The organism is Mucilaginibacter sp. (assembly GCF_028288205.1).
Taxonomy (GTDB): domain Bacteria; phylum Bacteroidota; class Bacteroidia; order Sphingobacteriales; family Sphingobacteriaceae; genus Mucilaginibacter.
Genome location: NZ_JAQBOD010000039.1, coordinates 1 through 115,343, shown reverse-complemented (window position 1 = coordinate 115,343; position 115,343 = coordinate 1). Strand labels below are relative to the sequence as shown.

Sequence of the window (115,343 nt, the reverse complement as noted above, 5' to 3'; positions counted from 1 at the left end):
TGATGCCGCGGCAATAATATTTAACTTATCCATGTCCAGCCCCCAGATGGTGCGTAACGAGGTCATGATGTATTCGTTCAGATGGTCGGTCTCGGTCAATAGCTCGGTTTCAGCAGGCAGGTTATTGGTTTGGATAGACTGAATGTATTTGGCATTATTGGCAATGTTCCACTGCCTTATCTCCCCATTGTAAGAATGTGCCGATGGGCCTATCCCCAGGTATTTTACGCCCCGCCAGTAGTTAGAATTATGTTTGGAATAATGCCCCGGTTTACAAAAGTTGGATATTTCGTAATGCTCAAAGTCATGGGTTTGCATAGCCTCCATCAACAGGTTAAACTGCTCTGCGCTTTGCTGGTCGTTCATGGCAGGCTGCTTTTTTTTGTTGATGAAAGCGGCTAATGGGGTTTTAGGTTCAACCGTCATGGAATAGGCTGATACATGTGGTATATTCAGCTCAAAAATCTTATTTAGGTTATGCTTCCACTTTTGTTCGGTTAACAGAGGGTAGCCATAGATCAGGTCGGCAGTAATATTCTCGAACCCGTTATCCTGCGCACGTTTTACTGATGCTTCGGCTTCGCCGGCACGATGTACCCGGTTCATCCATTGCAGGTCGTCATCAAAAAATGATTGAATGCCGATGCTGAAACGGTTAACCGGTGTTTGGCGCAAAGCCTGTAATTTAGCTTTATCTAAATCGTCGGGGTTAGCCTCTAATGTAATTTCTGCATTCGCGGTAACCGAATGTAAGCCGGTTATGGTATCTAATAACAGGTTAATTTCGCCAGCTTCCAGCAGGGAAGGCGTACCCCCGCCAAAGTAAATGGTTTCAATAGCTTCGCCTTTAAAATAATCTTTTTGCAGTTGTATTTCTTTTACTAATGCCTGCAAAAGTTCGTCTTTATATTTTAGTGACGTGCTAAAATGAAAATCGCAATAATGGCAAGCCTGTTTGCAAAAAGGGATGTGTAGATAAATGCCTGCCATTTTGTTACTCGGATATTGTTTTATGAATAGCAAAGGTAAACGCAATTATGGGTTTCTGCAGATTTATGTCGATAAGGATTACCTAATGTCGGCACAAGGGACCTGGAGAATTAGCCTTTTGGAAGTAAGAGAGATTCGATGTAAAGTCAGGATACCTATAAAGCCCTAATCAATAAACCAATAATGGCGGCAACTCCAATAATATAAGGCTCCTGTAATTTTTTCATGGCAATCAAAGCAACCACAGCAGCCAGGGCGATTAACATGGTTGGTATGTCTATAATAGAACGCAATCCGATAATTATTACAGACCCCGCCAAAGCGCCAATTACAGATGCGGTAATACCCTCTACAAATGCTTTGATAGCAGCATTTTTAGCAATCTTTTTAAAGGATGGCGCCAGGGCAACGGTAAACAGGTAGCATGGTAAAAAAGTAGCTAAGGCCGCGATACATGCTCCCGGAAAACCTGCAACCAGATAACCGATAAAACCAACCGTAATAACTACCGGCCCCGGTGTGATCATGGCTACGGCCACAGCATCTACAAATTGGTTTTCGGTTAACCAGCCAAACTCTTTCACAGCACCTCCATGCAGGAAAGGCACAATAGCCAGCCCGCTGCCAAACACAAATGTACCGGCTTTAAGAAAGAACCAGCCGATCTCATGCAAGGTCTTGCCATTATATTTCCAAAACCCGGTACTGATTAAAATTCCGGCAGGTAATATTGCCGGTTTTTTTATCCATTGCGGCGGGGCTTTTATCAGCATATATAAAATGCCACAGGCAAGGAATAACAGGATCTGTTCTTTTTGCGTAATTACTGTAACGGTAACACCAATTATATAAAACAACCATAGCAGCCATTTCGATTTCATGGCAGTTAGTTCAAATTTACTGATCGATTTAATGGTTAGTTTATAGGCGCTTATTCCTATAATCCCTATCACGGCAGCACCTACTCCATAAAACACGGCCTGCATCCAGGCTAAACCGCCATAAAGCTGGTAAGCCATGCCCAATACCACCACCATAATAAATGATGGCAATACAAAAGCCAGCCCGGTTAGTGTCGCGCCGGTTAACCCATAATGCACAAAGCCAATATAGATACCTAATTGCGCAGCCAAAGGCCCCGGCGCCAGTTGCGCAAGTGCCAAACCCTCTTTATATTCATCTTCGGTCAACCAGCCTTTATCTTCAACCAGGTCACGGTGCATATAACCCACTAAAGCTACCGGGCCGCCAAAACCCCATGTACCCAGCTTTAGAAAATACTTAGTGATATCTACTAAAGAATACTCAGCTTTTGTTTTCATCACATCTTCATACCACCTATTGGTTTCTTACCCAATTCATCTAAAGCTGCCCGAAAACCCTGCGCTAATGTAGCGGCATTACCACGGCCGTAATAATGCAGGAAGATCATGTGGGGGGCGTCGCCCAGCATGTGGTTATGTACTGCCACTACTTCTAAATTATGTGCCCGCAAAGTTTTGATCACGCTGTTCACCTCATTTTGTAACATGGCAATATCGCCCGCAATATGGGCATCATCCTGTTTGCCCGCAAATGACGCCCAGCTATTTAAACCGATATTTGTGGTCATTTCCACGTCCATAGCCATCACTTTCACATCGGCTCTGCCAATAGTATATTTGTAAGTAGGGCCATTTACCGCACCCGTATATTTCACAATAGCATCCAATGCCTGAATGTCAAAATTTTCTTTACCGGTTATAGTTGGCGGCGCTGATGGCGCAGGCTGGTTAGCCGGAAATAATTTGCTGTCGCGTATGGTATTGGCATATTTTTTAGCCAGTTCTGCTATAGTTCCCATACCATGAATGTGCATGTAAAATATGCGCGGCTCCTCATAAAAAAAGTGGTTATGGATAGCAGCTATTTCTAATCCATTAGCATGGGCAGCCGAAATTAAAGGGTTCACCTCCTCCATTTGCAATACCGTATCGCTCATTACCATTGCTGATTTTCCGTCAACAGTTTTCTTAAACGACACCCAACCACCAAAACCAAAGGGGATAGGTATAGGCTCGCCTTTGATCTTCATTTTCAGGTCATTGCGTGGCAAGGGTGTAGTGTAAACGGATTCAGCATCTTTATAACTGCCTTTTTTACCTAAAGCAGCGTCAATAGCGGCCATTTCTTCGGGCGTTATTGCTGGTGTTTTCGCCAATGATAAAGAGGCTGCCTCTATTTTTTGTAAGGGCAATAGTAAGGTGGTGCCTAATACGGCAGTAGCCTGCAATGCCTGCCTGCGTGTGAATTTATTTGTTTCCATAGGTTAGTTGTTAGTTATGCAATACTACCTTTTTAAAGGACCTTAAAATTGTATAGATTTAACTATTTGGTATCCTTTTTACTTTTACCGGTGTTTTTTTTATATGCGGAAGGATTTTGTCCGGTCTGTTTTTTAAATATCCTGGTAAAATGGCTCTGGTCAGAAAAACCGGTAAGGTAAGCGATCTCGGTTAACGAATAGGTCGTAGCCTCCATCAGGTTTTTGGCTTTGTCAATGCGTAGTTTCCTGATATAATCGCCGAACGACAGGTTATCAAAGTATTTAGAAAACTCGCGTGACAGGTAGGCTGGGTTAATCTCCAGTTCGTTGGATACCTGCTGCAAACTTAAAGTCATATTAGTATCCAACTGATCTTGTATCATTTCTTTAAGATCTTTTGCCCAATCCGGGGCTTTTTTTGAGTTGCTTTGTTTAATGTATTTATTAAATACTTCCAGCAGCATTTGTTCAACCGGACCCGTCTGGGTATGTTTTAACTGGTGCAAATGCTTTGCCCAACTGTACAGGCCATCATAAATGGTCATGCCCAAACTCAGTAATTCCTGATCGTCTTTGATGTTATACGCCAGTCCGGAAAAGATGGCTTCAAGCCCGGCTGCCTGTGGTGCAAAATCATGCCGGTCGGTATCAGCGCCCCGCACAATGGCAGCTACCCTGTCAAGCGCGGCATCTTTAAGGTGATGTTTCTTTATAAAATAATCAAAGGTACAATGGTCATCATAATGAGTGTACTCAATTCCCGGCAAATCAAACGGCACCGCGTTTAACTCTTTGGCTTTTATCATAACCTCATCAAATGGAACATAGATGATTTCTGCTTCCGCATCAATAAACCGTTTGATGAGCCATGGGCAAGCGATACGGTCGATTTTCGGATGTTCACGGGTGATCCATTTCATGCAGTGCAAATTATAAACAAAATTAGCAGAAAAGAATAATCTGGCTTATAACAGAAATAAACAATAACTTCGATCATTAAATTAAGCTCATACCATATTCAAAAATATCGATTAATCGCCTTATTATCGGGGTTTACAATGTAGTAACTTTGTTAAAAACCAGGCGGTAAACTTGAATGATGATGCGGACAATACATAAGTTTTAATAAATAATAATAGTTAGTTTATTTGACAATGATCTAACGTGGTTGATTTTCAGCCAATTACAATTTTTAGTGTACCAGGGTGTACCCAGGTGTATCAACGTGTACATGGTACAGTACAGTAACAACATTTAACGGGTATAGGTTTATTGCTGCATTTGCTTACTTCACGGGGGGAACTAATTTTTATATCGAATTTAATCATTAAACGCGTTAAAAATTTATTAAAACATTATTGAAGTTAGTTTGTATTATCCTGTGATCGTACCAAACACCCCAACTCATATTGAATTTCTTCATCAATTTTTTGAATTATTCATTACATAAATTCCAAGAGAAATATACTATTCAGGCCCAGCTACTAATGTCTAAAATTAAAAAATCAGAAAAAGATTCCTTGTCTGTAATTAAAATCCCTGTAGCAGGTGAGGTGCCTCTGGAAACGCTTGATGTGGTACTTAAAGTAGCATCTATAGAGGCTACATATAGTCAAGACAGTATGGATAAGATAACCAGCGCCAATGATTTGCTGGTTGACCAGCTGGAAAATGAACTGATACTGGCCCATTTAGAGATTAAGCGTATTGCCGCGGTAGAAAAAGAATTAAACACTAAACTGGATTTTGCCAATCAGGAACTAAATGACCTGTCTTACACAGAAAGAATTATTAATACCCTGCGTGACCCGCTTATCGTAATGGATAAAGATTTAAAGGTAATGCGCTGTACCAGCGGTTTTTATAATAAGTTTAATGTAACCGAATTGGATACCGAAGGGCATTACTTTTTTGATCTGGGTAATCAGCAGTGGAATATTCCTGAACTTAGATATTTGCTGGAAAGCATTTTGCCCGAAAAAAAGGTAGTAAATGATTTTGAAGTTACCCATGTTTTCCCCGAAATAGGGCGCAGGGTAATGTGTTTAAACGCAAGGCAATTAGATAAAGTAAATGGCGGACAACTGATTCTTCTGGATATTGAAGATATTACTGAAAAACGGAAAATAGAAGATGGGCTGTCTGAAATTGAGCTTTTATTCCAGGAAAGCAAGGACCGTTTACAACTGGCTATTGATGCCGCCGGATTGGGCACCTGGGATTACAATACACTAACCGGCGAACTGATTACCGATTCTCGTTGCAATGAGATGTTTGCCCTTTTGCCACTCGATGAAATTAGCTATACTATTTTTATAGCGATGATACATGAAGATGATAGAAAACATGTTGATAAGGTCTTACAGCAAGCACTTAAGGGCGCCAATAATGGCGAATATGAAGAGGAATTTCGTACGGTAGAAACGGTTAATAAAGATTTAAAATGGATAAAGTTTAAGGGTAAAGCTTATTTCAATGCCGAAAACGTTGCTTATCGCCTGGTAGGCACTGCTGTTGATATTACTGTACAAAAAATACTTGACCAGGCAACAAAAGAATTATTGAAAAAAAAGGATGATTTTATGAGCATTGCCAGCCATGAACTCAAAACACCTATTACCACGCTAAAAGCCGCGCTGCAACTATTGGACCGGATGAAGGATAATCCTAACCGGATGCTGCCCAACCTGATTGTACAGGCAAATAAAAGTATGGAAAAGGTAACTACCTTAATAGAAAATTTACTGAACACCAATAAACTGAATGAAGGACAGCTTCATCTTAATAAAACTTCATTTATTATCGCTAAAATGATTGCCGATTGTTGCCAGCATGTTAGGATTGCAGGTATATATAACATCATCACAGAAGGAGATACGGCATTGAAGATCTATGCTGATTCTGATCGCATTGACCAGGTGATAATAAACTTTGTTAACAACGCCATCAAGTATTCCCCCGGTTTTAAAGAGATACACATCAAGGTTGAAAAAGTTAACGGGGTAGCTAAAGTATCGGTTACCGATAATGGCCCGGGTATTCAACCAGAAAAACTTCCTTATTTGTTTGATCGTTATTATCGGGTGGATAGCAGTGGTATGCAGTACTCCGGCCTGGGCCTGGGTCTTTATATTAGTGCCGAAATCATTAAAAGGCACAACGGGCAAATAGGTGTAGACAGCGAAATGGGCAAAGGCAGCACGTTTTGGTTTACCCTGCCCTTAGAATAAGCAGTAGCATGCTTTAATTCCCTATCAGGAATGTGTGTCTCATTCCCATTTCAGCTCAATCAAATGACATGGGTTTTATTTTATGGGGTAACTACAACTTTTATGAGACGGCAATTACCTTGATTTTCGTTTTGCAATTAATTCATACTGTTGGCTTCAGCCAACGGATAAAAGTATATTTTTGCAGCTTATTAACCATTGGTATTATAAATGCGTTTTATTGCTTTGTGCTTTTTGTTTATTGTTAGCTGCCATCTGGCAGGCTATGCGCAAAAAGATACGTCGGCAATTAACCCTATGCGCGCATACCCCGGCGGGCAGGGCGGCATGACCGTACTCGATTCGGTGGTACAGGCAACGGCCGCGCATGAAAAATTCATTGCAGATTCTATTGCCTTTTTATATATCAAATATCCAGATTCGTCACTAAATAAACAGTTTGTAGCCAGGGTATTAAATGAAAATTTATATAAAGGGGTAGCTTTTTTAGATATACCTTTTAAATCAAAAAGCATTTTACGTGACGGCCATGTTCGCCAAACCCGCGATCAATGGATTATTACTATCATAATAGGACTGTTATTATACACAGCGGTATTAAACATTATAATGAATAAGGATATTAAGAATGTATACCTGTCATTTTATAGCAACCGCTCGCTTACACTGGCCGGTAAAGAGGAGAGGCAGATCAATTTTTGGGCCTTTATAGGTTTGTATATATTGTTCAGTTTAACATTTGGGCTCTTTTTATACCAATTAGCTTCCTACAAAAGCATTTATTACAGCATAAGCGGTTTTAGATTATTTACTTCGCTATCATTAATAATTATCGTATTATTTTCCATTAAATTTTTGGTGCTGAAATTTATTGGGTTTGTTTTTGATATACAAAAGCTGGTAAGTGAGTATGTATCTGTACTATATCTAACCTATTTTAATATAGCTTTTGTTTTTTTACCGGTTACTGTGTGTTTTAGCTTGTTGGCAGCACAATATATACCTTATTTACTGGTTATTGCCGTAATATTAATAGTAGTAATTTTTACCTGGCTATACTTAAGAAGCAGTGTAAATATTATTTCGAATTTTCGATTTCATAAATTTTATTTATTTATCTATCTTTGTGCCCTCGAAATTTGCCCTATTTTGATACTAATTAAGGCACTGAATATTAATTTTTAGGTTTTTATATAAACAGAATTGGAAGATAGAAAGAAAAAGGTAAAAAGTATATTGGTTACTTTAGCGAAGCCTGAAAACGATAAAAATCCATATACTGAACTGGCGAAGAAACATAATCTGAAAATTGATTTCAGATCGTTTATACATGTTGAAGGTGTACCGGCCAAAGATTTCCGTAAGGATAAGATCAACCTGGCAGATTTCACTGCGGTAATATTTACCAGCCGTAACTCGGCCGATCATTTTTTCAGAATATGTGAAGAGATGCGTTTTGAGGTACCGGTAGAGATGAAATATTTCTGCCTGTCTGAAACCATTGCGCTGTATCTTCAAAAATATATTCAGTACCGCAAAAGAAAAATATTCTTTGGCAAGCAAACAGCAACAGATCTGGCCGAAGTATTGAAAAAACACTCGAACGAAAAATTCCTGTACCCATGCTCTGATGTAGCTGCCGAAGAAACCCAAAAGTTTTTGTTAGAGAATGGTTATGATTTTACTCCGGCAGTGCTGTTCCGTACGGTTTGTAGTGACTTGTCTGATCTTGCCGATGTGTTTTATGATATCATTGCCTTTTTTAGTCCTTCAAGTATACAATCACTGTATAAAAATTTCCCTGACTTTAAACAAAACAATACCCGTATAGCTGCATTTGGTGCAACAACCCATAAAGCAGTGTTAGAAGCCGGCTTAATTTTAGATATTCCGGCACCTACACCCCCCGCCCCATCCATGACAATGGCAATAGAACAGTATTGCAAGCAGGTAAATAAATAATTTTTCAGCATTTTTTTAACAGGCTTGCAACATATTGAAATTTATGCCGTATAAGCTTCTATTAAATAACAGCAGTTATAAATTGTTAATTTAAAAGAGATTTTTCGTTGTATATAAATTTGTTCTGTTTTTAATTAAATTTCCTTATAGTTTAAAAAATGTTTGAATTTATTATAAAAAACATTTTTTACCATTTGGTGAAGCAAAATTTATATATTCGGGGGTCATTTTGTGTTATATATTTATAACCGGATTTTTATTAATTGAAAATGAAGCAGATATACTTTTTAATAGCAGTTTTAGTTACAGGGATTTTAAGCGGATGCGGTAAAAAAACTGATAGAGGTGAAGTTTTGGGTGCTGATAGAAAGTCGGCACCGCATACCGAGGTGCCTTACGGCATGGCCTATATCCCCAGCGGCAGTTTTTTGATGGGCCAAACAGATCAGGATATAACATTCGCCCAGATCGCTCAAACTAAGCAGGTTACTATACCTGCCTTTTTTATGGATCAAACCGAAACTTCAAACACCCAATACCGGCAGTTTGTTAACTGGGTTCGCGACTCGATAGCTATTACCTCTTATTTAAATGACCCTAAGTATTACATAGGTGCAAATGCTAAAACACCTAACGCTAACCCAACAGGAAAAAAATATATTAATTGGAATTATGTAAAAAGTAACCCAATATGGAGCAGCCGTGCAAAAAAAGGACAGGCTAATACTGCTGCGTCAAAATTGCAAACCATGATGTACCAGGGCGATGACCGTATATTTGACCGTGATGAAATTGATGTACGCCTTATAAAATACAATTATGCAATGCCACTATTGCGCGAGGCGGCTAATTATAAAAACGACAAAAGTAAAAAGAGATCTGACTTTATTTTACGTGATACTGTTGGGGTTTATCCTGATACATTAGTTTGGTTAAGTGATTTTTCATATGCAGCTAATGAGCCAATGGTTGAAGGTTATTTTTCGCACCCATCATTTAAAGATTATCCGGTTGTTGGCGTAACCTGGCGCCAGGCAAGAGCATTTACGGTATGGCGCACACGTTATAATCAAGCTTATAAAGATTCAAGGCACCAACCACATCGCGCACCCTATGAATTACCAAACGAAGCGGAATTTGAATATGCTGCACGCGGTGGCAGGATAGGTACAGATTACCCATGGGGCGGCCCTTATATTAAAAATGCAAAAGGTTGCTTATTGGCAAACTTTAAACCGGGCCGTGGTAATTATTCAGATGATGGCGGTACTTATACGGTAAAAGTAAAATCTTACTTCCCTAATGATTATGGTTTATATAATATGGCCGGTAATGTAGCCGAATGGACCTCATCTGCATTTGATCCATCAGCATCAACATTTGTTAATGACCTGGCGCCAACATTCAACTACGAAGCTAAAAAGAATGAAGCTGAGGTGATGAAACGCAAAGTAGTAAGAGGCGGATCATGGAAAGATATTGGTTATTTTCTGCAAAATTCATCACGTAGTTATGAATTCCAGGATACTGCTAAATCGTATATCGGCTTTCGTTGCGTAACACACTTCCAGGGCCGCGACTTGAGAGATAAAAAATAATTCTTAAAAGTCTTATTAAAAATAAAAAATTTAAACATTTCATTTAATACTAAAACTTAAATACACATTATATTACTATGGCTGGAACTGGAAAAAAACTGCACCCTTATGGAATTAATAACATTGTATCATGGGGTGCAACTGTAGTTATCGTTGGCTTATTATTTAAAATTCAACACTTACCCTTTGGAGGTTTATTTATCTGTATTGGATTAGGTGCAGAAGCTATATTGTTTTTTATATTAGGATTTCAAAGAGAAGAAGTTGAGATAGACTGGACAAAGGCTTATCCGGAGTTGGCGCATGACTATACCGGCGAGCTACCAAAAGCATCAGCAAGAGGCGCAATAGGTGGTGGTGGTGGTTCAACCACTGCTGCACTGGATAAAATGCTGGAAGAAGCTAAGATAGGCCCCGAATTAATTGGCAGCCTGGCAGATGGTTTAAAAACTTTTGGCGATAAAGTTAATTCTATATCAAAGGTTACAGATGCAGGAGAAGCTACCATAGCCTTTACGCAAAAAGTTAAAGCGGCAACTCAAAGCTATGATAACCTTACTACATCGTTCGAGAAAGCTTCTGGTAATTTAATGGAGCTGGCAAATACAAATGTTGATTCGAAAGCCTACCATGACCAGGTAAATAATTTAGCTAAAAATCTTTCGGCCTTAAATGCGGTGTACGAATTGGAGTTGCAAGACTCAAGCGCCCATTTAAAATCAATGAACAAGTTTTATCAAAACCTGTCTTTAACCATGAATAACTTTAATGAATCATTAGAAGATTCTAAACAGTTTAAAGACGAAGTGGGCCGGTTGGCTAAGAACCTGTCGTCATTAAATGCTATTTATGGCAATATGCTTACAGCTATGAACCAGCCACGGCCTGCCTAATTGAGAGACCATAACAAAATTTTTGAACAATAATATATATATAAAAGATGGCTGGAGGTAAACAAACCCCAAGGCAGCGTATGATGGGCATCTTATACCTGGTATTGCTGGGCCTTATTGCCCTTGAAGTACCGGAAAGTTTGCTCGACGCGTTTAAAAACATTAGCGATAGTTTAGTTGCATCTAAAACAAATGTTGAGGTTGGTATTGAGAATACTTTTAATGCATTTGAAAAAACCAAACTTAAGGAGCAACCTGAAAGGGCCAAACCTATTTATGAAAGGGCCAAAAAAGCAAAAAAAATGTCTGATGACCTGAATACTTATGTAGAGTCATTAAAAACAATGTTAAAAGATGCAAGTGGCGGCTTTGACCCTAATACCGATGATTATAAAGGCCGTGAAAATGTGGATATATCAGTCGACCTGATGGTTAACCGAAAAAAGAACGCCTACGAATTGCATAAAAAAATTGATGCTACCAGGGAAGGATTAATTGCATTATTAGATCCAAAAGACCGCAATGGTGCAAAACTGCCATTGCAGGCTCTTCCACCGGCACCAAGAGTTGGTTTCGAGAATAAAAGCTGGGAACATGCTAATTTTGGCGAAGGTATGCCAATGGGTGCGGCTATGACCTCTTTGATAAAGATACAGGCCGATATAAAAAACTCTGAAAACGAAGTAATTAAAAAAATATTAGGCGAAGTTGACCAGGCTGTAGTGAACCTTGATCAGTTTTCGGCAGTAGCAGTTGCCCCAACAAGTTATGTGCTGGTTGGCCAACCTTATACGGCCGAGGTGTTTTTAACCGCGTCTGATTCAAAATCATCTCCGGATATTACCGTTGATGGTGGCAGGTTACCTACCGAAGCCGGCCGTGGTAAATATAGTGGCAGCACCAGTAGTGAAGGTGTACATACCTGGATAGGTACAATATCTGTTAAACAAAATGATGGTACTTTTAAAACTTATAAAACCGAACCGCAAACTTATACAGTAGCAAAACCATCGGCAGTGGTATCGCCCGATAAAATGAATGTATTATATATTGGTGTGCCAAACCCGGTTTCTGTATCGGCACCCGGTGTGCCAAAAGGAGATATTAGAGTAAGCATTACAAATGGGTCTTTAACTCCGGCGGGTAATGGCTATACGGCAGCAGTAACTACGACGGGTACAGCCACTATAACTGTATCTGGTCAGATATCAGGAAAATTAATGACTTTAGGGTCAACTTTATTCCGTGTAAAACGTATACCACCACCAAAGGCAATGTTTGCAGGTAAATCAGGAGGGACAGCAAGCGCTGGAAATATTAAAGCGCAGGACGTTCTTTTTGCAAAGCTTGACGGATTTGACTTTGATGCTAAGTTTAATGTTACCAGATTTACGTTATTAATTGCTAAACCACGCCAGGACCCGATGACTTATTCAGGAACAGGGGCTGAATTAACAACTACTATGCACACGGCATTAAATACGGTTACACCGGGTACAACAGTTGTGTTTAAAGATATTTTTGCCGTGGGCCCTGATGGTACACAGCAAAGCCTTGACAATATTGTATTATTTGCAAATTAAAAGCATATGAAAAAGAAATTATTACTAATTGTACTTTGTTTAGCGTGTGTGACATCATTCGCGCAAACTAAAAAGAAAAAAGGTACTGGTAAGCCGGCACCAAAACAGGTAAACGGGGTTTCAAATAACGCTGTGTCTAAACAATCGTCAACGATTGATACTTCAAAGAAAATAACCGAAGCACCCGTTACTCCGGATGCGGGCCCTGTCAAACCATTTGACAGGCCTTTGGATGGGTATTACAAAAAAACAAATATTCAGAATAACAAGGTAACACCGTATGCCAATGTACGCGAATCGGACGTAGTATTTGCTAAAAGGGTATGGGAAGAAATTGACCTGCGCGAAAAAGTAAACTCTTACCTGGGTTCGCCAAAGGCAAGGTTAATTGATGCTTTAATGGATGCTGTTGCAGCAGGCGAATTAACTGCCTATGACCCTATACCAACAAAAGATGACCCTAACGGCGATAGCTTCGCAACTCCGTTAACCCCGGCTAAAGCAAAAGCCAAAATGGTTGATAGCACGGCTGTTGATAAGTTTGATCCTAAAACGGGCGAAAAAATAAGCTCAAAAATGCAGGCAGGCGAATTTGTTGCCGATAGTATTGTGAAATTTCGTATTAAAGAAGATTGGTTATTTGATAAACAACGCTCTGTTTGGGAACCGCGTATTATTGGTATAGCACCAATGATCAAGCAAAAAGTAGCAGGCTTAAATTTGGATTATCAGCCGGCATTTTGGATATATTTCCCTGCTGCCCGCCAGGTATTGGTTACCAAAGAGGCGTTTAACCGCAGTAATGATGCAACCGACCTAAGCTTTGATGACGTGTTCCTGAAACGCTTGTTTCATGGATACATAGTAAAACAATCAAACGATAAGGATGAACGTATTAAGGATTATGCTACAGGTATAGACCGTTTGTACGAATCTGAAAGAATAAAGAAATCATTAATGGACTGGGAACTTAATTTGTGGCAGTATTAGGAGTTAAGTAAAAATTCAAAATTAAAAAGTCAAAATCTGATAAGGTTTTTGACTTTTTTGCTTTTAAAGGTTTTGTCATTCTGAGCGATAGCGAAGAACTATTCTCTTGAGCGATAGCAAAAAATCTAAAAACTATGCATACGCCGCAGGGCAGATTCTTCGCTATCGCTCAGAATGACAACGAAGGTGTAGGTAGGTGTATATAGTGTATACACTTACCGTATACACCTACATTTTTTGCTTTAGAATGACTTTTGACTTTTTAATTTTGACTTTCTAAACCGCTGCCGCCAAAATATTCTATTATAGCTTTGGCTTGTTTGCCATTAACTACTTCCTGCAATGTTTCGGCATCAGCTTCGCGTATTTTTTTAACGGATTTAAAATATTTAAGCAGCTTTTCGGCAGTAGTTTTGCCTATGCCTTCAATTAGCTCAAGCTCGGTAGCCAGGGTACCCTTATCGCGCTTTTTACGGTGAAAAGTTATACCAAAGCGGTGCGCCTCGTCCCGTAAATATTGAATAACCTTTAGCGTCTCTGATTTTTTGTCGAGGTACATCGGGTATTGGTCGCCGGGATAATAAATTTCTTCCAGTCGTTTTGCTATACCAATTATGGTAACCTGTTTATCAATACCCAATAACTTTAAACTCTTTACTGCAGATGATAGCTGGCCCTTGCCGCCGTCAATTACAATGAGCTGAGGTAACCCGCTGTCTTCATCTAAAACCCTGCGGTAGCGCCTTAAAACAGCTTCTTCCATGGTAGCAAAATCATCAGGCCCTACAACTGTTTTTACATTAAAGTGGCGGTAATCTTTTTTAAATGGCTTACCATCCCTAAATACCACAATAGCCGACACCGGGTACTTGCCCTGAAAATTTGAATTATCAAAACACTCAATATGACGCGGCAGTTGGTTCATGCGCAGGTCCTTCATCATCTGCGTTAGCAGGCGTTCGGTGCGTATCTCGGGGTTAAGTTTTTCGTATTGGTCTATTCGTTCTTTTTTAAAGTACTGTACATTTTTTTGCGACAGGTCAAGCAGTTTCCTTTTCTCGCCTAATTTTGGTACGGTAAACTTTAGAGTTGTGTCGTCAAGGTCGATCTTAAACGGGACAATTATTTCTTTAGATTCGCTGTTGTACCGGCTTCTAAATTCAATTATAGCCAGTTCCAGTAACTCCTCATCGCTTTCATCCAGCCGCTTTTTAAGCTCGATAGTTTGTGTTTGGATGATAGTGCCATTCATCACCTTTAAAAAATTCACAAAGGCAATTTTCTCTTCGGATGCTATGCTAAATACATCCACATCAGTAATAGATGAATTTACAACGGTTGATTTGCTCTGGTAATTCTCCAGCAGGTCAAACTTGCGTTTTAAACGGTGCGCCAATTCATAATTCATGCCGGTGATTGCGTTATCCATCTCTGTTTTCATTTTGCGCAACACTGCACCAATTTTACCGTTCAGGATGTCTTTTATTTCTTCAATGCTGTTGTCGTAGTCATCCTCTGTCTGATAGTTTTGGCAAGGGCCCTTGCAGTTACCTAACTGGTACTCCAGGCAAACCTTAAATTTACCGGCATCAATATTTGGTTTAGTAAGTGCGAGATTACAGGTACGTAAAGGGTAGGTTTCTTTTATCAGCCCTAAAATAGCATGCATCATGCTTACTGAGGCATACGGGCCAAGGTATTTAGAGCCGTCTTTAACTATGCGCCTGGTCCAGAATATGCGCGGGAAATGTTCGTTTTTAATAATGATCCAGGGGTAGGTCTTATCGTCCTTTAGCATTACATTATAGCGCGGCTGGTGCTTTTTGATCATGCTGTTTTCCAGCAGCCAGGCATCAATTTCTGTATCAACAATGGTAAACGTAATGTTGCGGATCTTTGATACCAAAACTTTTGTTTTGGCATTTACATTAATGTCTTTATTAAAGTAAGAGGTAACCCGGTTGCGCAGGTCCTTAGCCTTACCAATATAAATAAGCTCCTTATCCTCGTTCCAATACTGGTATACACCGGGTTTATGGGGTATATTTTTTAATGCCGCTCTGTAATCGAATTTTTCCATTTCTATTTAACTACGTCATTGCGAGGAACGAAACAATCTCTGCAACAGACAGTCAATATGATAAATTTCATTGCTATGCAGATATCAATTATGGTACTAAACCAATATTGCGGACATTGATTAGCAGGTGAAGAGATTGCTTCGTTCCTCGCAATGACGCGCGGGTATTATTGTATAACATTATTAAAAACTCAGCTTCTTCTCCACTTCATTAGTGCCCTTTGCCTGCTGGCTATAGGCATTGCAATCTAATGTAATAGATAACGGAGCTTTAGGAGGAGTAAAGTCAATATTCTTTTTTATGCCCAAATCGGCATTGGCATATACCTTTTTCATATATAATGCAAAAATTGGTAGTGCTGAGTTGGCCCCCTCGCCAAGGCTTTGAGTTCTGAAATGTATGTCGCGGTCCTCGCAGCCGGTCCATATACCTGTTACTAATTGAGGGGTAATACCTATGAACCAACCGTCGGAGTTATCATTAGTTGTACCTGTTTTACCACCTATTGGGTTGGTTAAATTATAGGTCCACTTTAGCCTTTGTCCGGTTCCTTCTTCTATAACCCCTTTTAACATATAGGTCATTACATAAGCGGTTTGCTCACTCAGAGCCTGTTTGCGTTGCACATGATTTGAGTAAATTTCATTACCATTTTTATCTTCAATACGTAGTAAATAGCTGGGCTGTGTCCAAACGCCCTGGTTGGCAAATACAGAATATGCGCCCGTCATATCATATACCGAAGCATCAAAACTGCCAATACATATTGACGGAACTGCTGGTATGGGACTGGTAACCCCCATTTTCTTGATCAGCTCTACTACAGGTATAGGTGTAAGTTCTTTCATTAAATGAGCGGTGATCCAATTTTGCGAGTGGGCCAAAGCCTGGCGTAAGGTTAAGGGGCCGGGAATGGTTTCTGTTCTGCCGGAGCTAGGGCACCATTTTTGCCCATCATAATAAATGGTATCAGGCACATTGTTTACCTGCAAACAAGGTGAATATGCATTATCAATGGCTACAGCATAAGTAAATGGCTTAGCCGTTGAGCCAACCTGCCTTGTGCCGGCATATACCTGGTCATAATTAAAGTGTTCAAAATTAGTTCCGCCAACCCAGGCTTTAACATACCCTGTAGTAGGGTCCATGCTCATCAACGCGTTTCTTAATAAGAATTTGCAATATACAATCGAGTCGATAGGTTTCATTAATGTATCTATATCACCTTTCCAGGTAAAAAGGTTTAACATATCTGGTGTATTAAAGTTCTGGCTTATCTCCTCATCTGTTTTACCCAATGCCTTTAACTCTTTATACCTGTCAGACTTTTGTATGCCCATTTTGATCAAATAAGCATAGTTATGTATTTCTTTAGCAAGGTTATGCCCGTGCCAATGTTCATTGAATTGATTTTGCAGTTTACGCATATATTCGCGTTGTGCTTCCTCGGCATATTGCTGCATTGTATAATCAATAGTGGTATATATTCTTAAACCGTCGCGGTCAAGGTCATAAGGCGTTCCGTCAGATTTGTTTATATTTTTGTCAACTAATAATTTTTTCAACTCGTTTTTTAAAGTTGCCCTAAAATAAGGTGCTAATCCTTCTGTATGATTAATAGGATGATAATCAATACCAAGCGGTCTGGCCTTACTTTCATTGGCCTGCCCTTCACTTAAATAACCTTCGTCAGCCATGCGCTTCAATACAAGATTACGCCCGATAAGTGCCTTATTTGGATGCCTTATTGGTGAATTTGCGGTTGGGGCCGTAAGCATTTGTATTAAAGTGGCAGCCTGATCTGCTGTTAATTTTGCAGGCGTGGTATTAAAATAAGTTAACGCTGCAGAGCTTATGCCAAATGTACTACTGCCAAAATCAACCGTGTTTAAATACATGGTGATGATTTCCTGCTTAGTATAGTGCTTTTCTATCCTTATGGCAATAATGAGCTCCCTTAGCTTTTGCAAAATTCGTTTTATAGGATTATGCGCAGGTTTTTCAAGGGCAAACATATTTTTTGCCAATTGCTGGGTAATGGTACTGGCCCCCTGTTTTTTGCCTATCATTCCATAAAGAATAATAGTAAATGAGCGCCCAAAATCAATACCCGAATGTGTGAAAAAATGATTATCCTCTTTTGCTATTAACGCGTTTATTACATTAGGCGATATGTCTTTGTAAGTTACATTCGATCGGTTGGTTTTGTAATATTTACCCAATATTTGCTTATCTGATGAGTAAATTACGGATGCCTGGTCGCTTTTTGGATTTTCCAGTTCGCGCAATGAAGGCAGGGTGCCAAATACACCAAATGTGGTTAGGCCTATCAATATTACTACAAGTGCAAAGCAGGCTATAAAAAATCTCCAAATATACCAGTTGTATCTCTTTATATCCTGTTGCGAAAGTTTAACGTCCATCTTATTAATAGGTTTGTTGGTAGTAATCAATATAATTATCCAATAATTTTTTGTCGGCTAATTTATCCAGATTTTCTTGTGTTATAATAAAAAAACTGTATTTATCATTTGGTATTTTCATGATCTGGGGCAATAATGGGATAATAGCCCTTGCATATTTCTTAACCGCGTCAAGACTGTAAAACCGGCCCATGTATATCAGCTGATTATCACGCCCGGCATTTTTTAGCTGGTGCTTAATTGCATTAGCCTGGAAATTGGCCCGGTTAAACTGCCCAATCCCAAAACGTGATGATGCCAGATCTGTTGTGCCGGTACTTACATTTATTACAAAATAATAGTTAGTACTATCGCGCAAATTAAAAGTAGTTGATGCTACTTTAACCGGTGGCCTGTCTTTTATACCTGCCTGCTCCGCCGGTTTAACTACAGGTTTATCAACTACCGGTGTAAAGGTACGATTACGGTTATATACTGTTTCTTTTTGATAGGCTATAGGCGGCGAAAAGAATGCGCCTGTTGTATCACTATCCATTATAACATAAGTTTGCGCAGCGAGTTCGGTTGAGTTAGCATCAATATAAGCTAAATGCTGTTTCACTAATGGCGTTATTAACTGATCGTTGGGATAATTATTAATCATTTGCTGCAGATCGGCCCTGAAGGGAGCTATTGTTTCTAAATGCCCACCGGCTATAGCCCGCAGGTAATATAACTGTACCAATAGCTTATTGTTGGGGTATTGCTTTAACAAACTATCGGTAACGCTAATAACCTGGCTATATTTTTTCTGTCGATACAGATCATACACTATGTTATAAGATGCATAAAACCGCGAATCGGCATCATCCAGCTTTTTGCTGTAATCGGGGTCGATAATCACTTTGGCAAATATGCTTTCGGGATAAATTTTTACCAGCCTGTTTTTATACTCGTTTGATTTTGCTACATCAATATCGCTATACAACCTATACAAATTATAGTATACCGAAGGCTTATTAGGATCATCAGGAAAGTTAGTCAGCAGCAGTTCGTAGTTTATTATAGCATTATTTTTATCCTCTAAAATATCGCGATAAAAATTGGCTATATCTAAATACGCGTTATAAATGCGTGCGTTTGATTGTGCAAGCAATGCCGGAGTAAGGGGAAGGTTCTGTAATAAATTGTTCCGGTAATTACCTGCCGATACATCAGTTTTATTTTTACGCATATCTGCCGGTAATACTGCATCAGGGTCGGTTATAGAAGGTACATTTTGTTGAGCTACATTTGTATTATTGTTTATAACCGTATTATTACTTTGTTTGCTGCTTCTGCGCCAGTCATCTTCCAGTTTACGGCCGCCCCATATACGTTTAAAATCGTTATATCCCTGACTAACAGCTGTGGCATTATAAAAATAAAAGCTGCTGCCTGTAGCCGGTTTGCCGGTTGGTGTAGCATTAGTATTATTAAGCGGTTTAGTTGCTGCAGCGATACTATTATTATTGGCTGTTATAACCTGTTGCTGCAAAATTTGGGCATTAACCATATTGTCAATACGTGCCGACCGTGTTTTTTCGTCAAGCCCGGCCAGCATTTGCAACGTATCTTCATGGGCAATTATCTGCAATTTATCAACCAGTACCTGCAGGTTATTGCTTTTCTTTTGTATGATTTGATAGCCGGGATAGTTTGGTGAAAGATTAGTTAGCGTACTATCATAGTATTTTTTAGCATTTACATAATCGGCCTTGTCGTTAAAGTCAATATCTGCCATACGCAGGTAGGAGAGGCCCTTTTGGTTTTGATTTTTTGAGCTGTTACGTACCGATAGCTTATAATATTTTATGGCATTGTTAATGTCTTTATTAACCTGGTAAAGCTGGGCGACCTGGTAATATATCTGGTCCTGGAAATCTTTATTATTCTCGTTTTTGAGCAAGCTCAATAAAAGGCTTGTACGGTTCATCTTAATTCCGTTCCGCATATCCTCAATACGTATGCGATTAAGATTGGCATTAAATGCCATCTCGAACTCGGCATTGCTTTTAACAATACGCGTATAGCTTATTATAGCCTCATTGTTTTTATGATTTAATTCCTGCAGTTGCCCAAGGATAAACGTCCAGCGTAATTTCTGATTGTTGTTTTTACAATAAAGTATAGCCTTTTTAGCTGCCGCTTCTGCATCGACATAGTTTTTGGTATTAATATCATACTGCAGGTTTGCCGCATACACATCAGCCGGAATGGTCTTTTTAGGATTGACGTTTTTATAAACCGTATCTAATGCCAGCCGGGCTTCGCGCGTGTTATTTAAGTATAACAAGGCACGTACTTTCCACGCTGCTGCTTGTTGTGTAAGGCTAATTTCTTTGGGGAATGAGCGAATTACGTAACTAAAGAATTCAACCGCGTCAAAAAACTTTCCGGCCAAAAAATTGGCCTTGCCCAATACCAGGTATGCATCGCCCACATAGCGGCTCTGTTCTTTTTCGTTAATAATGGTGTTGGCTTTAATTATTGCGGCATCCAGCTCTTTATCAGATGCGGTGCCATGTACTACCGTGTCCCGGTAAACGCTTAATATACGGTCGTACGAATCAATATAGCTGCCTGCATAGGTTTCCTGCTTTTGCCTTAATAACTCGTTTGCATTATATAATATATTATAATGAGCAGTTAAATTTTGCATGGCGCGGTTAAACTTAGTCCTTCTCTCGAACGAGCAGCCTGCTATGATAAATACCATTGCAAACAGAAAAAAGTTAACTTGCTTATTTACAGGGAATATGTAGTTGCGCCTCAAGATCGAACAGTGGTTTTAAAAGCCTTGCTAATTTAGTAAAGATTATGCAATAGGATTTAATAAATTTGCGCATGGCTAAAAATGAACCTACCGGCAATCCGGATAATAACGGCCCGGGAACCAATTACTCCAAATTTATAGGCGTTGCTTTCCAGATGATAGCTATTATTGGTTTGTTTACCTTTGCAGGCTATAAAATTGATGAAGCAGCAAATCATGCCACTAAATGGGCAACCGCGGCATTATCATTAACCGGTGTTTTTATTTCATTATTCATTATTATCAGATCTTTAAAAAATTGAAAATTCTTACTAAAATTTACCCATTTATAATATTTACAATAATAATGGCTGTAGGGCCTTTGTATCTAATATATTCAGGCAATCAAAGTTATTTAATACCTCAGTTTTGGGGGCTGTTTGCATTTATATCCATATTAACATTAATTGTGTTGATAGCAATCCTTGTGGGGCAAGCAATAGATCCCGAAATGTATGCCCAATATTTTATGGGCGCTACTGTTTTTAAGCTGCTTGCCTGTTTAATTTTTATCCTGGTTTTTGTGCTGAAACATAAGGTTGACAAGGCTGTTTTTATGGGCAATTTCTTTTACTTATATTTCTTAAATACGGCCTTTGAAGTTTATGTTTTGTTGCGTAACTTGCGCAACCAAAATTTAAAGTAAAAAACTTTATTTAGATGTATAAAAGCTCAATTTTGAAATTAAAAATTTTTACACTTTTACGAATTTGTGCCGTTTTTTTAACGCTGAACGCATTTTCACTCCCGGTTTTTTCGCAAGAAACGCTTAAAGAAGGCGTTGAAAAAAAGTTTGAACCAAGCGAGGTTATTTTAGAACACATTGCCGATTCTCACTCTTTCCATATTTTAGGAAACACGTCAGTTCCGTTACCGGTCATTTTGTATACCGATAAAGGTTTTGAGGTTTTTTCGGCAGCTCGTTTTGAGCATGGTAAAGCAGATTATGTTGGTAAATATTACACCTACCGTTTAATAAATGATAAAGTAAATATTGTTGGTGCCAATAATACTTTATTGGCAAGCGCTACGGTATTAAAGCTGAATAGCTCGCTGATAGATTTTTCCATCACCCGCAATGTAATAAGCATGTGGATGTCTATCCTGTTTTTAGTTATCATATTTATTGCGGTATCATCAGCCTATAAAAAGCGCCAGGGCCAGGCGCCAAAAGGCTTACAGTCTTTTATGGAGCCAATTATCCTTTTTGTAAGAGATGATATTGCCCGCCCAAATATAGGTTACAAATACCGCAGGTTTATGCCTTTGCTGTTAACCATTTTCTTTTTTATATGGATAAATAACCTGATCGGCTTGGTGCCTTTCTTCCCGGGTGGTTCAAACCTTACCGGTAATATAGCAGTAACATTTGTACTGGCATTAATAACTTTAATATTGGTTAATTTAAACGGCAACAAACATTACTGGAAACACATTTTTGTTCCGGCTGATGTGCCTGTTTGGATATGGCCATTATGGTGGGTTATTGAGTTGGTAGGTATTATATCGCGCCCGTTTGCATTAATGATTCGTTTGTTTGCCAACATTACGGCGGGCCACATTATTGTATTAAGCTTAATATCATTAATATTTGTTTTCAAATCTTTATACATAGCACCGGTATCAGTAGCATTCGTAGTATTTATGGATGTGCTTGAGTTATTGGTTGCTGCATTGCAGGCTTTCATTTTTACGTTGTTAACCGCCCTGTTTATAGGCTCAGCAATTGAGGAAGCTCATCATTAATTAGTAAATAACTATAATACATATATTAACTTTTAAATTTAAAACAATGATTGGAAGTATCGCTGCACTTGGTGCAGGTTTATCAGTAATCGGAGCCGGTATCGGTATCGGTCAAATCGGTGGTAAAGCCGTTGAAGGTATTGCCCGCCAGCCGGAAGCTGCTTCAAAGATCCAAACTGCAATGATCATCGCTGCTGCCCTTGTAGAAGGTGCCGCTTTGTTTGGTGTGGTTGTATCATTCTTAGGCTTGAAATAATCAATCCTTAAGAAAAAAACATTAACCTTACCTGTAGCGGTTGGCAACAGGTAAGGTTATTTAATAAGTTGAATTAAAATTTCTAAAATATAAAATGGAATTAGTTACCCCCGAAATTGGCTTAGTATTCTGGACTACAGTATCATTTTTAGTGCTGTTTTTCCTGCTTGCTAAATTTGCCTGGAAGCCTATTATGGGCGCCATTGACGATAGAGAACGCTTTATTGAAGACTCACTGCGCAAGGCCGAAGCTGCTAAAGATGAAATGGCCCGTTTAACTAATGAGAACGAAGTGTTGTTAAAGCAGGCGCGTGTTGAGCGTGATCTGATATTGCACGAAGCTAAAAAAGTTAAGGACCAGATCATTGGCGATGCTAAAGACGCTGCACACACAGAAGGCGCGCGCATGATAGAGCTTGCCCGTGTTGAAATTAACAACCAGAAGGCTATTGCTATGGCTGATGTTAAGAACCAGGTAGCCTCATTATCATTAGAAATTGCTGAGAAAGTATTGAAACAGCAATTTGCAGATCAGGCAAAACAAGACGAGTTGGTGAGCCAGCTTTTAAAAGAAGTTAAATTGTAATAGTGATTGGAGATTAGTGAATAGTAAATGGTTTAACCGCCCTAACTAATCACTAATCTCCAATCACTAATCACTATCATAAAATATGTCAGAATTAACGGTAGCAGCCAGGTACGCCAAATCATTGATCGATCTTTCGAAAGAGCAAAACGCTTTGGAAGATTTAAATAATGACATGGTATTTTTCCTGAAAACCTTAAAGGCAAACCCGCAGCTAATTGCAGTTTTAGGTAATCCTATCATATCTCATCAAAAAAAATTAAATATCCTGACCGGGTTATTTGAAGGTAAGGTGAATAAAATATCTATCGCGTTTTTTAAGCTGATGATAAACAAAGGTCGTGGCGAAGTTTTATACACTACAGCACACGAGTTTATTAACCAGTATGACTTTATAAAACACATTACCCAGGCTACGGTAGTATCCGCTACGCCATTATCAGCAGCTAACAAGGCTAAGATATTGGCCGAAGTAAAAGCAACAGTAGGCGGCGAAGTGGTATTAGAAGAAAGGGTAGACGAAACGCTGATTGGCGGTTTTGTATTAACCGTTGGCGACAGGCAGATAGATACCAGTATTGCAAGCAATTTAAAAAAATTGAAAAAGAACTTTGCCCAAGGCATTGTTTAATAAATAAATAAAATCTCAAAATTAAAATAAACTATGGTAGAGGTAAGACCAGATGAAGTATCGGCAATTTTGCGTCAGCAGTTGGCGGGTTTCAAGTCAGAATCTGAATTAGAAGAAGTGGGTACCGTACTCCAGGTGGGTGATGGTATTGCACGCGTTTATGGTTTAACAAAAGTACAATCAGGCGAGTTGGTTGAGTTTGACAATGGCTTACAAGGTATTGTATTGAACTTGGAAGAAGATAACGTGGGTGTTGTATTGTTGGGCCAATCTGACGAAATTAAAGAAGGCGATACTGTTAAACGTACCCGTAAAATTGCCTCTATAAACGTAGGCGAAGGCATGCTTGGCCGTGTAGTTAACACGTTAGGTGCACCTATTGATGGTAAAGGACCAATTACCGGCCAGACTTATGAAATGCCCTTAGAGCGTAAAGCTCCGGGTGTTATCTACCGTCAGCCGGTTACAGAGCCTTTGCAAACAGGTATCAAGGCTATTGACGCGATGATCCCTATCGGCCGCGGACAACGTGAGCTGGTTATTGGCGATCGCCAGACAGGTAAAACTGCGGTTTGTATTGATACCATCATCAACCAAAAAGAATTTTATGATGCCGGTAAACCGGTTATCTGTATATATGTAGCTTGTGGCCAAAAGGCTTCTACAGTTGCAAACATTGTACGCGCGTTGGAAGAAAAAGGTGCTATGCCTTATTCTATCATTGTTGCTGCTAACGCTTCAGACTCTGCAACCATGCAATTCTTTGCTCCGTTTGCAGGTGCCGCTATCGGCGAGTATTTCCGCGATACCGGTCGCCCGGCATTAATTGTTTATGATGACTTGTCTAAACAAGCGGTTGCTTACCGTGAGGTGTCTTTATTATTACGCCGTCCACCGGGCCGTGAGGCTTATCCGGGTGACGTGTTTTACCTGCACAGCCGTTTATTAGAACGTGCCGCTAAGATCAACGCCAATGATTCTATCGCGCAAGCGATGAATGATTTGCCGGAGTCTATCCGTAGCATAGTTAAAGGTGGTGGTTCATTAACAGCATTACCTATCATTGAAACACAAGCAGGCGATGTATCAGCTTATATCCCAACCAACGTAATTTCAATTACCGACGGGCAGATATTCCTGGAGTCTAACTTGTTTAACGCTGGTGTTCGTCCGGCAATTAACGTGGGTATTTCGGTATCTCGTGTAGGTGGTAACGCGCAGATCAAATCAATGAAGAAGGTAGCAGGTACTTTAAAACTTGACCAGGCACAATACCGTGAGCTGGAAGCTTTCTCAAAATTTGGATCGGACTTAGATGCTTCTACTAAAAACGTACTGGATAAGGGTGCGCGTAACGTAGAGATATTAAAACAAGGGCAGTATTCGCCAGTATCTGTTGAAAAACAGGTAGCTGTTATTTACTTAGGTACTAAAAACCTTATGCGTGGCGTACCGGTAAATAAAATACGTGAGTTTGAAAGCGAATTTACAACCCAGTTAGAAATGCGTCACCCTGAAGTGCTTGCTGCATTAAAAGCAGGTAAGTTTGATGACCAACTAACAGGCGTACTGGAAACAGTAGCAAAAGAACTGGTAGCGAATTATAATTAATTTAGTTTGTAGTCGAAAGTCTTTAGTCCTGAGTCGCTTGACTTAAGACTTAAGACTTTCGACTCAAGACTCAAAAAAAATGGCTAATTTAAAAGAAGTAAGAAACAGGATATCGTCGGTATCGTCAACGCAGCAGATCACCAAAGCTATGAAAATGGTTTCGGCAGCTAAGTTGAAACGTGCTACCAATGCTATTGTACAATTACGCCCATATGCAAGTAAGCTGAAGGAATTATTGTCAAACTTGTCTGCAAGTTTAGAGGATGGTTCGTCACCTTTTTTACAGCAGCGTGAGCCTGTTAAGGTATTAATAGTAGCGGTATCATCAAATCGCGGACTGGCAGGTGCTTTTAACGCTAACGTTATGAAAACTGCCAATAACCTTATCGCCGAAAAATACAGCGAGCAGTTAAAGGCGGGTAACGTTTCTATTGTTGCTATCGGTAAAAAATCGCAGGAGTTTTATGAGCGTCGTAAATACAACGTTATCGGCAACAATAATGAGTTGTACAATAACTTAAACTTTGCTAATGCCTCGTTAATTACCGAAAGCATTATGGAAGGCTTTTTAAAGGGACAATATGACCGTGTTGAAATAGTGTATAACCACTTTAAAAACGCGGCTATGCAGTTTTTAATAACCGAGCAATTGTTGCCGGTACCAAAAACCGAGCTTAAAAAAGACGAAGTAAAAACCGCACAGGTTGATTATATACTGGAGCCATCACAAGAAGAAATTGTTGCAGAGCTGATACCAAAAAATATTAAGATACAATTGTATCGCGCGGTATTAGATTCTGTAGCTTCTGAGCATGGTGCCCGTATGACCGCGATGGATAAAGCGACCGAAAACGCAGGCGATTTGTTGAAAGCATTAAAACTTGCCTACAACCAGGCCCGTCAGGCAGCCATCACTACAGAGCTTACCGAGATTGTAAGTGGCGCGGCGGCGTTGTCATCAAATTAGGCCCCCTCTAAACGGCATAGCCCTCATGAACACCTAAGAAAACAAATCATAGGTGAATAATCTTCCCCGGTAGGGGAGGCTTTTATAATATACAAAACGGCTTTCCGATTCGGGAAGCCGTTTTGTTTGTAATCTCACCACGCGTCATTGCGAGGAACGAAGCAATCTCTGCGCATGCAAATCAATTAACGAAGTCTCATACGCATGAATAAGAACATATTGCTTATTGAATGTCCTATATAGAGATTGCTTCGTTCCTCACAATGACGTGCCGATTAATGGGATATTTGTGCTTATATCAAATCAAACCCAATATCTTTCCTAAAATAACAACCGTCATAATAGATCCTGCTGGCATCGGCAGTAGCTTGTTGCAGGGCATCGAACATATTATCTTGTAACGATGTAATTGCTAAAACCCGTCCACCGGTTGCTAATATATCTTCACCTTGTTGTGTTGTACCCGCCTGGAAAACGTGCGAGCCGCGTACATTCTCCATGCCGCTGATAGCTTTGTTTTTTAAATATTCACCGGGATAACCGCCTGCAACACAAACTACGGTTGCCGCAACTTTATTGGATATGATGAGTTCCTTTTCGTTCAGATTTCCTTCGGCTACGCCTAACAGTAGCTCGACAAAGTCTGATTCTATGCGTGGTAAAACGCTCTCTGTTTCGGGGTCGCCCATGCGGCAATTGTATTCTATCATGTAAGGGTCGCCATGACAATTCATCAGGCCAATAAAGATAAAACCTTTGTAAGGAATGCCCTCTTGTTTTAAGCCTTCAATGGTTGGGATGATCACCCTATCTTCAACTTTCTTAATAAACTCCGCATCCGCAAACGGAACCGGGGATACAGAGCCCATACCGCCGGTATTTAATCCGGTATCGCCCTCGCCAATACGCTTATAATCTTTGGCTGATGGTAAGATTTTATAATTATTGCCATCAGTCAGTACAAAAACCGATAGCTCAATACCTTGTAAAAACTGTTCAACAACAACCTTCGAGCCGGCATCGCCAAATTTGGCCTGGGTAAGCATTTCTATTAATTCCTGCTGTGCCTCTTGTACGGTAAGACAAATTAATACGCCTTTGCCCGCAGCCAATCCATCGGCTTTTAAAACAATAGGTAAGCCTATGGTTGGTAAATAATCAAAACCCTCCTGCAAAGTATCGCGGGTAAAAGTTTTTGATGTAGCTGCAGGGATGTTGTGCCTCTCCATAAACTGTTTAGAAAAATCCTTGCTGCCTTCTAATTGTGCACCCTCGGCCTGCGGACCAATAACCGGCACGTTTTTCAACTGTTCATCCGTCAGGAAAAAATCGTGAATGCCCCTAACTAAAGGCTCTTCGGGGCCAACCAATACCAAATCAATGCTATTAGCTAAAACACATTGTTTAATGCCTTCAAAATCGTTTACGGCAATGTTTACATTGGTGCCGTATTGACCGGTACCCGCGTTACCGGGCGCTATAAAAAGTTTACTGCATTTTGGGCTTTGTGCTAATTTCCAGGCGAAGGCGCTTTCCCTTCCGCCCGAGCCGAGGATCAGGATGTTCATAGGGGGCAAAGATAGAATATTTTGATGTGTGGATGTGCAAATATGCAGATGTGCGAATGAATTTTTAATTTAATAATTGAAGCTAATCTGCATATCCGCACATCTGCATATTTGCACATCAAATAAGTCATCTGCTATTAAAAATTATTACCTTTGCCTGTCATAATGGCTTTATAATTGCGCTGGCGCAATTATTGAGTTTATGCCATCATATCAAACTAAATATGTTAAATTTTATAAGTAAGCTTTTTGGAAGCAAATCAGAACGGGATGTAAAGGCTATTTTGCCTTTGGTTGAAAAAGTTAAGGCCGAGTTTGCCAAGCTTGATCAGATAAGTAATGATGAGCTAAGAGCCAGGACACTTGATTTTAAGGAAACCATTAAACAGGGATTAGCTAAAATTGACGAAGAGATACAGGCGATTAAAGATCAGACCGAGAACAATCCGGATATGGATGTGCAGGAGAAGGTTGACCTGTATACCCAGGCAGATAAGTTGCAAAAGGACCGTGATAAGGAGCTGGAAATTATATTATTAGATTTATTGCCTGAGGCTTTTGCCGTTGTAAAGGAAACTGCCCGCAGGTTAAAAAATAACGCTACCATTGAGGTTACCGCCACGCAGTTTGACCGTGACCTTGCTGCTAAAAAGCAAAATGTTGTTATAAAAGGCGATAAAGCTATTCACCATAATAAGTGGCTGGCTGCGGGTAATGAAGTTACCTGGGATATGGTACATTATGATGTACAGCTGATTGGTGGTATTGTATTGCACCAGGGTAAAATATCAGAGATGGCAACAGGCGAAGGTAAAACATTGGTAGCCACACTGCCCGCTTATTTAAACGCTTTAGCCGGCCAGGGTGTGCATATTGTAACCGTGAATGATTACCTGGCACGCCGTGACTCGGAGTGGATGGGCCCATTATATGAGTTTCATGGTTTATCGGTGGATTGTATTGATAAACATGAGCCAAATACCGAAGAGCGCCGCGCTGCTTATTTAGCCGATATTACTTTTGGTACCAATAACGAATTTGGTTTTGATTACCTGCGTGACAATATGACACGCAGCCCCGAAGAGTTGGTACAACGCAAACTGCATTATGCTATGGTGGATGAGGTCGATTCGGTTTTAATTGATGATGCCCGTACACCTTTAATTATTTCGGGCCCAATCCCACGCGGGGATGAGCATGAATTTTATGAGTTGAAGCCGCGTATTGAGCGTTTGGTTAACGCGCAAAAAAGTTATGTAAACGGTGTTTTAAATGAAGCAAAAAAAGCTATCGCCGAAGGCAAAACAGGAGTTGACGAAGGCGGTTTAGCTTTATTGCGCGCCTTTAGAGGTTTGCCAAAAAGCAAGGCCTTAATTAAATATTTAAGTGAAGGCGCCAACAAGCAGGTTTTACTAAAAACCGAAAACTACTACATGCAGGACCAAAATAAGGAAATGCCTAAAGCAGATGCCGAGCTGTTTTTTATTATAGATGAAAAAAATAACCAGGTTGAGCTGGCCGAAAAGGGTATTGAACTCATCACCTCATCAGGCGAGGACCCTAACTTTTTTGTGATGCCTGATGTGGGTACCGAAATAGCGGAGATAGAAAAATCTGATCTGCCTGCCGAAGAAAAGATAGCCAGAAAAGACGAATTGATGCGCGATTTCTCTATCAAGTCTGAGCGTATACACTCGGTTAACCAGTTGTTAAAAGCATATACTTTATTTGAAAAGGATACCGAATATATTCTTGACGAAGGCAAAGTAAAAATTGTTGATGAGCAAACCGGTCGTGTGCTGGATGGCCGTCGTTATTCCGACGGGTTGCACCAGGCTATTGAAGCCAAAGAAAATGTGAAGGTAGAAGATGCTTCACAAACCTTTGCAACCATCACCCTGCAAAATTACTTCAGGATGTACCACAAGCTTTGCGGTATGACGGGTACTGCCGTTACCGAAGCAGGTGAGTTCTGGGAAATATATAAACTGGATGTGGTTGAAATTCCAACCAACACGCCAACCAGCCGTTCGGATATGCACGATCTGGTTTACCGTACCGTTCGCGAAAAATACAATGCCGTTGCCGATGAGATAGTAAAACTAACCCAGGCGGGCCGCCCGGTACTGGTAGGTACAACTTCGGTTGAAATATCTGAGTTGTTGAGCCGTATGCTAAAATTGCGCGGTATCAAACACAACGTATTAAACGCCAAGATGCACCAGAAAGAGGCCGATGTTGTGGCTGAAGCAGGTAAAACAGGCACCGTAACTATTGCCACCAACATGGCTGGCCGTGGTACGGATATAAAATTAGGCCCCGGTGTTAAAGAAGTTGGTGGTTTGGCTATTGTAGGTACAGAGCGCCATGAGTCGCGCCGTGTGGATAGGCAGTTGCGTGGTCGTGCAGGCCGCCAGGGTGATCCCGGATCATCACAATTCTTTGTATCGTTAGAGGATAACCTGATGCGTTTATTCGGGTCAGAGCGTATATCAAACCTGATGGTGCGTATGGGCATTGAAGAGGGCGAGGTTATTCAGCACTCTATGATATCAAACTCGATAGAGCGCGCGCAGAAAAAAGTAGAAGAAAACAACTTTGGTACACGTAAACGTTTGCTGGAGTATGATGATGTGATGAACTCGCAGCGTACCGTTGTGTATACCAAACGTAAAAACGCGCTGTTTGGCGAACGTTTAGATGTTGATTTAAACAACACCATTTTTGATGTAGTTGAAGATATTGTAACCGAATACAAAGAAGTAAACAATTACGAAGGTTTCCGTTTAGAGGTTATCCGTTTGTTTTCTGTTGATACCGAGCTTACACAGGATGAATTTGCAGGCACTTCATTAAACGCTTTGGTTGACAGGACGTTTGCCGACATTACCGAATTTTACAAGCGCAAATCAGAAGCTATAGCCCAGCAGGCTTTCCCGGTTTTAAAGGATGTTTACAACACCCGTGGTAATATTATAGAAAACATAATGGTGCCGTTTAGCGATGGTGTACATGGTATACAAGTTGCTGTTCCGCTTAAAAAGGCTATCGAAAATAATGGTATGGAAGTGGTAAAATCATTCGAAAAGAATGTTACCCTGTACCTGATTGATGATGCCTGGAAAGAGCATTTGCGCGAAATGGATGAGCTGAAGCAATCTGTACAAAACGCTGTTTACGAACAAAAGGACCCATTATTGGTTTATAAGTTCGAAGCTTTTAATTTGTTCCGCCAGATGCTGGCTACCGTGAATAAAGAAATTGTAAGTTTCTTATTTAGAGGCGGCATTGCATCGCAACAAGCGCCGGATGAAGTGCAGGAAGCAAGGCCGCAGCCTAAAACTGATATGCGTAAAATGCGCACATCAAAACCCGAATTGGTACACGAAGGTGCCGGTGGCTTGCCAATATTTGACGATACACGCGAGCAACAAAAATCAATGCCAATACGTGTTGAGCAAAAAATAGGAAGAAATGACCCTTGCCCTTGCGGTAGCGGTAAAAAATATAAAAGCTGCCATGGCGTAGGTCAGGCGTAAATTAAAAAAGCCGCGTCATTGCGAGGAACGAAGCAATCCCTACGTAGGACAGGCGATAAAAAAATTAATTAAATAACCATTATATGAGTAACATCAATCTCATCGATTGCAAATGCAGAGATTGCTTCGTTCCTCGCAATGACGGTGGTTATTAACGATTCAGAGACAATGAAAAACACACCTGTATATAAAGCAAATTTTAGCAATATATTCAGGTGCATTTTTTTTATAGCTATTTTTATCCCGGCTATATCCTACGCGCAAGACCGTGGTACGGTTGAAGTAGTAAAAGATCCACGGATAGATACATTCATGGCCCGGCGGGCAAATTTAAAAAGTAGCATGGCGGCGGTTTATGCATCAAGCTATGGTTACCGGGTACAAATTTATAGTGGTTCGAGCCGTAAAGACGCGTATGATGTGCAGGCAAGGTTTACTGATACATACCCCGGCATGCGTACCTATATTAGTTATAGCGAACCTAATTATAAAGTACATGCCGGCGATTTCAGGACACGACTGGAGGCCGAAAAACTGAAACAGGAACTGGGGCGGTCATTTACCAGCCTTTTTATAATAGAAGAAAAAATAAATCCTCCAAAAGCAGATACCCAATGATTAAGCAGAAGATACAGGAATTATCAAAAAATATTTTTAATGACGTTGTAGCGAATCGTCGCCATATTCATAGCCATCCTGAGCTTTCATTTCATGAGGTGGAAACATCAGCGTTTGTCGCTAAAAAACTGGATGAGCTGGGTATTGGCTGGAAACGTATGGCTGATAATGGCTTGGTGGCATTAATAACAGGAGAGAAGCCATCAGATAAAGTAGTGGCCCTGCGTGCTGACATGGATGCTTTGCCAATAACCGAGGCTAATGATGTTCCCTACAAATCGCAAAACGTGGGCGTAATGCATGCCTGCGGGCACGATGTACATACCTCATCATTATTAGGTACAGCAAAAATATTGACGGAGCTAAAGAGTGAATTTGGCGGTACCGTTAAGCTTATTTTTCAACCTGCCGAAGAAAGATTGCCCGGAGGGGCCAGTTTAATGATAAAAGAAGGCGTATTGGAAAACCCAAAACCCGACGCGGTATTGGGCCAGCATGTAATGCCTTTTATTGATGCCGGTAAATTTGGTTTTCGTTCGGGTCAATACATGGCGTCGACGGATGAGCTATACGTTACCGTAAAAGGTAAAGGCGGCCACGGCGCGCAACCCCAATCAAACATCGACCCGGTAATTATTACCGCGCATATATTAATTGCGCTGCAGCAAGTAGTAAGCCGTATGGCCGCTCCTACAAATCCTACGGTGTTATCATTCGGTAAAGTTATAGCCAATGGTGCAACCAATGTAATACCAAACGAGGTTTATTTAGAAGGTACTTTTAGGGCGCTGGATGAAAAATGGCGTGCCGAGGCACATGTCAAAATGAAAAAAATGGCCGAAGGCATTGCTGAAAGCATGGGTGGAAGCTGTGATTTTAAGATATTGAACGGTTATCCTTTCCTTATAAATGAACCTAAACTAACAGCGGCTACCCGCGCGCATGCCGAAGATTACTTGGGTAAAGAAAACGTGCTCGATCTGGATATCTGGATGGCTGCCGAGGATTTTGCCTACTATTCGCAAGTGGCTGATGCCTGCTTTTACCGCATGGGCACCCGTAACGAAAGCCGGGGCATTACCTCTGCCGTACATACGCCAACTTTTGATGTTGAAGAAAAAGCTTTAGAGGATAGTGTTGGTTTAATGGCTTACCTGGCTGTTAAACAATTGGGCAATTAATAAATTCATGGTTGATAAATCATGAAATTCAACTAAATGAAAAATACTATATTCTTAGCTTTAAGCTTTCTGCTTTTGGCTTGTAGCTCAAATGCCCAGCAGCGACGTTTTAATCCCGATACGGTATTAACGGTAGTAATTGATTCGGCAGTAAATATCAGATCGCACCGGTTAAACGCGCAGGATTTTATTGATGCTGTAGTGGCCGATACCGGTTTTTATAAAGCCTTCCGCAATATGAAACGCTACGGTTTTACTGCCGAGAACAACATCTATACTTATGATAAAAACAATAAGATTGATGGCGAGATATACCGCAAAGTAAAACACACCACCATTGGCGGCAAACACAAAACCGAATACCTGGTAAAGCAGGATAAAGGCAATGTTTATAAAAAGAACGGCAAGTACCAGTTATATACCGTTGAGATGTTCGACTACATTTTTAACAATGCCTATAATTCTGATTTTACCCATACCGACCCGTTGCCGGGTTCGGAAGGGAAGAACGGTTCCTATAAAGACAAGCTAAAAACACTGATATTTTCGCCGGGGCGTAAGGTAACCGGCATACCTTTCCTGAGCGGCAAGACCGAAATATTCGGGAACGATATGCGGCAATATTATTATTATGAATTTGCCCGTGGTAAATATTTAGACTCTATACCTGTTTACCGTTTTAAAGTGATCAAGAAGCCAAGTGTATCAGATAATGATGTAATGATAAGGGAGCTTACCACCATATTTGATATGCGTACCTTTAAAATACTGGGCCGTTATGTTGATATGAAATACAATAATTTCCTGTTCGACTTTGATGTGAAAATGAACATTGAGCTGTTACCCTATAATGGCGAGTTACTACCCGCCAAAATAAGCTACCAGGGCAACTGGAACGTACCATTCCACAAAGAAGAGCGGGCCAGCTTTTTGATTTTGCAAAAGGATTATCATCATAATTAATCACCCGGTCCCGTCGAAGGGCGAACATAGGCTTACAACATAACTTGGCAATCCCTGCGAGTTCATTCAATAGATGGGCGGCACGCTTGGTTTGAGCATCGTCCGCTCTTGGCCGCGGAGGCCCATTACTTTTTCCTTTGATGAAAAAGTAACAAAAAATCAAGTCAGCAAAGAGGCTTCTTTGCCGCACAAGGCCTTTGCCCTGCAAACCATGTAAAACAAGGGCCCGGTCCTTTTGCCCCTGTTGTCGCACCGGGCCACTGCTTCAGCAAAATTACCAATGCCCTTGCCGCCGCACAGCCCAACTTGTTTTACCTGCTTTCGCCCGAAGCTTTTTTGCTGACGCTTTAGATAGAACCAAAATTTTGGTAATTATGAGCAATCAAAAAAGAAGCGGTGGCCTGTCAGCCCACGCGGCCGGGAGTCTGGCCCAGTGTGGTGGCAGCGATTGGGCTGACTTGATCTTTTGGTTACTTTTGTATCAAGACAAAAGTAACAGCCTACCCGCGGCGATTGAGCGGGTGGATTTTCACAATATGTGCGAAAGATACATTATTGCAAGAATAAAATGATGTAGTGGGTTTTTATTAGAGAATAATCAACTTTACCGTGAAATGTCTATAGCTTGATCTTTATATTTCTCGATAAATTCTTTCGCTTCAATAATTGTATGAGGATATCTTACAGTTCCGGTATTCGTTTCATTACGAATATGATAGTAGATAAATCCATTATTATATAAAAAACGCACAACCTTCCATGCATTTAAATCATTTTTTCTTGGGGGTTGAAATAAATGTGGATATAAAATAAAATCGCCATTACATTCCGGGCACTTTTCCGTTATAGGCAAATTATAAGTATCTATATTAAAAGCTTTCCTACAATTTAAACAAACTGACTTTTGTCCCATGATAACTTAATTAAAATTCAGCGTTCTTCGGGAACCTTGGGAAAGGTATCACATCCCTTATATTACCCATACCGGTAACAAACAGCACCAAACGCTCAAAGCCTAAACCAAAGCCGGCATGTTCGCAGGCGCCGAAGCGGCGCGTATCTAAATACCACCAAAGCTCTTCTTTAGGGATATTCATTTCGTCCATGCGTTGCTCCAACTTATCCAAACGCTCCTCACGCTGTGATCCACCTACAATTTCGCCAATACCGGGGAACAATATATCCATCGCACGTACGGTTTTACCGTCATCATTCTGGCGCATGTAGAAGGCTTTTATTTCTTTTGGGTAATCAGTAAGGATAACCGGTTTTTTAAAGTACTTCTCTACCAAATAGCGCTCATGTTCTGATTGCAGATCGGTGCCCCAGCCTTCAACCGGGTATTGAAACTTCTTCTTTTTATTTGGGGTCGATTCTTTTAAAATTTCTATCGCTTCGGTATAAGTTAAACGCTCAAAGTCGTTATCCAAACAAAACTGCAGCTTTTCGGTCAGGCTCATTTCAGAGCGTTCCTGCTGTGGTTTTTGTTTTTCTTCTTCTAATAAACGCTGGGTTAAAAACTCAATGTCGTCCTTGTTCTTATCCAGGGCATAAGCAATTACATATTTAAGCAAGGCCTCGGCAGTATCCATGTTATCTACCAGGTCGCAGAAAGCCATTTCGGGCTCAATCATCCAAAACTCGGCAAGATGGCGGGTGGTATTAGAGTTTTCTGCCCTGAAAGTTGGGCCGAAAGTATAAATATCGCTCAAAGCCATCGCGCCCAGCTCACCCTCCAGTTGCCCGGAAACGGTTAAGTTGGTGGCGCGGCCAAAAAAATCTTGTTTATAATCAGCTTCCCCTGTATCTGTTTTAGGGATATTCAGCAAATCGAAGTTAGTAACGTGGAAAGTCTCGCCCGCGCCCTCCGCGTCGCTCGAGGTAATGATGGGCGTATGCAGATAAACAAACCCTTTCTCCTGGAAAAACTGGTGCACGGCATAAGCCAGACTGTTACGCACACGGAATATCGCCCCAAAAGTATTGGTACGGAAACGCAGGTGCGCAATCTCGCGTAAAAACTCCAGGCTATGTTTTTTGGGTTGCAACGGGTATTTCTCGGGGTCGCTGTCACCTAATATTTCAATGGTATGCGCTTTAACTTCAACGGTTTGTCCCTTACCTAAAGAAGCAACCAAACGGCCAAATACGCTTATGGCGGCGCCGGTTGTTAAACGCTTCAGCAGGGCAGGATTGGCGTTTTCAAAGTCGACAACTACCTGTATATTATTATTGGTTGAGCCATCATTTAAAGCTATGAACTGGTTATTGCGGAAGGTACGTACCCACCCTTTAACAGTTACATCAATATCGGTTGTTGTGCTTTCTAATAATGCTTTGATCTTTATACGCTGACTCATGTTGTAAAAAAAATTTAGAGTCGGCTAAATTACGATTATTTGATGTATGTTCCTTGATTAGACTTACGAAGTTTTATAAACTTCGTAAGTCTTTAACTTCTTTATTAAGTTTGCCTCATCATGAATCCCAAACTAAGCCTTGCTATCGGTATTATCTGTATCTCGTTTTCGCCCATATTGGTAAAACTTGCCGATGCATCGCCAATAGTCTGTGCATTCTACCGCATATTTTTCGCGTGGATATTTTTACTGCCCTATTGCCTGTATAAAAAGAACCTGAAAATGGAGCGCAAGAACATTATCCTTGCCTTAATAGGCGGTGTTGTTTTTGCCAGCGATATTGCCGTTTGGAACTTATCGCTTAAATTGATAAGCGCTACTGTTTCCACGTTATTAGCAAACCTGGCCCCGGTTTGGGTAGGATTATTAAGCTATTTGTTATTCAAAAAGAAATCAGGTTCGTTATTTTGGATAGGTACAGCTATAGCCATTGCGGGCATGGTGGTTTTGGTGGGGATTTCTAACCTGCTGCATCTGCAATTTAATATAGGGATTGTACTTGCGGTAGCGGCCAGCTTACTCTATTCCATTTATATTTTAATAACCAAGGATATTTTAAAACGCATCAGCACCATACCATTTATGTTTTATAATATGCTGGCGGCATGTGTTTTTCTGCTGATGCTTTGCGGCATATTTGGCAACGGCCTGCTGCATTTTAATATAAAAACATGGGGTTGTTTTGCCGTAATGGGTATTATTTGTCAGTTAATGGGTTGGATAACCATTAACTACGCCATCAGCCACCTCGAATCAACCAAAGTAGCTTTAACGCTGCTTAGTCAAACAGTTATTGCCGGTTTATTGGCAGTGCTGATTTTGAATGAAAGTTTGGAGCTGAAAGAGATCATTGGTAGTGTTATTGTGTTGGCGGGGATAGCATTGACTTTTTTGAAACCAAGAGAAATAAAAGTACTTTGAAATTATTGTATTAGCCTATAATTCTCTGTTACTCTGTGTGAACCTCTGTGGACTTTGCGGTTAAATCTTAACACAGAGCACACTGAGATATTCACAAAGGACACCAAGAAGAAAATAATATTTGTCTATACCTTGCAAAAGGTGCATTTGAGGCAGTCTCATTTTTTTGAGCAATCTTGTTTCATCACATTAAAATTAGTCGATTTGCAATTATTTGATTATCAGATTAATGAAGTTAAATCACACCTAAAAATACTGACGAATAAGTTGTTACATTTTGTTACATCACTTTTTCGTAATTACCTAATAAACAATTAATTAAGTCAAAATCTTGTTTCACTTGTTACATTTTGTTTCACACTCGCGTGAAACAAGCATGCCACGTCAAATAAATAATTGTAAATTAACGGTTCGAAAAAATTCAAGGCAATGGATGAATTGCCCTACATTTGCATTTTTAACGCATGATATTAAAATCAACTATCGACCGTATAATGGAAGCCACAGATATTGTGGAAGTGATAGGCGAATTTGTGCAGTTAAAAAAGCGTGGCGCTAACTATGTGGGCCTTTCACCGTTTGCTAATGAGCGTACACCGTCGTTCACGGTATCACCGGCTAAGGGCATCTTTAAAGATTTCTCGTCAGGAAAGGGGGGCAGCGCCGTTACCTTTTTAATGGAGCTGGAAAAATACACCTATCCCGAAGCGTTAAAATGGCTGGCCAAAAAATACAGCATCGAGGTTGAAGAAACGGTAGAGACCGCCGAAAATAAAGAAGAAGAGAACCGCCGCGAAAGCCTGATGATCGTATCAGCCTATGCCGCTAAGTTTTTCCATGAAAGTTTACTGGAGACCGACGAAGGCAAAGCCATAGGCCTGAGCTATTTTAAAGAGCGCGGTTTTAGTGCCGAAACCATAAAGAAATTCGAGCTGGGCTACTCGCCCGATCAATGGGAGGCCTTTACCGGCCAGGCGCTAAAAGAAGGCTACCTGGAAGAGTTTTTAACAGACAGCGGTCTATCTGTCAAAAGAGATAATGGATCGTTGTATGACCGTTATCGCGGCCGTGTGATGTTCCCGATACATAGCTTTACCGGGCGCGTAATTGCCTTTGGCGGCCGAACGTTAAAGAGTGATAAGAATGTACCCAAATATGTAAACTCGCCCGAGTCGGAGATCTACCATAAATCCAATGTGTTGTATGGCTTGCATTTCGCCAAAAAATCTATCAGGGAAGAGGATAATTGTTACCTGGTTGAAGGTTATGCCGATGTGATCTCTGTACACCAGGCAGGTATTGAGAATGTGGTAGCATCATCGGGTACATCATTAACTGTAGAGCAGATAAGGCTGATAGGCCGTCTTACCAAAAACATTACCATATTATATGATGGCGACGCGGCTGGTATAAAGGCTTCGCTGCGCGGACTGGATATGATATTAGAGGAAGGCCTTAACGTAAAAGTGGTGCTTTTCCCGGATGGTCATGACCCTGATTCGTATGTGCGCCTGGTAGGTACCAATGGCTTCAAAAAGCATATTGAAGATAATAAGAAAGATTTTATCCTATATAAAACCAACCTGCTGCTTAAAGAAGTTGGCAATGACCCGATAAAGAAATCGGACGTTATAAGAGATATTGTAGAAAGCATTGCCAAAATACCCGATTCCATCAAGGCATCTGTATTTATAAAAGAATGCAGCCATTTGCTGCAGATTGATGAGCGCGCCCTGCTATCAGAGCTCAACAAAATGCGTAATGCCAAAGCGAAGAAAGATTCGCAGCAGCAAACCAACAGGATGGTAACCCCGGTTGAGGAGTACCCGGTTGATGAACCTGTTGAAGAATATAAAGAAACGTCATCGCAGGAAAAAGAAATTGTGCGCCTGCTGTTACTATACGGCAATAAGGTGATAGATTGGGATGGCATTGCTAATACCTATATTGGTCCGTTTATGATAGCCGAATTGAATGATGTGGATTTTGAGCACCCGGCCAGTAAGGCTTTTATAGAAATTTACAGTAAGGAAGTAGAGAATGGCGTATTGCCCGAAGAACAGCATTTTATACATCACCCTGATAAAGATATTGTAGACCTGGTGGTTACATCAATTGCCACAAAATATACGCTAAGCGACAACTGGTACGAAATGCATAAAATTTTGGTACCCGATGAACAGGCCAATATGAAAGCCACCATATTGGGTGCTATATTTCATTTAAAAAAGCATAAGGTGGGTAAAATGCTCGAAGGCCTGCGCAATGAGTTACAAAAAGAACAAAGTGTAGAGGACCAGGAAATATTGCTTAACCAATACATGAGGATGAAAAAGGTAGAGAAAACCATATCTGATTACCTGGGTTCTGTAATTATAAAATAATGGCGCTGCATAATGACCTGGGCCGCAAAGGCGAAAGCATAGCAAAAACGCATTTAGAAGAGTCGGGTTACGAAATTTTAGATGAAAACTGGACACATGGCAAACTCGAGGTTGACCTGATTGCTTATAAGGACCGGGTTATTATATTTGCCGAAGTAAAAACCCGTACCGGCAACTGGTTTGGCCAACCCGAAGATTTTGTGGATATCCGTAAGCAAAAGCTGCTGGCTAATGCCGCTGATGAATACATCTATTTAATGGATCACCAGGGCGAGGTGCGGTTTGATATTATCGCTATTTTATTTAACAACGAAACAAATTATAAACTGAACCATATTGAAGATGCCTTTTGGCCATCTGCTGATAAATTATGAAACACAGACCGATACTATTTATAGCTGCAATAGCATTTTTTATTTACAGCTGCCAAAATAAAACACAAAATACCGGTGCTGATATTACCATCAGCCCCGAATCAGGCACCAATTTTAAAGCAGGCGATGCAGTGAATATAAAGGTAAGTTATCCATCACCGGTAAAGCCCGATTCTATTGTATACCTGTTAGATTCTGTTAGGCTTTCATCTAAAAAAGATTCATCCGCTTTCAGCTTTAAAACAGATACCATGCCTTTGGGCGCAAGGGTAATTACAGCAAAAGTATACCAGGGTGGTAAAAGCCAGGATGCATCAACCAATATAGTATTGATGGCCGCCAAAGAGCCCGAGGAAATGACCTATAGGATTGAAAAAACATACCCACATGATACCAGCGCGTATACCGAAGGTTTATTATACCAGGACGGCTATTTATACGAGACTACCGGCACCCCGGGTCATTCAGATCTGAGAAAAGTAGACCTTGCAACCGGCAAGGTTGTTCAAAGAGTAAAGCTGGATGCCAAATATTTTGGGGAAGGCAGTGCCATAGTGGGTGATAAAATTGTGATGCTTACCTGGAAAGATAAGGTTGGTTTTGTATTTGATAAAAACACTTTTAAGCTATTGAACACATTTACCAACAACGTTGGAGCAGAAGGGTGGGGTATGGCAAACGATGGTAAAAAACTATATATGGACGATAGCACCAACCGTATATGGTTCCTGGACAAAAACGATTATCACCAAACCGGCTTTATTGATGTTTATGATGACAAGGGGCCTATACAACAGGTAAACGAGCTAGAATATATTGATGGTAAATTATATGCGAACGTTTATACAACCGATACTATTTTAGTTATCAACCCAAAAACCGGTGCCGTATTGCAGCGGATAAACATGGCAAACCTTTGGCCAAACTCAAAGCGCCCGGCAGATTTTGATAAAACCAACAACGTACTAAACGGCATTGCCTGGGACGCAAAAGGCAGGCGTTTATTTGTAACGGGTAAAAAATGGCCTTTTATTTATCAGGTGTCTTTTGTAAAAAAGTAGGTATTAAGCCTTTATTGACGACCATCCATATTTTGTCATAAACTCATTCACTTCTTCGTTGAATGAGTTTTTGGCGTGATGTTGTTCTTGATTTTGTATGTATTTAGTAACCGATTCTAATTGTGATTCACTTACCGAAACAGCAAAATAATCGTCCTGCCAACCGAATTTTTCAGACGTTAAATTATTTTGATTAATCCAAAAGGATGATTCACCTTTTATGAGTTGACTTATTTTAGCAATGCTTTGATCTTTGCCCAAAGAGACAAGACAATGAATATGATCTGAATAGCCATTAATGGATTTCAGGAATATTTCTTTTTCTATGCAATTATCGGCAATATGCTTGTACACATCATATCTAAATTCCTTTTTTAATAATGGCTCGCGGTTCTTTGTAGCAAATACTAAATGAACCCAGATTCTTACAAATGACATAGCGGTTGTTTGGCTAAAGCCAATTAGGTTTTTGCTTTTTCTCCGTCCCATGAATGGGACGGCAATGAATTGTGATTTTTAAATATAAAAAATCCAACTCATAAATAAAGCGGACTAATTTAAATATTCAATTATTGCCGTTGGCTTTAGCCAACGGAACGGATAACATGTAGGAAATGGCTTTAGCCAAATTATCATTTAGTTTGGCTAAAGTCATTCATAATTACTGGCCTAATCCGCCCATAATGGGACGGTAATAAATCTGATTTTTCAATATAAAAAATCCACCTTAAACTAAAGCGGATTAATTTCGCATATCTATTTATTTTATTGCCGTTGGCTTTAGCCAACGGATACTAAGGATAACAAAATTTGGCTTTAGCCAAACGGCGAACAATTCTATTCATTGCCGTTGGCCTTAGCCAACAGATGATACCAAGATATAGAATTTGGCTTTAGCCAAACCTTACCGCCATGCTTTATACTGATTGATCAACCCATTAGTTGATGAATCATGCGATGATATCTTATTAGGAGTTCTTAGCTCAGGTAATATTTTACCGGCCAGTTGCTTGCCCAGCTCAACACCCCATTGGTCAAAGCTGTAAATGTTCCAGATAATGCCTTGTACAAATATCTTATGCTCGTACATGGCTATTAATGAGCCCAGGCTGCGCGGCGTAATTTTCTTAACCAATATAGAGTTGGTAGGGCGGTTACCTTCAAATTCTTTAAACGGCGCAAGTGTTTCAATTTCTTCTGCCGATTTGCCTGCTGCTTTTAGCTCGGCAACAACCTCATCATGGCTCTTGCCATTCATTAAGGCTTCGGTTTGCGCGAAGAAATTGGATAACAGCATGGTATGATGCTCGCCCAATGGGTTATGTGATTGTGCAGGCGCTATAAAATCGCAGGGAATTAATTTTGTGCCCTGGTGTATTAATTGATAAAAGGCATGCTGCCCGTTAGTGCCCGGCTCACCCCAAATTATCGGGCCGGTCGAGTACTCAACAGGTTTGCCGTTACGATCCACATGTTTGCCATTGCTTTCCATATCGCCCTGCTGAAAGTAAGCTGCAAAGCGGTGCATATATTGATCATATGGTAAAATGGCGTTGGTTTCTGCTTCGAAAAAGTTGTTGTACCAAATGCCTACAAGAGCTAATATAGTTGGCAGGTTTTGATCAGGCTCGGCTGTTTTAAAGTGGTTATCCATGGCATGGGCACCAGCTAAAAGCTCATTGAAGTTATCAAAGCCAATGCTTAAAGCTATTGATAAACCAATAGCGCTCCATAAAGAATATCTGCCGCCAACCCAATCCCAAAACTCAAACATGTTTTTGGTATCAATACCAAATTTGCCAACACCATCCGCATTGGTTGATAGGGCGGCGAAATGCTTGGCGACATCACCATCCTTGCCACCGCTGCCGATGAACCAGTCGCGGGCGCTATGAGCATTAGCCATAGTTTCCTGTGTAGTAAAGGTTTTAGAGGCGATAAGGAAAAGCGTAGTTTCGGGGTTTAATCCTTTTAAAGTTTCTGCAATGTGAGTACCATCGACATTAGATACAAAATGCAGGTTTAAATGATTTTTGTATGATTTCAAAGCTTCGGTAACCATTACTGGGCCCAGGTCTGATCCACCAATGCCAATATTCACCACATCGGTAATTGGTTTGCCGGTATAGCCCTTCCATGAGCCGGATATGATGGCTTCGCTAAATTCTTTCATATGCTGCAATACCTTATTTACATCAGGCATTACATCTTTTCCATCTACATAAATTGGTGTATTACTTTGGTTACGCAAAGCGATATGCAGCACCGGGCGGCCTTCGGTAGCATTAATTACCTCGCCGCTAAACATAGCTTTGATTGCCTCATTTACCATACATTCTTTAGCCAACTGTAGCAATAAGGCTATAGTTTGGTCGGTAATCCGGTTTTTGGAGTAATCCAGCAATATGTCTTCAAATTGAACAGAAAATTTAGCAAATCGCTCATTATCAGTATCAAATAAGCCTTTAAGACTTTGCGCCACTACATCAATATAGTGGTCGGCTAAATATTTATAAGATTGGGTGGTAGTAAAATCAATGTTTGGCAGCATAATTGAGTAATTTGTGTGAACAAAAATAGAATTTAATATTAACGTCTATATTAAATTTTAAACTAAGTGACATAGGTGTTATATAACACCGCTACAAGAACGTTTGTTTTGCATTCATCCGATTGTAAAATTCTCAACGATAATTAGGTATCGTTTACATATTTAAAATTATTATTTAATATATTTGTTCTATTGATAAATAAAATGCTTATTTATCATCATTTTGATAACCGGACTTTAAATACACTTGTATTATGTTTGAAAAACTTTTTATGCTTGTTAAAAATAACGCCGGGATGGCTGTTATTCAAAACCCTGTAATTCCTGTAAAATACCACGAGTCAGTGATAAATGAAGCGTCGAGCTCGATCATTGAAGTATTAAAGGGCCAGATGGAAAATGGTAAGCTAAAAGACATGATCAAATATTTTCAATTCCCCGGCATTTATAACAACCCGCTAATTAATAGCACCGTTAATAAATTTGCCAATAAACTGAATAACTACTATGGTATTGAGCCTGTTGCAGCTATGGGAGTAGCTAAAGAGCTTATTCCTCCGGTTATGCAGGAAATGATACAGCAATCAAAAAGCGGGCAAAACAATGATTTTGCATTAAGCAAATTATTGGCTATGCTAAGCGGTAACTATAATATGAACAATTTGCTGAACCAGTTGGCCGTAGCTTAAAAATATTCTCATCTACCTATTAAGGGCCTGTTTGCTAACGCGGACAGGCTTTTTTATTTAGGGAAACAGATTTAATGCGCCGTTTACTCACCCGGTCTTTGCTTCGCTCGACCACCCTCTTCGCCTTTGGCGGAAAGAGGGTCTTTTTGGGGACTAATTTTTCCAACCCTCTTTCCGCGCAGCGAAGAGAGGGTCGACGAGCGCAGCGATGTCGGGGTGAGTAATCGCCGCCAAGTTGTTATTATAACAACTGCATTTTTCTATATTTGCCCCATGACTAAAGAACAGATCCAGGATTTAAGGGATAGATTAATTTCCCTGAGGAGGCATCTTTGACATCGACAAGAAGCTTGATGCATTAAAAATAGAGCAGGATATAACCCTCGATCCCCATTTTTGGGATCATCCTAAGGAAGCTGAAAAGGTTTTAGCCTCTATCAAAACAAAAAAGGTTTGGACAGACGAGTATCAGAAAGTAGCATCAGTAATTGATGATACCGGGGTGCTGTTTGAATTTTTTCGGAGCGGAGATGCTACCGAAGCCGAAATGCAGGAACAATACAACACTGCCATAAAAGTGGTTGAAGAGTTGGAATTTAAAAATATGCTATCGGCCGAAGAGGACCAGTTTAATGCTGTGATGCAAATAACAGCAGGCGCGGGCGGTACAGAAAGCTGCGACTGGGCCGGCATGTTGATGCGGATGTATATTATGTGGGGCGAAAAGAATGGTTACAAAGTAACCGAACAGGATTTCCAGGAAGGGGAGGCTGCCGGTGTAAAAACCGTAACCCTGCAATTAGAGGGCGAGTTTGCCTACGGTTATTTAAAAGGCGAAAACGGTGTGCATCGATTGGTGCGTATATCACCATTCGATTCCAACGCCAAGCGCCATACTTCATTTGCATCAGTATATGTTTATCCATTGGTTGATGATACTATCGAAATAGAGATCAATCCTGCAGATATTGAGTTTGAAACCTTCCGCTCTGGCGGTGCAGGCGGGCAAAACGTAAATAAGGTAGAAACTGCCGTACGTTTGTATCATAAGCCGTCTGGCATCATCATTAAGAACCAGGAGTCGCGCTCGCAATTGCAAAATAAAGATAATGCCATACGTTTACTAAAATCGCAATTATATGAGGCCGAAATGCGTAAGCGCGCCGAAGCATCAAATAAAATTGAAGGTAACAAAAAGAAAATAGAGTGGGGTTCGCAAATACGTAACTATGTATTACACCCTTATAAGTTGGTTAAAGATCTGCGCACCGATCATGAAACATCAAACGCCGCTGCTGTTTTAGATGGGGATCTGAACGATTTTCTAAAAGCCTATCTGATGGAGTTTGGCGGGCCGAAGAGTTAAAGAGTTTAAAAATACTGTTATTTCCGAGCCTGCCTGCAGCCTCGGAACGAGGAGAAGATTGTTCTCACTATCGTTCGAAATGACAATAAAATAATGCAAGAAAGGTTTATTATTGCATAAACCTTTTATTATGAAATTTTTCTGCACCATATTGCTATTAATGGCCATAGCTACTATAACTTATGCACAAGGCACGGCCCCGGTAATACCATTATATACCGATGGCGTACCCAACTCAAAACCAATCCCTGCTACTTATATTGAAAAAAATGGCGATGGCCATGCATCAGCAGTGAGTGTTCCAACCCTAATTCCGTTTTTCCCGGAGAAAGGTAAAGCTACCGGCACCGCTGTAATTATTTGCCCGGGTGGTGGTTATAGTGGTTTAGCTATTGATAAAGAAGGCTATGCAGTAGCGAAAGAGTTTAATAAAATAGGTATTACCGCATTCGTATTAAAATACCGCTTGCCAAGCGATCTGATAATGGTAGATAAAACCATTGGCCCACTGCAGGATGCACAGGTAGCCATAATGATAATACGCAAAAATGCCGGAGCCTGGGGCGTTGATCCGGCTAAGGTTGGCATTATGGGATTTTCGGCAGGCGGCCACCTGGCCTCGACCGTGGGAACACATTTTGATAAAGCAGTTGTAGATAACAAAGATAACATCAGCGTTCGCCCTGATTTTATGTTGTTGCTTTACCCGGTAATTAGCTTTGGCGAATTTGCCAATAAAGGATCGCGGAATAATCTGGTAGGCTTAATCCCAACACCCGAACAAATAGAATTTTACTCGAACGAAAAGCAGGTTACAGCAAACACACCGCCCACCTTTATTGTGCAGGCCGGTGATGATAAAACTGTAGCCGTGCAAAACAGCTTGTTGTTTTATGAGGCATTGCTTAAAAATAAAGTTAAGGCAGAGATGCATCTTTACCAGGCGGGTGGGCATGGCTTTGGGCTGAATAACCCAACAAGCAAAGAACATTGGCTCGACTGGTGCATAAGCTGGATGGATACCAATGGTTTTTAGCAAAACATTTTGTAGTTAGTTTGTTTATGTAATACACTAACCTTAATAGCCATGCTTATCAAGAAAATACTTATCGGGATAGACAATAGTAAATATGCCGAGCACGCTGCCAAATACGGATTTGATATTGCCCATAAATTTAAGGCCCATGTTGGGCTGGTAAACATTGTTGAGCCTACAATAATGCCTTACAATAATTCGGGCGATGTTATATTGGGATCAACCATGCAGGATATGGGTGTGGCTGATATAGATATAATTAGTATCCAAAATGAGATTTCAGAAAGCATCATAAATGACACCATCAAAAAATTTGCCGGTGACCTGAATGTAACGCATTTCAGCGAATTTGGTGATACCGCCGCTGGTATTATCGAATGCAGCAAACAGTTTAAAGCAGATCTGATAGTTGTTGGTACCCACAACCGCAAGGGGCTTGACCGCCTGATAATGGGCAGCGTTGCAGAGCATGTGGTGCGCCACTCAGAAGTGCCGGTTTTGGTGGTACCATTGGCTGAAGAAGATAGTTAACAGGCTATAGATTAATATTAGACCATAACGCGTTTAGTGATTAAATTCGATATAGAAAATTAGCTCCCCCATTAAGTAAGCAAATGCGGCAATAAACCTATAACCGTTAAATATTGTTACTGTACTGTACCACGAACACGTTGATACACCTGGGTACACCCTGGTACACCAAAATTCGTAATATGTTGAAAATTATCGCATTAAATAATTACCAAATAAACTAACTATTAAATTAACATGGTTAGCGATTGAAAATTAAGCAGCAAGCGCCTGTTTAATATGGTAAGGAGCTTGCCGTTTAAATGATAAATTATTGCAGGACGGTCGCAGCGGCCACTTTAGCCATAATTCTTTTAATACAGCAACCTAAACTTAATAGTATGCTCGATAGCTTTAAGCTGATTTAATATCTCGGTATCATAACCGGTGTTAACATCAGTTATTACATAGCCAATCTGCTCGTTAGTAACCAAAAACTCGGCCACTATATTAATGTTATGCCGTGCAAATACCTCATTTATTTTAGCCAGTATACCCGGTACATTTTTATGGATGTGTATTAACCTGTGCGCATTATTTATACGTGGCGGCTGCAAATCAGGAAAGTTACAACTGGTATGCGTTTTTCCTTCGTTCATAAAAGCAATAACTCGTTTCGGTAAAAAATCATCATTACGTGGATTATGCTTAGGGTCGTCAAAAATAATGATTCCACTTTCGCAAGCTGTTTCTGATAGCTTACGGTTTATCTTACCAAAACATCCAATAACTTTTAGCCTGCCTGCATTTTGTACCTGTTCTGGCGTTGGTTGGTTCTCTTCATCACAAAGTAATACACCGGCTTCATCCAGGTATTTCTCTTCAATGCTATCGCGCTGGCGTATGTTATAACCCTCTTTTTGCATTTGGGTTAATACATCCTCTTCAATATTGCCTACAACAAGGCATTTAATGCGGTTTTTTGGGTAGGATATAGCACGAGGTAGCTTATTGATGTATAAAAACTCATCAAAGCTTGGGGTGATATGATCTGCTTTTTCGGCGACAGATTTGCGCTCTATATTTTCTGTAAAAGCGAAGAATTTTTTGATCATGCCTGATTCCTTTAATTGGAAATCAGAGTAACCATCGCCAATGCCATAAATATCGCCTTCCAATTTAAGTTCCTTTAACAGCTTAACTTTGCCGCCTTCCTGCGATAATGGGTTTTCGCGATCATAGCCAATAATGTTACCCTCTTCATCAAACTCAAAAGTATTGGCATAAATGTTTTCCTTTTTGATATGATATTCGGTAACTACTGGTATAATAAATTCTTTAAACCCACCCGATACGATCAAAACCTCGTCCTGGTGATTTTTAAAAAATATAGTATTGCGCGAAAATGAAGTAGAAACCTTTTTCTTTAAGTGGGTTATTAGCTGCTTTAAATGTTCGCGGTTGGCTTGTAAAAGTTTTACGCGCGACTCAAGGCTTTGGCTAAATGACAATCGCCCTTCCATTGAAGCGTTAGTCAGGTCCTCTATCTGCTTATATATTTTTTCTCTGTCGGGATGATTTTTTAGAGATATGCGGGCAAGCTCATCTAAAGCCTCCACCTGTGTAAATGTACTATCGAAATCTATTATAAAATACTGGCTCATTCTCCTTAATATGGGATGTGCAAATGTGCAATTTTTGATTGGCTTTTTTTAAATCAGATAGCATTAAGTTTAATAAATTTATAACTGTAAAAAAACTTAATTTGTATTAAACCTTTTATATATCGGCAGTCTAATGAAATAATTTAGATGGAAAATAGCTATGAAAAAATTAATTTATGTAGTACTGGTTGCTTTGCTGGTATCTGGTATATCATCTTGTACCAGTTATGATTATTATGTTGCCGGTTTAAACAGAACAAATTTAAGCAGGTATCATACTTTTGCCTGGATGCCTATGGCACATAATAACGGTAAGGTAAACACCAACATGGTTGCTGATGCTAAAATTAAAGACGCGGCTACCGCAGCATTGGTAAATAAAGGATTAGCATTAAACCAGCGCGACCCCGATCTGTTAATAAGCTACTCATCAATAGTAGGCCGTGGGGTGCGCACTTATTATTATCCTACCTACTATGGCAGTGGTATATACCCTGGTATGGGCTTTGGTATGGGCTATGGTTTTGGATACGGAGGTTGGGGAGGCTGGGGTGGTTTCTATCGGCCATATTATTATGCTTACGGCGCGCCGTTTGCCTATTATGGCGGATACACAGCCACCGGGCAAGAACATTACAAAGAAGGAACTTTAATCATTGATATAATAGATCGCAGAAGCAAACAGGTAGTTTGGCGCGGGTTTGGAGTTGGCGAAGTGCATCGCAATCATCAAAAAGATATTGACGATTTACCTAAGGTGGTAAACGGTGTTTTAGATCAGCTAAGCCTGGCACCATCAATTGCTCCGCCCGCAGGTGGCCGGTCAGACCGCAGAGGCCCGCGTGGCAGAGGCGCGGTAGTTAGCCCAACTTCAAGCAAATCAATATAAATTTAAAAAAAAGTAAAAAGTTTTATAGCCTTGCAAAATTTTTAAGATTTTGCAAGGCTATTTTATGCAGGGATATTATAGTTTTATAAATGCACTTCGGCCGGTTAAGCTATTGGTTTTTGTATTTACCACTTCTATAAAGTAAGTGCCCGGCAATAATGTGCTTACATCGGTGTGCCATTCGGGCTGTGCAGATGTGCCTGCTTTTACAACAATGCCTGTATTATTAGATATGCTTATTTTGTAAGATGCCGAGGCAGAATCAACTTGTTTTATAGCTAAGTTTATTACAGATTTTGTAGGGTTAGGGTAAACGCTAATATTACTAACAACAGGAGCATTTGGCAGTATAAACGTAATAACCACATTAGTTGAATAGGTTATATTTCCATTAATATCAACCATTTTTAACCGGTATAGATTTTGGCCTGTCACCGGGTGTGGGTCAAGATCATTATAAGTGCCTAAGCCTGCTGATGTTAAACTATCAAGGACAGTAAAGGTACTGCCGCTATTTATGCTCCGTTCTAAAACAAATGTGGTGTAATTACCTTCGTTTTCTGCAGACCAGTTTATTTTAACATCAGTTGTGCCTTTAGTAGCATTAAAGCTTAAAAGATGGACGGCTCTGGTTAAGTTTTGACGTATAACCAGGCTAAATCTATGTGATCCGGTGGTGCTGGTATCGGCGGTTACCATAAAGCTGTAATTAGGATTATGCTTTATATCTAACGAATCCTTTTTATAAGCATCCATTAACCAAACATCATACATGTCAGGTATGTTTTTAGCTTCGGTTAAATTTAACTGATAAGTTCCCGCAGCTGTAACGCTGATATTTAACGGGATAGTTTGAGATTGCTTTGGAAACGGTGTTTGGTAAAGTGCCAAAGCCAATTTATTGCTTGACATTGCCGACAAGCTTACTAAGCCCGATCCTTTTAAATATAAGGCATCATCGCGCTGTGAATAAGCGGTAGTGGCTGCATTGTTAAAAACAATTACGGCTTCATCCTTATTAATGACATCCTTTGTTAACTGAAGGCGCAGGTGCTGGTCAACAATCGGGGTGGCAGCATTTAATAATAAAGCAGCAGGCTGGTTAGTTACTTTTGCCGATTCATTAAATATAAGCTGCGCATTTGAGGCAAGTGCCCGAACAAAAAATCCCTGGCCCTGCGGAATAATGTTTGATCCACCGGGAGCACCTGTTGCAAAACCTGCTGACGAACTTGTGGCGGTATAAACCGAGTAATTTTTTGTAGCCGTATTATAGATATATATAGAATTACTTAAATTGGTTGAGCAGCAAATGCCAGTTGTTGTAGTTGTGTTGTTATATATCGTATTCCAGTTAATAGAACTTGGGTATGGATTGCCCGCAAGGTTAAATCCCTGAATGGATGTTGAACCACTTAAAGTAGAATTAGCTAAAGTACTTGAGCCTGAGTTAAACCAATTTTTAACCACAACCTGCCCCTGGTTTAGATGACCTAAAGTAGTCAATGTAACATCATTTGGAGCTATACTGGCATTAGTGCTGTTATTCCCTCTAAAAAAGAATAATATGCCGTTACCCACTGGCAGGTTAAAGTCGCCATCAATAGTGCTGATACTATAGCTTGGATTATTGTTTATTTTAGTTATCGCTCTATAATTTCCGGCATTAAATGATGTAGCACTTGGTACTTTGTCTTCGCGATATAAATAAATAGTTGGGTTGCCCGAAACGTCAAAACCAGCCGCTGCACCGCCCGAGCCGGTTATGTAAGTACCGCTGCCAAAAAAGTAAGATAGGTTGTAAAAACCTGTTGCCGTTGCATCAGCCACCGGTGATGAAAATAACCGGTAACCACGGTTGGTTAGATCGCCGCCACCAGTTACAAATCGTTGTACATTTACGGTGCCGTTAATAACTCCGGTAACTGTACCTGCAGGGTTTAATGATGCTATAGTTGCAGAGCCTGTGGCGTCTGAATTTAAAGTTAATGATCCCGCTCCGGCTAAAGTTGTAGAGCTGGTTCCGTTAAAGGTAATAACGCTTTGGCTATCTTCGTTAAATTTGCCGCTCATGGTTTTGGCGCCGCCTGTAAAAACGGTATTAAAAAGTGTTGTACCTGTACCGCTGCCGCCAGCTAAACTTTGGCCCGTGCCCGTAAAGTTTACCGTTGGCCCGCTTAAATCTACATAGGTAGTTGTGCCATTACTGGTAAGCGAGTTAGTAAAGCTACCGCTGATGTTTAAATTTTTCGTATTATCACCCTGAACGGTTTTTATACCAGAGCCGCTAAATAATATATTAGCATAGTTAATACCACTTGTTAATGTTGAGTTAGGGATGGCTACATTTGAATAAACAACCTGGTCATTGGTTCCGGTATAACCTATAGTTACTCCTGTGCCTATAGTTATGGTGTTTGTACCCGTTGATGAAAGGCCCGATAATGGCGCAGCACCTGTAAACTGCATTGTAGTACCTGCGGCTATTGCTATAGTTGAATTGTTGGAAGTAATGGCATTACTTGTTTGTATACCCGACAATGTCATTATGCCAGATGCCAAATTAAAAGCAGCATCATCATACTTAGTTCCTGAAGGGTGTGTTGAGGTAAGAGAAAGGTTACCGCTTAAGTTAAGGTTAGCAACAGATGAGGCCAGTGTTTCTGTATAAGAAGCGGCACTAAAATTATTTATTACATTAAGATTGGCAGCATTTATAGTACCGGCACCTGTTAGTGAAGCCGTTTGAACAGTGGCGCTGAGGTTTTGATAGGTAATATCGCCGGTAACTGTTAAAGTAGCACCGCTGCTTACAGAAATTACCGGGGCTGTGGTAGCGCCATTTTGCATCACTATCGAACCTATTTGAGTTACCCCTGCAGCAGATATAGTTGGGGTAGATAAGGTACCTGTAGCACCAATAATAATTTGGTCGGCAGGTCCGGGTACACCACCGGTCCAGTTACCTGCTGTTGTCCATGAAGTGTTGGCGCCTGTGCCTACCCAGGTCTTTTTTTGATAGCAGGTTATATTGATAATCCCACTGCCGCTGCCAGCCGCGTTCCAGGCGGTAACGGTATAATCAGTCGCAGCACTTGATGCGGTTGGTGTGCCGGTAATAGCACCCGAAGTAGCAGTAAAAGTTAAACCTGTAGGCAAAGTTTTGTTTAAAAAATATCCGCCCGATGGCGAAAATTGATAAACCTGGTTACCGGTAAAATTTGCCGAATACACACTGCCTTTTAGATCAAGGGCTAAACCGCGGCAATCAGTAGCATTACTTATGGTATATAAGGTGGTGGAGCTGGCTGGCGTGCAAACCAAAATATTATTACTGCTTGTATTGCCTATATACATCAGGTTGTTTACTTTGTCAATTTTTAATGAAAAGGGAGTACTAAGCCCGGTTTTGAAACTTGAAGCTGTAAATGTTGTAGTATATTTTTCAACCGTATTGTTTCCCTGGTTTAAAACAAAAATATTCCCGGCTGCATCTATATCAACATCAACAGGCGTACTTAAACTTGCAGATATTATTGAGGTCCCAACGCCGGCAGTTGTATATCTGTACACTGCGGTTGACGTGCCATAGCTGGTAATATAAAGCCTGTCCGATGCGTCAATAGCCAAACCATAGGTAGTACCGGCTCCGGTTACCGTAATAGTACTTTGATACGCCCCAGCCGAATTGTATTTATATATAGTGGCGTTTCCATTTAATACATAACAGTTACCGGCCGAATCAAAGACTATTCCCATCGGATTAACAAGGGCAGGAGCACCTGTACCATACGAGGTGGTTATCAGGGTAATACCATCTGATGCATATTTAACTATATTATTTCCGCTAAAATTGGCTATATAGATATTGCCCGAAGCATCAACGGCCATACGTACAGGGTTATTAAATGTTGCGCCGAAAGGCTGTGTTGCTGTGCTGTTGTACCCAACAGTGGTTACAACAGCGCTGCCTGCATTTGTAAGGGTTGGGCTGGTAATAACCGCACTAACAAAATAAGAAACAGGTGTAGTATAACTAATATCGGGTGCTAAAACTTGGGTGGCAATATTGATCTGCGTGGTTGAACTGCCTCCCGAATTGCTTGTATTATAAGCATTAATGGTATAAGTAGTCATGGCGGTTACTGTTGTAGGCGTACCCGTAATACTACCGGTTGTACTGCTAATGCTTAAACCTGCAGGTAAATTAGGGCTTATAAAATAGCCGCCGTTTGGTACATATTTATACAGTTTACTGTTGGTGAAATCTGATACATACAGAATACCCGCGTTATCAGTTATAAGGCCACGTGAGCCGGCTTGGGTAACACTAAAAAGAGCAGTGCCGCCGGCTGAGTTATAAACATTAGCAGTTCCGGCTCCGGGATCACCAACATATATATGGCCCGCGCCATCAACACATAATCCGTACGGCGCTCCGGTAGTTGTTATTAGGGTTGATTGAAATGTTCCGCCTGAATTATATTTAACAACAGTTTTGTTTCCAATATTTAGTATATAAATATTCCCTGCATTATCCAGCGCCACATTAACCGGTTGATTTAAGTTGGTTGTTGACGCTATAGTTAACAGTGGGCTACCCCCGCTGGTACTGCATTTGTAAACTTTGTAGGTATTAGTAGTTGTGCCGCTATAATTAGTAATATATAAATTATCAACAGCATCAATAGCAATGCCGAATGAAGTTTGCAGATTTGTAGCGCCAAAAGTTAAAAGTGTACCGGTTGATCCGCCGGTTGAAGGGTATTTGTATACCTTACTGGCGCCGGTAATATTACTTAGTACATAGCAATTGCCGGATGAATCAAAAACTAAACCTACCGGGTTGATTACCCCTGTAATAAATGAGCTTATTGTGCCCCCCGTACTGTATTTAATAATACTGTTAGTTCCGCTGTCAGCCACGTAAATATTGCCTGAGGCATCCTTGGCTATGCCAAATGGGCTGCTTAAAGTTACACCGGTAACCTGGATGCCCGTACCATATCCGGTAAATGAAGCAATTGCACCGCCGGATGAAGTAGGCGAATAAGTGCTGATAGCCTGGTTAAGAGCGTATGTTTGTGTTGCAGGGCTATAGCTGATGGAGGGCACCGCAACAACACTTAATGTAATAGTTGCAGACGAACTGCCCGTACTGTTAAATGCTTTAATGGTATAGGCTGTTGAAGTAGCAGTGGCTGTAGGTGTGCCGCTTATTATACCGGTAGTGCTATCAAAAGTTAAACCCGCGGGCAATGCAGGGCTAATACTATACCCGGTAGCAATAATTTTTCTGATAACGTTATTGTTATAATCTGCTAAAAATATATTGCCGGTGGTAGGATCTATTTTTAAAACCCTTCCGTCAAATTCGGCCGCTGTGCCAACGGCGTTAATTAAACCTGCGGTTCCGTTGCCCGCTATTGTCGTTACAACTCCTGCAGGAGTTATCATTCTGATAGTGAAATTACCGCTGTCATTAACATATACGTTGCCTGATGCATCAACCGTTACTCCTCTGGGGTTGTTAAAACTTGCAGCAGAACCTGTTCCGTCTGTAGAACCGGCGGTGCCAGCGGTATTGCCGGCAAACAAGGTTACAACGCCTGCAGATGTTATTTTTCTTATTTGGTTATTGTTTTGATCGGCTACATATATATTACCAGCAGCATCAACAGCTATTCCGGTAGGTCCGTTAAACCTGGCAGCTGTAGTTGTACCGTTAGTATTTCCGGTTATTCCGGTTGTACTTCCTGCAAGTAGCGTTACAACGCCTGCGGTCGTTACTTTTCTTATCTCATTATTAGTATAATCAGATACATACATTGCGGTAGCGGTGGAACTGTAGGCAATACCGGCAGGGCCGTTGAAAAGTGCAGCGCTTCCTGTCGCATTGGTAAAGCCGGTGACTCCGGTTGCGCTGCCGGCCAGCAAAGACACTACGCCTGCGGAAGTGATTTTTCGTATTTCGTTATTTGCATAATCGGCAACATATACGTTGCCTGAGCCGTCTACAGTTACATCATACGGAGTGTTGAAGGTAGCACTTATGCCTGTGGCGTTGTTTCTACCGGCAGCGCCGCTTCCGGCAAGTGTTGTTACCACTCCTGCGGCTGTTATCTTCCTTATCGCGTTATTAGTTTGATCAGCAATGTACAGATTTCCTGAAGCATCTATAGTTACCCCTCTGGGTAAAGCAAATTTTACGTTGGTGGTTCCTGTTCCATTCACAAAGCCACTTGTTGTGCCTGCAAAAGTTGAAACGGTACCATAAACAGTGGCAGGAACAGCTCCCCCGGTATTAGTTGGAGATAATGACACAGCACCGCCTACAACAAGTGTCTGCGGAGTGCTATAAGTAATAGCAGGCGCCTGAGCGAGCAATTTGCTGGTTAAAAGTAGTAAAAACAGCAAAAAAATAAAATGTATTGACTTGCTCAATGTTTAAATTATAAGTGATAATTACAAGGAAAAATGATTAGTTCAAGAATGCAATTGGCGTGAAGCTTTTTGCTTATTATTTAAATACAAAACGGTAATAATTAAACCGCATCCGGCTAATAATATCACCCACGAGTCAAGCGGGCAGTCAGAAAGATCCGGATCACCACCACCACATGCAGGAGTGCCAGGATCAACTTGGGCAACAACCGTCATGGCCGTAACTAAAAATAATAAGGTTAAAACGATTGCTTTTTTCATTGCTTAACTCTGTTTATAGCTTCTCTGCTATTTGGTAGCTGTTAAACAAAAGTTATGCTAAGAAGGCTTTGGTAAAGCAATCTGGAATGATATCGCAAATTTTGGTCCCGGTATATGCGTAATTTGATGATATGGACTTGTTTTAATTTGAAAAGCAAAAAAGAAAGCAAGAAACTTATTTTATAGTTGGTGGGAAATAATTCCCCTAAATGGGTTTGTTTTTACTCATTAAAGATTTTTAAGCGTTAACCTGCCCATGGCATCCATCATAGAAAATTTTTATAAGTGATTAAAAATGCAGGAAACTTGTTTAGCTGCTTTTAGTAAACTAAATTGCCTCTTAATTATATGAACAAAATTTACACAGCCGCTTTTTGGTGCTTTCTATTAGTGTTTGCCAACCATGCATTTAGTCAGCAAGTTTTGGTTACCGGTGCTAAAAAAGCAGAACTTGATAATATTTCTATACAATCAAATAGCTTATATCAGCAGGGTCATCAAAAAGCGTTGTCCCTGGCAAAAGGCAGGGGATGGTTAATTAACCGCCGCACCCGCAACGGTGGATTGGTTTCATTACAGGGTGTAAACAACTTAGGTTTTCCGGTATATTTAACCACACATAATAATACTACCGCTGCAGCAACTACAGGTACCAACCAGGTGCAACCGGGCGGCTCAACCGGGTTAAACCTATCGGGTTCAAGCACTTTCTTAAATAACAAGATGGCTATTTGGGATGGTGGCTGGGTATATAGCGCGCACCAGGAGTTTGCAGGTAAAACCATATCGCTTAAAGATACCTCAACCATAATTGACCATGCTACGCACGTAGCAGGTACAATGCTGGCAAAGGGTGTTTATGCACCGGCTAAGGGTATGGCATTTAATGCCGCCACATTACTATCATATGATTTTAATAATGATGTTGCCGAAATGAGCCGCGCCGCGCCGGGATTGCTGCTATCCAATCATTCTTATGGTGATCTGGCAGGCTGGAACTATGATGAAACAACATCAAGGTGGGAATGGTATGGCCTGCCCGGCGATTCGGTTGACTATAACTTTGGCTTTTATGATTCACGTACCCAATCATGGGATAGGATAGCCTACAATGCACCTTATTATTTAATAGTCGAGTCATCAGGTAATAGCCACGGTTATCCCGGCCCTGCTGTAGGGGCAACTTATTATGGTTATGCCAGCCGCACTAATCAAACATTTGTAAATAAAGGGCCAAGGCCGGCTACTATAAGCAGCAATACAGGTTATGATGTTATTAGTACAACAGGTACTGCAAAAAACATATTAACTGTTGGCGCTGTAAATCCACTGCCTAATGGGCCGTCAGGCAGTGCCAATATTACTACTGCCAGTTTTAGCAGCTGGGGGCCTACTGATGATGGCCGGGTCAAGCCCGATCTGGTAGCCGATGGGGTTAATATTTTATCATCAAGCAGTAGCGGCGTTGCCGCTTATAGCGCCGAAGATGGTACCTCTTTTTCTGCACCAAATGTTACCGGATCATTATACCTATTGCAAGAGTATTATGCACAAAAAAACGCGGGTGCCTTTATGCGTGCCGCTACTTTAAAAGGCTTGGCCTGCCATACCGCTTTTGATGCGGGCAACCCCGGCCCCGATTATATTTTTGGCTGGGGATTACTAAATATGCCCAGAGCCGCGCAGGCAATTACAGATAACAATATAAAAAGCCTGATCAAAGAAAACACGCTTGCACAAGGGCAAACACAAACTTTTACCGCAGTAGCATCAGGCAATGGCCCGTTAATGGCTACGATATCATGGACAGACCCACAGGGCACACCAACTGTTGACGGCACAATAAACAGCCGTACCCCAAAACTGGTAAATGACCTGGATATAAGGGTTACAGATGGTACAACTACTTATATGCCATGGGTACTTGACCCGGTAAATCCGGGCGTAGCGGCAACCACCGGCGATAACATAAGAGATAATATAGAACAAGTTTATTTAGCTAACGCGATACCGGGCCATACATATACCATAACCATTTCGCATAAAGGCGCGCTGCAATCAGGTTCGCAGGCATATTCACTTATTGTTACAGGTGCAGGCGGCGCGGCGTATTGTGCATCGGCACCAACATCAAACGCCGATTCGCGGGTTAATAATTTTACTTTATCAAACATAAACAATACACCGGCTGCCGGCTGTACTTCATACTCAGACTATACCGGTTTAACAGCGCAGTTAGAACAGGGAAAAACTTATCCGTTAAGTATTACTTTAGGTACATGTGGCGGTAATTTTAATAAGGCGGCAAAAGTATTTATAGACTGGGATGGTAATGGGGTTTTTGACGCCGGTGAATTGGTTGCAACTACAGGCATAATTAGTACTACGGGCACTTATACAACAAATGTTACCGTACCGGCAACTATTGTACCCGGCAATTACAGCGTGATGCGGGTAGTGCTAACAGAAACAAACGACGCTACAACCATACAACCCTGTGGCAGCTATGCCAAAGGCGAAACGCAGGACTATCGCGTACAGTTTTTACAAGCCAATACAGATGCAGGGGTTACAGCAATTATAAATCCACAGGCTACGGGTACCTGTAATGGCACAACAACGGTTACCGTAACAATTAAAAACTTTGGAGCATTGGCAATTTCTAATATACCTGTTACTGTATCTATAAGGGCACCCGATAATACGGTAACAACCATAAGCGAAACTTATACAGGCACACTTACACCATTGCAACAGGATGACTTTACCTTTAGCAATACATTTAACGCTGTTGCAGGTTTAACCTACACCATTACAGCGGCGACAGCATTAACCGGCGATGCAATTAGCGCCAATAACCAAAGCAGCCAAAATGTGTTAATATTTACGCCTGGTGCACCTTACAATCTTGCCGCGCTTTACTGTATCAATGCCAGCAACTATTTGTTAACAGGCGCGGGCGATGGCCAATTACTATGGTATCAAAACAGTACAGATGCTGTTCCGGTTGCTTATGGCACATCAGTTTCAACTGGGGTAACACCGGTTAATAGTACATTTTATGCCGGGTTAAATGATTTTAGCGCTACGGTAGGCCCTGCTACTAAAAATGTTTTTTCGGGCGGTGGTTATAATCAGTTCTCGCCCGCTGTGAAGGTGTATACCGCCATTCCCATGATCATTCAAAGCGCACGCCTGTACATTGGCAATGCCGGGGTAATAATTTTTAATGTAACCAATGCAAACGGGCAAGTTGTAGCAACAACAACCATACACGCTACCGCCACCCGCGCCAACCCGCAATCTGGTGCGCAAGCCGATGATCCAACCGACCAGGGTAAAGTTTATAATCTTAATTTATTATTACCGGCCGCAGGCAATTATACCATTTCGGCAGTTTATGATGCAACGGTAACTATTTACCGTAATAACACAGGGGTAAGCGGCTATCCGTTTAAAATTGGCAACTTATTTAGCATTACAGGTAATGATGCTGTACCAACCACAGGTACAGATACAACTTATTACAAAGGTTTTTACTATTACTTTTATAACATGCAGATAAAAAGCGCGGGCTGCCCTTCATTATCCCGTGTGGCGGTTACGTTATCAAAACCTGTTATAACACAAACCGGCAATATATTAAGCTCCAGCTTTGTATCAGGCAACCAATGGTATTTAGATGGTAAGCCTATAAGCGGGGCAACTGGGCAAACGTTTGCCCCCTTACAAAGCGGCAATTACCAGGTAGATGTTACTTTAAGTACAGGCTGCGTACTGCAGGCGGATGTATTTGTATATGCATTAATAGCCCTTCATCCCGGTACGGATACAGACATTGGGTTGGTTACTTTCCCCGAGCCTGCAAATAGGCAGTTAAATGTACTTTTCGTTGCTAAAACAGCCAGTCAGTTAACACTCTCATTAATAAATAGCGCGGGTGCTATAGCTTATTCTAAAATACAAGCAGCAGCGGCAGGTAGCTTTAGCACGGTAATTAATATTGCTGATCTATCGGCAGGCACTTATGTGTTAAAAGCTGTGCTGGGATCAAAAGTTTATGCGCAGAAAGTGATTATTATACGGTAGATACTGGATTAACGGGCTGTGGGGGTGAGTTTATGTTTAAAACGTATACTTTAAACCCAACCCCGGCGCAATATCAAAAAACGGCCCGGTAGCCAGCTCTATCCTGGGGTTAAGGTCAAGGCTTATAGCAATGGGCGAAGCAGGAATAAGATACTCCAGGCCAATAGTTGCATCGCCGCCCAACAATAGTTGTGGATGGGTATAAGTACGGTCATCACCATTAAATGTTCTGTAAGTACCCTGGCCTGCAGAACCAATATGGCCACCAAAACCATAATAAAATTTTAATGCGGGCACATTAAAGGCTTCGTGGTTAATTTCATACAAGCCGGTAACCACTAAGCCGCGTTGCCTGAAACCTAATATAGCTTCGTAGGCTATGCTGTTATCTACAAACACTTTACCTGATATGCCATTTTCATAGCCGCCAAATTTTAACCCGACAGCCGATTTATAATCCTGTGCGCTGGCTTTATTGATAAATAAAAAAAAGACTAAAGAGAGTAGGGTATAAGTTGCTTTTTTCATGATGTTATAACGTAGTATTTTCAATTTTATGGTAAAGACATAAAAAAAGGCTATAAGGTTTAACTAAATTTCAGGTAATTATTTAATAGCTTAGTTGGGTAATTAAATTAGGCTGCTTATGAATGTTACTTTCAAAAAATTAAACTTTGTACTATGTTTTTTATTGCTGATTAATTGCTTAAAAGCGCAAAATAACAAAAACGGAATGGTAGTTTGCGCCTATCCGGATGCCAGTAAAATTGGAGTTGACATATTAAAAAAAGACGGTAACGCGGTTGATGCCGCGGTGGCGGTACAATTTGCGCTGGCGGTTGTTCATCCTTCGGCCGGTAATATTGGGGGCGGTGGGTTTATGGTTTTCCGCTCATCAAAAGGAGAAACTAATACACTTGATTTTAGAGAAAAAGCGCCAGCCCGGGCCACAACCAATATGTATCTGGATGCAGAAGGTAATATCATACCAGATCTAAGTCTTGCATCGCACATGGCATCGGGTGTGCCCGGATCTGTGGATGGCATGGTAGAGGCTCATCATAAATATGGTAAGCTAAAATGGGCAGATTTGGTGCAACCTGCCATTGACCTTGCAACCAACGGTTATAAAATTACTGCCCGCCTTGCAGGCGAACTGAACAGAACGCATGATACATTTATAAAAGCTAATCCCGGTAAACCTTATGCCCTGGTAAAAAAAGATGAGCAGTGGAAAGAGGGCGATGTGCTTGTACAGGCAGATCTGGCTAAAACCTTAGAGCTAATACGCGATAATGGCCGCGCCGGGTTTTATGGAGGGAGGGTTGCCGATGAGATAGTTGCAGAAATGAAATTAGGGAACGGATTGATATCAAAAACCGATCTGGCCAATTATCACGCTGTATGGCGCAAGGCAATAAAGGGCAGTTATAAAAATTATAATATTATTACTATGCCGCCGCCGTCAAGCGGTGGTATTGCTTTGCTTCAATTACTAAAATCTGTAGAGAAATATCCTTTACATAGGTGGGGGTATAACCAGGACTCGACCGTGAGGCTGATTGTTGAGGCTGAGCGCCGGGTATATGCAGACAGGTCAACATATCTTGGCGACCCTGATTTTTACAAAGTACCGGTTGATAGTTTACTGCGCCCCGCTTACATTGATTCGCGTATGAGCAGCTTTAGCTGGAACGCCGCAACACCAAGCAGCAGTATACAGGCAGGTAAATTTGTTGGCTATGAAAGTGACCAAACAACACATTACTCCATAGTTGATAAGGATGGGAACGCGGTTGCAATTACAACTACCTTAAATGGCTCATACGGTTCGAAAATATTTGTGGGCGGCGCCGGATTTTTGCTGAATAATGAAATGGATGATTTTAGTTCTAAACCGGGTACGCCAAATATGTATGGATTAATTGGAGGCAGGGCTAACCGTATACAACCCGGCAAACGTATGCTATCCTGCATGACGCCTACCATTGTTGAAAAAGATGGCAAGTTGTTTATGGTAGTTGGTACCCCGGGAGGCGCTACAATTATTACCTCGGTATTTCAAACCATACTAAATGTTATTGAATTTGACATGAATATGCAGGATGCTGTTGCGGCAAAACGCTTTCATCATCAATGGCTGCCTGATAATATTCAGTCAGAGAGAGGCGCGTTAAATGCCGGCACCCGTACTAAACTGGAAAAAAAAGGATACCCTGTAAAAGAACAGGGAGCTATTGGCCGGGTTGACGGTATTTTGAAAACCAAAGAGGGCTATGAAGGCGGTGCCGACCCAAGAGGCGATGATACCAAGTTAGGCTGGTAATTTTTTTGATAAAATTTACTTACAATTGCGTAATACAAATAATAAGCTTATTAACATGCCCGGGAGTATAAAACACCAGGAAACCATTGATTATTTTTTAAAAGTAGTTTGGCAAACTGTTGCGAACAGATACAATGCCCTGGTTACTGATTTTGGTATAACCCAGTCAATAGGTTACTTGCTAATTAATATTGACGAGGAGGAGGGGACCACGGTTTCGCAGGCTGCGGCGCTGCTGGGCCTAAAATCAACCAGCCTTTCGCGTATGTTGAACCAGCTGGAAAAAACCGGCTTGATATATCGGGAATCAAATTTAGGTGATAAACGGTCGGTTAAAATATATTTAACGTCATTGGGTAAAGAAAAGCGCCACCAGGCCCGTGCTGTAGTAAAAGAGTTTAACAACTATTTAAACGTACACATCAGCGAAGCTGATAAAGTATATTTAACAGATATGCTTAAAAAAATAAACCAACTCACACTGAATTATAAGCCCGAAACCCGCTGATAAATAGTGGATAACGACCAATATTAAAAGCATGAGCCTCATTATTAAATGTTAAAAAGTGTTAAGCTGCTGTTTTTGAATTATAAAAGAATAAATTTGCTTTTTGTAAATGTAAATGAACAGGGCAGCTTTAATTATATTGCTTTTATGTGCTTGTTTTGCAGCTTGTATAAAAGCGCCGGGCACCAGTTTAGTTGCATACAAGCAACAGGCAGCAGTTGACGATAAGATAATTACCGATTATTTAACGGCTAACCCCGGATTGAATGCAAAGAAAATTGATACTTCGGGCGTTTATTATATTGTGAAACAGCAAGGTACGATAAATGCGCTATTTACAAATTCAACCCTGGTTACAGTTGGTGATACAGGTAGGGTGCTATCAGTAAGCGGTGATCCGGTTTTTACACAAACTAATGAATTTCATCCCTCATATGTATTGGGAAGTGTAATACGGGGATGGCAGTTAGGTATTCCTCAGATTAAAAAAGGCGGAATTGTACGATTGCTGATACCCTCGCGTTATGCATACGGCCCAAATGCACAACCGCAAATAGGGGTATCATTTGGATTAAAGAACGGTTTACCGGCAAATGCTGTGCTTGATTTTGATATACAATTATATGATGTAAGCAATTAAATATATTTAACCTAATACAATACAACTACTGAAAAAGGCAACGCACTCTCTCAGAAGTATAAATTAAACTACTGAGCGATACGAAACAATAATTACAAATGAAACAAACTATTTTTACTTTTTTATTTTTTACTGTTATAGCACTGGTTTCTTGCAGGAAAAATCAATATAATCCAGATATTTTACAGTACGATGATGACCAGATAACCGCGTACATTAAAGCCAATGGATTAACCGGCATGGTGCGCGATACTTCGGGCATTTATTATAAAATAATTACACCGGGTACAGGTGCACATCTACAATATACCGATAGCCTGTCAATGGTGTACAGCTTTAGCAGCTTTGATGGAAAATACCTGGCTCCTGATACAATAATGAATCATTTTGAGGATTTTATGGGGCATATTTCTTCAGATAATTATCCTTATGGATTACAGCTTATTATTCATAACATAATAAACCAAAAAGGTGTAGTAGCGCGGATACTTATTCCATCGCATTTGGCCTATGGCGTTAGCGGAACCGGAGCGGGTAGCAGTACCATAACAAATGGAAAAATAGCCGGTAACGAATGTTTAGATTATAGTATCCATATAATTGCCAATCAGGACGCCTATGATCAAACGTTAATTACAAAATATATTACAGACCAGGGTTTGGCTAGTAGTATGAAATACGATCCTGCTGGTTTTTGGTATTCCATAAGTGTACCGGGTACGGGTACTGTACCTATAACTAATAATACCACCATTACTGCTACTTTTACACTTAGAACGCTTAACGGCATTGTTGTCAGTCAGCAAAATGCAAATCCTGTTTCAATTGACATACCTGATATTATGAGGGGCATGCAAATAGGGTTGAAAAAATATGGCTCCACAGGCGCGTTAATGTCATTTATTATACCATCATCTTTGGCTTATGGGAAAAACGTTACCGGAGCGATACCGGCCAATAGCGTTCTTAGGTATGATATACAGATTGATGATGTTACTCCTTAATATAATTTAGCCGCCAATAGCATAAAAATTCTAAAGATTTACGAAGTAAAAACTCGTAAATCTTTTCCATGATGTTCCTCTTACAAAAAATGGAACACCTATCTATTAAAGATATCTTTAAGTGCCCATGTTAAAGTGGGGTATTTAAATTTAAACCCTACCTCTTCAATTTTTTGCGCCGATACTTTTTGGCTGCCTAAAATTATGGTGCTCATTTCGCCCAACAACAGCTCTAAAGCAAATGCAGGTACTTTAGGCAACCACAATGGCCGGTGCATCTCCTTAGCAACCGCTCTGGTTAATTGTTTATTGGTAACCGGGTTTGGGGCGGCCATATTGTAAACACCGCTTAAATCATTATTTTCTATGCCGTACAGGTATAGGTTAATTACATCCTGCTCATGTATCCACGGTATCCATTGTTTACCATTACCTAAGGGTGAGCCCAAACCAAACTTTACAGGCGCCGCCAATTTTGATAAGGCTCCGCCTTTAGCATCAAGCACTACCCCGGTACGTAATTTTAATACGCGTAAACTCAAACTCTCGCCTATATCAACCGCGTGCTCCCATTGCAGGCAGCAGTTAGCAAGGAAATTGCTTCCGGGTGCACTATCTTCGGTAAGTAACTCATCACCCCTGTCGCCATAATAACCAGTGGCTGATGCCGAGATGACTGTGCTAACCTGGTGGCTTTTTCGTTTAAGCAGTTGATAAATAAGACCGATTGATTTAGTGCGGCTTTCTATTATTTCTTTTTTTCGTTTATTCGTCCAGCGTCCTCCGGCAACGCTTGCGCCCGCCAGGTGCACTATTGTGTCAACTCCTTCAATACAACGTTCATCTATTTGCCATTTGCTAACATCCCATATATAGGTTTTAACCTTAGGGTCGTTTCCATGTTTCCGGCTTAAATGGCTTACAGAATAACCTTTATCCAGCAAAAGTTTAGTTAGTTTGCTTCCAACTAAGCCCGAACCGCCGGTTAATAAGATGCATTTGCTCATTTAACTGTAGTAAGTTGATAGATTTTATAATATGGTAACACGATATTGATAAAGGTGTTTCAAAAACTATGTCGGCAATATGCCGGATAAAGAGTTTATCCTAAAATCTCTTTTATATCATCGGCCGTTAACGACTTAATAAAGCTTTCCTCGGTAGTTATTAAAGCGCGCGATAAACTTAGCTTGCGTTGCTGCAGGGCCAATATCTTTTCCTCTACTGTATCTTTAGTAATAAATTTATAGATAAACACATTTTTGGTTTGGCCTATGCGGTGGGTACGGTCAATAGCCTGTTGCTCAACGGCCGGGTTCCACCACGGGTCGAGGATAAAAACATAGTCGGCCTCGGTAAGGTTAAGCCCTACACCACCGGCTTTTATGGAGATTAAAAATACCCTTGTTTTTTCATCTTCCTGGAACTGCTTAACCACATCGCCCCGGTTTTGTGTACTGCCATCCAGGTAAACGTAAGGAATATGGTGCTCGTCAAAATGATTGCGATAAATACTCAACTGTTTTACAAACTGCGAGAAAATAAGCACTTTATGCCCGCCATCAAGCACAGTATTTAAGGTATGGGTTACATTTTCAAACTTGCCCGAGTCGCCTTCATAATCCTGGTCTATCATGTACGGGTGGTTGGCTATCTGGCGCAATTTGGTCAAGCCTTGTAATACTTGTATCTGCGTTTTGGCAAAGGTGCCATCCTCCAGGCTTTTTAACAACTCGTTACGGTATTCTGATTTTACCTCTTCATAAACCGCCGCCTGCTCCTCGCTCATCTGGCAATAAAACAAGTTTTCGGTTTTTGGCGGTAACTCTGTAGCTACCTGTTCTTTGGTGCGGCGCAGTACAAAAGGCTTAATTAATGCCTGCAACTTGCGGGCCTTATCTTCATCCTTTTTCTTTTCAATGGGTGTTACAAACTCATTCTGAAAATATTGCTGTGTACCCAGCAAGCCGGGGTTAATGAACGACATCTGTGTCCACAGGTCATTAACCGAATTTTCGACCGGGGTACCGCTTAATATCAGCTTAAAACGCGATTTTAACTGTTTAACAGAATGAAAAGATTTTGATGATGGGTTTTTAATATTCTGGCTCTCATCCAAAATGACATAATCAAAAAAGTAGGCTTTAAGCAGTTCAATATCTATCCGGCTGATGCCGTAGGTAGTTATCACCACATCATAATTGGCAAACACTTCGGGCGATTTATAGCGGAAGGTACCGGTATGTACCATCAATCTTAACTGCGGGGTAAACTTTTTAGCCTCGTTAAGCCAGTTATATATCAACGAGGTTGGCATAATAACCAACGAGGTGCTTTTGCTTCCTTCAGCCACCGTATCCTCCTTGTGTTTTTGCAATAAGGCTAAAGTTTGTATAGTTTTTCCTAAACCCATATCGTCGGCCAGGCACCCCCCAAAATGGTAATTCTTCAAAAAGTGGAACCAGTTATACCCTGCCTGCTGGTAGTGCCTTAAGCTTCCCGAAAAGTTTTGTGGCATAGGTATTTCGTCCAGTTGTTCAAAATCAGTTAGTTTTTGCAGCTTACGGCTCATCGTAACTTCGGCCATTTCGCCGGCAAGATCATTTACCAAACCTATGTGGTGCCTGCGCAGTTTAAGTCCGTTGCCGCCCTCGCTAAAATGCAGCAGGTTGCCATATTGTGAAAACCATTTTTCGGGAATTACGGCTATCTCGCCGGATGGTAGTGTGAATTCTTTTTTATGGTTAAGGATATGATTTTTAAGCTGTATAAAAGGTATACGGTACGGCCCGAAATAAACAATGGCGTGAATATCAAACCAGTCATTATCTTCCTTAACCTCCAGATCAATTTTGCTGGTACCGAATACATAGCGTTTTTGACCCTCGGGTTGTTCAATCTCGAAGCCATCTTCTATCAGTTCATCATGGTGCTGGTTAAGCCATTCGAATATGGAGAAGGCGTGGTTGGTATCTTCATCATTATGCGCTACTTCCAGGTTTTGAAAAAGAGATGAAACCGTTTTTAATCCTAATGCCTCTAATTGATTTAACTTGTTTTTTTCCCAGGTTACAGAGCGTTTAATGCGATGGAAAGTATAGTTATCGCCCTCTTGCTCAATACGTACAGAAATGGTCCTGCCATCCCCGTAAGGGAAAATATACCCCGAGTATTTAAAATAAAGCTGCAGCTGCGACGTGCCTGCTTCAATATATATTGGCTTTAATATGGGTTGGGCCTCGTGTTTTTCGGTATCAATGGTAAAACCCTCGGCATATACATTATGCTTTTCTATAAGCGGGGCCACAAACTTTTCAAAGTATGATTGCTCGGACGAACGCGGGATAGCGATATACCGCTTATTTAAAAACGGCAGCAGTTTTTTACCTTCTATCTCTTTATCAAAATAATATAAGGTATCGTCCATCAGCATCCAGGCGGGGTGGTTGCAAATTATCTCGGCATTTTTAAACATAAATTCAATACGCATCCCCTTATATTTAATAGTAGGGAAGTAACGTATCTCCTCCTCATTACGGCGGAAATGGAACAATACAGAAGCAGGTTCATCTGCAATTTGCAGTTTACGCTCGGCAGGGTAGCCTTCCTTACTCATTTGGTAAACCTGTTTGTTGCCAAGCAAGGTGAGCGCATCGGCCATGCGCTTTTCTATTTTTGGGCGGATGGTCTCAAAAAGCTGTTCGTTAAATATCTTGGCAAAGAACTCTGATGGGCGGATAGGCTTTTTATAGAGTTTCTTGATGACGTTACCCTGTTCAATTTCTTCTAAAAGCTTAATTAGCTTTAAATCGATATCATCAATGCAATGAACAAACTCTGTAGCTGTGTTTGAGAATAAACGCTGGTGAGTTAAAGAAAATTCGCCGTTTGGATTTAGCTGAACTATGTGAGGTTCAATTACATAACCCAAATACTCATGCCGGGCAATGGCATAAATTATCTGGCAGGGTTTTGAACTATCAACACGCAACATAGCTTCTTGAAAAAATTTTAAGAGAAGCTACATCAACAAAAAATTCAAACCTAAACAGAATTTGCAGTAAGTGGAAATATTTTGGGGTAAATAATTATTAACAGTGTGGATTACTCGATTTTAAGCGATAAACTATGTGCTTTTCCATTAAGCAAAAAATCTATTTGAATTAAATCATGGTTCTTAATTTCAACTTCACCAAAGTCAAATTCTTTGTGATGATTTGGGCAAAGTAAAATTATATTATCTGGTGATTCTCTTCCTTTTTGATGTTTGGGTTTAATATGCGCTGCCTCAATGTAGTAACTTCCGTCTTTTTTCCTAATAGTTGTTGAACAAATTTGGCACTTAAAATCACGTAAGAATTTTATTTGCGCAATTGTTTTATTGTCTCTTTTATATGATTTAGAATTAATAATTACTTCTTCTGGATCACTTGGCTTTAGATTTTTTAATTCAATTGCAATTTCAAGTTTGGATTTTTGGCGTTGTTTTTAATTCCCTAATAATTTCGTTTTGTTCTTGCTCATCTGGGGACTCGATTGGTATGGCCAAATATTTCTCATAAATATTTCGCATTTTATACATTTTAACTTTTTGTATTCCCTCGTAATATTCAATATGTAATTTTAACGCAACTAATGAATTTGTAAGCCCATTAACGCCATAATCCTTGAAAATATTCTCGAAAAAATACTCTATCGAAAATGCATTGTTAGTTCTCGTAAACCTTTTGCCTTCAATCATACATCGAAAATTATTAATATAATCAGAAGCAGAATTAGGATTCATCCGTTTATCTCCAACAAGTTGATTTTGACCTTCTTTGAAAGTAATTATTTTCTCAAAAACTTGTTTTGAAATATCATAAGCAATAGGTGTTAAGTCTTTTGAGATTTTCATTTTTTGAGATTGCGAAATGTGTTTAGGTTATGATTACAAATGAAATATTATTTGCGCTAGTAATGGTTTTTTATCTCCACCTCTCCTTCAAAAACCCTCACAGCCGGTCCTTCTAAAAAAATATGGGTAAAGGTGTTGCCATCATAATTAAAGCGGATGTTCAAATCGCCGCCCAAAACTTTTATGGGAGTCTCAATAGTACCAGTTTGGTTGTTGTGTTTTGCCATGGCAAGCGCTACGGCGGTAACACCTGTTCCGCAGGCATAGGTTTCATCCTCTACACCACGTTCAAATGTGCGTACAAAATAGCCGCTGCCGTTTGGCTCAACAAAATTTACGTTAATGCCGTTGGTGTGGTAAGTTTCGTTATTACGGATGGCATGCCCTTCGGTATAAACATCTTTATTAGCTAAATTATCGGCAAGGGCTACATAATGCGGCGAGCCGGTATTTAAAACATACGCGTCGGCATCATTGGTAATAGTATCCACATCTATCATTTGCAGGCTTACCCAATCGCCGGTTGCTGAAATTTTGGCATGATGCGGGCCATCAACTGCCAAAAAATCTGTTTCGTTTTTTATGATGCCTAAAAATTTTGCAAAAGCTACAATACACCTGCCGCCATTGCCGCACATGCTGCTTGGCTGGCCGTCGGCATTATAATAAACCATTTCAAAATCATAGCCTTCTTTATTCTGAAGAAACATAATGCCATCGCCGCCAATACCAAAACGGCGGTTACATAAATGCGCAATTAGCTTCACATTGTGATGATTTATATGGTTTTCGCGATTATCAACCAATATAAAATCATTGCCGGCACCCTGGTATTTATAGAAATGTATCTTCACGGTATATTATATAATAGTATTTTTTTATTTTAGATGATAACCACAACGGCCAATAACAACGTATAAGGCTATAATGTTAAATTTAACATTTTTTAACAAAAGTTATTATAACTTATCATTGCAAATACCGTCTTAATGGTATTAAATTTGAACTACAAAAATAAATATAACAAACAGAATAATAAGGATAATAAGATGAAAAGAATTGGTTTAACATTATTAACGGCTTTTGTAGGTGGCGCCATGGCATTGGGCTCGTACAAACTGATCGAAAAGAAGTATGCTGATAACATGAGCATTGACGATAAGCAAAAGGTTTACTTTGCAAGTAACCACTTATCGCCGGCTATTACGTCATCAGCAGGTGAGGTTGATTTTACACAGGCCGCGGCAGCAGTAACGCCGGCAGTAGTTTACATTCGTACTACTTACTCAAGCCAGGGGGGCAACAGCCAGCAAGATATGATGCAGCAAATGTTTGGCGATATGTTTGGCCAGCGTATGCCACGTCAAAACACGCCGCAAATGGCTTCGGGGTCAGGTGTAATTATATCGCCTGATGGTTATATCGTTACCAACAATCACGTAGTAAGCAAAGCTGATAAAATTGAGATCACAACAAATGATCACCGCCATTTTACAGCTAAAGTAATAGGTACAGACCCTAATACAGACCTTGCTTTAATAAAAATTGAAGGCACTAATTTGCCAATTGTAAAGTTAGGTAACTCTGACGATGCAAAAGTAGGAGAGTGGGTGTTGGCAGTTGGTAATCCGTTTAACTTAACTTCAACGGTTACAGCAGGTATAGTTAGCGCTAAGGGCCGTGGCATTGGCATCATCGGAAGAGAAGATGACCAGGATAATAACCCGTTTGGCCCAACCCGTATGCGTTCACAAGACCCTAAACCAAACACCGGTATAGAATCATTTATACAAACAGATGCTGCTATTAACCCCGGTAACAGCGGCGGCGCGTTGGTAAATACTAAAGGCGAACTGATAGGTATTAACTCGGCAATTGCATCGCATACAGGTTCATACGAAGGTTATGGGTTTGCTATCCCTATTAACCTGGCAAAAAAGGTATTGAACGATATTCAAAAATATGGCGCGGTTAAACGTGGTTATATAGGAGTTTCTTTTGTAGATCTGAGCGATCCTGCAAGTGCCGAAAAAGTGAAAAGTGATAAAACCAACGGATTATATGTTGATGAATTAGTTGCCGGTGGCGGTGCAGAGTCAGCAGGATTGAAAAAAGGCGATATCATTACTAAAGTGGAAGGAGTTACGGTTTACGAATCATCAGATTTGCAGGAACGTGTGGCCCGCTTACAGCCCGGGGATAAAATTCATTTAACCGTTATGCGCGATGGTAATGAAAAGAGCTTTAATGTTGTACTTAAGGCTGGTGTTCCGGTTGCCCGTACTGCTGCGGTTTCAAAATCAGCAACAGAATTGTATAACAAGTTAGGTGCAAGCTTTATGCCGGTTACACCTGCACAAAAAAGTAAATTCCATTTGAACGGCGGTGTAGTAGTTACGCAAGTACGTGATGGTGGGATATTTGATAGTTTTGAAGTTCCGGTAGGCTCGGTTGTTACCAAGATCAATCAACAACCAATAAACAGCGTTGCTGATATTGACAAGGCAATAACTAACCTAAAAAACGGCAACGTAGTTATTAGCGGTTACTATCCTGATGGTGGAAGCTTTAATAACAGCTTTATGGTAGCCCAGTAATTAAATAATATATTATAATAGAAAGGACCCGGCTTATGGCCGGGTTTTTTTGTTTATGCCTTATTGATACCTTTGCAGCCATGATTGATGTAGTATTAAAAAAGGGTAAAGAGAAAGCGGTTCTTCATCGCCATCCCTGGGTTTTTTCTGGTGCGATAGAGGCGGTAAAAGGCAAGCCTGCAAATGGAGACATAGTACGCCTGCTTAATGCCAAAGGCGATTTTATGGCTTACGGGTTCTATAACGATCAATCGCGCGTTGCGCTGCGTTTGCTGGAGTGGGATGAGCAAGTTACTGTTGATGAGGATTGGTTCCGTAATAAAGTAGCTGTTGCTGTAGCAGGGCGCAATGAGTTGTTGGATAGCGGTGTTACCAATACCTGCCGACTGATATTCAGTGAATCAGACTATCTGCCCGGTTTAATAGTTGATAAATATGCCGATCATTTGGCGGTACAAGTGCTTACATCGGGCATAGAAAATGTGATGCCGGTTATTATTGATGAACTGCGGCGTTTACTAAAGCCGACAAGTATTTTTGATAAAAGCGATGCCTCGTCAAGGCAGCATGAAGGGTTAGAAACTGCTAACGTAGTAGTGTTTGGTGATAACCCGCCTGAATCTGTCGAAGTAAAAGAGAACAACATCATTTATAACATCAACATAGCCGGGGGTCAAAAATCAGGCTTTTATTGCGACCAGCGCGATAACCGTAAAATAGTTGCAAGCTATGCCAAAGGCAAGAAAGTGCTGGATTGCTTTAGCTATACCGGCGGCTTTACACTAAATGCTTTGCATAATGGCGCCGAGTCTGTAACCAGTGTGGATAGCTCGGCATTGGCAATTGAAACGTTGAAAGAGAATATTAAGCTAAATAAACTGGATACTAAAGAGCATATCGCCATACAATCCGACGTAAATAAACAGTTAAGGGTATTTAGAGAAGAAGGTGAAATGTTTGATATTATAATACTCGATCCGCCAAAATACGCGCCGTCACGTTCGGCGCTGGACAGGGCCTCAAGAGCTTATAAGGATCTGAACCGGTTAGCTATGCTGTTATTGAATAATGGCGGCTTGCTGGCTACCTATTCCTGCTCTGGCGCCATGAATATGGAAACCTTTAAGCAGGTTATTGCCTGGGCCGCTTTAGATGCGGGTAAACAAGTTCAATTTATTTACCAGTTTTGCCAACCGGAAGATCATCCGGTTAGATCGTCTTTCCCTGAAGGGGAGTATTTGAAGGGATTGTTGTGCAGGGTGTTTTAAGCTGCCACTGTCATTCTTGAGCGATAGCGAAAAATCTTATACGATATAAAATTAAACGCCATGCATATTAGTTATGCATGGCGTTTAAGATTTCTCACTACGTTCAAAATGATAAGAGGTATTACTTATCAAACTTAACAGTACCGTAATTAGATTTTACAGTGATCACTTTATCGGCGCTGCCTTTGCCTACGTGGCCTTTATAGTTTTTTGTTGAGCTATATCCTCTTTCATTATCAGGTGTTTTACTTGTAACACTTGTTGTATTGTTGTAAAGAAAATCGCCCATATGAACTGTTACATCAAAATCAGCATTGGTCTCAGTTATGGAGCTTAATTTTACAGGAGCATAAGATGAATTAACAGTAAGAGATTTTAAATTTTTACTTATATCACCTATTTCTAAGCCACTGCCATATCGTACGTTAAATGTGCATGATGTGCTTACCTTGCCTATTTTTGCCGGGCCATAACTTATAGTCGCGTTAACCTTATCTGCCGATTCAAGGTCAAGGCTGCCGTATGATATATTCAGATCGCTGCCATTCAGGCTTTGGATATTAGCGCTGCCATATTTTACTTCTATCACATTGTCGCTGTTAGATAAAGCTTTAGCTACCAGACTGCCGTATGAACTGTTGATATTTAATTTACCATCTAAATTAGGCAATACAATGCCTCCATATTTATTAATGATAGTAAGCGCGTTTTTAACCGGCATATAAATTACATAATTGATAGTTACTTTACGCACACTGGTTATTTTCCCATTTTCTGATCTTGTTCCCCACCATGAGTTGTCTGAATGATCTATAGCTGTTGTAAAAGCAACTACATTGTTTTCTTTGCTATTGGTAACATTAGTTTGGTCAATTAACTTTTGAGCATCAGCATCCTCATTGGCATACGCTTTAATTTGTATGTCAACTTTAAACTCGTTTTTTGCCCAGGTGTTTACCGTTATTTTACCATAGCGGTTATCAATTTGTAATTTATCATTTCCGTCGGCAGGATAGGTTTTGCTAATGGTTTTGCTCTTTTCTTTTACTTCGCCGCTTTGTACCTGTTTTTCTAAATTGGCTTCCGAATCAAAATTGAACCTTGAGTTATTAGTAAAAGACCGGCTAAAGTTCCTGCTGAAAGACGAATCAAAACGGGTGCTCATTGTTTTACGCAGCGTAGTCATTCTTTCTTGTTGAACGAGCCTGTTTTTCTTTGATTCCTCCCTGTTCAATTCAGACATTTCCCTGTTCAGTGTACGCATTTGTTCCTCCAGTTTCCTCTTTTTATTACGGTAAACGGTATCGCCTGGCTGGACTTCCGAATAGTAAACATTCGGGTTAGCGGCATAAGTACCGGGCTGTGAATAATAAACCCGTGGGGCAACAGCTATTGATAAACCCGATCCCACCGATGGTGAACTTGTTTGGGGAGCTACAGGTTCTACAGCTGTTTGTTGCGCATAATTTGCAGTACTATAAGCCATCAGGCCTATAAAAGCCATTACGGCAGTACTATATATTTTTAACTTCATTTTTTTGTTGATTTTTAAATTCATTAAATTGCTCAATTACATTAAGTTGCTGATTAAGTACCTCTGTTTGCACCTGCAAGTTCCGGATCATTGCACGTAAAACAGCTTCCTGGTTAGGGCTGGTAGCCAAATCTTTATTTAATTTTTTATAGATAGAATCCATTTTAGCAATCTCGGCCGTAAACTCTTTATACAGTTGCGGGTCTGATTTTGCAATGGTCTTAAGCTCGCTGCGCTGGCTTGCTATCATTGATGCATAATGCACCTGTTGTTTAGCATACTCAGGATTTATAGCAGCCAGGCTAATTGTTTGTTTTTTTTGATTGTATAAGTATGCTCCAAAGCACACACCCATTATTAATATTACTGATGCTGCAACCCGCAATACAAATGCAAACGAAAATGTTTTTGCCGCCAGCTTTTGCGCAGGTATTTTTTTATCAATCTTGCTCCACAAGTTCGCACTTGGCTCCAGGTCATCAAATTCTTCCCGGTTGTTAATAATGAAATCCTCTAATCGCTTGCTCATTGTGTTATTCCTTTCCTTGTTAAAATTTCACTAAGTTTTCTTTTTGCTCTTAAAAACTGTGTTCTTGATGTGTTTTCTGTTATACCTAATATTTGTCCAATTTCTTCGTGATCATACCCTTCCAGCAGGTATAATGATATTACCAGTTTATATCCTTCGGGTAATTCATTCATGGCTTGTTTTATTAAAGCCACTTTGTATTGGGTTTCTTCCTCATCATCGGGTTCCTCGTCTGCTATATTATCTATATCGTCCCCTAATTCCACCAGCTCTACCTTGCGTTTTCTTAACAAGTTAATAGAGCGGCTTACTACTATTTGTTTAAGCCATAAACCAAATGTGGTTTCCTGCCTAAAATCTTTAATCCGTTTAAAAGCATCTAAAAATGCTTCCTGCAAAACATCCTCGGCCTCGCCCACGTTGCCCACTATCCTAAAGGCGACGTTCAACATCGCTTTAGAATATAATTTATACAACTCATAACAGGCTTTTTTACTCCCCTGCTTACACTCAACCACCAGGTTGTAATGCTTGTCTATAAATAAGGCGGCTTCCAAGTTTATTAGCTTTCAGGTTATAAGACATGACGAATTTTATAACGTTGCATGTATACACCAAATAATTAAAATAATGACAAATTAAGTAAAGATAACCGGTTGTTTGACTGTATTTTAACTTATATAATATTATAAATATACAAACTGTAGGTGTATACGATAAGTGTATACACTATATACACCCATATACACCCATATACACCCATATACACCTGCCCGGAAAATGTGAGAAACACAAAAAGTTAAGCGGTATGAAGCAGGTAATTATCAATAGCAGCCACGGCGCTATCATACCTATCTTGCCCGGTGCCTTCTATCAGTACATAGTTAGCATTTAAAGCATTTAATTCTTTATACCATACATCCATAAAATGCTCGCGCATGTTTGGGAAATCGCGCAGCGGATCTTCCTGCCAGGGCAGGTCTATATTTAAAAGCAGGTACAGGTCGTAATGATAATTGGGTAGTTCGTCCAATACCTCTTGCGGGGATTTGCCAAAGGTATAGTCGCTCCAAATTTTTACGGTGATAAAGGTAGTATCGCAAATTAATATGCGGTTGGCGGCAGGTAGTAATTCTTTCTCTAAAGCGACCTGTCCGTAAAACATATTGATCTCGTCCTGCCAGGTTGGGGCATCGGTTAGCTTTTCGCAGTATTCGCGTGCATATTCAGGTACCCAAATGGTATGGTAATGTGCTGCAAGGTAAGCAGACATGGTTGATTTTCCTGTTGATTCAGGCCCGACGATGGCGATCTTTTTTATTGTTTCTTTCATTGTGATCAGGCTGCCTGTTTCTTCCAATCCCTTTTCCAATCTATATATCCCAATAAAGCAATGCCTACATATATGGCATACATTACCGCGGTAAGATGCAGGTTTTTATAAACATAAACACCTACATAAATTACATCTACAAATATCCATATCAGCCAATTCTCTAACACCTTTCGCGCTAAAAATATTTGTGCCACCAGGCTGCATGCGGTACAAAAACTATCCAAATAAGGATAGGAAGCCGTTGTATATTTTAAAACCGAACCCAATATAAAAGTAAATACAATAACAGCTATAACAGATAATATGATCTCTGTTTTTTTAATGCGCATAACCGGTGTCTTATCTTCTGACGCTGTTTTTTTGCTCCAAAAATACCAGCCATAAATATTGGTGACCAAAAAATAAAACTGCAGGCCCATATCGGCAAACAGATGGCTATCGTAAAAAATAAAAATGTAAATGCCAACGCTAATAATAGCCAGGGGCCAATTCCAGATAATATTTTTTGCAGCAAGGTAAACACATAATAACCCGGTAATAACGCCAACTACTTCAAGTATTGATTGATTTTGCCACCAGTTTTGCAGCGCGTGTATAATTCCCATTGCTCAAATATAAAAAAACAGCAATTGGTTTGTCATCGCTGTTAGATTATATGGGCCATTTGGATGCAATCCGGTTAAGTTATCGCTTAGTTCCAAGAAAAATGAAAAAAATATCATTAAAAGCAAATAAAAATAGGTTTTGTTGATTAAAAACTTCTAATTTTATACCTAAGATTTAAACAAGTCCCGCGAGTATACTTTTTTGTGTGAGGAAAGGCGCTATCGGGGACACATTACTAAAATTTAATTGTTACTTTTTAAAAAAAGCCGTTCCATTCATAGGGAACGGCTTTTTCTTTTAGTGTACGTCTGTAGGAACTTTTACGTTCTTTTTAAACGGCTGCAGGTACAACAATGGTATAGAAAATAACATTACCAATCCTGAAAGATAATAGGCATCATCATAGGTCAGCAATAACGATTGCCTGGTTACAGCGCCTTCAATTGCAGCATAGGCCATATGTATCGCGTCGGAAGCAGATTTGCCTTTAGCTATAAAACCTTGCTCCAACGTGTTTAACCTTTGTATAAAGGCATTATTATATGGATTTATGTTGGTTAATAAATTGTCGCGGTGCACACTTGTTCTTATATGAATAATTGTGGTTAATACGGCTATACCAAATGAGCCGCCTAACTGGCGCATCATATTATTTAAACCAGTGCCTTGCCCCAGCTCGGGCCCTTTCAGGTCGGCAATTGCCAATGTGGTAAGCGGTACAAACAACAGTGCCATCCCAACACCCCTAATTAAAAGAGGAACTAACACGTCTTTTTGCCCGGTGCTAAGTGTCGAGTTGCTTAACATAGTAGTAAACACAAAGAACAAAAACATACCACCGGTTGCCATAAATTGCGCCGGGATACCTTTATTAAGCATTTTACCTATAAATGGCATCATAATAATGGTACACAATCCGCCCGGAAATAATAGCTCGCCGGTTTGCTGAGCCGAAAATCCAAGTAAATTCTGACAAAATACCGGGAATACGAAAACCGTACCGTACAAACCAAAACCAAGCACGAATGAAGTAAACATACCTACCGCGAAACTTCGGTGCCGCAATATGCCAAAGTTTACTATTGGATGCTCTATGCTCATTTCGCGCCATATAAAAAGAATAACCCCTAATACAGCCGCTACAGTAAGCACCAATATATAAGTTTTAGCAAACCAATCTTCCGATTCGCCCTTTTCCAAAATAGTTTGTAAACTGCCTACCGCAATTGCCAGCAGTGCAATGCCCCACCAGTCAATGGGTTTTCCTTTTGCTTCCTTAGGTGTTTCGTGTATAAACGTAAACGCACAAAATGCCGCCAGCGCGCCTACCGGAATATTTACATAAAATATCCAGCGCCACGAGAAGTGATCGGTAATATAACCGCCTATAGTTGGGCCCAGGGTTGGCCCTACAACCGCGCCTAAACCAAATAAGGCTGTAGCTGTTCCTATCTGTTCGCGGGGCCAGGTTTCAACCAAAATAGCTTGCGATGTTGATATTAAACCCCCGCCTGCAAGCCCTTGTAATATCCTGAAAATTACCAGTTCATCCAAACTTGTGGCATTACCGCATAAAAATGAGGCAATAGTGAATACAATTATTGAAGTGATAAAATATTGTTTACGCCCAAAACGACTGCCTAACCACCCAGACATAGGTAGTATAATTACGTTTGCAACCGCATAACCGGTAACAACCCAGGCAACATCCTCCAGTGTGGCACCCAGGTTGCCCTGGATAACCGGTAAGGACACGTTTACTATCGTAGTATCTATAAGCTCCAATAACGAAGCTACGATCACCGTGATAGTAATGATCCATTTTTTAAAGCCAGTTTCAGCCATTTTTTGTTATAGTATATATGAAAGTACAGTTAGTCTTAAGTCTTTAGTCTTTAGTCTCAAGTCGTAAAATGGTAGACTTACGACTAAAGACTTTGAACTCCGGACTATTAAATTAGTCTTTAGTAATAACAGATACATTCACACTCATTCCCGGGCGCAGTTTATCCAAAACATCTTTAGATGCGTTTATTTTTATTTTAACAGGGATACGTTGTACCACTTTTACATAGTTACCTGTGGCATTATCCGGCGGCAATAAAGAGAATTTGGCACCTGTTGCCGGCGAAAAATTGTAAACAGTTCCTTCTATGTTCAAATCCGGATAAGCGTCAGTCTCAATATTTACTTTTAAGCCGCTGTGTATTTTTTCCAGTTGGGTTTCTTTAAAGTTAGCGGTTATGTATAGGCTGTTATCATTAACTATTGAAAACAAAGTTTGCCCCGCTTGTACCAATTGGCCCAATTGTACATTCTTTTTTGATGCAATGCCATTTGCCGGCGATTTAACATCTGTATAGCTTAGTTGCAGTTTTGCATAATCAACATCAACCTGTTTCTGGTTAACACCGGTATTGGTAACCTTTAACTCGTTACGGGTTGTGCCAATTTGTTGCTCGGCTGCTTTATATTGATCTTTAGCTGCATTTAAGGTTGCCTGTGCAACTTCCAGATCAGACTTTGCCTGGTCAAATTGTTGTTGGGTTATAGAGCCATCTTTAACCAGGTTAGCATAACGCTGGTAGTCTTTTTGAACCTTATCTAAACGCGCCTGTGCAGATACAACGCCCGCCCTGGCTACAGCCGAGTTTGAAGCAGTAGTATAAATTTGCGATTGGCCAACGTTAACACCCGCGCTGGCGCCAACTTGTGCGGCTTGTGCCTGTTCCAATTTAACCTTGTAATCGCGCGGGTCAATTTTTACCAGTATTTGGTCCTTGTTAACGTGTATGTTTTCTTCGAAGTAGATGCTATCAACGTATCCGCCTACACGGGCCACAACCGGGCTTATGTCACCGTCAACTTGCGCGTCATCTGTATCTACGTGTTTGCCGTAGTATATATATTCTTTTATCCCGAAAAATAGACCTCCTAAAAGTACTATCCCTAATATTATTGGAAGTACTTTATTAGATTTTTTTGCAGGTTGGTTTTCGGTTGTTTCTTGCTTTGCCATTGTATGTTTTGTATTATTTGTTAAGTTTTCCGGTTGATTTTAATAAAGTGTAATAGGCCAGTCCAGCATCGGCTTTAGCTAATTCTAAATTGATCTGTGCCTGGTATAATAAGGTTTCCGCATCGGCCCTGTCTGTTGCAGATGCTATGTTGCTTTTGTATTTTGATGCAAGTATGTTGTTGTTCTCATTAGCCTGCTCAATTGATGTTTGTAAAAGCTTGATTTTATTCAAAGCCGTCATATAATTCTGATAGTTTTGATTAACCTCGTTCTTTACATTATCAAGCGTGATGCCTTTGTTTATGGCTACCTGGTCGCGCTGTATCTTTGCTTCTGCAATTTTGTTTTTGTTGGTCCATAAAGCGCCAAAGTTCCATGCCGCGGTTAAGCCTACAGTTACAGGGGTAATAAAATTGCCTGATCTTGGCAGCGGATTACCACTAACATCAACATAATAGCCCCCCGCCGACGCCGATACTGTTGGTGTAGTATTGGCATTAATGGTTTTTATATTTGTTTCTGCATACTTGTTGCGCAGGTCAAGCTGCTTAAGCTCCTGGCGGTTGCTAATTGCTGTATCAATATAATTGCTTAGTAGCCCCAGTTCCCTGTTTGCCTCGTTTATCTGGGCAATATTTAACTGGGTAGTTTCTGGCAGGCCCAGCAAGATATTTAAATTATAATTGATGATCTTGCGGTTACTTTCCAGATCGATACCGCTTAACTCAACATTTGCACGTTGTAATTGAAAACGTAGTACATCATTTTTAGTAACCAGGCCCTGCTCGAAAAAACGTTGCGATTGGTGTATTTGCGCATCAATGGTTTCCAAATTTTGGTTAACCACCTTTTTGCTTTGCAATACTTTATATAAGTTATAATACTCGTTTATGATATCATAAGTGATCTGGTCCTTATCCTTATCAGCATCTAAACGAGATATGCTGGTTAATAACCGGGTAGACTCTTGCGCATACTTTAATTTTCCGCCGGCAAAAATGGTTTCATTTAATGAAGCAATACCTAAATAAGCGTTAGCGTTTTTAGGCAATGCAATATTGCTTGGGCCAAAATTAAGTGTGTTATAAGGTATCTCTGCACGGTTGTAAGCAAGGCTTACTGAGCCCGTAGGTAATACCCTATCTTTTACTTGATTGTATTGCGAAACAGCCTCGTCAATTTTTGATTGCGATAGTTTTAAAACCTTGCTGTTATCAATACCCAATTTTACTGCTTCTGTTAAAGTTATGGTTCTATCCTGAGCCGAAGCTTTTTTAGAAACCAACGACATCAGCAATAGAGAAAGCACAATGGCTAAAACCGGTATCTTGCAAAGGTGTAGTTTGTGAGTTGTATTAAATTGTATATTCATTGTTAGTTGTGTAAATAAGACTTTAAAAGGTTTTTCATGAAGTTTTTTATTTGTGGCTTTAGCCTGGTCTCAATCATGTTATCGTCATTTATATCATAACCCAGTAATGGCGATGACATCATAGGAGTGTTTATAATATAATTTTTAGTGCCATAAAGCGCGGCTATCACCATCGGGATATCTATATCTTTCTTAAACTCGCCGTTAGCTATGCCTTCACGCAAAATTTTATCAAGCTCGGCAATGCTCTTCATTAACATATCGCGCAGTTTATGTGATAGATCCGTACTTCTATTCATACTCATTTCCCGGTATAATAGTTTTTGGAAACAGTTATTATTTACCACCTTCTCGCCATACATTTCTATATATTTTTCCATTTTGTTCCAGGCACCAATGCTATCATCATTGCCCAGGTTTTGTAAAATATTTTGAAAAGATGAGATCTTGCGTTCAAAAACCGCCAGGAATAATCCTTCTTTCGAGCCGAAATAATAGTTAAGCATAGCCATATTAACACCGGCCTCACCAGATATCAATCGGGTAGATGCGCCGTCAAAACCTTTTTCTGAAAATACGCGCTCGGCTACATCCAGAATATGGTCTTTCTTGTCTATTTTATCTTTATCCATAATCGTTTTATAGGGCAAAGTTAATCAAACGATTGATTAATGTAAAATTATTTTTATGTTAACTTTATAAGATGCTGATTGTCAATGACAAAAAATTAATCAATCGATTAACAATTTTATAAATACAGTGATTTTGAATTTTTGTTTTATTATTGATACAATAAAACCGTGCTAATTTTCTTTTAATATATTTGGCTATGAAGCGTATTAAACTACTTGCCGCATTTTTGCTATTTACAGGTACTGCATTTTCTCAAACCGCGCCGCCGGCCGACCTGGTAACTATACAGCAAAGCTTTAAAAAACTCAACGTTTTGGGCAGTATATTATACATGGCCGCGCACCCCGATGATGAGAACACCCGCTTGCTGGCCTACCTGGCGCAAGAAAAACATTACCGCACAGGCTATTTATCATTAACCCGCGGCGATGGCGGGCAAAACCTGATAGGAAACGAGCAAAGCGAAATATTAGGCTTAATACGTACACAGGAACTTTTAGCCGCACGCCGTGTTGATGGCGCCGAGCAGTTTTTTAGCCGGGCCAACGATTTTGGTTTTTCTAAAGGGCCTGAAGAAACTTTAAAAATATGGGACAGGGAGAAAGTATTGGGCGATGCCGTTTGGGTGATACGTAAATTCAGGCCCGATGTGATTATATGCCGTTTCCCTACCACAGGCGAAGGGGGCCATGGGCACCATACTTCATCGGCCATTATAGCGCAGGAAGCATTTATTGCCGCTGCCGATCCGAAACGTTTCCCGGAACAATTGAAATATGTACAACCATGGCAGGTAAAGCGTTTATTATGGAACACCTTTAATTTTGGTGCTACCAATACCACAGCCGAAAATCAGTTTAAAATAGATGTGGGTGTTTATAACCCTATAACCGGAAAAGGTTATGGCGAAGTTGCTGCCGATAGCCGTTCTAACCATAAAACACAAGGGTTTGGCAGTGCCAAACAAAGGGGCCAATCATTCGAGTATTTTAAAACTATTTTGGGGGATACACCACAAAATGATTTAATGGATGGTGTTAATACCGGTTGGGGAAGAGTTAAAGATGGCGAAGCCATAGCAGCAACACTGGCAATAATTAAAAAGGGTTTTGATGCCGAGGATCCGGCGAAATCTGTACCTGCTTTGGTTGGCTTGTTAAACAGGGTTGAAAAAATAAGCGATGTTTATTGGCGCGCACAAAAGGTAAAAGAACTGGATGAGCTGATAGCGGCATGCGCCGGATTATGGGTTGAGGCCTATACCAATAATCCAACTTATGCGGTAGGTGACAGTATGGCTGTTAGCTTACAAATGATAAGGAGGTTTAACAACAAAATAAGTTTAAATAGTTTTAGCACAACACCGGCAGATGTAATTATTGTAAAGAATTCTGACTTTCCGGTTAACCAACTCAAAACCGTTAATTTAAAAATAGGCACGGGTAAAATATCACAACCTTATTGGCTTGAATCGCCTCATAGCATGGGTACCTATACAATAAATGATGAAACCAAAGTTGGTAACCCCGAAAATCCTGATGTACCAAAGGTTGAATTTGAATTTGTAATTGAAGGTAAGCCGGTTAGAATTAGCCGCAGATTAATGTATAAATACGTTGATCCCGCCAAAGGCGAGATATATCAACCCATAGAAGTGGCCCCGCCGGTAACTGCCAATATTGAAAATAAAGATTATATTTTTAACACACAGCAACCGCAAATTGTACAGATAAAATTGCAAAGCTTTACCAAAACCGCGGGCAGTATCAGCATAAAACCTATTGCAGGTTGGAAGATAAGCCCGGATAAGATAGACTTTAGTAATAAAAATAAAGGCGACGAATGGATGGCTTCGTTCACCATAGCACCGGCAGATAATAAGCCTAAGATTGCTACTTTAGAAGCTGTTACAACAGTTGGAGGAAAAGACTATACAATGGGTATACAGCGTATACGTTATGATCATGTGCCGGCTATAACACTTTTCCCGCCTGCGGAAGCTAAACTAATTGACATAGACCTGAAAACCGCGGGCAAAAAAATTGGCTATATAGCCGGGGCGGGGGACGTGGTGCCCGAGTCATTGCAGCAGGTGGGTTATGAGGTACATCAACTAACAGAAAACGATATTGTTAATACTGATCTTTCCATATATGATGCTATAGTAACCGGCGTACGTGCCTATAATGTAAACCCACGGTTAGTGGTTGAGCAGCCCAAGCTAATGGCCTATGTAAACAACGGTGGAAATTTAGTGGTGCAATACAATAATAACGCGGGGCTGGTATTGAACCAAATTGGCCCATATCCGTTCCGTCCCGTAAATCAAAGGGTTACTGATGAAAACGCAAAGGTTACTTTCCTTGATGAGAGCAGCCCGGTACTAAACTATCCCAACAAAATTACCCAGGCAGATTTTGACGGCTGGATACAGGAGCGCGGCTTATATTTTGTGAGCAATATTGATAGTCGTTATAAAACCATCCTCCAAATGAATGATGTCGGCGAGGCAGCCAACCCCGGCTCATTAATAGTTGCCGATTATGGCAAGGGCCGGTTTGTTTATACATCGCTGGCATTTTTCAGGGAGTTGCCTGCGGGCGTGCCGGGTGCATACAGATTGTTTGTGAATTTGTTGAGTAAGCCGAGGTAATTGGTTATTAGATCTTACATTCATTGTCGACAATTTCATCTAATAATGTCAAACTTGAAGGTGGAAAGGTTTCATTTAGATATTTAATGACACCTGATGTGTCAATTAAATATCTCTCTGCCATCCTTACGGATCGTACTTAATTGCTTGTCTATATCCTCATTGGTCATAGGCGTTTGTAATTGCCCTCTTAATGAAGATATAGGCAAAGATTCTTTTATTACGCGAATGATATGAAGTTCTTCAAGCTCCTTAATAATCTTATAAGCTTTTTGACTGGTTAATTCTATAACAAATGTTTCCATAGCGTAAGTCATATCCTTATGTATTTATTACATTAAAGGATAATAACAAATTTACAAAATTATTGATTAAAAATTTTCATTCGCAATATTTTAAATGAACCTATTGCTACACACAATATAATCAATTACTTTTGCACGCATTACAATATATGATATTATGAAACATCACCCAAAAGAAGAAAAAGAAAATTTAGACTACGTTTATTACCTGGTAGGTATATTGAGCGGCTTATTTGTTGGCGTAATTATAGCAGTAAGCATTACCTGGGTAATAGGGGGTGGTATATTAGGATTTTTAACTGCGGCCTTCTTCGTGAATGTATTGGCTAAAAGCAGTGAAAAGGCCTGATCCCGAGCTTCCTTCATTTATACGCAATTGGAACCAGTTTTACGGCATTGTAGTCGGTTGGCTGGTTTTTTTAATTATAGTATTCTGGCTCATTACTTTGTATCTTAAATGAGTTTAACAGACTGGATCGTTCTTGGTGCCACCATTTTGGTTATAGTAGTTTACGGACTATGGAAAAGCGGCACCAATAAAACCACCGATCAGTTTTTAGTGGGCGGCCGCTCTTTATCCTGGTACCATATTGGTTTTTCGGTAATGGCTACACAAGCCAGCGCTATTACTTTTTTATCGGCACCTGGCCAGGCCTATTCTGATGGGATGCGGTTTGTGCAATTCTACTTCGGTTTGCCGCTGGCCATGATAGTACTTTGTATAACCTTTGTGCCTATATTTCATCGCCTTAAGGTATATACCGCTTACGAGTTTTTAGAGCAGCGGTTTGATCTGAAAACGCGTGCGCTTACATCGCTTCTGTTTTTAATACAGCGCGGCCTATCAACCGGTATATCTATTTACGCGCCGGCTATTATATTATCTATCATCCTCAATATAAATACTACTTATACAACTTTGTTTATTGGCGGGTTGGTAACTTTCTATACGGTATATGGCGGTACAAAAGCGGTATCATATACGCAGCTGCTGCAAATGAGTATTATTTTTTTGGGGATGTTTGCTGCCGGGATATTGGTAGTTGTTTTACTGCCCCATAGTGTTGGGTTTGGTCATGCCCTTAAACTGGCCGGCAAAATGGGCAAGATGAATGTTATTGACTGGAAGTTTGACCCCGGCAATCGCTACAATATTTGGAGTGGTATAATTGGGGGTTTCTTTTTGCAGCTATCCTATTTCGGTACCGACCAAAGCCAGGTTGGGCGCTATCTTACAGGCAGCTCGGTAGGGCAGAGCCGATTAGGGCTGATCATGAACGGCCTGATAAAAATACCGATGCAGTTTTGTATCCTGTTAATAGGGATATTAGTTTTTGCCTTTTACCAGTTTAACAGACCGCCGCTGTTCTTTAATCAATACGAAGTAAAACAGGTGCAGCAAAGCCCTTATGCCGGGCAGTATAAAGCGCTGGAAGGAAAATATACTGCCGCTTTTGAACAACGCAGAGCCAAAGCGAACGAATTAATTACTGCTATTGATAGTAAAAATACTGGCCAGATAGACCAGGCACAAGCAAATTTAAAATTGGCCGATAAGCAGGTAAGCAGTATCCGACAGGATGGCATAGGTTTGATGAAAAAGAATAACGAAAAGGCAGATACTGACGATACCAACTACGTGTTCCTGAATTTTGTGACCCATTATCTACCCCGCGGATTAATAGGGTTATTAATAGCTATTGTATTTTTAGCGTCTATGGGGTCAACAGCCAGCGCATTAAATTCTTTGGCATCAACCAGTGTGATCGATATTTATAAGCGTATTATCCATCCGGGCGCATCTGATAAAAATTATTTGCTTGCATCGCGCCTTGCCACTGTATTTTGGGGTTTGGTTTGTATTGGTATGGCCCTTTACGCGGGTAAAATGGGCAATTTATTAGAAGCGGTGAACCAGTTAGGATCCTACATATATGGTACTATACTCGGCGTATTTGTAGTGGCGTTTTATGTGAAAAGGGTAGGAGGTACAGCTGTATTCATTGCCGCGGTTATTACCGAAGCTATTATTTGCCTGATGGGAATTTGTGGAGCTGTAGCCTATTTGTGGCTAAATGCCATAGGCTGTATTTTGGTGATATTGTTTTCGCTGATGCTTAATCCTTTTATAAAGGAGAAAGTAAAAGTGGCCTAAAAAATAAAAGCCCCTTTGCACTTGCTGCTTGGGGGCTTTCAACCTAAACCTTATCACAATTAAACTGGCAAGTTTGCCAGCTTATATACTTCAGTACAATTACTGTACCAATATTTGTTAAATGCCAAAAATGTCAGTATACAGTATGAAAAAAATATTTTCAGTATAAATTCCTTTTATTTAAAAATATGGTGTTGTCATTTTAATACACCAAACTGTACAATAAATATTACGCATGTTTGGCAATACCCTTTTTGCGCAGAAAAGTGTCAAACAAAAACAATACTAACACCACATCAAAAAATAAAAAGCCTTTTAAAATTTCGCCGCTTAGTAAATTTTTTATTTCGGGCATTTTAAATGTTGGCACAGCAATCGTAGTACCTGCAGACCAATTAATATTTACCAATATAAATATTAATAATGCCGCAATAGTAAATACAAAAAAGCCGCCTATTATTTTAATTATACGCCCATCAATAGCTGCCTTAAGGGGGGGTTTTGCATAATCCGCGCGTATATTTTCCATCACATTATATGTAAAGGCCATAGATGGTTCTTCAATTTCCATAGCGGCTATCTCGCGGTTAAGGGCCAGTAGCTCCAGATATTTTTGCCGGAATGCTTCGTCCTGCACAAGCAGCAGATCAATGGCTTCATGGTCTTCAACAGAGCATGTGCCATCAATATAGTCCCAAAGTTTTTCTTCTATGTTCATATCAATTCGTTAACCTCATGTTTTAAATTACGCTCCAGCTTTTCTTTTAAACGCTGGCGCGCCCTGAATAGTTTAACCTTAACGCTATTGGCTTCAATGCCCAAAGTTTGTGCAATTTCCTCCAGGGATTGTTCGCCTTTGTAAAATAACGTAATAATTGTTGCATCGTCAGGTGTTAGTTGTGTAATGGCCTGGTTCAAGTAAAACGATCTCGACCTGTTCTCCGCATCATTAACATCATATCCTGATGATGTGTTTGCTACTTGTATATAAGTATCCTCATCATCAATAGATGTTGTATCTACTCTTTTTTTGCGCAATGATGTCATGGCAGTTGTATAAACTATACTATACAGCCACGTGCTGAATTTAGACTCCTGCTTAAACGATGCTAACGAGCGGTAAGCCTTTATAAAGCAATCCTGCGCAACTTCCTCTGCATCCTCGCGATTTTTTGTAAAACGCATAGCCAAAGTAAAAACAAAACGCTGGTGGCGCTTAACCAAATCGGCATAAGCCGACTGGTCGCCGGCCAGTGTCTTTACAATTAACGCTATATCTGAAAGCTTGCTTTGCATTTTATATAGACTATGACTACGGGATGTTTACAGAGGTTACACTTTTTTTCAGTTTGCAGTTTTTAGAGCAGTTTCCAAACTGTATATATTTGTAGTATTAAATAAAGATAAATATTAATACTGCCAACTGCAATCCGCCAAGCTTACAACTTTTTAACAAAACCTGTAACCTCATCAAAAAACAGGTAGTCATAGCTTACAAATACATTAATTATGGTGTATATGAAAATTAAAAAAACTAACTTTTAAAATTAAATAAGATGGACGCACATGTATTAGGGGTTTTGATCCCGATTTTAGTACCAATTGCAATGTTTGCAATGATATTTGGTATTGTTTATTTAAGTAACCGCGAAAGAATGGCTATGATAGAACGTGGCATGGACCCACGAAGTTCAAGAAAGCCTATAAACCGTAATTACGTGCTTACCTGGGGCTTGTTGTTAATTGGCTCAGGTTTAGGTTTATTTATAGCCTATATATTAGATTCAACGCTTTATTTTAGCAGGGATAATGATAATCCGGCTGTTTATTTCGCTATGATAGCCATGTTTGGTGGTACAGGTTTATTTATATCGTACCTGATAGAGAAAAAAGAAGCAAAAAAGGAAGTAGAGGAATAATCAGGAGGTAAAAGGTAAAAGGTAGGAGGAGAAAACCTTTCACCTTTTACCTTTCGCCTTTTTACCTTAAATCAAGTATCTCTCTTTTATAATTTTTAAATGGTGAAGCTCGTGCCCGGCCAATATATATACTATAGCCAATACAGACACTTTGCTACCGTTAGCTATACCGGTTATATTTAATTGCCCTGGCGTTAATGCACGCAGCATATATAAGTTAGCTATTCTTGTCGCTTTAAACTCGGCCGCCATATCCTGTATGGTGCGGCTGTTAAATGTTGCGTTCTCTACATACGCATTCTCATCAAAGCCAGGCAGTTCTTCCTGCCCGCGTGAGAAGGCCAGGATACGGTAAGCAAAGGTGCGCTCGGCATCTATCATATGGCCCAGCACTTCTTTGATGGTCCATTTGCCTTCGGCATAAGCATAGTTAGCCTGTTCATCGGTAAACTCACTAAAAAATTTATAGGTAGTTGAAGCCAGGTCTTCCAAAATATTTAAAACCGGTCCTTCCCAAACAAGAGAAATATAATTACCATAAAAGGCCGCGTATTCATCAGGTTTAGGTTTATTTATCATCTCTAATATTTTTTAAAATTATTCTAAAAGTTGAGCCTTTACCCAGTTCAGAATCGCGCACAAATATTTGTCCGTTATGGTAATTTTCAACCATACGTTTAGTTAATGATAAACCCAGGCCCCAGCCACGCTTACGCGTAGTATAACCCGGCTGAAATACAGTGGCAAATTTTGAACGGGGTATGCCTTTGCCGGTATCTGTAATGTCAATTAATATCTGGTCTTTAACCTTATTGGTGCTTATGTTTACTTTAATGCTTCCCTTATCCTGAATGGCGTTAACGGCATTTTTGAGTAAATTTTCAACCACCCAATCAAACAGCGGTATGTTTAAACCTGCTTTTAGGTCTTTATTGCCGGTTAGCTCAAAGCTAATATTATTGCTTACCCTTATCTTAAAATAATTTACAAAATCTTCTACCACCTCGTAAACAGAATGTTCTTCCAGCTTTGGTTTGGAGCCTATCTTAGAGAACCTGTCGGCTACTATTTCCAGCCGTTGTACGTCGTTTTCCATTTCGGCAATCAGCGGGTCATCTTCAGCATTAAACTTATCCTTAATTAACTCTATCCATGCCATCAGGGATGATATGGGCGTGCCCAATTGATGAGCGGTTTCTTTAGCCAATCCCACCCAAACCTGGTTCTGTTCGGATTTGCGCGAAGAGTTAAAAGCTGTATAAGCAGCCAGTAAAAAAATAGCAATTACTGATAGCTGTACATAAGGGAAATATCTTAATTGTGTAAGCAGAGGAGACTCTTTATAATAAATGAGCCAATAACCCCTTGGTACCGGTATTTTAATAGGCTCATTTTGTTTTTTCATTATTTGCAGCTCGTGTTTAAAATAGTCCGGATCATATTTAGGTGCATTTTGATCTTTTATTGCATCCGGAATGGGAGGAATGTAGGTTTTTGTACTATCAAGGCCTTTTGCACTTTGTATATCACCTTTTTCATCGGTAACAATTGCCGGTACTATTGAGCTATCGCGCACCGCAAAAACGTAAGGCAAAAAGTCGTCATCATCGGCCGATATTACTTGTTTCATGCTCATTGCCCATACCTGCGCGCGCGTACGCTCAGACTTTGCAATGTTTATTACCAGGTATTTTGTATAAAACAATGAGCCGCTGGCTATAATTACGGCAAAAGCAAGCAATATGTATTTCCAGCGTCTCTTGTTTTGGTAAGCGTTTATCATATCAGCTTCAAATAACGTAAAATAGGTTTATATCTTATAATTTTATTAAGGTTAAAGGCGAAAGGTAAAAGGCAAAAGGTTTTTCAGGAAACATCCTAAGGAGGCAAAAAAAAACAGTACTATCCTATGTGCTGTATTTCAAAACCATTATTATAATTATAATTTCTAACTAACCTTTAACCTTTCGCCTTTAACCTTTTACCTCAATATAAAACATTACATCTTAAGGACTTTGCGGCATTTAAACTTCCCGACTAAAAAATTATCTTTGCGCACAATGTCAGACAAAAAAGTTAGAGTTCGTTTTGCACCCAGTCCAACGGGTGGGTTACATTTAGGAGGCGTACGTACAGCCTTATTTAACTATCTTTTCGCCAAAAAAAATAAAGGCGATTTTATTTTAAGGGTAGAAGACACCGACCAAAACCGATATGTGGAAGGTGCCGAAGCTTATATAATTGACTGTTTAAACTGGTGTGGCATTATTCCGGATGAGAGCCCGGTTACACCCGGTCAGTATGCTCCATACCGCCAAAGCGAACGTAAAAGCATTTACCGCGAATATGCCGAAAGGCTGGTAATGCAGGGCCATGCCTATTACGCTTTTGATACTGCCGAAGAACTGGATAAAAACCGTAAGGAAATACCCAACTTTCAATATGGGCAAGTTTACCGCGATGGACTGCGAAATTCATTATCATTACCGCAGCACGAGGTCGACCAGTTGCTGGCCGATCATACCCCGCATGTTATCCGCATAAAAATACCTGCTGATCAAACCGTTAGCTTTACTGATATGATACGCGGCCGCGTTAGTTTTGAAACTAATCAGGTTGATGATAAAGTTTTATTAAAGGCCGATGGCATGCCAACTTATCACTTAGCTGTGGTGGTTGATGATTATTTGATGAAGATATCGCATGCTTTCCGCGGCGAAGAATGGTTGCCATCCGCACCTGTGCATTTACTGCTATGGGATTATTTGGGATGGAAGGCTAATATGCCGCAATGGGCGCATTTGCCTTTAATATTAAAACCTGATGGCCACGGTAAGCTAAGCAAGCGTGATGGCGCACGCCTGGGTTTTCCGGTTTATGCCATGAATTGGTTTGATGCTAAAACCGGTGAGCTTACTCCGGGTTTCCGGGAATTGGGCTTTTTGCCCGAAGCATTCGTAAATCTGCTGGCAACTTTAGGCTGGAACGATGGCAGCGACCGGGAAATATTTAACATAGATGAACTGGCTGATAAATTCTCTATAGAGCGAATAAGCAAAGCCGGTGCGAAATTTGATTTTGAAAAAGCCAAATGGTTCAATGCAGAGTGGATAAAGAAGGTTAAAGGTGAAAGGTTAAAGGTTGAAGTTAGAAAAGTGTTAGCGGATAAGGGCGTTATTATTAAAGATGACGCTTATTTATTAACCGTTATAGAACTGATAAAGGATCGTTGTACTTTACTGCCTGATTTTTACCAGCAGTCTGCTTACTTTTTTCAAACCCCTGCGGAATATGACCTCAATGCCGTTAAACCTAAATGGACTGACGAGAAAACTGATTTTTTTAATTCGCTTGCTGTCATGCTGAACTCCGTCGAAACATTAGTTGCTGCTGATCTTGAAACCTCATTTAAAGCGTTAGCCGAAGAAAAAGGATTGAAAACGGGTGATGTTATGCTGCCTTTCCGTATTATGCTGGTGGGTGGTAAATTTGGTCCGCATGTATTTGATATTGCCGCTTTATTGGGTAAAGATGAAACGATTAATAGGGTAGAGAAAGCTTTGGTTGCATTCAAATAATATTACATTTGAAAAAATAAACCAACTATGGACAATACTATTAATTTCTTTGAGTTTTTAGCAATAGCTATCAATCTTGGCTCAATAGCTTTTATAGCAGGTATATTTTTTCAAGTAATTGTAGTTGTTAAATACAACAAACCATGGACATGGGGTAAACTAACCTTTCTGTTAATTTCTACAAGAGTAGTATCATTGGCCCTTACCATCCTCATCTGGAAATATTGGTTCCTGCCGTTCAATATGATGCAGGGCCCGGTTCTTATCCCATCCATAATTGCCGAGGTAATTGCCTGCCCGGTTATGCTGAGATTTTTTAAGCATCGTATTTTTAATAAGCCGACAGCTTTAGTATAAACGACTTTGAGATCTTGTTTCACGCGAGTGTGAAACAAAATGAAACAAGTGAAACAAGATTTTGACTTAAACTATTGTTTATAAGTTGATTAAGAAAAAGTGGTGAAACAAAATGTAACAACTTATTCGTCAGTATTTTTAGGTGTAATTTTGAGTTTTATTCTTGATAATCAAATAATTGCAAATTGCCAATTTTAGCACTGGTGAAACAAGTTATTTGAAACAAGATCTCAGTTACTCAGCATAACAAAAGCGTTTAAACCAAAAAAAGCTCGCCGGTTTTAAACCGCTGAGCTTTCTACTAATTATTATATAAAGTATAAGTACAAATTACTCCAAAGTAATCTGTCTCCTGATGGTTTCTTCTAATGATATAAAGGTTTCTGTGCGCTGTATGCCTTTAACGCTTTGTATTTGTTCATTCAATACTTCGCGCAGATGGGTAGTATCATGACATACAATTTTTGCAAAAATACTCCAGCTACCAGTGGTATAATGCAGCTCCACTATCTCCTTAACGGTTTTGAGCTGTTTAACGGCCTCGTTATACTGCGATCCTTTCTCCAGGAATATACCCAGGAAAGCGGTAATATCATAGCCTAATTTCTGCGGATCAACCTCTAAACTTGCACCCTTAATTACACCCATTTCTTCCAACTTTTTCATCCGCACGTGTATTGTTCCGCCGGAAACGATCAATTCTTTAGCAATTTCTGTGTACGGCGTAGTGGCGTTTTTCATCAATATTGATAAAATCTGGATATCCAGATTATCAATTTCTAAATTTTGAGCTTTTCTGTGGGACATAAATTTTAATATCTATATTGAAATACAAGTATAATTATAATTTGAATAAAAATAAAATATTTTTGTTGAAATATTTGCAAGGAATTGATAGGTCTGTTATGTTTGTAACAAGCAACTGGACCTAAAAGCTTAATCGTTCTTTTAAATAAATAACACACACATAATGTTGGGTGGTGAAATTTTTGGCAGACACACCTCCTCGTCCCGGTGGTAGAGATCATAGGAAACCCGAAGCGGGCTAACTACTCTGTGGAGGTTCGAATCCTTCCCCAACAGCAATTCACTGGCGTGAATTAAACAATGTAGGATGGTGAAATTTTTGGCAGACACACCTCCTCGTCGCGGTGGCGGAGATCCTGGGAAACTCTTAGCAATAAGAATAACCACTCTGTGGAGGTTCGACCCCTTCTCCTACAGCTCTTCTCATAATTTAGGTTTATAATTGGTTAGCAAAGGCCCCTGCCCATCAGGGGCTTTGCTTGTTTATAGACTTTTTTTTCCTTGGTATGATCTTCTGTTTTTAATCTCGAATAAAATGAATGATGAATTTTGAAGTGAGGTAGTTATTTATGGCGTTCCCTGCGGGCCGTGCTGTCCGCTCATACTACACAGGCCTTAACCACGGGCCGGTATCCGCTGCTATCACTAACGCGGGCCATGCGCAACCCAACCGTCAAGTGTCATTCTCCCACGCGTCATTGCTGTACCCATCAGGGTCAATCCTGAAAAAAATTGTTATGACGTGTAAAAAATGGAAACTATATAAAAAAAACCGTTGTCATTTCGAGCGGTAGCGAGAAATCTATACATTTCAATCCGTCTGTTTAGAGTGTGTATGGATCTCTCACTATCGTTCGAGATGACAATTTTAATTATATTGATAATCAACAATTTACAATTGCTTCGTTCCTTACAGCAATGACGTGGTAGCTATTAGATTAGCACACGAGAGATTGTCACGCTATCGTTCGCAATTGATGCGCGATGGAGTTTCTGTAAGAAAAATTACTTTACCCAACCACATCCGATGCTGCGCCAAATTTATCAACAAAAAAAGCCACTTCATCAATAAAGATGAAATGGCTTTCTGCTTTTCGCTTTAAGCTATCTTAAAAGAATTTAAACCCAACACTTAACGCCCAAATTTTTTGACGCTGACCGTAGGTTTTGTTTACGTCGGTCAGGTCGCCTTCATAACGTAAATCGGCAGTGATGGGGCCAATATCAACACCGGCACCGGCCTGGTAACCCAGGGTGCTGTTTCTGTAGTTGCCAAAATCGGCATAGGCACCGCTAAAGTTTGCAGAAAAATTTTCATTCTTATTCATCAGGTATGAATAGATAGGGCCGGCCATGATACGGAAATTTAAATTTTTAGCGCCAAATGAGCCACCCAATAATAGCGGAACATTTAATGTAGTAAATTTAACATCGCCGCTGTAGTTGGTACCATTTGCGCTCGAATCGAATTTGCCGCCTTTACTGCTCACATAAACTTCTGGCTGTACATAAAAACCGCCACCAAACCGGGCAAATAAACCTGCCTGGTAGCCCGCCACTGTTGATCCGTGCATATTATCAGAAGTAATTTTCGAATAATTTACGCCCCCCTTAACGCCGAGGCTAAATTGCGCTTTTGCGCTAATGCTTACAGCTATTAGCAATACTGCGCTTAATACATACTTTTTCATAGCGTTTAATTTAGATTTATAAAATTTGATGAGTTTTATTTAAACCACCAGTAATGGTTTAACAATAGCTGTACCAAAATTTTACAATGGCCTGCATGGTATTTTTTATATTTTTGTTGAAAATATTTTATTATGGCAGAAATAAGCATGACCAACAAAGAGTGGGAGCGGGTGAAAATTAAGGTGCAAAGAAAATATAACCATTTAACAGATGAGCAATTAAATTATACCGAGGGCCAGGAAGATACCCTGATAACTAATTTAATGCGGCTGGTTAACCGCAATCGCGAGTATGTTGTATTTACTTTGAAAAAAGCTTTGGTAAATATTGACAATAATCGTTTATAAAAGGAGTTAACTCTTTTATAAGCAGTTTTTTGTAGCTTTATATTTATTAAGATGAATTTGATGAAAAAGGGTGTATTGAAAAGGGGAAAATTGCTGTTATCAGGCGGTTTAGTGGTACTGGCATTGTGTATATGGAGTTTTAGCGATGATCTGTTCCAGATATCAAAAAACCTGGAAGTATTTGCGTCATTATATAAAGAGGTAAACATTAACTATGTTGATGATATCAACTCGGCCAAAATGATAAAAGCCGGAGCTGATGCCATGCTGGACGGTTTGGATCCATATACAGAGTTTGTCCCCGAATCGGAAATTGAAGATTATAAGCTGCATTATGTAAGCACGCAATACGGCGGTATTGGCGCAAGCATTTTTTCGCGCAATAATAAAGTATATGTATCGGGCGTGTTTGAGGGCTTCCCGGCACAAAAAGCAGATATCCGCCCAGGCGACCAGATAGAAAAAATTAATGATATAGTACTCGACGGTAAAAATAGCGACCAGGTTAGCGCGCTGCTAAAAGGATCAAAGGGTGCTGTTGTAAAACTATTGGTAAAGCGTGATGGCGATGCCAAAGATGTTGAAAAGGACTTAGTGCGCGATGAAATTAAACAACCCAACGTATCATACCACGGTATGGTTGATGGCAATATGGGCTACATCAAGCTGGACCGTTTCTTAGAAAACTCGGCAGACGAAGTTACCAGTGCCCTGGTTGATCTGAAAAAGAATAACCCTAACGGTATTATATTAGATCTGCGCTCAAACGGCGGGGGTATCCTGCAGGAAGCGGTAAAAATTGTTAACCTGTTTGTGCAAAAGGATGTTGAAGTAGTATCGCAAAAAGGAAAAATACGCGAGAAAAATTATACTTATAAAACAGTAGCGGCGCCATTGGCTCCTGATTTGCCATTGGTAGTATTAACAAATGCCCGCTCGGCCTCGGCTTCAGAGATCGTTGCCGGCGCGTTACAAGATCTTGATCGCGCCATAATTATCGGCCAGCGCAGCTATGGTAAAGGGCTTGTACAGCAAACATTCCCCTTAGCTTATAACAGTTTGGTAAAGATCACTATTGCTAAATACTATGTTCCTTCTGGCCGTTGCATACAGGAAATAGATTATGCGCACCGTAAAGATGATGGCAGCGTAGTTAAGTTTGCCGATTCATTAATGCACGAGTTTAAAACCCGCAATGGCCGCTCTGTTTATGATGGCAGTGGCATATACCCGGATATTTTTATTAAGCCCGAAAAGTTTGCAAACGTTACCCAAACATTAATAGGTAAATTATTACTATTTGATTATGCTACCAAATATCGTGCGGCACATGTAAAAATGGCCGACCCGCGCGCATTCAAATTATCAGATGCAGAATATGATGATTTTGTAAAATATCTGGCTGATAAAAATTATACTTACAATACCACATCAGAAAAAGTATTGGATGCTTTGAAAACCGAAGCCACTAAAGAAAAGCAATTTGACCAGATACAAACAGAATATGATGTGTTAAAAAGCAAATTGTTAAATAGTAAGAAAAACGACCTGCAAATACATAAAGCCGAAATAAAGCAAGCGCTCGAAATTGAAATAGCATCGCGCTATTATTATGACAAGGGCCGCTATGAAGCTAATTTTAAGTATGATATTGAATTGGCCCGGGCCGTAAAAACTATGCAGGATAAAAATCAGATAGCTGCCATATTAAAAGGTGATGGTGCATATAAGATAATAGGTAAACCGGTACTGGCTGCCATGCCTGATAAAAAGACCGACGCTAAGGAAAAAGATACTAAGAGCGACCAATAAAATTAAAAATCAGGAGTTTAAGAATCAAGAGAGCGATGGGTGTTACCTATCGCTTTTTTTTGTCTGAACTGCCGATTTATTGATTAGGTGATTATTATGATTGATTATCTGCCGCATCAATAAATCTTATTAATCAGCGGTTCAAGCAAAATAAACTAAACTTTTAGCAATTATAATTGTCTTACTTCCAAAATACTAAATTATGAAAAAGATGATCTTAGCAGCAGCCATAATAGTTGGATGCTCAATGTACAAAACAGCCGATGCGCAATTACGTATAAGCTTAGGATTCAATATAGGCAGCCAGCCTGATTGGGGTCCGGTTGGTTATGACCATGCCAGTTATTATTACGTGCCTGATATTGACTCTTACTATGATGTGCCAAACCATCAATACGTATATTATCAAAACAACGTATGGATACGTTCAGGTGCTTTACCTCCAAGATATGCTAATTATGATCTGTACCATGGATACAAAGTGGTAGTTAACGAACGTAACCCATGGGAACGTAATACAGTTTACAGAACAAGATATGCAGGTTATAGGGGCCGTCACGATCAGCCAATAATTCGCGAAAGCCGTGACGAAAAATACCGTAACCATTGGAACGGCGACCGTGGCAATAACGGTCGTGGCCCCGGCGATCGTGGAAACAATGGTTATGGACAGGATAATCGCGGACAAGGTAATCGCGGACAGGATAATCGCGGACAAGGTAACCGTGGACAGGATAATCGCGGTCAAGATAACCGTGGACAGGATAATCGCGGTCATGGAAATGGTCATGATAAACAAGATCACGGCGATCATTAATATTATATAAATACCATAATAGTAACAGGCTCTTCAGAAATGAAGGGCCTTTTTTGTTGGTTGCAGGTGTTGCGCAACACCTTGCAACATCTTGCAACCGCCTGCAACGCGTATAAAAACCTTTCACCTTTATCCTTTTACCTTTCGCCGCTATAACGTACTTTTGATGCAGCATGGCCATAGGTAATAAACTTTATTTCGCATCAGATTTTCATTTAGGTACAGGCAGCTATGCCGAAAGCCGTGAGCGTGAGAATCGCTTAGTGCGCTGGCTGGACATGATAAAAGCCGATGCTGCCGAGGTTTTTTTAATGGGCGATATTTTTGATTTTTGGTTCGAGTATAAAACGGTTGTGCCTAAAGGCTACATCAGGTTTTTAGGTAAACTGGCAGAATTGGCCGATGCCGGCGTAAAACTATACCTGTTTAAAGGCAATCATGATATGTGGATGTTTGATTACTTTGTGCAGGAACTTGGCGCTACCATTATTAGCGATGAGCTGGAAATAGAACGAAACGGCAAAAAATTTTACCTGCATCATGGCGACGGCTTAGGGCCGGGCGATGCTATGTATAAGGTTTTGAAAAAAATATTCCGCAGTAAAATATGCCAGTGGTTGTTTGCACGTATTCATCCTAACCTTGGGGTGGGTATAGCCAATTATTGGTCAAGCCAAAGCCGTATTGCCGGCGAAAGCAATGAGCAACGTAAAAATATGCAGCAAGAGTGGCTGGTAGTTTACAGCCGCGGGTTATTAAAAAATAATTTTTATAGCTACCTTATATTTGGTCACCGCCATATACCAACGGACCTGCAACTAAATGAACAAAGCCGCTACATTAATTTAGGCGAATGGGTAAATTATAATACGTATGCGGTGTTTGATGGGGAAGAATTGAGCCTGCACTATTTTGAAGGAGAGGTAAAAGCCGAGAGGTAAAAGGCGAAAGGTTCAGCTTGCTTAAGCTGAAAGTCATTTTCTTCCAAATTAGCACTTTGTATTACCTTTCGCCTTTTACCTTTAATCTTTCTCCTCAAAAAACCGTATTTTTGTGCGCTTTTTGAGCAGGCCGTTTATATGGCCCGATGAATAAATAGAATATGTTAGAAAAATTAGAATTAATATATCAACGTTGGAAAGACGTAGAAGCTGAATTAAGCAGCCCTGATGCAATGGCTGATATGAAGCGTTTTGCCCGGTTGAATAAAGAATATAAAGATCTGGCCAAGATTGTTGAAGAGTATAACATCTACCGCAACATCATGAGCAATATTGATACTAACAAGGATATATTAGCTACCGAAAAAGATGAGGAATTTCGCGAAATGGCGAAGTCTGAACTGGATGAACTATTAGTTCAGCAAGAAGAAAAAGAAGAGTATATACGTTTAATGCTGATCCCTAAAGATCCGGAAGATTCTAAGAATGCCATTGTTGAGATACGTGGCGGTACCGGCGGTGACGAAGCATCCATATTTGCCGGCGATCTTTACCGGATGTACATGCGCTATTGCGAAAAACGCGGCTGGAAAACCGAACTGGTTGACTATACTGAAGGCACCGCCGGCGGTTATAAAGAAATTGTTTTCAATGTTAATGCCGAGGATGCTTACGGAACGCTAAAATACGAGTCGGGTGTGCACCGTGTACAACGTGTGCCCGATACTGAAACGCAGGGCCGTGTGCATACATCAGCGGCATCAGTAGTGGTATTGCCCGAAGTTGATGAATTTGATATTGTGCTAAATGTAAGTGATATCCGTAAAGACCTGTTTTGTTCATCAGGGCCGGGCGGGCAATCGGTAAATACAACTTATTCGGCCGTTAGGTTAACACACTTACCTACCGGTTTGGTTGCACAATGCCAGGACCAAAAATCGCAGTTGAAAAATTACGATAAAGCATTAGCAGTATTGCGTTCAAGAGTGTATGAACTGGAGCTGCAAAAGCACCTGGAAGAAGCATCTAAAAAACGCAAAACCATGGTTGCAACCGGCGATCGCTCGGCCAAGGTGCGTACCTACAATTACCCACAGGGGCGCTTAACAGAACATCGTATAGGCTTAACCATATATAACTTATCAGAAGTAATGAATGGTGGTATACAAGAAATAATGGAGGCACTGCAGTTTGCAGAAAATGCCGAAAAGTTAAAAGAGGGAACAGTAGCGTAAGAGAGATATGCAAATGTGCGTATATGCAGATGTGCGAATGATTTAATTTCATGCGTATATCTGCATTTTTGATACCTAATCCCTTCATCTGCATATTTGCACATCCGCATATCTGCACATTCTTTTACACATATTACATATCGCTTTTCATCCTATTTTCATAAAGCCCCGCTACTTTAGCTTTTAATATAGGCGCATTTTATTTATTGCTGCAAGGCAACTAATAAAGCGTTCGCAAAGTATTAATATTAATAGCTAAATATAACATTATGCTGGCTCTAAAAAAGGTATTAGCAAATAGCTCCACAATTTACAGACGTGAAGTACGCTTGATGGGAAACAAGTTTGAAATTAGTGTAGTTGGTAATGACCCTGTTTGGGCCGGCGAAAAAATAAACAGTGCCATAGCCGAAATTAACCGGGTTGAAAAATTGCTAAGTACATTTAGCGAGGATAGCGAAATAAATGCCATTAACCGTAACGCGGGTATAAAACCGGTAAAAGTTAGCGCCGAAATTTTTAAGCTGATAGATCGCTCGCTGCAAATATCTGAGTTGACCTATGGTGCATTTGATATTACTTACTACTCTGCCGGTAAAAACGCTGATACGGATAGTCATACAGCAATTGCATCTTACACCGTAGTTAACTACAAAGATGTGCAGCTTGATGCAACAGCAACCACCGTATTTTTAAAAGAAAAAGGTATGCGTATTGGCTTTGGTGCCAATAGTAAAGGTTACGCTGCCGATAGGGCTAAATATATATTACAATTAGAAGGCGTAAGCCACGGTGTTATTAATGCCGGTGGCGATTTACTTACCTGGGGCTTGCAACCGGATATGGGGCCATGGACAGTTGCCGCTGCTGATCCGCGCCAGCAAACTCAGCCATTTGCTGATATGGATATTAGCAATATGGCGGTTGCTACATCAGTTAATGCCGAAAAATATGCTACCATAAATGATAAAAAGCTAAATACCGTTAAACGTAAAAACGGATTTACAGTAAGCGAAATTAAAAGCGTAAGTATATTAAGCCCAACTGCCGAATTTGCTGACGCCATGGCTACCCCTGTAATGACTATAGGTGTTAATGCGGGTTTATATTTAATAAACCAACTAAACCAAATAGGTTGTGTAATAATTGACGATCATAACCGCTTATATCCTTCAAAAAGTATCAATATCGCATAACTACCGGTAGCTATTAAATTATAACTTTTTATGCCGATGCCGGGATATTGTTGTTAACCCTTCAATATCCCTTTTTTAATTATAAAATTTAAATACAATATTCTAAATTAGAACCGCCACACCCCGGTAGTATCTTAAATTGACTGATATTTGAAAAAAAAACTACAAATTTCCCTTTCTCAATGATAAAGCGGCTTGTGTATATTATATTGTTGTTGATATTTGCACCGGGCTTATCATCTGCTAAAACAAGAACCAGCTATAATGATCCTGTTACGGGCCATGCTTTGCGGTTTGTTTTAGTTGCCCAAATGCAAAAAGACACCACAAAAAAACAAAGACAGGAAGAAGATAAAAAGAAAATAAAGGAAATATCAAAAGCTAAACGGCAAGCAAAACCCGAAAAAATAGAAGTAATAGATATCGCGCCGGATTTAAAAACTAAACCTAAAAGGCAGCGCCGGCCCGAAGGCTTGGAGCGTCCGCCGGAAATACCAAGAAGAAATGGCAATTAACCTGTAAATAATAGCTTATATTAAATGAAATATTTTCGTATACTGCTTTTTCTAATTTTATGTAATCTGGTACATGGGGCCGTGGCTGCCGGGCATTTTGTTGCCAATAGTGCAGATAATCATATTGTTGTTGATACAGATACCATTATCCGGAAAAAATCACTTTCTGTTGGTATAAGCTATGGCAGCGATGCATTATTTTTTGGCCGCACGGGGCCAATTAGCTATCCATTTTTATCAACCGATGTAGTATATAATACTAAGGCCGGCTTCTTTATTTATGGGTCGGCATTAAGATTATTGGGTTACCGCACCTTTGTTGACGAGGTGGACCTGGGCGGCGGGTATTTATATCGCCCATCAAAAAAATTCTCCGGATCGATAAGCTATAACCGCTTTATATTTAATAAAGAAGAACGGATAATTGAATCGGCCACATCAAACGATATTAACTGGAAAAACTCGTACGATTTTAAGCCATTTAAATCAACCGTAATATTGGATTATCTGTTTGGTAAATCAAGCGATTTCTTTATAACCCTTACCGAATCCAAATACTTTGAAAGTAAGTGGAATGTTTTTGATGATAAAGATTATTTAACATTTACCCCGGCAGTGAGTGCAATTTTTGGCACGCAAAATTTTGTGCAGAAATATTCTTTAGACCATCAGGAGGGGTTAAATGATATTCAATACCTGTTTGGCCCGAATGCCCCTTACAGCCGTGATAATGGCCGTTTTGATGTGCTTAATTATAGTTTTAAGCTGCCCATAGCTTATAACAGGCCGCATTATACCTTTGAGTTTTCGTACAAGTATTCTATACCGGTTAACGTGGAGGGGGCTTTGCAAAACAAGCACGAATCTTTTTATAACTTAACATTTTACTACCTTTTTTATTGAGAGAAATATGAATGTGTTGATTATTGAAGATGAAGAAGCATTAGCACACGAACTGGAAATATTCCTTACCAACCATAACTACATTACCGAAGTATGCTACAACGGTAACTCTGCATCAGAGAAAATAGCTATAAACCTGTACGATTTTATTTTAATAGACCTGGGCCTGCCAGATTATGATGGCCTTGACCTGCTTAAAGAAGCCAAGAAAAATAATCCGGACGCTGCCTGTATAATTTTAACCGCGCGCGCCGAAGTTTATGACCGTGTACGGGGCCTTGACCTGGGCGCCGATGATTATTTGGCCAAACCATTTTCATTATTAGAATTGCAGAGCCGCATGCAGGCAATAATTCGCCGCAAATTTGGTTTAAAACAAAGCATTGTTGAGCTGGGCGATTTTTTAATAAACCTTACCGATAGGGTAATTACTCACCACGAGAATGTAGTAAATACCATTACAAAAAAGGAGTTTGATCTGATAGCCTACTTAATTTTGCATAAAAACCGTACGCTTACACGTACACAATTAAGTGAGCACATTTGGGGCAGCATAATTAATGATGATTACGACTCGAATTATATAGACGCGCATATTAAAAATATTCGTAAAAAATTAAACATTTATGCACCGCCCGATTGGCTGGAAACGGTGCGTGGCCTTGGTTATAAAATTAAGATGAACGCTTAGTATTGAAACTAAAAACAAAACTTACGCTATTTAATGCCATATCGAAATTGGTAATTGTGGTGCTTTTTGTATTGCTGGTACCGGTTTTAATAAAATGGATAAGCCATAACTATGTCGACAATAATCTCATCAAACAAAAAAACAAGTTCCTGCAAATAGTTAAAACACAGGGGATAAAAAATTACATACCCGACGGGGAAAAATACGGCAGCTATTATTTACCGGTTAAAGAAGAATACTTAACCATTGAAGAGGCTGTCCCCCAATATTTTTTAGACACTATTAAAAATGAAAAGCGGTTAGTTGAGCGCGACACTATAGAATACCGTATACTAAGCCATACTTTTAAAATTAACGGTCAGAACTACTTGCTGGAGATTGGTAAAAGCGTATCCACCCTTGACGAAACAAGTACCCCATTGCAAAATATTGCTTTTGCAGTATTAGTGGGCATGATACTGTTAACCATACTGGCCGATCTGTTTTACACAAACCGTGTATTAAAACCATTGGGGTTGATCATTAAAACCAAGCTGATAGGCCATAAATTCCCAAACTTTGGCTCATACGAGGAAGTTAAAACCAGTACGTCAGATTTTCAGTACCTGGATATCAGTATCCATCAAATGATCGAGACCATTGAGGCCACTTTTCAAAAAGAGCGCGAGTTTATTTCAAATGCATCGCACGAATTGATGACCCCAATATCAATCCTTCAATCAAAAATAGAGAACATGTTTGAGCGGGATGATATTGCTGATGATACAAAACTGCGTTTGCTGGAAATGCAAAAAATACTCAACCGGTTAAAAAGTATTACCAAAACCCTGCTGCTCATCTCGCAAATTGAAAATGAACAGTTTTTAAAAGAAGATAAAATATCATTGCAAGAATTGCTGCAGGAGGTTTATGATGAAATATCTATTCGCCTGCCCGAAAAGAACCTGACTTTTGATATTGTAATTCCACAGGATATTATCCTTGTAAACGTTAACAAATTTTTGATATTCAATTTGTTTTTTAACCTGGTAAATAACGCGATAAAATATAATAAGGAAGATGGCGAAATAATAATTGCTGCAGAAAATGAAAACACATTAGTAGTTAATATAACAGATACCGGTATTGGCATTAGTGCTGATGCAATGCCTTTTATATTTAACAGGTTTAAAAAATTCAGGCAATCTATGCAGCAGGATAGTTTTGGTCTGGGGCTGCCTATTGTAAAATCAATAGCCGCGTTTCATCATATAACAATAGAGGTAGATTCTGTGCAGGGTGTGGGCAGTAATTTTAAATTAACTTTCCCTAAAGAGTTGATTTAAAATCAAGCAGATCGGTAAATGTTTTATTAAAATATTTTTCCATTTCAATTAAACCCCCTTAACAGTAAATAGTCTAACCAATATTAATAAAAGTAAAAGTTTTTGATACACACACTTTATAGCACAAAAATCTGTTAATGTTTTTTAAGTAATATGAAAAAGTTATATAAATATGCCTCGGGATTACTGTTAACCGGAGCGTTTTCAATGATGATAGTGTTAAATGCTGATGCTCAGCGTGGCGGTGCACATGCCGGCGGCGGCGGCAGTTTTAGCCGCGGCGGTGGTGGTAGCTTTCGTGGTGGTGTTAGCTTTGGCAGCGGTTTTGGCCGTAGCGGTTTTAACATGGGATATCGGTCGGGCTATAGAAGCGGTTTCGGCCTGGGCTTAGGTTTTTACGGATACCCATCATTAGGTTTTTATTTAGGTGCCCTGCCTTTTGGATATTATCCGTTCTATATGGGCTCATCATTATATTATTATGCCGATGGTACATTTTATCGCCCGTATGATGATGGTGGTTATATAGTTACTGCACCGCCGGTAGGTGCAGCGGTACCAAAATTGCCAAAAGGAGCAAAAGCTATCATGATAGATAACCAGCAATTTTATGAATATAATGGTGTTTATTATAAAGCCATTGTTAATGATAAAGGCGAAAATGTATTTGTTGTAGCAGGTAAAGACGGTGTGTTAAATACCGATGGTGATAATGCTGATAACGCTACAGCAGCCCAGGCGCCACAAGTTGGCGATGTGGTAAACCAAATACCTGATAACAGCCGCAGGGTATCCCTAAATGGTAAAAAATACTACGTATCGCCTGATGATATTTATTATGAAATAATAACAGACAAGGATGGAAACACCGCTTATCGTATAGCAAGTGTTCCGGATGGTAATTAATATTAGCATACCTGTGAAATTAAAGCCGACTGTTAACAGTTGGCTTTTTTTATACAAGTCCCTTTCCAAAGGCCGGGGGATTTAGAGTGTAGCTAAAACCGTTTACCCCTTTTAGTAGTTATAGTTTATATAAAACCATTAGCTATGAGATCTATCTGGAAAGGTTCAATTGGGTTTGGCTTGGTAAATATCCCTGTTAAGTTATATTCGGCAGTGCAAACCAGCGCGCTTGATTTTGATATGCTGGATAGCCGCGACCACTCACGTATCCGCTACCAACGCGTAAACGAGCATACCCATAAAGAAGTGCCTTATGATAAAATTGTAAAGGGATACAAAATTGATGATGAATATGTAATAATGGATGAGCATGACTTTGAAGATGCCGCTCCCGAAAAAAACAAGGTCATTACCATAGAAAGCTTTGTAAATGTTGCCGACGTTAACCCCATGTTTTACGAAACATCCTACTACACCGAGCCGGATACCAAGAATAATAAAGCTTACGGACTATTGTTGCAGGCGCTGGTAAAATCAAAGAAAGCCGGCCTGGCCCGTTTTGTATTGCGCAATACCGAGAGCCTTTGTATTGTGCACCCGGTTAAAAATATACTGGTAGTTACCCGTATCCGTTTTGAGCAGCAGATACGTGATACAGATGATTTGAATGTAGCCGGGGATATGACCATCAGCAAAAAAGAACTAGATATGGGCCTGGCCCTTATAGATCAGTATGCCGAAAAATTTGATGTGTCGAAATTTAAGGATGAGTACAACAGTGCGCTGCTTGATATTATTAAGGCCAAATCAAAAGGTAAACGCGCTACAGTTAAAAAACTAAAGCCGCATAAAGCTACCGGTACTGATCTGTATGATCAATTGATGGAAAGTTTAAAGACCAAAAAAGGTGCCTGAAATAATTATTAATACAAGGTGTTTGAAAAAGCAAACACCATATCGCAAGGAAGACCCTACTTCATTATATTGATACACATTTGTTTTTTAGTTTTAAATTAATAAATTAAATTAGTTAGCAAGCAAGCAGTGGCATTGTGTTTGTATTCATTAAATATATAAACTTAAAAACATGAGCTATGGCAACTAAAGCAAAAACACCCAAACAAACAACAGAGGTACAAGAATCAGCATTAAATGAACTGTTCGTTGATGAATTAAAGGACATTTACTGGGCCGAAAAGAATTTGGCAAAAGCATTGCCTAAAATGGCAAAAGCTGCTACTTCTGCCGAATTGCGTACCGCAATTGAAAACCACAAAACCGAAACTGATAACCATATTACTCGTTTAGAAGATGTGTTTAGTTTGATAGACGAAAACGCAGTGGCTGTAAAATGCGAAGCAATGGTTGGCTTATTAAAAGAAGGCAACGAAATCGTTGAAGAAACAGAAACAGGCAGCCTAACCCGCGATGCAGGCATTATATCGGCCACTCAAAAAATTGAGCATTACGAAATTGCTTCGTACGGAACATTAAGAACACTGGCTGGCGTATTAGGTTATGATGATGCCGTGGAATTACTGGAAGCAACTTTAAAAGAAGAAAAGAATGCAGACAGCATGTTAACAGATATAGCCACAAGCGGTATCAACCTGTCTGCCAGTACCGAAAAAGTATAATTGCTAAAACATTTAATAACCAATGGATATTATATAGATATATCTATGAAAACATTAATTAAAAAAACAGATTATGAATTCACTATTGTATATCATAGCGGTTATCCTGGTAATAGGATGGGCGTTAGGTTTCTTCCTTTATTCGGCAGGTGGTATAATCCATGTATTGCTGGTAATTGCAGTTATTGCGTTATTATTAGGACTAATAAGAAGACCAACAACACTCTAATAACAGATTAGAAAAGCCAAAGAGGCTTCCTGATATCAGGGAGCCTCTTTGGCTTAAAGAGCGCTGTCATCTTTGAGCCGTCTAAGCATGACGCGTATTTATATAATAAGTGTCGTTATTTAAGCGATAACCATTTCTTCCTCACAACCAATTGTTCTGAAGTAGCATTTGGCAGTTCTTCAATTTTATATTTCACGCGGTTGTTTTTCAACAAGGTTACCGGTATGTTTAGCGTTAAGCCATCACGTATAACGGTTACATGAATTTTATCGCCCGGTTTTTTATCGGCAAGTACACCGGTTGTGGTAGTTAATACTGCGCCGTCAATAGCGGTTACCTCATCATTAACATTAATGCCGCTAACCCATGCCGAGCCACCCCGCACTACGCTCGAAACAATTATTTTACTAATACCTGCAACGGTAGTTATGCCAAGGGCAGGATCATTATTTGCGGCCAGTGCATCAGTTAATTTATAGCCGGCGTAGCCTAAATAGCCGTTATAGTCCATCTGGGTTAAGCCATTAATGTATTTTGCATAAAAATCGTCCAGGTTCTTTCCGGCAAATTTCTCAACAGCCTGCTTAAACTCAGCATCGGTATAGCCGCGTTTTTTTACCTTGTAATATTCATTATACATGTATTTCATCACATCGTCTAATGAGCTTTTTCCTTTGGTATCATTAATAATTTCCAGGTCCATGAACATACCCACCAACGCGCCCTTGGTGTAATAGGAGATAGTACTGTTAGCCGAATTTTCATTTGGCCTGTAAGCCTTTATCCACGCGTCAAAGCTCGACTCAGACAATGCCTGCACCCGGGTACCGGGCAAATTTTCCTGTTGATTAATATTTTCGGCTAAGCTGCCTAAGTAATTTTCGGGGCCATAAAGCTGTGTGCGCCTTACAATAATATCCTGGTAGTAGGCGGTAAAACCCTCGGCTATCCAAAGGTTGGTGGTATAATTTTCGTTATCATAATCAAACGGACCGAGCGCTATAGGGCGCAAACGTTTAACGTTCCATAAATGAAAATGCTCATGCGCGGCCAAACTTAAAAAATTTTGATAACCTGCTTCGGTGGCATAGGCATCCCTTGATGCACCAAGCGTTGTCGAGCTTAAATGCTCTAAACCCCCTCCTCCTTTTAATGCATTATGTACAATAAAGGTGTAGTGCTTGTTAGGATTTTCACCAAATATGGCGGTTTCCTCTTCTACAATTTTGGGCATATCTTTTTTAAGGCGTTCCTTATCATATTTACCGCCGCCAACCATAGCAACTTCATAGTTACCGCCGCTTGCCGTAAAGCCAAACACATCCTGTGTGCCTATTTCAATAGGCGAATCGAACAAAATATCATAATCAGGCGAATATCGTGTAAACGTATCGCCGTTAACTTTTTCTAAACTGGTAGATACTGTGGTCCATCCTTTATAGGGTACAATATGGATAGTTGATGGCGAATGCAGCATGTTAGCCGGGTAAATGAACATATCCGGTGATGACAGGAACGCGTGCGAATCATCAATAAAACTGGTACGTACAGAAATTTCAAAAGCATAAACCCGGTACTTTATGGTTACTGTGGATAATCCCGCTGTATTTAAGTGCCATATGTTTTTTCTAACCTTTTGCAGGTACAGTTCTTTGTCATTAGCAACAGCGCTTATTGTTTCAATGTTGCGTGCAAACTCGCGTACCAGGTATGATCCGGGTGTCCAAACCGGCATTTTAAGGTCCAGGGTGGGTTGGTTTAATTCGCTAATATTCAACTCTATATCAGCATAATGCGCTTGTGCCTCCGGGAAAGTTACAATATAAGTTATGTGCGCATTTACTGCAGCATTACTAATGGAGGTGCCCATAAAGAAAAGTATTAAAGAAAAAATAACTGTTAATTGAGTTTTATTCATGGTGCAATGTATAAAATTTAACTATTTGCCAGGAGATCAAATTAACATAAAGTTGTTGTAAAATGGTTGATACATGCAACTATTAAGTTTTGTAACTAATTACTTTTATAACCTAATTATGAAAGTGAAGCTAATTGAACCTATATCGCGTAAGCTATTGGTTTTGGGAAGGGCCTATTTAGGTGTACTGGGTGCCCATATGGAACATTTAGATATGAACCGTTTTTATTACGCATTAACGGTAATATGTTTTTATGATGGCGAGCTTACGCAAAAAGCATTAGCAGAAAAGTTGGGCAAGGATAAATCTATAATAGTAACCGTTATTGATACACTTACCGAGAAGGGATTTGTTTATAGAGAAGTTAACCCTGCCGACAGAAGGCAGCATTTATTACGGGTAACAGAAAAAGCTAAAAAAGCAGTACCTCAAATAATTGAGGCATTTGAATTAATGAACAGTAGTGCCGCGCACGATATATCTGATCATGATATGGAGATATTTGAAAGCGTATTACATAAAATGAAAAACAACTTAAGTCAGTTTTCAATAAAACAAACTAACACCACCTTATCTAACAATTAGTATAATATGAAAACAAAATATATTATATACACTCTGCTGGCGTTGCTTATCGCCTTTTTAATTTACAACAAGTTTTTTAGTGACCATGCCAAGGCAAATGCAGCAGCAGTTGCCGGGAGTAAAGGCGGCAAAAAAGGCGGTAGGGGCGGCCCCGTACCTGTTAAGGTAATGATTGTTAAAGACACATCTTTAAATAACACCATTGATATAACCGGCAGTATTGACGCCAACGAAAAGGTAAATTTGATAAGCGAAACAGCGGGTAACATAACCGGCATATACTTTACAGAAGGCAGCAGAGTAAAAAAAGGCCAGTTATTGGTTAAAGTATACAATCAGGATCTGGTAGCATCATTAAAACAAAACGATTACCAGATAGCATTGGCAAAACAAAATGAATACCGCAACAAAATATTATTGCAAAAAGAAGCAATAAGCCAACAGGAATATGATACTTCGCTCACCTCGTTAAATACGTTGAGGGCGCAAAGTGATGTGGTTAAGGCACAAATAGCCAAAACCGAAATTAGGGCGCCATTCTCTGGCACAATTGGTTTGCGTAATGTTAGTCCGGGCGGTTATCTTTCGCCTAATACGGCCATAGCATCACTGGTAAATATCGACCCGGCTAAAGTTACTTTTTCTGTTCCCGAAAGGTATTTGCCTTTAATTAATATAGGCGGAAAAATTACTTTCGATGTTGAAAGTTCAAGAGATAATTTTAAAGCATCCGTATATGCTATTGAGCCATCTATTGATCTAAACTCGCGTACCATTACGGTGCGGGCAAAAGCACCAAATCCTAAGGGCTTGCTTACAGCGGGTGGCTTTGCCAAAATAAATTTAGCGTTAGATCAAATACCTAAAACTATAATGGTACCAACAGAGTGCGTTATACCCGATTTAAAAAGCAGTAAGGTATATGTAGTTCATAATGGCCAGGCTACAGCTAAGATGGTAAAAACAGATTTGCGTACCGATACCAGGATACAGGTAATAAGCGGTTTAAAGCCGGGTGATAGTTTGATCGTATCGGGCATTATCCAGCTGCGCCCTAAAGCTCCTGTAAAAATTATTAAAGTAATTAAATAAGCTGCAATGAGTTTATCGTCAGTTAGTATAAAAAGGCCGGTACTGGCAACGGTGTTATCCGTTGTAATAGTGGTATTTGGTGTCATAGGATACAATTTTTTAGGTATTCGTGATTTTCCTTCGGTCGATCCGCCTATTATTACCGTTAGCACAAGTTATTCCGGTGCAAACTCTGATGTAATAGAATCGCAAATTACCGAGCCGTTAGAAAAAGCAATTAATGGCGTACCTGGTATACGTAATATATCATCTACAAGCTCTGTAGGCAGCAGCCAGATCACTGTTGAGTTTAACCTTGATGCCGACCTGGAAACAGCGGCTAATGACGTGCGCGATAAAGTGGGCCAGGCACAGCGCCAATTACCGCAGGACATTAACGCCCCGCCGGTAGTTACCAAGGCCGATGCCAGTGCCGATAATATTATTACACTTACCGTAAGCAGCGATACCCGTAATATTACACAGGTTGATGACTATGCCGAAAACGTTTTGCAGGAAGGTTTACAAACCATATCTGGTGTTAGTGCTATCAATGTACAGGGACAGCGCCAGTATGCTATGCGTTTATGGATAGATCCGGGTAAGCTATCATCATTAGGTTTAACAGCTACTGATATTTCTAACGCCTTAAATATTGAGAACGTAGAGTTACCTGCCGGTAAGATTGAAGGTAACAACACCGAAGTTATTATTAGGGCGATAGGTAAATTATCTACCGAAAAAGACTTTAACAATTTAATTATTCGTGCAGATAGCAACCGGGTTATCCATTTAAGCGATGTGGGTTACGCTGTATTAGGATCGGCCAATGAGGAGACAGCTTTTAAAGATTCGGGCATACCGCAGGTAGCTTTGGCTATTGTGCCGCAGCCAGGGGCCAATTATGTACAAATAGCTAAAGATTTTTATGTAAGGCTGGCACAAATACAAAAGGATTTGCCGGCAGATATACACGTAAAAGTAGCGTTGGATAATACCAAGTTTATTAATCAGTCTATTAGTGAAGTGGAAGAGACCCTGGCAGTATCCTTCATACTGGTGGTAATTATTATTTACCTGTTCTTTAGGGATTGGCTTATAGCGTTCCGCCCATTAATTGATATCCCGGTATCATTAATAGGGGCCTTCTTTATCATGTATGTTTTTGGTTTCTCTATCAATATATTAACGCTGCTGGGTATTGTACTTGCCACCGGGCTGGTGGTTGATGATGGTATTGTAGTTACAGAAAATATATATAAAAAGGTAGAACAGGGTATGGCTATCCGAAAAGCAGCTTTTGAAGGATCGGCAGAAATATTTTTCGCGGTTGTATCAACTTCGGTTACGCTGGCGGCGGTGTTTTTACCTATCGTATTTTTACAAGGCTTTACGGGCCGGTTGTTCCGCGAGTTTGCGGTGGTGGTAGCAGGGGCGGTATTAATATCGGCTTTTGTATCTCTTTCATTAACACCCATGTTAAATGTTAAGCTGATAAGGAAGAATTCAAAGAAATCTAAATTCTACGAAAGGACCGAACCGTTTTTTGAGAACATGACCAACTCTTATACAGAGACCCTTGTTAAGTTCATGAAACACAGGTGGGTATCAATAGTTATATTGGTAGTATCGGTAGCCATTATTGCTATCCTGTCTAAATTTATCCCTTCGGAGTTAGCGCCGTTGGATGATCGTAGCTTACTGCGTTACTCGGTAACCGGCTCAGAAGGTGCATCGTACGAGTTCATGACCAAATATATGGACAACATTGCCAACCTGGTTGATGATTCCATACCCGAAGCAAATGTAAACCTGGAGTTTGTTGCTGCCGGCGGTGGTGGCGGCGGTGGTGCTGTTAACAATGGTTTTGGCCGTATTGGATTGGTTCCGCCAGATCAACGCCAGCGCAGTCAACAAGAAATAGCTGATTTCCTGAATAAAAAACTGAGCCGTTTCCCGGATGCAAGAGCTATTGTGGTACAAGAGCAAACTATAAGTGGTGGCGGTAGTGGTGCGCGTACTTCATTACCGGTACAATTTGTTATACAAAACCAGGACTTTGAAAAGATACGTAAAGTATTACCTGACTTTTTTGCCGAGGTTTCAAAGAGCCCGGTTTTCCAAAACACGGATGTTAATTTAAAATTTACTAAACCAGAGTTAAGAGTAATTACCGATAGGGACAGGGCACGTGATATGGGGGTATCGGTATCAGATATTGCGCAGGCGCTGCAATTGTATTATAGCGCCGGGCGTTTAGCATATT

General features: G+C 40.2%; 96 protein-coding genes and 1 tRNA gene (1 of these 97 running past the window's edge). 59 read left to right on the top strand and 38 right to left on the bottom strand.

The window, feature by feature from the left end; all coding sequences use genetic code 11:
- The 4 genes from hemW to JWR23_RS08510 all read right to left on the bottom strand — a co-directional run.
- Nucleotides 1–990 carry the 5' portion of a radical SAM family heme chaperone HemW gene (hemW, locus tag JWR23_RS08525; protein ID WP_299515290.1) on the bottom strand. It extends 132 nt beyond the left edge of the window, so only the first 990 of its 1,122 coding nucleotides appear in the window; the start codon lies at nucleotides 988–990; its stop codon lies beyond the left edge, outside the window.
- Nucleotides 991–1,145: 155 nt separating this feature from the next.
- The gene (locus tag JWR23_RS08520) at nucleotides 1,146–2,312 is read right to left on the bottom strand and encodes a chromate transporter (protein ID WP_299515289.1); all 1,167 of its coding nucleotides are present in this window, start codon (nucleotides 2,310–2,312) and stop codon (nucleotides 1,146–1,148) included.
- Nucleotides 2,312–3,295 carry a DUF1259 domain-containing protein gene (locus JWR23_RS08515; protein ID WP_299515288.1) on the bottom strand — a complete coding sequence of 328 codons (984 nt, stop codon included), beginning with the start codon at nucleotides 3,293–3,295 and terminating at the stop codon, nucleotides 2,312–2,314. The genes JWR23_RS08520 and JWR23_RS08515 overlap by 1 nt, the downstream gene beginning before the upstream one ends.
- Before the next feature lie 62 nt (nucleotides 3,296–3,357).
- Entirely contained in the window at nucleotides 3,358–4,215 is an 858-nt protein-coding gene (locus JWR23_RS08510) for a chromate resistance protein ChrB domain-containing protein (protein ID WP_299515282.1), read from the bottom strand.
- Nucleotides 4,216–4,782: 567 nt separating this feature from the next.
- Here JWR23_RS08510 and JWR23_RS08505 point away from each other — a divergent pair.
- From JWR23_RS08505 to gldN, 7 genes are all read left to right on the top strand, one after another.
- Entirely contained in the window at nucleotides 4,783–6,525 is a 1,743-nt protein-coding gene (locus JWR23_RS08505; RefSeq protein ID WP_299515281.1) for a sensor histidine kinase, read from the top strand.
- Nucleotides 6,526–6,735: 210 nt separating this feature from the next.
- Entirely contained in the window at nucleotides 6,736–7,710 is a 975-nt protein-coding gene (locus JWR23_RS08500) for a DUF4271 domain-containing protein (protein ID WP_299515280.1), read from the top strand.
- An 18-nt stretch (nucleotides 7,711–7,728) separates the two neighbouring features.
- The gene (locus JWR23_RS08495) at nucleotides 7,729–8,487 is read left to right on the top strand and encodes a uroporphyrinogen-III synthase (RefSeq protein WP_299515279.1); all 759 of its coding nucleotides are present in this window, start codon (nucleotides 7,729–7,731) and stop codon (nucleotides 8,485–8,487) included.
- A gap of 269 nt (nucleotides 8,488–8,756) precedes the next feature.
- A complete protein-coding gene (locus JWR23_RS08490) occupies nucleotides 8,757–10,085 on the top strand; it encodes an SUMF1/EgtB/PvdO family nonheme iron enzyme (protein WP_299515278.1) in 1,329 nt (442 codons plus the stop codon).
- Nucleotides 10,086–10,162: 77 nt separating this feature from the next.
- Nucleotides 10,163–10,978, top strand: a complete 816-nt coding sequence (gene gldL / locus JWR23_RS08485) for a gliding motility protein GldL (RefSeq protein WP_299515277.1) — start codon at nucleotides 10,163–10,165, stop codon at nucleotides 10,976–10,978.
- Nucleotides 10,979–11,025: 47 nt separating this feature from the next.
- Nucleotides 11,026–12,561, top strand: coding sequence for a gliding motility protein GldM (gene gldM / locus JWR23_RS08480; RefSeq protein WP_299515275.1), 1,536 nt, complete (start codon nucleotides 11,026–11,028; stop codon nucleotides 12,559–12,561).
- Between the two features lie 6 nt (nucleotides 12,562–12,567).
- Complete coding sequence (gene gldN / locus JWR23_RS08475) at nucleotides 12,568–13,551, top strand: gliding motility protein GldN (protein ID WP_299515273.1); 984 nt, start codon at nucleotides 12,568–12,570, stop codon at nucleotides 13,549–13,551.
- Between the two features lie 262 nt (nucleotides 13,552–13,813).
- Here gldN and uvrC read toward each other — a convergent pair whose 3' ends face one another.
- The 3 genes from uvrC to JWR23_RS08460 form a co-directional block, all read right to left on the bottom strand.
- Nucleotides 13,814–15,631, bottom strand: a complete 1,818-nt coding sequence (gene uvrC / locus JWR23_RS08470) for an excinuclease ABC subunit UvrC (protein ID WP_299515271.1) — start codon at nucleotides 15,629–15,631, stop codon at nucleotides 13,814–13,816.
- A gap of 183 nt (nucleotides 15,632–15,814) precedes the next feature.
- The gene (locus JWR23_RS08465; RefSeq protein WP_299515270.1) at nucleotides 15,815–18,055 is read right to left on the bottom strand and encodes a transglycosylase domain-containing protein; all 2,241 of its coding nucleotides are present in this window, start codon (nucleotides 18,053–18,055) and stop codon (nucleotides 15,815–15,817) included.
- Between the two features lie 4 nt (nucleotides 18,056–18,059).
- Complete coding sequence (locus JWR23_RS08460) at nucleotides 18,060–20,792, bottom strand: hypothetical protein (protein WP_299515268.1); 2,733 nt, start codon at nucleotides 20,790–20,792, stop codon at nucleotides 18,060–18,062.
- A 128-nt stretch (nucleotides 20,793–20,920) separates the two neighbouring features.
- Between JWR23_RS08460 and JWR23_RS08455 the strand changes: the two genes are divergently transcribed.
- The 8 genes from JWR23_RS08455 (at nucleotide 20,921) to atpG (ending at nucleotide 26,685) form a co-directional block, all read left to right on the top strand.
- Nucleotides 20,921–21,151 carry an AtpZ/AtpI family protein gene (locus JWR23_RS08455; RefSeq protein ID WP_299515266.1) on the top strand — a complete coding sequence of 77 codons (231 nt, stop codon included), beginning with the start codon at nucleotides 20,921–20,923 and terminating at the stop codon, nucleotides 21,149–21,151.
- Between the two features lie 44 nt (nucleotides 21,152–21,195).
- The gene (locus tag JWR23_RS08450; RefSeq protein ID WP_299515265.1) at nucleotides 21,196–21,534 is read left to right on the top strand and encodes a hypothetical protein; all 339 of its coding nucleotides are present in this window, start codon (nucleotides 21,196–21,198) and stop codon (nucleotides 21,532–21,534) included.
- A gap of 32 nt (nucleotides 21,535–21,566) precedes the next feature.
- The gene (gene atpB / locus JWR23_RS08445) at nucleotides 21,567–22,634 is read left to right on the top strand and encodes a F0F1 ATP synthase subunit A (protein ID WP_299515264.1); all 1,068 of its coding nucleotides are present in this window, start codon (nucleotides 21,567–21,569) and stop codon (nucleotides 22,632–22,634) included.
- A 46-nt stretch (nucleotides 22,635–22,680) separates the two neighbouring features.
- Nucleotides 22,681–22,890 (top strand): ATP synthase F0 subunit C, encoded by a 210-nt coding sequence (gene atpE, locus JWR23_RS08440; protein ID WP_299502200.1) that lies wholly within the window; start codon nucleotides 22,681–22,683, stop codon nucleotides 22,888–22,890.
- Nucleotides 22,891–22,984: 94 nt separating this feature from the next.
- The gene (gene atpF, locus JWR23_RS08435) at nucleotides 22,985–23,476 is read left to right on the top strand and encodes a F0F1 ATP synthase subunit B (protein ID WP_299515263.1); all 492 of its coding nucleotides are present in this window, start codon (nucleotides 22,985–22,987) and stop codon (nucleotides 23,474–23,476) included.
- A gap of 85 nt (nucleotides 23,477–23,561) precedes the next feature.
- Nucleotides 23,562–24,107 (top strand): ATP synthase F1 subunit delta, encoded by a 546-nt coding sequence (atpH, locus tag JWR23_RS08430; RefSeq protein ID WP_299515262.1) that lies wholly within the window; start codon nucleotides 23,562–23,564, stop codon nucleotides 24,105–24,107.
- Nucleotides 24,108–24,140: 33 nt separating this feature from the next.
- Nucleotides 24,141–25,718, top strand: a complete 1,578-nt coding sequence (atpA, locus tag JWR23_RS08425) for a F0F1 ATP synthase subunit alpha (protein ID WP_299515261.1) — start codon at nucleotides 24,141–24,143, stop codon at nucleotides 25,716–25,718.
- A 79-nt stretch (nucleotides 25,719–25,797) separates the two neighbouring features.
- Nucleotides 25,798–26,685 (top strand): ATP synthase F1 subunit gamma, encoded by an 888-nt coding sequence (gene atpG / locus JWR23_RS08420; protein ID WP_299502191.1) that lies wholly within the window; start codon nucleotides 25,798–25,800, stop codon nucleotides 26,683–26,685.
- Nucleotides 26,686–26,978: 293 nt separating this feature from the next.
- On the opposite strand, the gene purD is transcribed toward atpG, so the two are convergent.
- Nucleotides 26,979–28,253, bottom strand: a complete 1,275-nt coding sequence (gene purD, locus JWR23_RS08415; RefSeq protein ID WP_299515259.1) for a phosphoribosylamine--glycine ligase — start codon at nucleotides 28,251–28,253, stop codon at nucleotides 26,979–26,981.
- Nucleotides 28,254–28,477: 224 nt separating this feature from the next.
- Between purD and secA the strand changes: the two genes are divergently transcribed.
- The 4 genes from secA to JWR23_RS08395 all read left to right on the top strand — a co-directional run bounded on the left by secA (nucleotide 28,478) and on the right by JWR23_RS08395 (nucleotide 34,554).
- Nucleotides 28,478–31,792, top strand: coding sequence for a preprotein translocase subunit SecA (gene secA / locus JWR23_RS08410; protein WP_299515258.1), 3,315 nt, complete (start codon nucleotides 28,478–28,480; stop codon nucleotides 31,790–31,792).
- Nucleotides 31,793–31,960: 168 nt separating this feature from the next.
- Nucleotides 31,961–32,410, top strand: coding sequence for an SPOR domain-containing protein (locus JWR23_RS08405; protein WP_299515256.1), 450 nt, complete (start codon nucleotides 31,961–31,963; stop codon nucleotides 32,408–32,410).
- Nucleotides 32,407–33,591: a M20 family metallopeptidase gene (locus JWR23_RS08400; protein ID WP_299515254.1), complete on the top strand. Its 1,185-nt coding sequence runs from the start codon at nucleotides 32,407–32,409 to the stop codon at nucleotides 33,589–33,591. The genes JWR23_RS08405 and JWR23_RS08400 overlap by 4 nt, the downstream gene beginning before the upstream one ends.
- 36 nt (nucleotides 33,592–33,627) lie before the next feature.
- The gene (locus JWR23_RS08395) at nucleotides 33,628–34,554 is read left to right on the top strand and encodes a hypothetical protein (RefSeq protein WP_299515252.1); all 927 of its coding nucleotides are present in this window, start codon (nucleotides 33,628–33,630) and stop codon (nucleotides 34,552–34,554) included.
- Nucleotides 34,555–35,158: 604 nt separating this feature from the next.
- Here the strand turns inward: JWR23_RS08395 and JWR23_RS08390 are convergent.
- Nucleotides 35,159–35,467: a hypothetical protein gene (locus JWR23_RS08390; protein ID WP_299515250.1), complete on the bottom strand. Its 309-nt coding sequence runs from the start codon at nucleotides 35,465–35,467 to the stop codon at nucleotides 35,159–35,161.
- Nucleotides 35,468–35,477: 10 nt separating this feature from the next.
- Complete coding sequence (gene asnS / locus JWR23_RS08385; RefSeq protein WP_299515249.1) at nucleotides 35,478–36,914, bottom strand: asparagine--tRNA ligase; 1,437 nt, start codon at nucleotides 36,912–36,914, stop codon at nucleotides 35,478–35,480.
- A gap of 120 nt (nucleotides 36,915–37,034) precedes the next feature.
- Between asnS and JWR23_RS08380 the strand changes: the two genes are divergently transcribed.
- From JWR23_RS08380 to JWR23_RS08365, 4 genes are all read left to right on the top strand, one after another.
- Nucleotides 37,035–37,895, top strand: coding sequence for a DMT family transporter (locus JWR23_RS08380; protein WP_299515248.1), 861 nt, complete (start codon nucleotides 37,035–37,037; stop codon nucleotides 37,893–37,895).
- A gap of 464 nt (nucleotides 37,896–38,359) precedes the next feature.
- On the top strand, nucleotides 38,360–40,279 hold the full coding sequence (dnaG, locus tag JWR23_RS08375; RefSeq protein ID WP_299515247.1) for a DNA primase: 1,920 nt from the start codon (nucleotides 38,360–38,362) through the stop codon (nucleotides 40,277–40,279).
- Nucleotides 40,279–40,653 (top strand): YraN family protein, encoded by a 375-nt coding sequence (locus JWR23_RS08370; protein WP_299515246.1) that lies wholly within the window; start codon nucleotides 40,279–40,281, stop codon nucleotides 40,651–40,653. The genes dnaG and JWR23_RS08370 overlap by 1 nt, the downstream gene beginning before the upstream one ends.
- Nucleotides 40,650–41,714 carry a glutaminyl-peptide cyclotransferase gene (locus tag JWR23_RS08365; protein WP_299515245.1) on the top strand — a complete coding sequence of 355 codons (1,065 nt, stop codon included), beginning with the start codon at nucleotides 40,650–40,652 and terminating at the stop codon, nucleotides 41,712–41,714. Before JWR23_RS08370 ends, JWR23_RS08365 begins: the two co-directional genes overlap by 4 nt.
- 3 nt (nucleotides 41,715–41,717) lie before the next feature.
- On the opposite strand, the gene tnpA is transcribed toward JWR23_RS08365, so the two are convergent.
- On the bottom strand, nucleotides 41,718–42,203 hold the full coding sequence (gene tnpA, locus JWR23_RS08360) for an IS200/IS605 family transposase (protein WP_299515244.1): 486 nt from the start codon (nucleotides 42,201–42,203) through the stop codon (nucleotides 41,718–41,720).
- Nucleotides 42,204–42,618: 415 nt separating this feature from the next.
- The gene (gene pgi, locus JWR23_RS08355) at nucleotides 42,619–44,265 is read right to left on the bottom strand and encodes a glucose-6-phosphate isomerase (protein ID WP_299515243.1); all 1,647 of its coding nucleotides are present in this window, start codon (nucleotides 44,263–44,265) and stop codon (nucleotides 42,619–42,621) included.
- 254 nt (nucleotides 44,266–44,519) lie between these two features.
- Here pgi and JWR23_RS08350 point away from each other — a divergent pair, with 254 nt between their 5' ends.
- The 4 genes from JWR23_RS08350 to JWR23_RS08335 all read left to right on the top strand — a co-directional run bounded on the left by JWR23_RS08350 (nucleotide 44,520) and on the right by JWR23_RS08335 (nucleotide 47,887).
- On the top strand, nucleotides 44,520–44,954 hold the full coding sequence (locus JWR23_RS08350) for a hypothetical protein (protein ID WP_299515241.1): 435 nt from the start codon (nucleotides 44,520–44,522) through the stop codon (nucleotides 44,952–44,954).
- Between the two features lie 273 nt (nucleotides 44,955–45,227).
- A protein-coding gene (gene prfB / locus JWR23_RS08345; RefSeq protein ID WP_299515239.1) for a peptide chain release factor 2 occupies nucleotides 45,228–46,320 on the top strand; the annotation gives its coding sequence in 2 pieces (ribosomal slippage) (nucleotides 45,228–45,287 and nucleotides 45,289–46,320; 1,092 coding nt in all).
- A gap of 130 nt (nucleotides 46,321–46,450) precedes the next feature.
- Complete coding sequence (locus JWR23_RS08340; RefSeq protein WP_299515237.1) at nucleotides 46,451–47,356, top strand: alpha/beta hydrolase; 906 nt, start codon at nucleotides 46,451–46,453, stop codon at nucleotides 47,354–47,356.
- Between the two features lie 51 nt (nucleotides 47,357–47,407).
- The gene (locus JWR23_RS08335) at nucleotides 47,408–47,887 is read left to right on the top strand and encodes a universal stress protein (RefSeq protein WP_299515236.1); all 480 of its coding nucleotides are present in this window, start codon (nucleotides 47,408–47,410) and stop codon (nucleotides 47,885–47,887) included.
- A 353-nt stretch (nucleotides 47,888–48,240) separates the two neighbouring features.
- On the opposite strand, the gene JWR23_RS08330 is transcribed toward JWR23_RS08335, so the two are convergent.
- Nucleotides 48,241–49,530: an HAD-IB family phosphatase gene (locus tag JWR23_RS08330; RefSeq protein WP_299515234.1), complete on the bottom strand. Its 1,290-nt coding sequence runs from the start codon at nucleotides 49,528–49,530 to the stop codon at nucleotides 48,241–48,243.
- A 160-nt stretch (nucleotides 49,531–49,690) separates the two neighbouring features.
- Here JWR23_RS08330 and JWR23_RS08325 point away from each other — a divergent pair, with 160 nt between their 5' ends.
- Nucleotides 49,691–50,419: a DUF4136 domain-containing protein gene (locus JWR23_RS08325; protein WP_299515232.1), complete on the top strand. Its 729-nt coding sequence runs from the start codon at nucleotides 49,691–49,693 to the stop codon at nucleotides 50,417–50,419.
- 75 nt (nucleotides 50,420–50,494) lie between these two features.
- Here JWR23_RS08325 and JWR23_RS08320 read toward each other — a convergent pair whose 3' ends face one another.
- Both JWR23_RS08320 and JWR23_RS08315 read right to left on the bottom strand, forming a co-directional pair.
- A complete protein-coding gene (locus JWR23_RS08320) occupies nucleotides 50,495–56,863 on the bottom strand; it encodes a putative Ig domain-containing protein (protein ID WP_299515230.1) in 6,369 nt (2,122 codons plus the stop codon).
- A gap of 42 nt (nucleotides 56,864–56,905) precedes the next feature.
- A complete protein-coding gene (locus JWR23_RS08315) occupies nucleotides 56,906–57,124 on the bottom strand; it encodes a hypothetical protein (RefSeq protein ID WP_299515228.1) in 219 nt (72 codons plus the stop codon).
- Between the two features lie 348 nt (nucleotides 57,125–57,472).
- Between JWR23_RS08315 and JWR23_RS08310 the strand changes: the two genes are divergently transcribed.
- A complete protein-coding gene (locus tag JWR23_RS08310; protein ID WP_299515226.1) occupies nucleotides 57,473–61,213 on the top strand; it encodes a S8 family serine peptidase in 3,741 nt (1,246 codons plus the stop codon).
- A 36-nt stretch (nucleotides 61,214–61,249) separates the two neighbouring features.
- Here the strand turns inward: JWR23_RS08310 and JWR23_RS08305 are convergent, their stop codons facing one another.
- The gene (locus JWR23_RS08305) at nucleotides 61,250–61,741 is read right to left on the bottom strand and encodes a hypothetical protein (RefSeq protein ID WP_299515224.1); all 492 of its coding nucleotides are present in this window, start codon (nucleotides 61,739–61,741) and stop codon (nucleotides 61,250–61,252) included.
- A 118-nt stretch (nucleotides 61,742–61,859) separates the two neighbouring features.
- Here JWR23_RS08305 and ggt point away from each other — a divergent pair, with 118 nt between their 5' ends.
- From ggt to JWR23_RS08285, 4 genes are all read left to right on the top strand, one after another.
- Nucleotides 61,860–63,539, top strand: a complete 1,680-nt coding sequence (gene ggt, locus JWR23_RS08300) for a gamma-glutamyltransferase (protein WP_299515222.1) — start codon at nucleotides 61,860–61,862, stop codon at nucleotides 63,537–63,539.
- Nucleotides 63,540–63,606: 67 nt separating this feature from the next.
- Complete coding sequence (locus tag JWR23_RS08295) at nucleotides 63,607–64,047, top strand: MarR family transcriptional regulator (RefSeq protein ID WP_299515472.1); 441 nt, start codon at nucleotides 63,607–63,609, stop codon at nucleotides 64,045–64,047.
- Between the two features lie 115 nt (nucleotides 64,048–64,162).
- Nucleotides 64,163–64,687, top strand: coding sequence for an FKBP-type peptidyl-prolyl cis-trans isomerase (locus JWR23_RS08290; RefSeq protein ID WP_299515220.1), 525 nt, complete (start codon nucleotides 64,163–64,165; stop codon nucleotides 64,685–64,687).
- Nucleotides 64,688–64,785: 98 nt separating this feature from the next.
- Nucleotides 64,786–65,691 carry an FKBP-type peptidyl-prolyl cis-trans isomerase gene (locus JWR23_RS08285; RefSeq protein WP_299515218.1) on the top strand — a complete coding sequence of 302 codons (906 nt, stop codon included), beginning with the start codon at nucleotides 64,786–64,788 and terminating at the stop codon, nucleotides 65,689–65,691.
- Between the two features lie 98 nt (nucleotides 65,692–65,789).
- Here the strand turns inward: JWR23_RS08285 and JWR23_RS08280 are convergent, their stop codons facing one another.
- The 5 genes from JWR23_RS08280 to dapF all read right to left on the bottom strand — a co-directional run bounded on the left by JWR23_RS08280 (nucleotide 65,790) and on the right by dapF (nucleotide 71,442).
- Nucleotides 65,790–66,698, bottom strand: coding sequence for a TIGR01777 family oxidoreductase (locus JWR23_RS08280; RefSeq protein WP_299515216.1), 909 nt, complete (start codon nucleotides 66,696–66,698; stop codon nucleotides 65,790–65,792).
- A gap of 95 nt (nucleotides 66,699–66,793) precedes the next feature.
- Complete coding sequence (locus tag JWR23_RS08275) at nucleotides 66,794–69,685, bottom strand: DEAD/DEAH box helicase (protein ID WP_299515214.1); 2,892 nt, start codon at nucleotides 69,683–69,685, stop codon at nucleotides 66,794–66,796.
- A 110-nt stretch (nucleotides 69,686–69,795) separates the two neighbouring features.
- Entirely contained in the window at nucleotides 69,796–70,026 is a 231-nt protein-coding gene (locus JWR23_RS17750) for an HNH endonuclease (RefSeq protein ID WP_367277532.1), read from the bottom strand.
- Between the two features lie 127 nt (nucleotides 70,027–70,153).
- Nucleotides 70,154–70,588, bottom strand: coding sequence for a hypothetical protein (locus JWR23_RS08270; RefSeq protein ID WP_299515213.1), 435 nt, complete (start codon nucleotides 70,586–70,588; stop codon nucleotides 70,154–70,156).
- A gap of 56 nt (nucleotides 70,589–70,644) precedes the next feature.
- The gene (dapF, locus tag JWR23_RS08265) at nucleotides 70,645–71,442 is read right to left on the bottom strand and encodes a diaminopimelate epimerase (protein WP_299515212.1); all 798 of its coding nucleotides are present in this window, start codon (nucleotides 71,440–71,442) and stop codon (nucleotides 70,645–70,647) included.
- Between the two features lie 195 nt (nucleotides 71,443–71,637).
- On the opposite strand from dapF, the gene JWR23_RS08260 reads away from it, so the two are divergent.
- Together JWR23_RS08260 and JWR23_RS08255 are read left to right on the top strand one after the other, a co-directional pair.
- On the top strand, nucleotides 71,638–73,185 hold the full coding sequence (locus JWR23_RS08260; protein WP_299515210.1) for a Do family serine endopeptidase: 1,548 nt from the start codon (nucleotides 71,638–71,640) through the stop codon (nucleotides 73,183–73,185).
- Between the two features lie 80 nt (nucleotides 73,186–73,265).
- Nucleotides 73,266–74,453: a class I SAM-dependent rRNA methyltransferase gene (locus tag JWR23_RS08255; protein ID WP_299515471.1), complete on the top strand. Its 1,188-nt coding sequence runs from the start codon at nucleotides 73,266–73,268 to the stop codon at nucleotides 74,451–74,453.
- A 121-nt stretch (nucleotides 74,454–74,574) separates the two neighbouring features.
- Here the strand turns inward: JWR23_RS08255 and JWR23_RS08250 are convergent, their stop codons facing one another.
- From JWR23_RS08250 to JWR23_RS08210, 9 genes are all read right to left on the bottom strand, one after another.
- Nucleotides 74,575–75,987 carry a hypothetical protein gene (locus JWR23_RS08250; protein ID WP_299515209.1) on the bottom strand — a complete coding sequence of 471 codons (1,413 nt, stop codon included), beginning with the start codon at nucleotides 75,985–75,987 and terminating at the stop codon, nucleotides 74,575–74,577.
- A complete protein-coding gene (locus JWR23_RS08245) occupies nucleotides 75,968–76,516 on the bottom strand; it encodes a hypothetical protein (RefSeq protein WP_299515207.1) in 549 nt (182 codons plus the stop codon). Before JWR23_RS08245 ends, JWR23_RS08250 begins: the two co-directional genes overlap by 20 nt.
- Entirely contained in the window at nucleotides 76,513–77,073 is a 561-nt protein-coding gene (locus JWR23_RS08240; protein WP_299515205.1) for a sigma-70 family RNA polymerase sigma factor, read from the bottom strand. The genes JWR23_RS08245 and JWR23_RS08240 overlap by 4 nt, the downstream gene beginning before the upstream one ends.
- 242 nt (nucleotides 77,074–77,315) lie before the next feature.
- Complete coding sequence (locus JWR23_RS08235; protein ID WP_299515204.1) at nucleotides 77,316–77,849, bottom strand: ATP-binding protein; 534 nt, start codon at nucleotides 77,847–77,849, stop codon at nucleotides 77,316–77,318.
- A gap of 5 nt (nucleotides 77,850–77,854) precedes the next feature.
- Nucleotides 77,855–78,457: a nicotinamide riboside transporter PnuC gene (gene pnuC / locus JWR23_RS08230; protein WP_299515202.1), complete on the bottom strand. Its 603-nt coding sequence runs from the start codon at nucleotides 78,455–78,457 to the stop codon at nucleotides 77,855–77,857.
- A 298-nt stretch (nucleotides 78,458–78,755) separates the two neighbouring features.
- Nucleotides 78,756–80,303, bottom strand: a complete 1,548-nt coding sequence (locus JWR23_RS08225) for a DHA2 family efflux MFS transporter permease subunit (RefSeq protein ID WP_299515200.1) — start codon at nucleotides 80,301–80,303, stop codon at nucleotides 78,756–78,758.
- Between the two features lie 112 nt (nucleotides 80,304–80,415).
- A complete protein-coding gene (locus tag JWR23_RS08220; RefSeq protein ID WP_299515198.1) occupies nucleotides 80,416–81,477 on the bottom strand; it encodes an HlyD family secretion protein in 1,062 nt (353 codons plus the stop codon).
- A gap of 13 nt (nucleotides 81,478–81,490) precedes the next feature.
- On the bottom strand, nucleotides 81,491–82,849 hold the full coding sequence (locus tag JWR23_RS08215) for a TolC family protein (RefSeq protein WP_299515196.1): 1,359 nt from the start codon (nucleotides 82,847–82,849) through the stop codon (nucleotides 81,491–81,493).
- 2 nt (nucleotides 82,850–82,851) lie between these two features.
- A complete protein-coding gene (locus JWR23_RS08210) occupies nucleotides 82,852–83,481 on the bottom strand; it encodes a TetR/AcrR family transcriptional regulator (RefSeq protein ID WP_299515194.1) in 630 nt (209 codons plus the stop codon).
- Nucleotides 83,482–83,678: 197 nt separating this feature from the next.
- On the opposite strand from JWR23_RS08210, the gene JWR23_RS08205 reads away from it, so the two are divergent.
- Complete coding sequence (locus JWR23_RS08205) at nucleotides 83,679–86,135, top strand: PIG-L family deacetylase (protein WP_299515192.1); 2,457 nt, start codon at nucleotides 83,679–83,681, stop codon at nucleotides 86,133–86,135.
- A gap of 101 nt (nucleotides 86,136–86,236) precedes the next feature.
- Here JWR23_RS08205 and JWR23_RS08200 read toward each other — a convergent pair whose 3' ends face one another.
- A complete protein-coding gene (locus JWR23_RS08200) occupies nucleotides 86,237–86,452 on the bottom strand; it encodes a hypothetical protein (RefSeq protein ID WP_299515191.1) in 216 nt (71 codons plus the stop codon).
- 145 nt (nucleotides 86,453–86,597) lie between these two features.
- On the opposite strand from JWR23_RS08200, the gene JWR23_RS08195 reads away from it, so the two are divergent.
- Complete coding sequence (locus JWR23_RS08195) at nucleotides 86,598–86,789, top strand: hypothetical protein (protein WP_299515189.1); 192 nt, start codon at nucleotides 86,598–86,600, stop codon at nucleotides 86,787–86,789.
- A gap of 108 nt (nucleotides 86,790–86,897) precedes the next feature.
- A complete protein-coding gene (locus tag JWR23_RS08190) occupies nucleotides 86,898–88,595 on the top strand; it encodes a sodium:solute symporter (protein WP_299515187.1) in 1,698 nt (565 codons plus the stop codon).
- 229 nt (nucleotides 88,596–88,824) lie between these two features.
- On the opposite strand, the gene JWR23_RS08185 is transcribed toward JWR23_RS08190, so the two are convergent.
- Nucleotides 88,825–89,313 carry a hypothetical protein gene (locus JWR23_RS08185; protein ID WP_299515186.1) on the bottom strand — a complete coding sequence of 163 codons (489 nt, stop codon included), beginning with the start codon at nucleotides 89,311–89,313 and terminating at the stop codon, nucleotides 88,825–88,827.
- On the bottom strand, nucleotides 89,310–89,891 hold the full coding sequence (locus JWR23_RS08180; RefSeq protein WP_299515185.1) for a sigma-70 family RNA polymerase sigma factor: 582 nt from the start codon (nucleotides 89,889–89,891) through the stop codon (nucleotides 89,310–89,312). The genes JWR23_RS08185 and JWR23_RS08180 overlap by 4 nt, the downstream gene beginning before the upstream one ends.
- A gap of 260 nt (nucleotides 89,892–90,151) precedes the next feature.
- Between JWR23_RS08180 and JWR23_RS08175 the strand changes: the two genes are divergently transcribed.
- Nucleotides 90,152–90,514 carry a DUF6249 domain-containing protein gene (locus JWR23_RS08175; protein WP_299515183.1) on the top strand — a complete coding sequence of 121 codons (363 nt, stop codon included), beginning with the start codon at nucleotides 90,152–90,154 and terminating at the stop codon, nucleotides 90,512–90,514.
- A 66-nt stretch (nucleotides 90,515–90,580) separates the two neighbouring features.
- Here the strand turns inward: JWR23_RS08175 and JWR23_RS08170 are convergent, their stop codons facing one another.
- Nucleotides 90,581–91,093: a DinB family protein gene (locus JWR23_RS08170; RefSeq protein WP_299515181.1), complete on the bottom strand. Its 513-nt coding sequence runs from the start codon at nucleotides 91,091–91,093 to the stop codon at nucleotides 90,581–90,583.
- A complete protein-coding gene (locus JWR23_RS08165) occupies nucleotides 91,083–92,294 on the bottom strand; it encodes a HAMP domain-containing sensor histidine kinase (protein ID WP_299515470.1) in 1,212 nt (403 codons plus the stop codon). The genes JWR23_RS08170 and JWR23_RS08165 overlap by 11 nt, the downstream gene beginning before the upstream one ends.
- A 280-nt stretch (nucleotides 92,295–92,574) precedes the next feature.
- On the opposite strand from JWR23_RS08165, the gene gltX reads away from it, so the two are divergent.
- Together gltX and JWR23_RS08155 are read left to right on the top strand one after the other, a co-directional pair.
- The gene (gltX, locus tag JWR23_RS08160) at nucleotides 92,575–94,092 is read left to right on the top strand and encodes a glutamate--tRNA ligase (protein ID WP_299515180.1); all 1,518 of its coding nucleotides are present in this window, start codon (nucleotides 92,575–92,577) and stop codon (nucleotides 94,090–94,092) included.
- A 27-nt stretch (nucleotides 94,093–94,119) separates the two neighbouring features.
- Entirely contained in the window at nucleotides 94,120–94,449 is a 330-nt protein-coding gene (locus JWR23_RS08155; protein WP_299515178.1) for a hypothetical protein, read from the top strand.
- A gap of 330 nt (nucleotides 94,450–94,779) precedes the next feature.
- Here JWR23_RS08155 and JWR23_RS08150 read toward each other — a convergent pair whose 3' ends face one another.
- Nucleotides 94,780–95,256 (bottom strand): Lrp/AsnC ligand binding domain-containing protein, encoded by a 477-nt coding sequence (locus JWR23_RS08150; RefSeq protein WP_299502064.1) that lies wholly within the window; start codon nucleotides 95,254–95,256, stop codon nucleotides 94,780–94,782.
- Nucleotides 95,257–95,420: 164 nt separating this feature from the next.
- Between JWR23_RS08150 and JWR23_RS08145 the strand changes: the two genes are divergently transcribed.
- Nucleotides 95,421–95,532, top strand: a tRNA-Asp gene (locus JWR23_RS08145).
- Between the two features lie 833 nt (nucleotides 95,533–96,365).
- Here JWR23_RS08145 and JWR23_RS08140 read toward each other — a convergent pair.
- Nucleotides 96,366–96,947 (bottom strand): porin family protein, encoded by a 582-nt coding sequence (locus JWR23_RS08140; RefSeq protein ID WP_299502059.1) that lies wholly within the window; start codon nucleotides 96,945–96,947, stop codon nucleotides 96,366–96,368.
- 132 nt (nucleotides 96,948–97,079) lie between these two features.
- Between JWR23_RS08140 and JWR23_RS08135 the strand changes: the two genes are divergently transcribed.
- The 14 genes from JWR23_RS08135 (at nucleotide 97,080) to JWR23_RS08070 (ending at nucleotide 109,502) form a co-directional block, all read left to right on the top strand.
- Nucleotides 97,080–97,295 (top strand): hypothetical protein, encoded by a 216-nt coding sequence (locus JWR23_RS08135; protein ID WP_299515177.1) that lies wholly within the window; start codon nucleotides 97,080–97,082, stop codon nucleotides 97,293–97,295.
- Between the two features lie 60 nt (nucleotides 97,296–97,355).
- The gene (locus JWR23_RS08130) at nucleotides 97,356–99,107 is read left to right on the top strand and encodes a S41 family peptidase (RefSeq protein ID WP_299515175.1); all 1,752 of its coding nucleotides are present in this window, start codon (nucleotides 97,356–97,358) and stop codon (nucleotides 99,105–99,107) included.
- 202 nt (nucleotides 99,108–99,309) lie between these two features.
- Nucleotides 99,310–99,924, top strand: coding sequence for a hypothetical protein (locus JWR23_RS08125; protein ID WP_299515173.1), 615 nt, complete (start codon nucleotides 99,310–99,312; stop codon nucleotides 99,922–99,924).
- Nucleotides 99,925–100,097: 173 nt separating this feature from the next.
- Nucleotides 100,098–100,865, top strand: a complete 768-nt coding sequence (locus JWR23_RS08120) for a UDP-2,3-diacylglucosamine diphosphatase (protein ID WP_299515172.1) — start codon at nucleotides 100,098–100,100, stop codon at nucleotides 100,863–100,865.
- A 161-nt stretch (nucleotides 100,866–101,026) separates the two neighbouring features.
- Nucleotides 101,027–102,100, top strand: coding sequence for a peptide chain release factor 1 (gene prfA / locus JWR23_RS08115; RefSeq protein WP_299515170.1), 1,074 nt, complete (start codon nucleotides 101,027–101,029; stop codon nucleotides 102,098–102,100).
- 332 nt (nucleotides 102,101–102,432) lie between these two features.
- Nucleotides 102,433–103,296, top strand: a complete 864-nt coding sequence (locus tag JWR23_RS08110) for an FAD:protein FMN transferase (protein WP_299515168.1) — start codon at nucleotides 102,433–102,435, stop codon at nucleotides 103,294–103,296.
- Between the two features lie 182 nt (nucleotides 103,297–103,478).
- Nucleotides 103,479–103,811: a hypothetical protein gene (locus JWR23_RS08105; RefSeq protein ID WP_299515166.1), complete on the top strand. Its 333-nt coding sequence runs from the start codon at nucleotides 103,479–103,481 to the stop codon at nucleotides 103,809–103,811.
- A 24-nt stretch (nucleotides 103,812–103,835) separates the two neighbouring features.
- Nucleotides 103,836–104,714: a hypothetical protein gene (locus JWR23_RS08100; protein ID WP_299515164.1), complete on the top strand. Its 879-nt coding sequence runs from the start codon at nucleotides 103,836–103,838 to the stop codon at nucleotides 104,712–104,714.
- Between the two features lie 7 nt (nucleotides 104,715–104,721).
- Nucleotides 104,722–105,405, top strand: coding sequence for a response regulator transcription factor (locus tag JWR23_RS08095; protein WP_299515162.1), 684 nt, complete (start codon nucleotides 104,722–104,724; stop codon nucleotides 105,403–105,405).
- A 2-nt stretch (nucleotides 105,406–105,407) separates the two neighbouring features.
- A complete protein-coding gene (locus JWR23_RS08090) occupies nucleotides 105,408–106,730 on the top strand; it encodes a cell wall metabolism sensor histidine kinase WalK (RefSeq protein WP_299515160.1) in 1,323 nt (440 codons plus the stop codon).
- Between the two features lie 153 nt (nucleotides 106,731–106,883).
- A complete protein-coding gene (locus JWR23_RS08085) occupies nucleotides 106,884–107,636 on the top strand; it encodes a DUF6515 family protein (RefSeq protein ID WP_299515158.1) in 753 nt (250 codons plus the stop codon).
- 144 nt (nucleotides 107,637–107,780) lie between these two features.
- On the top strand, nucleotides 107,781–108,551 hold the full coding sequence (locus tag JWR23_RS08080; RefSeq protein ID WP_299515156.1) for a Ku protein: 771 nt from the start codon (nucleotides 107,781–107,783) through the stop codon (nucleotides 108,549–108,551).
- 179 nt (nucleotides 108,552–108,730) lie between these two features.
- On the top strand, nucleotides 108,731–109,273 hold the full coding sequence (locus tag JWR23_RS08075) for a ferritin-like domain-containing protein (protein WP_299515154.1): 543 nt from the start codon (nucleotides 108,731–108,733) through the stop codon (nucleotides 109,271–109,273).
- A 73-nt stretch (nucleotides 109,274–109,346) separates the two neighbouring features.
- Entirely contained in the window at nucleotides 109,347–109,502 is a 156-nt protein-coding gene (locus JWR23_RS08070) for a lmo0937 family membrane protein (RefSeq protein ID WP_299502023.1), read from the top strand.
- Between the two features lie 115 nt (nucleotides 109,503–109,617).
- On the opposite strand, the gene JWR23_RS08065 is transcribed toward JWR23_RS08070, so the two are convergent.
- Nucleotides 109,618–111,420 carry a M61 family metallopeptidase gene (locus JWR23_RS08065; protein WP_299515153.1) on the bottom strand — a complete coding sequence of 601 codons (1,803 nt, stop codon included), beginning with the start codon at nucleotides 111,418–111,420 and terminating at the stop codon, nucleotides 109,618–109,620.
- A 118-nt stretch (nucleotides 111,421–111,538) separates the two neighbouring features.
- On the opposite strand from JWR23_RS08065, the gene JWR23_RS08060 reads away from it, so the two are divergent.
- From JWR23_RS08060 to JWR23_RS08050, 3 genes are all read left to right on the top strand, one after another.
- Nucleotides 111,539–112,006 (top strand): MarR family transcriptional regulator, encoded by a 468-nt coding sequence (locus JWR23_RS08060; protein ID WP_299515152.1) that lies wholly within the window; start codon nucleotides 111,539–111,541, stop codon nucleotides 112,004–112,006.
- A gap of 6 nt (nucleotides 112,007–112,012) precedes the next feature.
- The gene (locus JWR23_RS08055) at nucleotides 112,013–113,098 is read left to right on the top strand and encodes an efflux RND transporter periplasmic adaptor subunit (RefSeq protein ID WP_299515151.1); all 1,086 of its coding nucleotides are present in this window, start codon (nucleotides 112,013–112,015) and stop codon (nucleotides 113,096–113,098) included.
- 6 nt (nucleotides 113,099–113,104) lie between these two features.
- Nucleotides 113,105–115,343, top strand: a 2,239-nt coding sequence (locus tag JWR23_RS08050; RefSeq protein ID WP_299515150.1) for an efflux RND transporter permease subunit, incomplete at its 3' end; no start/stop codon positions are given.

Excerpts from the sequence above, each read along its gene's own strand:
- JWR23_RS08520 (WP_299515289.1), bottom strand. The coding sequence starts at position 2,312 with ATGAAAACAAAAGCTGAGTATTCTTTAGTAGATATCACTAAGTATTTT.
- JWR23_RS08515 (WP_299515288.1), bottom strand. The coding sequence starts at position 3,295 with ATGGAAACAAATAAATTCACACGCAGGCAGGCATTGCAGGCTACTGCC.
- JWR23_RS08510 (WP_299515282.1), bottom strand. The coding sequence starts at position 4,215 with ATGAAATGGATCACCCGTGAACATCCGAAAATCGACCGTATCGCTTGC.
- JWR23_RS08505 (WP_299515281.1), top strand. The coding sequence starts at position 4,783 with ATGTCTAAAATTAAAAAATCAGAAAAAGATTCCTTGTCTGTAATTAAA.
- JWR23_RS08500 (WP_299515280.1), top strand. The coding sequence starts at position 6,736 with ATGCGTTTTATTGCTTTGTGCTTTTTGTTTATTGTTAGCTGCCATCTG.
- JWR23_RS08490 (WP_299515278.1), top strand. The coding sequence starts at position 8,757 with ATGAAGCAGATATACTTTTTAATAGCAGTTTTAGTTACAGGGATTTTA.
- gldL (WP_299515277.1), top strand. The coding sequence starts at position 10,163 with ATGGCTGGAACTGGAAAAAAACTGCACCCTTATGGAATTAATAACATT.
- gldM (WP_299515275.1), top strand. The coding sequence starts at position 11,026 with ATGGCTGGAGGTAAACAAACCCCAAGGCAGCGTATGATGGGCATCTTA.
- gldN (WP_299515273.1), top strand. The coding sequence starts at position 12,568 with ATGAAAAAGAAATTATTACTAATTGTACTTTGTTTAGCGTGTGTGACA.
- uvrC (WP_299515271.1), bottom strand. The coding sequence starts at position 15,631 with ATGGAAAAATTCGATTACAGAGCGGCATTAAAAAATATACCCCATAAA.
- JWR23_RS08465 (WP_299515270.1), bottom strand. The coding sequence starts at position 18,055 with ATGGACGTTAAACTTTCGCAACAGGATATAAAGAGATACAACTGGTAT.
- JWR23_RS08460 (WP_299515268.1), bottom strand. The coding sequence starts at position 20,792 with ATGGTATTTATCATAGCAGGCTGCTCGTTCGAGAGAAGGACTAAGTTT.
- JWR23_RS08455 (WP_299515266.1), top strand. The coding sequence starts at position 20,921 with ATGGCTAAAAATGAACCTACCGGCAATCCGGATAATAACGGCCCGGGA.
- JWR23_RS08450 (WP_299515265.1), top strand. The coding sequence starts at position 21,196 with ATGGCTGTAGGGCCTTTGTATCTAATATATTCAGGCAATCAAAGTTAT.
- atpE (WP_299502200.1), top strand. The coding sequence starts at position 22,681 with ATGATTGGAAGTATCGCTGCACTTGGTGCAGGTTTATCAGTAATCGGA.
- atpF (WP_299515263.1), top strand. The coding sequence starts at position 22,985 with ATGGAATTAGTTACCCCCGAAATTGGCTTAGTATTCTGGACTACAGTA.
- atpH (WP_299515262.1), top strand. The coding sequence starts at position 23,562 with ATGTCAGAATTAACGGTAGCAGCCAGGTACGCCAAATCATTGATCGAT.
- atpA (WP_299515261.1), top strand. The coding sequence starts at position 24,141 with ATGGTAGAGGTAAGACCAGATGAAGTATCGGCAATTTTGCGTCAGCAG.
- atpG (WP_299502191.1), top strand. The coding sequence starts at position 25,798 with ATGGCTAATTTAAAAGAAGTAAGAAACAGGATATCGTCGGTATCGTCA.
- purD (WP_299515259.1), bottom strand. The coding sequence starts at position 28,253 with ATGAACATCCTGATCCTCGGCTCGGGCGGAAGGGAAAGCGCCTTCGCC.
- secA (WP_299515258.1), top strand. The coding sequence starts at position 28,478 with ATGTTAAATTTTATAAGTAAGCTTTTTGGAAGCAAATCAGAACGGGAT.
- JWR23_RS08405 (WP_299515256.1), top strand. The coding sequence starts at position 31,961 with ATGAAAAACACACCTGTATATAAAGCAAATTTTAGCAATATATTCAGG.
- JWR23_RS08400 (WP_299515254.1), top strand. The coding sequence starts at position 32,407 with ATGATTAAGCAGAAGATACAGGAATTATCAAAAAATATTTTTAATGAC.
- JWR23_RS08395 (WP_299515252.1), top strand. The coding sequence starts at position 33,628 with ATGAAAAATACTATATTCTTAGCTTTAAGCTTTCTGCTTTTGGCTTGT.
- JWR23_RS08390 (WP_299515250.1), bottom strand. The coding sequence starts at position 35,467 with ATGGGACAAAAGTCAGTTTGTTTAAATTGTAGGAAAGCTTTTAATATA.
- asnS (WP_299515249.1), bottom strand. The coding sequence starts at position 36,914 with ATGAGTCAGCGTATAAAGATCAAAGCATTATTAGAAAGCACAACAACC.
- JWR23_RS08380 (WP_299515248.1), top strand. The coding sequence starts at position 37,035 with ATGAATCCCAAACTAAGCCTTGCTATCGGTATTATCTGTATCTCGTTT.
- dnaG (WP_299515247.1), top strand. The coding sequence starts at position 38,360 with ATGATATTAAAATCAACTATCGACCGTATAATGGAAGCCACAGATATT.
- JWR23_RS08370 (WP_299515246.1), top strand. The coding sequence starts at position 40,279 with ATGGCGCTGCATAATGACCTGGGCCGCAAAGGCGAAAGCATAGCAAAA.
- JWR23_RS08365 (WP_299515245.1), top strand. The coding sequence starts at position 40,650 with ATGAAACACAGACCGATACTATTTATAGCTGCAATAGCATTTTTTATT.
- tnpA (WP_299515244.1), bottom strand. The coding sequence starts at position 42,203 with ATGGGACGGAGAAAAAGCAAAAACCTAATTGGCTTTAGCCAAACAACC.
- pgi (WP_299515243.1), bottom strand. The coding sequence starts at position 44,265 with ATGCTGCCAAACATTGATTTTACTACCACCCAATCTTATAAATATTTA.
- JWR23_RS08350 (WP_299515241.1), top strand. The coding sequence starts at position 44,520 with ATGTTTGAAAAACTTTTTATGCTTGTTAAAAATAACGCCGGGATGGCT.
- JWR23_RS08340 (WP_299515237.1), top strand. The coding sequence starts at position 46,451 with ATGAAATTTTTCTGCACCATATTGCTATTAATGGCCATAGCTACTATA.
- JWR23_RS08335 (WP_299515236.1), top strand. The coding sequence starts at position 47,408 with ATGCTTATCAAGAAAATACTTATCGGGATAGACAATAGTAAATATGCC.
- JWR23_RS08330 (WP_299515234.1), bottom strand. The coding sequence starts at position 49,530 with ATGAGCCAGTATTTTATAATAGATTTCGATAGTACATTTACACAGGTG.
- JWR23_RS08325 (WP_299515232.1), top strand. The coding sequence starts at position 49,691 with ATGAAAAAATTAATTTATGTAGTACTGGTTGCTTTGCTGGTATCTGGT.
- JWR23_RS08315 (WP_299515228.1), bottom strand. The coding sequence starts at position 57,124 with ATGAAAAAAGCAATCGTTTTAACCTTATTATTTTTAGTTACGGCCATG.
- JWR23_RS08310 (WP_299515226.1), top strand. The coding sequence starts at position 57,473 with ATGAACAAAATTTACACAGCCGCTTTTTGGTGCTTTCTATTAGTGTTT.
- JWR23_RS08305 (WP_299515224.1), bottom strand. The coding sequence starts at position 61,741 with ATGAAAAAAGCAACTTATACCCTACTCTCTTTAGTCTTTTTTTTATTT.
- ggt (WP_299515222.1), top strand. The coding sequence starts at position 61,860 with ATGAATGTTACTTTCAAAAAATTAAACTTTGTACTATGTTTTTTATTG.
- JWR23_RS08290 (WP_299515220.1), top strand. The coding sequence starts at position 64,163 with ATGAACAGGGCAGCTTTAATTATATTGCTTTTATGTGCTTGTTTTGCA.
- JWR23_RS08285 (WP_299515218.1), top strand. The coding sequence starts at position 64,786 with ATGAAACAAACTATTTTTACTTTTTTATTTTTTACTGTTATAGCACTG.
- JWR23_RS08280 (WP_299515216.1), bottom strand. The coding sequence starts at position 66,698 with ATGAGCAAATGCATCTTATTAACCGGCGGTTCGGGCTTAGTTGGAAGC.
- JWR23_RS08275 (WP_299515214.1), bottom strand. The coding sequence starts at position 69,685 with ATGTTGCGTGTTGATAGTTCAAAACCCTGCCAGATAATTTATGCCATT.
- JWR23_RS08270 (WP_299515213.1), bottom strand. The coding sequence starts at position 70,588 with ATGAAAATCTCAAAAGACTTAACACCTATTGCTTATGATATTTCAAAA.
- JWR23_RS08260 (WP_299515210.1), top strand. The coding sequence starts at position 71,638 with ATGAAAAGAATTGGTTTAACATTATTAACGGCTTTTGTAGGTGGCGCC.
- JWR23_RS08255 (WP_299515471.1), top strand. The coding sequence starts at position 73,266 with ATGATTGATGTAGTATTAAAAAAGGGTAAAGAGAAAGCGGTTCTTCAT.
- JWR23_RS08250 (WP_299515209.1), bottom strand. The coding sequence starts at position 75,987 with ATGAAGTTAAAAATATATAGTACTGCCGTAATGGCTTTTATAGGCCTG.
- JWR23_RS08245 (WP_299515207.1), bottom strand. The coding sequence starts at position 76,516 with ATGAGCAAGCGATTAGAGGATTTCATTATTAACAACCGGGAAGAATTT.
- JWR23_RS08235 (WP_299515204.1), bottom strand. The coding sequence starts at position 77,849 with ATGAAAGAAACAATAAAAAAGATCGCCATCGTCGGGCCTGAATCAACA.
- pnuC (WP_299515202.1), bottom strand. The coding sequence starts at position 78,457 with ATGGGAATTATACACGCGCTGCAAAACTGGTGGCAAAATCAATCAATA.
- JWR23_RS08225 (WP_299515200.1), bottom strand. The coding sequence starts at position 80,303 with ATGGCTGAAACTGGCTTTAAAAAATGGATCATTACTATCACGGTGATC.
- JWR23_RS08220 (WP_299515198.1), bottom strand. The coding sequence starts at position 81,477 with ATGGCAAAGCAAGAAACAACCGAAAACCAACCTGCAAAAAAATCTAAT.
- JWR23_RS08215 (WP_299515196.1), bottom strand. The coding sequence starts at position 82,849 with ATGAATATACAATTTAATACAACTCACAAACTACACCTTTGCAAGATA.
- JWR23_RS08210 (WP_299515194.1), bottom strand. The coding sequence starts at position 83,481 with ATGGATAAAGATAAAATAGACAAGAAAGACCATATTCTGGATGTAGCC.
- JWR23_RS08205 (WP_299515192.1), top strand. The coding sequence starts at position 83,679 with ATGAAGCGTATTAAACTACTTGCCGCATTTTTGCTATTTACAGGTACT.
- JWR23_RS08200 (WP_299515191.1), bottom strand. The coding sequence starts at position 86,452 with ATGACTTACGCTATGGAAACATTTGTTATAGAATTAACCAGTCAAAAA.
- JWR23_RS08195 (WP_299515189.1), top strand. The coding sequence starts at position 86,598 with ATGAAACATCACCCAAAAGAAGAAAAAGAAAATTTAGACTACGTTTAT.
- JWR23_RS08190 (WP_299515187.1), top strand. The coding sequence starts at position 86,898 with ATGAGTTTAACAGACTGGATCGTTCTTGGTGCCACCATTTTGGTTATA.
- JWR23_RS08185 (WP_299515186.1), bottom strand. The coding sequence starts at position 89,313 with ATGAACATAGAAGAAAAACTTTGGGACTATATTGATGGCACATGCTCT.
- JWR23_RS08180 (WP_299515185.1), bottom strand. The coding sequence starts at position 89,891 with ATGCAAAGCAAGCTTTCAGATATAGCGTTAATTGTAAAGACACTGGCC.
- JWR23_RS08175 (WP_299515183.1), top strand. The coding sequence starts at position 90,152 with ATGGACGCACATGTATTAGGGGTTTTGATCCCGATTTTAGTACCAATT.
- JWR23_RS08170 (WP_299515181.1), bottom strand. The coding sequence starts at position 91,093 with ATGATAAATAAACCTAAACCTGATGAATACGCGGCCTTTTATGGTAAT.
- gltX (WP_299515180.1), top strand. The coding sequence starts at position 92,575 with ATGTCAGACAAAAAAGTTAGAGTTCGTTTTGCACCCAGTCCAACGGGT.
- JWR23_RS08155 (WP_299515178.1), top strand. The coding sequence starts at position 94,120 with ATGGACAATACTATTAATTTCTTTGAGTTTTTAGCAATAGCTATCAAT.
- JWR23_RS08150 (WP_299502064.1), bottom strand. The coding sequence starts at position 95,256 with ATGTCCCACAGAAAAGCTCAAAATTTAGAAATTGATAATCTGGATATC.
- JWR23_RS08140 (WP_299502059.1), bottom strand. The coding sequence starts at position 96,947 with ATGAAAAAGTATGTATTAAGCGCAGTATTGCTAATAGCTGTAAGCATT.
- JWR23_RS08135 (WP_299515177.1), top strand. The coding sequence starts at position 97,080 with ATGGCAGAAATAAGCATGACCAACAAAGAGTGGGAGCGGGTGAAAATT.
- JWR23_RS08130 (WP_299515175.1), top strand. The coding sequence starts at position 97,356 with ATGAAAAAGGGTGTATTGAAAAGGGGAAAATTGCTGTTATCAGGCGGT.
- JWR23_RS08125 (WP_299515173.1), top strand. The coding sequence starts at position 99,310 with ATGAAAAAGATGATCTTAGCAGCAGCCATAATAGTTGGATGCTCAATG.
- JWR23_RS08120 (WP_299515172.1), top strand. The coding sequence starts at position 100,098 with ATGGCCATAGGTAATAAACTTTATTTCGCATCAGATTTTCATTTAGGT.
- prfA (WP_299515170.1), top strand. The coding sequence starts at position 101,027 with ATGTTAGAAAAATTAGAATTAATATATCAACGTTGGAAAGACGTAGAA.
- JWR23_RS08110 (WP_299515168.1), top strand. The coding sequence starts at position 102,433 with ATGGGAAACAAGTTTGAAATTAGTGTAGTTGGTAATGACCCTGTTTGG.
- JWR23_RS08105 (WP_299515166.1), top strand. The coding sequence starts at position 103,479 with ATGATAAAGCGGCTTGTGTATATTATATTGTTGTTGATATTTGCACCG.
- JWR23_RS08100 (WP_299515164.1), top strand. The coding sequence starts at position 103,836 with ATGAAATATTTTCGTATACTGCTTTTTCTAATTTTATGTAATCTGGTA.
- JWR23_RS08095 (WP_299515162.1), top strand. The coding sequence starts at position 104,722 with ATGAATGTGTTGATTATTGAAGATGAAGAAGCATTAGCACACGAACTG.
- JWR23_RS08085 (WP_299515158.1), top strand. The coding sequence starts at position 106,884 with ATGAAAAAGTTATATAAATATGCCTCGGGATTACTGTTAACCGGAGCG.
- JWR23_RS08080 (WP_299515156.1), top strand. The coding sequence starts at position 107,781 with ATGAGATCTATCTGGAAAGGTTCAATTGGGTTTGGCTTGGTAAATATC.
- JWR23_RS08075 (WP_299515154.1), top strand. The coding sequence starts at position 108,731 with ATGGCAACTAAAGCAAAAACACCCAAACAAACAACAGAGGTACAAGAA.
- JWR23_RS08070 (WP_299502023.1), top strand. The coding sequence starts at position 109,347 with ATGAATTCACTATTGTATATCATAGCGGTTATCCTGGTAATAGGATGG.
- JWR23_RS08065 (WP_299515153.1), bottom strand. The coding sequence starts at position 111,420 with ATGAATAAAACTCAATTAACAGTTATTTTTTCTTTAATACTTTTCTTT.
- JWR23_RS08060 (WP_299515152.1), top strand. The coding sequence starts at position 111,539 with ATGAAAGTGAAGCTAATTGAACCTATATCGCGTAAGCTATTGGTTTTG.
- JWR23_RS08055 (WP_299515151.1), top strand. The coding sequence starts at position 112,013 with ATGAAAACAAAATATATTATATACACTCTGCTGGCGTTGCTTATCGCC.